Annotated in this window: 97 protein-coding genes and 3 tRNA genes (1 of these 100 only partly in view); 48 read left to right on the top strand and 52 right to left on the bottom strand. The window is 71.3% G+C overall.

Annotated features, from left to right (window positions below; all coding sequences use genetic code 11):
• Nucleotides 1-180: 180 nt before the first annotated feature.
• The 3 genes from GGD89_RS03560 to GGD89_RS03570 form a co-directional block, all read right to left on the bottom strand.
• Complete coding sequence (locus tag GGD89_RS03560) at nt 181-2,256, bottom strand: hypothetical protein (protein ID WP_184042741.1); 2,076 nt, start codon at nt 2,254-2,256, stop codon at nt 181-183.
• On the bottom strand, nt 2,256-5,051 hold the full coding sequence (locus GGD89_RS03565) for a DUF4159 domain-containing protein (protein WP_184042742.1): 2,796 nt from the start codon (nt 5,049-5,051) through the stop codon (nt 2,256-2,258). Before GGD89_RS03565 ends, GGD89_RS03560 begins: the two co-directional genes overlap by 1 nt.
• A 157-nt stretch (nt 5,052-5,208) precedes the next feature.
• On the bottom strand, nt 5,209-6,159 hold the full coding sequence (locus tag GGD89_RS03570) for a DUF58 domain-containing protein (RefSeq protein WP_184042743.1): 951 nt from the start codon (nt 6,157-6,159) through the stop codon (nt 5,209-5,211).
• 293 nt (nt 6,160-6,452) lie between these two features.
• On the opposite strand from GGD89_RS03570, the gene GGD89_RS03575 reads away from it, so the two are divergent.
• The 5 genes from GGD89_RS03575 to GGD89_RS03595 all read left to right on the top strand — a co-directional run bounded on the left by GGD89_RS03575 (nt 6,453) and on the right by GGD89_RS03595 (nt 13,295).
• Nucleotides 6,453-7,421 (top strand): bifunctional riboflavin kinase/FAD synthetase, encoded by a 969-nt coding sequence (locus tag GGD89_RS03575; protein ID WP_184042744.1) that lies wholly within the window; start codon nt 6,453-6,455, stop codon nt 7,419-7,421.
• Between the two features lie 3 nt (nt 7,422-7,424).
• Entirely contained in the window at nt 7,425-10,262 is a 2,838-nt protein-coding gene (gene ileS, locus GGD89_RS03580) for an isoleucine--tRNA ligase (protein WP_184042745.1), read from the top strand.
• Nucleotides 10,263-10,268: 6 nt separating this feature from the next.
• Complete coding sequence (lspA, locus tag GGD89_RS03585) at nt 10,269-10,820, top strand: signal peptidase II (protein ID WP_343058528.1); 552 nt, start codon at nt 10,269-10,271, stop codon at nt 10,818-10,820.
• A 131-nt stretch (nt 10,821-10,951) separates the two neighbouring features.
• The gene (locus tag GGD89_RS03590) at nt 10,952-11,530 is read left to right on the top strand and encodes a DUF3035 domain-containing protein (RefSeq protein WP_184042746.1); all 579 of its coding nucleotides are present in this window, start codon (nt 10,952-10,954) and stop codon (nt 11,528-11,530) included.
• A gap of 139 nt (nt 11,531-11,669) precedes the next feature.
• On the top strand, nt 11,670-13,295 hold the full coding sequence (locus tag GGD89_RS03595) for a class I SAM-dependent methyltransferase (protein WP_184042747.1): 1,626 nt from the start codon (nt 11,670-11,672) through the stop codon (nt 13,293-13,295).
• A gap of 11 nt (nt 13,296-13,306) precedes the next feature.
• Here GGD89_RS03595 and GGD89_RS03600 read toward each other — a convergent pair whose 3' ends face one another.
• A complete protein-coding gene (locus GGD89_RS03600) occupies nt 13,307-14,389 on the bottom strand; it encodes a hypothetical protein (RefSeq protein ID WP_184042748.1) in 1,083 nt (360 codons plus the stop codon).
• A gap of 215 nt (nt 14,390-14,604) precedes the next feature.
• Here GGD89_RS03600 and GGD89_RS03605 point away from each other — a divergent pair, with 215 nt between their 5' ends.
• Nucleotides 14,605-15,360, top strand: coding sequence for an XRE family transcriptional regulator (locus GGD89_RS03605; RefSeq protein WP_184042749.1), 756 nt, complete (start codon nt 14,605-14,607; stop codon nt 15,358-15,360).
• A 228-nt stretch (nt 15,361-15,588) separates the two neighbouring features.
• Here the strand turns inward: GGD89_RS03605 and GGD89_RS03610 are convergent, their stop codons facing one another.
• The 6 genes from GGD89_RS03610 to hpnC form a co-directional block, all read right to left on the bottom strand.
• Nucleotides 15,589-16,305, bottom strand: coding sequence for a phosphorylase family protein (locus tag GGD89_RS03610; protein WP_184042750.1), 717 nt, complete (start codon nt 16,303-16,305; stop codon nt 15,589-15,591).
• Complete coding sequence (gene shc, locus GGD89_RS03615; RefSeq protein WP_184042751.1) at nt 16,293-18,425, bottom strand: squalene--hopene cyclase; 2,133 nt, start codon at nt 18,423-18,425, stop codon at nt 16,293-16,295. Before shc ends, GGD89_RS03610 begins: the two co-directional genes overlap by 13 nt.
• A gap of 254 nt (nt 18,426-18,679) precedes the next feature.
• Entirely contained in the window at nt 18,680-19,972 is a 1,293-nt protein-coding gene (gene hpnE / locus GGD89_RS03620; RefSeq protein ID WP_184042752.1) for a hydroxysqualene dehydroxylase HpnE, read from the bottom strand.
• An 11-nt stretch (nt 19,973-19,983) separates the two neighbouring features.
• On the bottom strand, nt 19,984-20,874 hold the full coding sequence (hpnD, locus tag GGD89_RS03625) for a presqualene diphosphate synthase HpnD (protein WP_184042753.1): 891 nt from the start codon (nt 20,872-20,874) through the stop codon (nt 19,984-19,986).
• The gene (locus tag GGD89_RS03630; RefSeq protein WP_246422463.1) at nt 20,871-22,064 is read right to left on the bottom strand and encodes a glycosyltransferase; all 1,194 of its coding nucleotides are present in this window, start codon (nt 22,062-22,064) and stop codon (nt 20,871-20,873) included. The genes hpnD and GGD89_RS03630 overlap by 4 nt, the downstream gene beginning before the upstream one ends.
• An 83-nt stretch (nt 22,065-22,147) precedes the next feature.
• On the bottom strand, nt 22,148-23,095 hold the full coding sequence (gene hpnC, locus GGD89_RS03635; protein WP_184042754.1) for a squalene synthase HpnC: 948 nt from the start codon (nt 23,093-23,095) through the stop codon (nt 22,148-22,150).
• 390 nt (nt 23,096-23,485) lie between these two features.
• Here hpnC and msrB point away from each other — a divergent pair, with 390 nt between their 5' ends.
• Nucleotides 23,486-23,950 (top strand): peptide-methionine (R)-S-oxide reductase MsrB, encoded by a 465-nt coding sequence (gene msrB, locus GGD89_RS03640; protein WP_184042755.1) that lies wholly within the window; start codon nt 23,486-23,488, stop codon nt 23,948-23,950.
• Nucleotides 23,951-23,983: 33 nt separating this feature from the next.
• On the opposite strand, the gene GGD89_RS03645 is transcribed toward msrB, so the two are convergent.
• A complete protein-coding gene (locus GGD89_RS03645) occupies nt 23,984-25,210 on the bottom strand; it encodes an E22 family MetX-like putative esterase (protein WP_184042756.1) in 1,227 nt (408 codons plus the stop codon).
• A gap of 213 nt (nt 25,211-25,423) precedes the next feature.
• The gene (locus GGD89_RS20480; protein ID WP_184042757.1) at nt 25,424-27,058 is read right to left on the bottom strand and encodes a response regulator; all 1,635 of its coding nucleotides are present in this window, start codon (nt 27,056-27,058) and stop codon (nt 25,424-25,426) included.
• 393 nt (nt 27,059-27,451) lie between these two features.
• On the opposite strand from GGD89_RS20480, the gene dcd reads away from it, so the two are divergent.
• The gene (gene dcd / locus GGD89_RS03655; protein WP_184042758.1) at nt 27,452-28,009 is read left to right on the top strand and encodes a dCTP deaminase; all 558 of its coding nucleotides are present in this window, start codon (nt 27,452-27,454) and stop codon (nt 28,007-28,009) included.
• Nucleotides 28,010-28,127: 118 nt separating this feature from the next.
• Nucleotides 28,128-29,408 carry a UDP-N-acetylglucosamine 1-carboxyvinyltransferase gene (gene murA, locus GGD89_RS03660; RefSeq protein ID WP_184042877.1) on the top strand — a complete coding sequence of 427 codons (1,281 nt, stop codon included), beginning with the start codon at nt 28,128-28,130 and terminating at the stop codon, nt 29,406-29,408.
• Between the two features lie 81 nt (nt 29,409-29,489).
• On the opposite strand, the gene GGD89_RS03665 is transcribed toward murA, so the two are convergent.
• Together GGD89_RS03665 and GGD89_RS03670 are read right to left on the bottom strand one after the other, a co-directional pair.
• Complete coding sequence (locus GGD89_RS03665) at nt 29,490-30,167, bottom strand: FlgO family outer membrane protein (protein ID WP_184042759.1); 678 nt, start codon at nt 30,165-30,167, stop codon at nt 29,490-29,492.
• Nucleotides 30,168-30,170: 3 nt separating this feature from the next.
• On the bottom strand, nt 30,171-30,911 hold the full coding sequence (locus GGD89_RS03670) for a hypothetical protein (RefSeq protein ID WP_184042760.1): 741 nt from the start codon (nt 30,909-30,911) through the stop codon (nt 30,171-30,173).
• Between the two features lie 457 nt (nt 30,912-31,368).
• Here GGD89_RS03670 and GGD89_RS03675 point away from each other — a divergent pair, with 457 nt between their 5' ends.
• Nucleotides 31,369-31,758: a DUF6858 family protein gene (locus tag GGD89_RS03675; protein WP_184042761.1), complete on the top strand. Its 390-nt coding sequence runs from the start codon at nt 31,369-31,371 to the stop codon at nt 31,756-31,758.
• A 336-nt stretch (nt 31,759-32,094) separates the two neighbouring features.
• A complete protein-coding gene (locus tag GGD89_RS03680) occupies nt 32,095-32,430 on the top strand; it encodes a hypothetical protein (RefSeq protein WP_184042762.1) in 336 nt (111 codons plus the stop codon).
• Nucleotides 32,431-32,549: 119 nt separating this feature from the next.
• On the opposite strand, the gene GGD89_RS03685 is transcribed toward GGD89_RS03680, so the two are convergent.
• The 4 genes from GGD89_RS03685 to clpB form a co-directional block, all read right to left on the bottom strand.
• A tRNA-Arg gene (locus GGD89_RS03685) sits at nt 32,550-32,626 on the bottom strand.
• A gap of 165 nt (nt 32,627-32,791) precedes the next feature.
• Complete coding sequence (locus GGD89_RS03690; protein WP_184042763.1) at nt 32,792-33,091, bottom strand: ETC complex I subunit; 300 nt, start codon at nt 33,089-33,091, stop codon at nt 32,792-32,794.
• Between the two features lie 296 nt (nt 33,092-33,387).
• Nucleotides 33,388-33,464: transfer RNA gene (locus tag GGD89_RS03695), tRNA-Pro, on the bottom strand.
• Nucleotides 33,465-33,600: 136 nt separating this feature from the next.
• Complete coding sequence (gene clpB / locus GGD89_RS03700; RefSeq protein WP_184042764.1) at nt 33,601-36,192, bottom strand: ATP-dependent chaperone ClpB; 2,592 nt, start codon at nt 36,190-36,192, stop codon at nt 33,601-33,603.
• Nucleotides 36,193-36,446: 254 nt separating this feature from the next.
• Here clpB and GGD89_RS03705 point away from each other — a divergent pair, with 254 nt between their 5' ends.
• From GGD89_RS03705 to nadC, 3 genes are all read left to right on the top strand, one after another.
• Nucleotides 36,447-37,466 carry an NUDIX hydrolase gene (locus tag GGD89_RS03705; protein ID WP_184042765.1) on the top strand — a complete coding sequence of 340 codons (1,020 nt, stop codon included), beginning with the start codon at nt 36,447-36,449 and terminating at the stop codon, nt 37,464-37,466.
• 125 nt (nt 37,467-37,591) lie between these two features.
• Entirely contained in the window at nt 37,592-38,611 is a 1,020-nt protein-coding gene (gene nadA / locus GGD89_RS03710; protein ID WP_184042766.1) for a quinolinate synthase NadA, read from the top strand.
• 182 nt (nt 38,612-38,793) lie between these two features.
• Entirely contained in the window at nt 38,794-39,660 is an 867-nt protein-coding gene (gene nadC, locus GGD89_RS03715) for a carboxylating nicotinate-nucleotide diphosphorylase (RefSeq protein ID WP_184042767.1), read from the top strand.
• A gap of 16 nt (nt 39,661-39,676) precedes the next feature.
• Here the strand turns inward: nadC and GGD89_RS03720 are convergent, their stop codons facing one another.
• The gene (locus GGD89_RS03720; protein ID WP_184042768.1) at nt 39,677-40,735 is read right to left on the bottom strand and encodes an Ntn hydrolase family protein; all 1,059 of its coding nucleotides are present in this window, start codon (nt 40,733-40,735) and stop codon (nt 39,677-39,679) included.
• A 160-nt stretch (nt 40,736-40,895) separates the two neighbouring features.
• On the opposite strand from GGD89_RS03720, the gene GGD89_RS19930 reads away from it, so the two are divergent.
• The 3 genes from GGD89_RS19930 (at nt 40,896) to GGD89_RS03735 (ending at nt 44,183) form a co-directional block, all read left to right on the top strand.
• Complete coding sequence (locus tag GGD89_RS19930; protein WP_184042769.1) at nt 40,896-41,852, top strand: DUF1186 domain-containing protein; 957 nt, start codon at nt 40,896-40,898, stop codon at nt 41,850-41,852.
• A 108-nt stretch (nt 41,853-41,960) separates the two neighbouring features.
• Complete coding sequence (gene purB, locus GGD89_RS03730) at nt 41,961-43,274, top strand: adenylosuccinate lyase (RefSeq protein WP_184042770.1); 1,314 nt, start codon at nt 41,961-41,963, stop codon at nt 43,272-43,274.
• 66 nt (nt 43,275-43,340) lie between these two features.
• The gene (locus GGD89_RS03735) at nt 43,341-44,183 is read left to right on the top strand and encodes a metallophosphoesterase family protein (protein ID WP_184042771.1); all 843 of its coding nucleotides are present in this window, start codon (nt 43,341-43,343) and stop codon (nt 44,181-44,183) included.
• A 22-nt stretch (nt 44,184-44,205) separates the two neighbouring features.
• On the opposite strand, the gene mutY is transcribed toward GGD89_RS03735, so the two are convergent.
• Nucleotides 44,206-45,360, bottom strand: coding sequence for an A/G-specific adenine glycosylase (gene mutY / locus GGD89_RS03740; RefSeq protein ID WP_184042772.1), 1,155 nt, complete (start codon nt 45,358-45,360; stop codon nt 44,206-44,208).
• Nucleotides 45,361-45,488: 128 nt separating this feature from the next.
• Between mutY and GGD89_RS03745 the strand changes: the two genes are divergently transcribed.
• The 4 genes from GGD89_RS03745 (at nt 45,489) to GGD89_RS03760 (ending at nt 51,289) form a co-directional block, all read left to right on the top strand.
• Nucleotides 45,489-46,127, top strand: coding sequence for a DUF721 domain-containing protein (locus GGD89_RS03745; RefSeq protein WP_184042773.1), 639 nt, complete (start codon nt 45,489-45,491; stop codon nt 46,125-46,127).
• A 199-nt stretch (nt 46,128-46,326) separates the two neighbouring features.
• Nucleotides 46,327-47,004, top strand: a complete 678-nt coding sequence (locus GGD89_RS03750; protein ID WP_184042774.1) for a thioredoxin domain-containing protein — start codon at nt 46,327-46,329, stop codon at nt 47,002-47,004.
• 36 nt (nt 47,005-47,040) lie between these two features.
• The gene (locus tag GGD89_RS03755; protein ID WP_184042775.1) at nt 47,041-50,535 is read left to right on the top strand and encodes an AAA family ATPase; all 3,495 of its coding nucleotides are present in this window, start codon (nt 47,041-47,043) and stop codon (nt 50,533-50,535) included.
• Nucleotides 50,536-50,686: 151 nt separating this feature from the next.
• On the top strand, nt 50,687-51,289 hold the full coding sequence (locus GGD89_RS03760; RefSeq protein ID WP_184042776.1) for a DUF1294 domain-containing protein: 603 nt from the start codon (nt 50,687-50,689) through the stop codon (nt 51,287-51,289).
• 17 nt (nt 51,290-51,306) lie between these two features.
• Here GGD89_RS03760 and GGD89_RS03765 read toward each other — a convergent pair whose 3' ends face one another.
• The 5 genes from GGD89_RS03765 to sdhC form a co-directional block, all read right to left on the bottom strand.
• Nucleotides 51,307-51,990, bottom strand: coding sequence for a DUF3047 domain-containing protein (locus tag GGD89_RS03765; RefSeq protein WP_184042777.1), 684 nt, complete (start codon nt 51,988-51,990; stop codon nt 51,307-51,309).
• Nucleotides 51,991-52,157: 167 nt separating this feature from the next.
• A complete protein-coding gene (locus GGD89_RS03770) occupies nt 52,158-52,940 on the bottom strand; it encodes a succinate dehydrogenase iron-sulfur subunit (RefSeq protein ID WP_184042778.1) in 783 nt (260 codons plus the stop codon).
• A 133-nt stretch (nt 52,941-53,073) separates the two neighbouring features.
• On the bottom strand, nt 53,074-54,858 hold the full coding sequence (gene sdhA / locus GGD89_RS03775) for a succinate dehydrogenase flavoprotein subunit (protein WP_184042779.1): 1,785 nt from the start codon (nt 54,856-54,858) through the stop codon (nt 53,074-53,076).
• A gap of 8 nt (nt 54,859-54,866) precedes the next feature.
• Complete coding sequence (gene sdhD / locus GGD89_RS03780) at nt 54,867-55,262, bottom strand: succinate dehydrogenase, hydrophobic membrane anchor protein (protein WP_246422473.1); 396 nt, start codon at nt 55,260-55,262, stop codon at nt 54,867-54,869.
• A 13-nt stretch (nt 55,263-55,275) separates the two neighbouring features.
• Nucleotides 55,276-55,686: a succinate dehydrogenase, cytochrome b556 subunit gene (gene sdhC / locus GGD89_RS03785; RefSeq protein ID WP_184042780.1), complete on the bottom strand. Its 411-nt coding sequence runs from the start codon at nt 55,684-55,686 to the stop codon at nt 55,276-55,278.
• A 623-nt stretch (nt 55,687-56,309) separates the two neighbouring features.
• Between sdhC and GGD89_RS03790 the strand changes: the two genes are divergently transcribed.
• Complete coding sequence (locus GGD89_RS03790) at nt 56,310-57,911, top strand: ABC transporter substrate-binding protein (protein WP_184042781.1); 1,602 nt, start codon at nt 56,310-56,312, stop codon at nt 57,909-57,911.
• Between the two features lie 66 nt (nt 57,912-57,977).
• On the opposite strand, the gene GGD89_RS20620 is transcribed toward GGD89_RS03790, so the two are convergent.
• The 6 genes from GGD89_RS20620 to GGD89_RS03820 all read right to left on the bottom strand — a co-directional run bounded on the left by GGD89_RS20620 (nt 57,978) and on the right by GGD89_RS03820 (nt 63,376).
• The gene (locus GGD89_RS20620; RefSeq protein ID WP_184042782.1) at nt 57,978-58,223 is read right to left on the bottom strand and encodes a DNA gyrase inhibitor YacG; all 246 of its coding nucleotides are present in this window, start codon (nt 58,221-58,223) and stop codon (nt 57,978-57,980) included.
• A gap of 44 nt (nt 58,224-58,267) precedes the next feature.
• A complete protein-coding gene (locus GGD89_RS20340) occupies nt 58,268-59,683 on the bottom strand; it encodes a ribonuclease E/G (RefSeq protein ID WP_184042783.1) in 1,416 nt (471 codons plus the stop codon).
• Nucleotides 59,680-60,267 (bottom strand): Maf family protein, encoded by a 588-nt coding sequence (locus tag GGD89_RS03805; RefSeq protein WP_184042879.1) that lies wholly within the window; start codon nt 60,265-60,267, stop codon nt 59,680-59,682. The genes GGD89_RS20340 and GGD89_RS03805 overlap by 4 nt, the downstream gene beginning before the upstream one ends.
• A 63-nt stretch (nt 60,268-60,330) precedes the next feature.
• Nucleotides 60,331-60,549, bottom strand: coding sequence for a translation initiation factor IF-1 (gene infA, locus GGD89_RS03810; protein ID WP_092785396.1), 219 nt, complete (start codon nt 60,547-60,549; stop codon nt 60,331-60,333).
• A gap of 133 nt (nt 60,550-60,682) precedes the next feature.
• Nucleotides 60,683-61,393, bottom strand: a complete 711-nt coding sequence (locus GGD89_RS03815; protein WP_184042784.1) for a cyclic nucleotide-binding domain-containing protein — start codon at nt 61,391-61,393, stop codon at nt 60,683-60,685.
• Nucleotides 61,394-61,573: 180 nt separating this feature from the next.
• Nucleotides 61,574-63,376: an O-acetylhomoserine aminocarboxypropyltransferase gene (locus GGD89_RS03820; protein WP_184042785.1), complete on the bottom strand. Its 1,803-nt coding sequence runs from the start codon at nt 63,374-63,376 to the stop codon at nt 61,574-61,576.
• Between the two features lie 267 nt (nt 63,377-63,643).
• Between GGD89_RS03820 and GGD89_RS03825 the strand changes: the two genes are divergently transcribed.
• On the top strand, nt 63,644-64,948 hold the full coding sequence (locus tag GGD89_RS03825; protein ID WP_184042786.1) for a sulfite oxidase: 1,305 nt from the start codon (nt 63,644-63,646) through the stop codon (nt 64,946-64,948).
• 62 nt (nt 64,949-65,010) lie between these two features.
• Entirely contained in the window at nt 65,011-65,343 is a 333-nt protein-coding gene (locus GGD89_RS03830; protein ID WP_184042787.1) for a hypothetical protein, read from the top strand.
• Nucleotides 65,344-65,354: 11 nt separating this feature from the next.
• On the opposite strand, the gene GGD89_RS03835 is transcribed toward GGD89_RS03830, so the two are convergent.
• Nucleotides 65,355-65,543, bottom strand: coding sequence for a hypothetical protein (locus GGD89_RS03835; RefSeq protein ID WP_184042788.1), 189 nt, complete (start codon nt 65,541-65,543; stop codon nt 65,355-65,357).
• A 254-nt stretch (nt 65,544-65,797) separates the two neighbouring features.
• Between GGD89_RS03835 and GGD89_RS03840 the strand changes: the two genes are divergently transcribed.
• Both GGD89_RS03840 and GGD89_RS03845 read left to right on the top strand, forming a co-directional pair.
• A complete protein-coding gene (locus GGD89_RS03840; RefSeq protein ID WP_184042789.1) occupies nt 65,798-67,477 on the top strand; it encodes a thiamine pyrophosphate-binding protein in 1,680 nt (559 codons plus the stop codon).
• A gap of 192 nt (nt 67,478-67,669) precedes the next feature.
• A complete protein-coding gene (locus tag GGD89_RS03845) occupies nt 67,670-69,679 on the top strand; it encodes a cache domain-containing protein (protein WP_184042790.1) in 2,010 nt (669 codons plus the stop codon).
• On the opposite strand, the gene GGD89_RS03850 is transcribed toward GGD89_RS03845, so the two are convergent.
• On the bottom strand, nt 69,670-70,725 hold the full coding sequence (locus tag GGD89_RS03850; RefSeq protein ID WP_184042791.1) for an AI-2E family transporter: 1,056 nt from the start codon (nt 70,723-70,725) through the stop codon (nt 69,670-69,672). The genes GGD89_RS03845 and GGD89_RS03850 overlap by 10 nt on opposite strands.
• Nucleotides 70,726-71,405: 680 nt before the next feature.
• On the opposite strand from GGD89_RS03850, the gene GGD89_RS03855 reads away from it, so the two are divergent.
• From GGD89_RS03855 to rodA, 5 genes are all read left to right on the top strand, one after another.
• The gene (locus GGD89_RS03855; RefSeq protein WP_221238315.1) at nt 71,406-72,446 is read left to right on the top strand and encodes a rod shape-determining protein; all 1,041 of its coding nucleotides are present in this window, start codon (nt 71,406-71,408) and stop codon (nt 72,444-72,446) included.
• Between the two features lie 274 nt (nt 72,447-72,720).
• Nucleotides 72,721-73,761: a rod shape-determining protein MreC gene (gene mreC / locus GGD89_RS03860; RefSeq protein WP_184042793.1), complete on the top strand. Its 1,041-nt coding sequence runs from the start codon at nt 72,721-72,723 to the stop codon at nt 73,759-73,761.
• Nucleotides 73,762-73,796: 35 nt separating this feature from the next.
• A complete protein-coding gene (mreD, locus tag GGD89_RS03865) occupies nt 73,797-74,312 on the top strand; it encodes a rod shape-determining protein MreD (protein WP_184042794.1) in 516 nt (171 codons plus the stop codon).
• A 37-nt stretch (nt 74,313-74,349) separates the two neighbouring features.
• The gene (gene mrdA, locus GGD89_RS03870; protein ID WP_184042795.1) at nt 74,350-76,305 is read left to right on the top strand and encodes a penicillin-binding protein 2; all 1,956 of its coding nucleotides are present in this window, start codon (nt 74,350-74,352) and stop codon (nt 76,303-76,305) included.
• 66 nt (nt 76,306-76,371) lie between these two features.
• Nucleotides 76,372-77,535: a rod shape-determining protein RodA gene (gene rodA, locus GGD89_RS03875; protein ID WP_246422476.1), complete on the top strand. Its 1,164-nt coding sequence runs from the start codon at nt 76,372-76,374 to the stop codon at nt 77,533-77,535.
• A gap of 243 nt (nt 77,536-77,778) precedes the next feature.
• On the opposite strand, the gene GGD89_RS03880 is transcribed toward rodA, so the two are convergent.
• From GGD89_RS03880 to GGD89_RS03890, 3 genes are all read right to left on the bottom strand, one after another.
• Nucleotides 77,779-78,753 (bottom strand): MBL fold metallo-hydrolase, encoded by a 975-nt coding sequence (locus tag GGD89_RS03880; protein WP_184042796.1) that lies wholly within the window; start codon nt 78,751-78,753, stop codon nt 77,779-77,781.
• A gap of 93 nt (nt 78,754-78,846) precedes the next feature.
• Entirely contained in the window at nt 78,847-80,025 is a 1,179-nt protein-coding gene (mltA, locus tag GGD89_RS03885) for a murein transglycosylase A (RefSeq protein WP_246422488.1), read from the bottom strand.
• Nucleotides 80,026-80,137: 112 nt separating this feature from the next.
• Nucleotides 80,138-80,857, bottom strand: coding sequence for a Tim44/TimA family putative adaptor protein (locus GGD89_RS03890; RefSeq protein WP_184042797.1), 720 nt, complete (start codon nt 80,855-80,857; stop codon nt 80,138-80,140).
• Between the two features lie 435 nt (nt 80,858-81,292).
• Between GGD89_RS03890 and GGD89_RS03895 the strand changes: the two genes are divergently transcribed.
• The 4 genes from GGD89_RS03895 (at nt 81,293) to GGD89_RS03910 (ending at nt 84,006) form a co-directional block, all read left to right on the top strand.
• Nucleotides 81,293-81,925 (top strand): FxsA family protein, encoded by a 633-nt coding sequence (locus GGD89_RS03895; RefSeq protein ID WP_184042798.1) that lies wholly within the window; start codon nt 81,293-81,295, stop codon nt 81,923-81,925.
• Between the two features lie 176 nt (nt 81,926-82,101).
• Entirely contained in the window at nt 82,102-82,626 is a 525-nt protein-coding gene (gene secB, locus GGD89_RS03900; RefSeq protein WP_184042799.1) for a protein-export chaperone SecB, read from the top strand.
• A 245-nt stretch (nt 82,627-82,871) separates the two neighbouring features.
• Nucleotides 82,872-82,958, top strand: a tRNA-Leu gene (locus GGD89_RS03905).
• Between the two features lie 646 nt (nt 82,959-83,604).
• Nucleotides 83,605-84,006: a helix-turn-helix domain-containing protein gene (locus tag GGD89_RS03910; protein ID WP_184042800.1), complete on the top strand. Its 402-nt coding sequence runs from the start codon at nt 83,605-83,607 to the stop codon at nt 84,004-84,006.
• 105 nt (nt 84,007-84,111) lie between these two features.
• Here GGD89_RS03910 and GGD89_RS03915 read toward each other — a convergent pair whose 3' ends face one another.
• The 5 genes from GGD89_RS03915 to dapF form a co-directional block, all read right to left on the bottom strand.
• Nucleotides 84,112-84,999: an ion transporter gene (locus tag GGD89_RS03915; RefSeq protein ID WP_184042801.1), complete on the bottom strand. Its 888-nt coding sequence runs from the start codon at nt 84,997-84,999 to the stop codon at nt 84,112-84,114.
• A 32-nt stretch (nt 85,000-85,031) separates the two neighbouring features.
• Nucleotides 85,032-85,301 carry a DUF2312 domain-containing protein gene (locus GGD89_RS03920; protein WP_184042802.1) on the bottom strand — a complete coding sequence of 90 codons (270 nt, stop codon included), beginning with the start codon at nt 85,299-85,301 and terminating at the stop codon, nt 85,032-85,034.
• Between the two features lie 97 nt (nt 85,302-85,398).
• The gene (gene ftsY / locus GGD89_RS03925) at nt 85,399-87,060 is read right to left on the bottom strand and encodes a signal recognition particle-docking protein FtsY (RefSeq protein WP_184042803.1); all 1,662 of its coding nucleotides are present in this window, start codon (nt 87,058-87,060) and stop codon (nt 85,399-85,401) included.
• Nucleotides 87,057-88,358, bottom strand: a complete 1,302-nt coding sequence (mtaB, locus tag GGD89_RS03930) for a tRNA (N(6)-L-threonylcarbamoyladenosine(37)-C(2))-methylthiotransferase MtaB (RefSeq protein WP_184042804.1) — start codon at nt 88,356-88,358, stop codon at nt 87,057-87,059. The genes ftsY and mtaB overlap by 4 nt, the downstream gene beginning before the upstream one ends.
• Complete coding sequence (gene dapF, locus GGD89_RS03935) at nt 88,355-89,197, bottom strand: diaminopimelate epimerase (RefSeq protein WP_246422503.1); 843 nt, start codon at nt 89,195-89,197, stop codon at nt 88,355-88,357. Before dapF ends, mtaB begins: the two co-directional genes overlap by 4 nt.
• Nucleotides 89,198-89,312: 115 nt before the next feature.
• Between dapF and GGD89_RS03940 the strand changes: the two genes are divergently transcribed.
• The 6 genes from GGD89_RS03940 to frdD all read left to right on the top strand — a co-directional run bounded on the left by GGD89_RS03940 (nt 89,313) and on the right by frdD (nt 96,301).
• The gene (locus tag GGD89_RS03940; RefSeq protein ID WP_184042805.1) at nt 89,313-89,894 is read left to right on the top strand and encodes a Panacea domain-containing protein; all 582 of its coding nucleotides are present in this window, start codon (nt 89,313-89,315) and stop codon (nt 89,892-89,894) included.
• 65 nt (nt 89,895-89,959) lie between these two features.
• Nucleotides 89,960-92,716, top strand: a complete 2,757-nt coding sequence (locus GGD89_RS03945; RefSeq protein WP_184042883.1) for an ATP-dependent DNA helicase — start codon at nt 89,960-89,962, stop codon at nt 92,714-92,716.
• A gap of 307 nt (nt 92,717-93,023) precedes the next feature.
• Complete coding sequence (frdA, locus tag GGD89_RS03950; RefSeq protein ID WP_184042806.1) at nt 93,024-94,787, top strand: fumarate reductase (quinol) flavoprotein subunit; 1,764 nt, start codon at nt 93,024-93,026, stop codon at nt 94,785-94,787.
• Nucleotides 94,784-95,563 (top strand): succinate dehydrogenase/fumarate reductase iron-sulfur subunit, encoded by a 780-nt coding sequence (locus tag GGD89_RS03955; RefSeq protein ID WP_184042807.1) that lies wholly within the window; start codon nt 94,784-94,786, stop codon nt 95,561-95,563. The genes frdA and GGD89_RS03955 overlap by 4 nt, the downstream gene beginning before the upstream one ends.
• Nucleotides 95,560-95,952 carry a fumarate reductase subunit C gene (locus GGD89_RS03960; protein ID WP_184042808.1) on the top strand — a complete coding sequence of 131 codons (393 nt, stop codon included), beginning with the start codon at nt 95,560-95,562 and terminating at the stop codon, nt 95,950-95,952. Before GGD89_RS03955 ends, GGD89_RS03960 begins: the two co-directional genes overlap by 4 nt.
• Before the next feature lies 1 nt (nt 95,953).
• Nucleotides 95,954-96,301 (top strand): fumarate reductase subunit FrdD, encoded by a 348-nt coding sequence (gene frdD / locus GGD89_RS03965; RefSeq protein WP_184042809.1) that lies wholly within the window; start codon nt 95,954-95,956, stop codon nt 96,299-96,301.
• Nucleotides 96,302-96,454: 153 nt separating this feature from the next.
• Here frdD and cutA read toward each other — a convergent pair whose 3' ends face one another.
• Nucleotides 96,455-96,817: a divalent-cation tolerance protein CutA gene (cutA, locus tag GGD89_RS03970; RefSeq protein WP_184042810.1), complete on the bottom strand. Its 363-nt coding sequence runs from the start codon at nt 96,815-96,817 to the stop codon at nt 96,455-96,457.
• A 171-nt stretch (nt 96,818-96,988) separates the two neighbouring features.
• Here cutA and GGD89_RS20490 point away from each other — a divergent pair, with 171 nt between their 5' ends.
• The gene (locus GGD89_RS20490; protein ID WP_184042884.1) at nt 96,989-97,264 is read left to right on the top strand and encodes a hypothetical protein; all 276 of its coding nucleotides are present in this window, start codon (nt 96,989-96,991) and stop codon (nt 97,262-97,264) included.
• A gap of 186 nt (nt 97,265-97,450) precedes the next feature.
• Here the strand turns inward: GGD89_RS20490 and GGD89_RS03980 are convergent, their stop codons facing one another.
• Nucleotides 97,451-98,011 (bottom strand): hypothetical protein, encoded by a 561-nt coding sequence (locus tag GGD89_RS03980; RefSeq protein WP_184042811.1) that lies wholly within the window; start codon nt 98,009-98,011, stop codon nt 97,451-97,453.
• Nucleotides 98,012-98,019: 8 nt separating this feature from the next.
• On the bottom strand, nt 98,020-98,409 hold the full coding sequence (locus tag GGD89_RS03985; RefSeq protein WP_184042812.1) for a hypothetical protein: 390 nt from the start codon (nt 98,407-98,409) through the stop codon (nt 98,020-98,022).
• On the opposite strand from GGD89_RS03985, the gene GGD89_RS03990 reads away from it, so the two are divergent.
• Nucleotides 98,408-98,719: a hypothetical protein gene (locus GGD89_RS03990; RefSeq protein ID WP_184042813.1), complete on the top strand. Its 312-nt coding sequence runs from the start codon at nt 98,408-98,410 to the stop codon at nt 98,717-98,719. The genes GGD89_RS03985 and GGD89_RS03990 overlap by 2 nt on opposite strands.
• Nucleotides 98,720-98,829: 110 nt before the next feature.
• Here GGD89_RS03990 and GGD89_RS03995 read toward each other — a convergent pair whose 3' ends face one another.
• The 7 genes from GGD89_RS03995 to GGD89_RS04025 all read right to left on the bottom strand — a co-directional run bounded on the left by GGD89_RS03995 (nt 98,830) and on the right by GGD89_RS04025 (nt 108,446).
• A complete protein-coding gene (locus GGD89_RS03995) occupies nt 98,830-99,798 on the bottom strand; it encodes a hypothetical protein (RefSeq protein ID WP_184042814.1) in 969 nt (322 codons plus the stop codon).
• Between the two features lies 1 nt (nt 99,799).
• On the bottom strand, nt 99,800-100,681 hold the full coding sequence (locus GGD89_RS04000) for a hypothetical protein (protein ID WP_184042815.1): 882 nt from the start codon (nt 100,679-100,681) through the stop codon (nt 99,800-99,802).
• A 6-nt stretch (nt 100,682-100,687) separates the two neighbouring features.
• Nucleotides 100,688-102,229 carry a hypothetical protein gene (locus tag GGD89_RS04005; protein ID WP_184042816.1) on the bottom strand — a complete coding sequence of 514 codons (1,542 nt, stop codon included), beginning with the start codon at nt 102,227-102,229 and terminating at the stop codon, nt 100,688-100,690.
• Nucleotides 102,229-106,998 (bottom strand): hypothetical protein, encoded by a 4,770-nt coding sequence (locus tag GGD89_RS04010; RefSeq protein WP_184042817.1) that lies wholly within the window; start codon nt 106,996-106,998, stop codon nt 102,229-102,231. Before GGD89_RS04010 ends, GGD89_RS04005 begins: the two co-directional genes overlap by 1 nt.
• Nucleotides 106,999-107,095: 97 nt before the next feature.
• A complete protein-coding gene (locus GGD89_RS04015; RefSeq protein ID WP_184042818.1) occupies nt 107,096-107,329 on the bottom strand; it encodes a hypothetical protein in 234 nt (77 codons plus the stop codon).
• A gap of 71 nt (nt 107,330-107,400) precedes the next feature.
• On the bottom strand, nt 107,401-107,799 hold the full coding sequence (locus GGD89_RS04020) for a hypothetical protein (protein WP_184042819.1): 399 nt from the start codon (nt 107,797-107,799) through the stop codon (nt 107,401-107,403).
• 185 nt (nt 107,800-107,984) lie between these two features.
• Complete coding sequence (locus GGD89_RS04025) at nt 107,985-108,446, bottom strand: hypothetical protein (RefSeq protein ID WP_184042820.1); 462 nt, start codon at nt 108,444-108,446, stop codon at nt 107,985-107,987.
• 455 nt (nt 108,447-108,901) lie between these two features.
• Here GGD89_RS04025 and GGD89_RS04030 point away from each other — a divergent pair, with 455 nt between their 5' ends.
• From GGD89_RS04030 to gshB, 5 genes are all read left to right on the top strand, one after another.
• Nucleotides 108,902-109,669, top strand: coding sequence for an XRE family transcriptional regulator (locus tag GGD89_RS04030; RefSeq protein ID WP_184042821.1), 768 nt, complete (start codon nt 108,902-108,904; stop codon nt 109,667-109,669).
• Nucleotides 109,670-109,919: 250 nt separating this feature from the next.
• Nucleotides 109,920-110,723: a histidinol-phosphatase gene (gene hisN / locus GGD89_RS04035; protein WP_184042822.1), complete on the top strand. Its 804-nt coding sequence runs from the start codon at nt 109,920-109,922 to the stop codon at nt 110,721-110,723.
• 87 nt (nt 110,724-110,810) lie between these two features.
• Nucleotides 110,811-112,208, top strand: a complete 1,398-nt coding sequence (gene mgtE / locus GGD89_RS04040; protein WP_184042823.1) for a magnesium transporter — start codon at nt 110,811-110,813, stop codon at nt 112,206-112,208.
• A gap of 57 nt (nt 112,209-112,265) precedes the next feature.
• Nucleotides 112,266-113,627: a TldD/PmbA family protein gene (locus tag GGD89_RS04045; protein ID WP_184042824.1), complete on the top strand. Its 1,362-nt coding sequence runs from the start codon at nt 112,266-112,268 to the stop codon at nt 113,625-113,627.
• A gap of 92 nt (nt 113,628-113,719) precedes the next feature.
• Nucleotides 113,720-114,667 (top strand): glutathione synthase, encoded by a 948-nt coding sequence (gene gshB / locus GGD89_RS04050; RefSeq protein ID WP_184042825.1) that lies wholly within the window; start codon nt 113,720-113,722, stop codon nt 114,665-114,667.
• A gap of 30 nt (nt 114,668-114,697) precedes the next feature.
• On the opposite strand, the gene GGD89_RS04055 is transcribed toward gshB, so the two are convergent.
• Nucleotides 114,698-115,029 carry the 3' portion of an RrF2 family transcriptional regulator gene (locus GGD89_RS04055; RefSeq protein ID WP_184042826.1) on the bottom strand. Its footprint extends 187 nt past the window's final position, so the window shows 332 of its 519 coding nt (coding positions 188-519); its start codon lies beyond the right edge, outside the window; it ends in the stop codon at nt 114,698-114,700.

Here is a 115,029-nt window from a genome sequence, read left to right on the forward strand (position 1 = left end):
TGAAGTGCGCCATGTCATCGTCCGGCACCCACTCCCGAAGGTCCGGCGGCAACAAAAGCGCTTGTGTGCGATCGTCCGAGATGAAGTTCGCCATCGCCCGATCCTGATGACTTGAGCCATAGACCGATTCTACCCGAGCCCGCCCAAATCCGACAGACTGCTAGCGAACGGAAACACCCCTCACCGTCCCTCGCGCCACCACGCCAGACCCAACCCGCCCAGCACCAGCAGCACGGCCAGCCACGCCGGCAACAGCGACCGCTGGTCCACGCCCTGCACCGCATAGGTGCCGTTGGCGCGCAAGCCCATCCAGCCGCCGCCGCTGGCCGCGCTGTCCGCCCCCACCCGCCGCACCGCCGGCAGGCCCTCGGTCGCCAGCCAGGCGACACCGCCGCCGCTGGCCTCGGCCAGTGGTCCCAGAACGGCCTCGGTCGCGGTCACCCGGTCGGTCTCCCGGGGGTTGGGCGTGCCGGCCACCACCACCGTGGTCAGCGTGCCGTCGTCCAGCACATGGACGCCGGGCCGGTCCACCGCCGCGATCGCCGTTGCGCGCCCGTCGGCGGTGGTCTCCAGCGGCACCGCCCGCGCCGCGCCGTCCGGGCCGGTGACCGTGACCGTCTCGGGCAGGGACTCGGGATTCATGCCGCGCCGGGTGATCTCCAGGCGGTCCCCATCGGCGCGGCCGACCAGGGCGTCCTCCTCCAGTTCAGGCTCCTTCATCAGCCAGTGGGCCAGCCGCCGCAGCAGTTCCGCCTGCGGACCGCCGCCCTCGAACCCCTTGCTCCACAGCCAGATGGTATCGCTCAGGAGCAGGCCCACGCGGCCCTCGCCGCGACGCGACAGATGCAGCACCGGCCGCCCCTCGGCGCCCGTCAGCACGGTGCGGCCGTCGGTGGGCGTCACCTCGATCACCCGCGCCCAGCGGCCCCAGCCGGGCGTGCCGTCCGGGCCGTCGTCCAGGCCCGGCAGGGCGGCCGTCACCGGATGGCGGCGGCCATCGTCGGTGGGCAGGGGGCGGAACACCTCGTCCACCACCGCGCGGGCGGGACCGATCGGCAGCACCTCGGACAGGGCGGAGTCGGTCAGGCTGATCGGATCGCTGGCCTCCGGCCCCACCGCCAGCAGCAGCGCCCCGCCCTCCGTCACATAGTCGGCCACGTTGGCCAGATAGGTGCGCGGCACCAGGCCGCGCCGGCTGTAGCGATCGAAGATGATCAGGTCGAAACTTGACAGGCGGTCCTGGAACAACTCGCGGATGGGAAAGGCGATCAGGGCGAGTTCCCGCAGCGGCGTGGCGTCGTCCTTGGTGGGCGGCCGCAGGATGGTGAAGTGCACCAGATCCACCCCGGGATCGGCCTTCAGCAGGTTGCGCCAGACCCGCTCGCCGGCGTGCGGCTCGCCGGAGATCAGCAGCACCCGCAAGCGGTCGCGCACCCCGGACACCGACAGCGCCGCGCGGTTGTTGCGGTCGGTGATCTCGTCGGGCACGGCCGGCGCCACCAGTTCGAAGACGGTGTCGCCCGCATGGGTGAGCGGCAGGGTCAGGGTTTCGGCGCGGTTGGCCGGCAAAGTCACCGTTCCCCGGTCGCGGCCATCCGCGCGCACCGCGACGGGCACGGGCTCCCCCGCCGCGAGCGCCGGATCCTCCAGGCGCAGGGTGACGTCCACGGGCCGCCCGACCAGGCCGTAGCCCGGTGCCGCCTCCACCACCAGCCGGCGGTCGCGCGCATCGGGAACACCGGTCAGCAGCACGTGCAGGGGCGCGCCCAGCCCCTCGGCGGTCAGCGCCCGGGGATCATGGGCGCGCCCGTCGGTCAGCGCGATCACCCCCGCGCGCCGATCCGCCGGCACGTCGGCCAGCGACCGGGCCACGGCCGACAGCAGGCGGGTTCCCTGGTCCCCGGGGCCGTCGGTGACCCGCACCCAGCGCACCTCCAGGTCCGGCTGCCGCTCCAGGGCGGCGCGCAGGTCGGACAGCGCCGCCTCGGTGCGCGCCGGCCGGTCCCCCCACTGATTGGAGGCGCTGTCGTCCACCGCCACCACCGCCACGTCGGACAGCGGCGCCCGTCGCTCGACCAGCCACTGCGGATTGGCCAGCACCAGCAGCAGCGCCACCCCGGGCAGCAGCCGCACGACGATGCCCCGCGCGCGGCGCCACAGCCCCCAGAGCGTCGGCAGCACGAGGGCCCCCGCCAGCGCGATCAGCGCGGCCGGCGGCAGCAGCGGGGCCAGGGTGATATCGGTGAAGGCCGTCATCAGTTCGTCAGCCTTTCCATGATCGCCGGCAAATGGACCTGGTCGCCCTTGTAGTTGCCCGTCAGCGCATAGAGCACCACGTTGACGCCGAAGCGGTAGGCCATTTCCCGCTGGCGGTTGCCGCCGGGCACGGTGGCGAACATCGGCCGGCCCTCGGCGTCCATGGCCCAGGCCCCGGCCCAGTCGTGACGGCCGAGCACCACCGAGGACACCCCGTCATGGGTGACCGGGTCGCGTTCCACCCACACGGTCTCGCCGTCGCGCCGGCCGGGAAACCGGTCCAGCAGGTAGAAGCTGCGGGTCAGCACATGGTCCTCGGGCAGCGGCATCAGCGGCGGCACGTCCACGCCCCGCAGCAGGACGGCGGGGTCGCCACCCTCCTGGACATCGATGAGGATCATGCCGCCGTGCCGCAGGTAGTCGTTGACCGCCGCCCGCGCCGCCGCCGTGAGCGTGCCCTGACCGGGCAGCACCGGCCAGTAGAGCAGCGGAAACGCCACCAGGGGATCGGTGGCCACGTCGACGCCCATGGGCTCGGCCAGTTCGGCGGAGGTGCGCCGCGCGAGCACGGTGGTCAGGGCCCCCAGGCCGGCCTCGGCGACGCGGTCGGCCTCCGGATCGCCGCTCCTGACCCAGGCCAGCCGTGTCTCCAGGGCGGCCGCCAGGGTGAGGGCAAGGCCCGGATCGGTCCGTCCGCTCACCTGCTGGGCCTCGGCCCGGCCCGGCATCAGCGGCAAGAGGGCGCCCGCGGCAACCGCCACCGCCAGCAGCGGGGCGACGCCGCGCGCGCGCCCGGGCGGCCGGCGGGGGACGAGCAGACCCCGCAGGCCCAGGCTCACCAGCAGATCGACCATCGCCAGCACCAGCGCCGCCGTCAGCAGAGGCGGCTTCAGGGGCCGCTCGACCACCGGGCCGGCCAGCGGCCCCCGGGCGACGTCGCCCGGCAGGTCCGCCGCCGTCAGCGCGCGCGGCGGGTCCAGCGCCGCGCCCAGGTTCAAGGCCCGTTCCCGGCCCACCGGGCCGTACAGGCCCGGGGGGTGGGCCGGGTCCACCACCGGATCGTCCAGCACGGCGAGCGGCAGGGACCGCACGCCCGGGTCCGGGTCGCGCAGGCGCCCCAGCCCATCCAGCACCCGGCGCGGCGACAGGTGGCTCTCGGCGGCGGCGCCGGTCTCGCCCTGGCCACCGGCCACCACGCCCCGGCTGCTGTCCACCAGGCGGCGCAGCATGTCCACGAACACCCCCGACATGGCCAGCGACGACCAGCGCGGGTCGGCGGTCACATGCACCAGAACGACCCGCCCCCGGCCCAGCGGCGCGGCGGTCACCAGCGGGGTCCCGTCGCCCAGGCGCGCCCAGGTGCGCGCGGCCAGATCCGGCGACGGCTCGGCCAGCACCTGACGCGTCACCGTCACATCGTCGGGCACCGCCAGCCCGGCGAGGGGCGTGTCCTCGGTGAAGCCGGCCAGCCGGCCCGGCGTGGTCCAGGACAGGGCCCCGCCCATGGCCCGCTCGCCCGCCCGCAACCGCACCGGCAGCAGGTCCGGATGCAGGGCGTCCAGGCGCGGCCCGGCGAAGCGCACCAGCGTCCCGCCGCGCCGGACCCAGGCCCGCAGCGTCTCCACGGCCCCGGGCGCCGGACGGGCGCCGTCGGTCATCAGCAGCAGCGACAGATCGCGCCGGAGCAGGTCCCCGGGCGCACCCTCGCGCACCGCCGCATGGGGCGCCAGCGCCTGGCGCAGGTAGTGGGTCTCGTCGAGCAGGGGTACCGGCGCGGCCCCGGTGGCGGCGTCACCGCTGACCAGACCCACCGGCCGCCGCGCCCAGGTGTCGTCCAGCAACACCACGCCGCCCGCGCCCGGCAGGCCCTCCAGGTCCAGGCGCGCCAGATCGGCGGCCAGTTCGGCCGGCACATCCAAGGTCACGGCCGCCGTGGGCTCGTCGGCGGCGAAGGCGGCCCCGGCGGTCAGCGCCACGCGGCCCTGGTCGTCGCGCGCCCGCAGCCCCACGACGCGCGGCGGCAGCGGTCCCCCCTCGGGCCGGTGCAGCGTCACCCGCACCGTCCCGTCGCTCTCGGACACGGGGGGCCGCAGAATCAGCGGCGCCGAGCCGGGGTCGGCGACGCGCACGGCCACCCGCCCCAGGGTCCGCAGATGCCGGGCCAGGGCACCGGTCCCGGGCGCCGCCAGCCCGTCGTGCACCCACACCACCGCCCCGGGGGGAGCGGAGGCCGCCTCCAGCCGCGCCCGGGCCGCCGCCAGATCCTTCCCCCAGGGCCGAGGCAGCAGCGCCCGCAGCACGGTGGCCGCCGCGTCGGCCCGCATGGGTTCAAGGGGGGATACCGGTGGGGGGGCAACCGCCTCCGTTCCCGGCACCGGCGCAGGCGCCGCCGTCGGCAGCAGCATCACGGGCCGGCCGTCGCGCCCGGCGCGCTCCGTCAGGTCGAGCAGCAGCGCCCGCCGCGCCGCCCAGGTGGGCGCCGCCGCCCAGGTATCGTCCACCACCAGCAGCAGCGGCCCCTGCCCGCGCGCCACGGGATCCGGGTTCAACAGCGGCCCCGCCAGCCCGAGAACGATCAGCGTCGCGATCACCAGCCTCAGCAGGACCAGCCACCACGGCGTGCGCGCCGACGTCGGCTGATCCGCCCGCAACCCCAGCAGCAGACGCACGGCCGGGAAGGCCGTCCGGCGCGGGGCCGGCGGCGTCGCCCGCATCAGCCACCACAGCAGCGGCAGTGTCCCCAACGCCAGCAACACCCAGGGGGCCGTGAGGGCCAGTGGTCCCACCGTCAGCATGCGGCCGCGCTCCGTTCAGGTCCCATCTCCGCTCCGACCATGCGCCTTACCCTGCCCACCCTGTCTTCCCTGCCCACCCTGTCTTCCCGGCCTTTCGACGTCTCGCCGCGTCTTTCAACGCGCCCCCACGACTCTACCCCAAGTCGACCGCGCCACCCTACCACGCCTTCGGGACCCGTCCGCCGGACAGCGCCAGATACAGGGCCATCAGCATCGGCGTCGGCGGCTGGTCGGTGTGGTGCACCAGCAGCCGCCAGTCGGCCGAGCGGGCCAGGGCGGCCAGTCCCGCCCGATGGTCCCGCAGGCGCTCCTGGTAGGCGGTCCGCAGCGCCTCCGCGCGGTCGGCGAGCAAGCCCTCCTCGCCCTCCAGGCCGTCGAAACGCAGGCGGCCGCGGAAGGGAAACGCCTCCTCGGCCGGGTCGAGCACCTGAACCAGAACACCGCGCGCGCCCGCGTCCACCAGCCCGCGCAGCCGCGCCGCCGTCTCCGGCAGCGGGGCGAGGAAGTCGCCGATCAGCACGACCTGGGCGTGTCTCGGCACCGGCGCGGCCGGCGGCCCGGCGGTGGCGGTCGCCGGCGCGCGGACCAGGGCCTCGGCCAGCCGATGCAGGGCGGGACGTCCACCGCCCGCAGGCCGCGCGCGCAGGGGGTCGGCGTCCAGCAACGCGAAGCCCTCGCCCGCCCGCTCCAGCATCACCGCCAGGGCCAGGGCCAGCAGCGCGGCACGCTCGGCCTTGCGCGGCACGCCCCGGGCGCTGGCGTAGTCCATGGAGCCGGAGGCATCGGCCCACAGCCAGACGGTTTGCGCCGCCTCCCACTCCCGCTCGCGGACGAACACCGGGTCGGCCCGCGCCGAGCGGCGCCAGTCGATGGACTGCGGCCGGTCACCGGCTTCGTAGCGGCGGTATTGCCAGAAGGTCTCGCCAATCCCGGCGCGGCGCCGTCCGTGCAGCCCCTGGGCGACGGCAGCGGCCACGCGCTCGGCCTCGACCAGCAGCGGCGGCAGGGCGGCGGCCAGCGGCTCGGCCCGGTCCAGGGCGCCCGAGGCGGACGCGGCGGGGGGCCGATCGCGAGCATGCTCGCCGGGGCGTCGATCAGACGAGGGCATGACAAGCAGATCCTTAACCATGGGTCTTGGTCATGACGACACGCGGTCGGAGACCCGTGTCGTGGTCACCGGACCGGGGCTACCCGATCCGGCCCGGGGGGGGGACCATGCCGGGCAAAGGTGTCCACGATGTGGTCGCATCGCCGGGCGTTGGGAAGCCCCCGCGACCGAACACGGCGGGCGATGCCGGGGCGACGGGCCGCATTGCGCCTTGCGCGGCCGGACGTGATCGCCTACCCATGGGCTCCCTTTCCGTCGCCCCCGTGCCACTCTTTCAGGAGCCCCGCCGCGCCATGCGCATCCTGCGCCATCATGACGAAGTCCCGCCCGACTGTCGCGGCGGAGCCGTGGCGCTGGGCAACTTCGATGGCGTGCACCGCGGGCATCAGGCGGTCATCGGCACCGCCCGCGACATCGCGCGGGGCGGAACCGGCGGCGGCGACGGCCCCCAGGCGATGCCCATGGGGGTGATGACCTTCGATCCCCACCCCCGGCGCCTGTTCCAGCCCGACGCGCCGCCGTTCGCGCTGTCGGCGTTGCGCACCAAGGCCCGCAGAGTCGAGGATCTGGGGGCGCAGTTCCTCTACGTCCAGCACTTCGATCACACCTTCGCCAGCCATCCGGCCGAATGGTTCGTGGAGACGGTGCTGGCCCGGAACCTCGGCGTGCGTCACGTCGTGATCGGCAAGGACTATCGCTTCGGCCGGGGCCGGCGCGGCGACGCCGACCTGATGCGGACCATGGCGGCGGATTTGGGCTTCGGCGTGACCACGGTCCCGGCCGTCACCGACACCGACGGCCGGGTGCTGTCGTCCACCCGCGCGCGCGAGGCCCTGGTGGCCGGCCGGCCGGACGAGGCCGCCGATGTGCTCGGCCAGCCGTGGGAGGTGGAGGCCCGGGTCGAGCATGGCGACGCGCGCGGACGCACCATCGGCTTCCCCACCGCCAACCTGCGGCTGGGCGACTACCTGCGCCCCGCCCTGGGGGTTTACGCGGCGCGCGCCGGCGTGGACGCCGGGTCCGAGACGGTGTGGCACGACGCGGTGGCGAACTACGGTCGCCGCCCCACCTTCGATGCCACGGACCCGCTTCTGGAAGTGCACCTGTTCGGCTTTGACGGCGACCTCTATAACCAGCATCTTCGGGTGCGGCTGGTCGCCTTCCTGCGGCCGGAACGAAAGTTTGACGGCCTTGAGGCTCTCAAGGCCCAGATCGGCGCGGACGCGGACGCCGCGCGCCGCCTGCTCTCAGCGAAGGTCTGAGCGATGAGCGTGGACTACAAGAAAACCGTCTTCCTGCCCAAGACCGCCTTCCCGATGAAGGCCGGACTGGCCCGGAAGGAACCCGAGATTCTGGACCGCTGGCGGCGCATGGACCTGTATCGCCGCCTGCGCGACCAGTCCCGGGGTCGCGAGAAGTTCATCCTGCACGATGGCCCGCCCTACGCCAACGGCCACCTGCACATGGGCCACGCGCTCAACAAGATTCTCAAGGACGTGATCGTCCGCGCCCACCAGATGATGGGCAAGGACGCCAACTACGTGCCCGGCTGGGACTGCCACGGCCTGCCGATCGAGTGGAAGATCGAGGAAGGGTACCGCAAGCGCGGCCAGAACAAGGACGACGTCGACCCGGTGGAGTTCCGCCGGGAATGCCGCGAGTTCGCCGAGAAGTGGATCGCCATCCAGAGCGAGGAGTTCCAGCGCCTTGGCGTCATCGGCGACTGGACGTCCCCCTATACCACCATGGCCTTCGCCGCCGAGGGCCAGATCGCGCGGGAACTCGGCTCGTTCCTGACGAACGGCAGCCTGTACCGGGGTGCCAAGCCGGTGATGTGGTCGGTGGTGGAGAAAACCGCGCTGGCCGATGCCGAGGTGGAGTACCACGACCACACCTCGACCACCATCTGGGTCCGGTTTCCGATCCACAGGGCCCCCATGGCGGCGCTTGAAAGCGCCAGCATCGTCATCTGGACCACCACGCCCTGGACCATGCCCGGCAACCGCGCCGTCGCCTACGGCGAGGCGATCGAATACGTGGTCCTGCGAGTCACCGCCGCCGCCGAGGACAGCTTGGCGCGCCCGGGCGAGCGCCTGGTGGTGGCCGCCGACCTGGCGGAGCGGCTTTGCCAGGACGCCGGCATCACCGACCACGAGATCGCCCACCGCTTCCCCGGCCGCGACCTGACCGGCACCGTCTGCCATCACCCGTGGCACGGCAAGGGCTACGACTTCCCGGTCCCCGCCCTGCCCGGCGACTTCGTGACCACGGACCAGGGCACCGGCTTCGTCCACATCGCCCCCGGCCACGGCGAGGACGACTACTGGCTGGGCGTGGCCCACGGCATCGCCGTTCCCGACACCGTGGGCGGCGACGGCCTGTACCTGGACCATGTGCCGCTGTTCGCCGGTCACCACGTCTTCAAGGTCGCGCCCGCCATCCTCGACGCCATGACCGATGTCGGCGCGCTGCTGGCGCACGGCAGCCTGCGGCACAGCTATCCCCACTCCTGGCGCTCCAAGGCGCCGCTGATCTTCCGCAACACGCCGCAGTGGTTCATCTCCATGGAGAAGACCGGCCTGCGGGAGACGGCACTGGCGGCCATCGACGCCACCCGCTGGGTGCCGGGCACGGGACGCAACCGCATCCGCTCGATGATCGAGACTCGGCCGGACTGGTGTGTCTCGCGGCAACGCGCCTGGGGCGTGCCGCTGCCCATCTTCGTGCACAAGGCCAGCGGCGAGCCGCTGCGGGATCAAACGGTGCTGGACCGCATCGCCGACGCCTTCACCGCCGAGGGCTCGGACTGCTGGTTCCGCGAGGGCGCCAAGACGCGCTTCCTGGGCAACGACTACGCGCCCGACGACTACGACCAGATCACCGACATCGTCGAGGTGTGGTTCGACAGCGGCGCCACGCACACCTACGTGCTGGAAGCGCGCGACGACCTTCAATGGCCCGCCTCGCTGTACCTGGAGGGCTCGGACCAGCACCGCGGCTGGTTCCATTCCTCGCTGCTCGTCGGCTGCGGCACGCGCGGCCGCGCGCCGTACGACGCGGTGCTGACCCACGGCTTCATCCTCGACGAGAAGGGCGAGGAGAAGATGTCCAAGTCCAAGGGCAACGTGATCTCGCCCCGGGACGTGTGGGACGACATGGGCGCCGACATCCTGCGCCTCTGGGTGGTCTCGGCCGACTACTCCAACGATCTGCGCTTCGGCCTGTCGATCCTCAAGCAGGTGGGCGAAAGCTATCGCCGCCTGCGCAACACGCTGCGCTACCTGCTGGGCAACCTGAACGGCTTCACCGAGGCCGAGCGGGTCCCGGTGGCGGAGATGCCGGAGCTGGAACGCTGGGTGCTGCACCGGCTGTGGGACCTGGACCGGCTGGCCCGCCGGTGCATCCACGACTTCGATTTCCACACCCTGTTCCAGGAACTGTTGCAGTTCTGCGGGAACGACCTGTCGGCGTTCTATTTCGACATCCGCAAGGACAGCATCTACTGCGACGCGGCCGACGACCCGCGCCGGCGCGCCGCGCGCACCGTCCTCGACCTGGTCTACGACCACCTGGTGCGCTGGCTGGCGCCGTTCATCTGCTTCACGGCCGACGAGGCATGGCTGGCCCGCCACGGCGACCCTGACGGGGCGGACGACGAGACGGTCCACGACAAGACGTTCCCGATCGTGCCCGACACCTGGCGCGACGACGCGCTGGCGGAGCGATGGACCAAGGTCCGCGCCCTGCGCCGGGCGGTGACGGGCGCGCTGGAGCAGGCCCGCGCCGCCAAGCGACTCGGCGCCAGCCTGCAGGCGCATCCGACGGTGCACGCCCCGGCCGACGTGGTGAGCGCCTGCGCGGGCCTGCCCATGGCCGACCTGTGCATCACCTCGGACATCACCCTGATCGCCGAGGGAACCCCGCCGGCCGACGCCTTCCGCCTGGAGGGCGAACCGGACGTGGCGGTGGTGGTGGCGCTGGCCGAGGGCGAGAAGTGCCAACGCTGCTGGAAGGTGCTTCCCGACGTGGGCACCCATGCCCATGACGGCCTGTGCCGCCGCTGCGACACGGTGGTCGGGCGCATGACGGTGGCAGCGGAGTAGCGCACGGTGAAGGACGGCAACGCACACCCCAGACCGCCCCGGGGACACCCCGGCCCCGCGCCCGGCGGACCGGCCGACGCCCCCCCGATCCGGCCCTTGCGGGTCGGGCTGATCACGGCGGCCATCGTGGCCGTCGCCGATCAGATCACCAAGTACATCGTGTTCGTGGGGATCCAGCCGCCGCCCTATGGCGGCCTGGACGTCACCAGCTTCCTCAGCCTCGTCTCGGTCATGAATCGCGGCGTGAGCTTCGGGCTGTTCTCCTCGGGCTCGCCCTGGGCCCCCTTCATCCTCACCGCCATCGCCGCCACGGTGGTGGCGGCGCTGACCTTCTGGCTCCGCCAGGCGGAAACGCGCATGCTGTCGATCTCGCTGGGGATGCTCATCGGGGGCGCCATCGGCAATGCCATCGACCGCTTGGTGCATGGCGCGGTCATGGACTTCGTCAACCTGCACTGGGAAGGCTATCACTGGCCGGCCTTCAACGTGGCCGACGCGGCGATCACCGTCGGCGCCGTGCTGATGGTCCTCGACGCCTTGTTCGTGCGCAAAAAATAGCCTAAATCTTGCGGCAACGGTCGTGCAACGATCGGATCGGCGCGGACCGGCGGCGGATGGCTGGGGACAACACGGCTGTGGCCGAGCACAGGACGGCAGTGGCCGAAGACAAGAATAGGGGAAGCGTGGACATGCGAGCCTGGATGGCGGCGGCGGTCGCGGTGGGACTGGCCTCGGGCCTGGCGGCCTGCGACAATCCGAAACGCGCCCTGGGACTGGAAAAGGCCGCGCCGGACGAATTCGCCGTGGTCACCCGGGCTCCCTTGAGCCTGCCGCCGGACTTCAGCCTGCGCCCACCGGAACCCGGCGCGCCCCGCCCGCAGGAGGGTACGACGCGCGATCAGGCGCGCCGCGTGATCACCGGCGGCCCGGCCATCCTGGGCGGCGGCCCGATCGTCACCAGCGGCCCCCTGACCGGCGGCCAGTCCCCCGGGGAACAGGCCCTGCTGCAACAGGCCGGCTCCGATCGCGCCATCCCCAACATTCGCCGGATCGTCGACCAGGAAACCAGTTCCCTGGCGTCGGAAGGCCGAAGCTTCACCGAGATCCTCCAGTTCTGGCGCGAGCCGGATACGTACGGGACCGAACTGGACCCGGTGGCGGAGAGCCGGCGCCTGCGCGAGAATCAGGCGCTGGGGCGGCCGCCGACAACCGGCGCCACCCCCACGATCGAGCGCCGCGAACGGGGTATTCTGGAAGGCCTGTTCTGACCACCGATCGCCGGTCGCGTCCCGTCGCCCGGAGGCTCCGGGACCGCGCCGGATCCGGCCGTCCGAGGTCCGGCCTGCCCGACGGCTGCGCGTCCCGGGTCCGACGGTCCCGGGCCTGGCCTTCATGGAGTGGCTGCCCATGCCCGTCTCGCCGGATCCCGACGCCCGCCCCGCCGGAGCCGATGCGGCCGGCGGCGCCTCCGCCCCCGGTGGCGAGGCGGGCGGCTACCTGCGTGACGCCGGTTACCTGTACGAGTTCTTTCCCGATCACGGCCCCGCCTGGCTGAACACGGTGGCGGCGCTGAACGGCTTTGCCCCGCGCCCGCTGGACGACGGCTTCACCTGGTGCGATCTGGGGTGCGGGCACGGGGTCTCGGCGCTGGCCCTGGCCGCGGCGTTTCCGCGCGGCCGTTTCCATGGCGTGGACCTCAACCCCGCCCATGTGGCCTTCGCCGAGGCCCTGGCCCGCGATGCCGGCCTGAAGAATGTGCGCTTTCGGGCCGGCGACGCCGCCGCCCTGTCCGAGCCCCTGCCGCCGCTGGATTTCGCCGTCGTTCACGGCGTGATCTCGTGGATCGACGACACCACCCGCGCGCGTCTGCTGGACGGCGTCATGGCGGCCCTGAAGCCGAACGGGCTGATGATGATCAGCTACGATGCGCTGCCCGGGTGGGCGGCGCATCGCATGATGCGCGACATGATGGTCAACGTGACCCGCGACGTCACCGGCGACAGCCTCGCCCGGGCGGAGGCGGCGGTGGTCTGGCTGCGGCGCCTGCGGGCCGGGGGCGCGACGTTCTTCCGCGATCACCCGGCGCTGGGCCGGGCGGTGGACGAGATGCGCGACGACCGCCTGACCTACGTCGCGCACGAGTACTTCAATGCCGTGCTGCGCCCCTTCGCTTTCAACGAGGTGCGCACGATGCTGGAGGCGCGGGGCGGACAGTTCGTGGGCCGCGCCGAGCTGTTCCTGAACATAATCGACCTGTGCGCGCCGGAGGCCCTGCATACCGAGCTGGCCGAGTCGCGCAGCCGCGCCGAGTTCGAGGCGCGGCGGGACTTCCTGCGCAATGAAACGCTGCGCCGGGACGTCTATGTCAAGGGCGCGCCGCTGACCGACGCGGCCGCCTGGGACGCGGCCCAGGACGGCTTGCGCTTCGGCGCGATCGAACCGGTGTCGGTCCTGGACCGGGACGTGCCCTTCGGCGGCGTGCGCGTCCGCTTCGACGGGCCGCCCTTCGACGACGCCATGGCCCACTGGAACCGCGCCCCGGGCCAGCCGCTGCCCGATGCCGCGCATGGCGGGGATCCGGCCCTGGGGCGCGAGATCACCCGCATGCTGGCCGCCGCCCGCCTGGTGGAGCCGATGGCGCCCCGGCCAGACTGGACGCCATCGCCCCCGCCCGATCCGGCCAGCCTGGCGGATGCGCCGCTCGCGATGCCGCTGGCGTTCAACCGCGTCGCCTGCCGGCGCCTGGGCATGGTGGCGCCCCGGGTGCCCCTGGCCGCCCCCGCCGCCGGCGCCGTGGTGGACCTGTCCGCGGCGCGCGCCTGGGTACTGCTGGGGCTGTGCACCGCCGGTCGCGCCGCCGCGCCATCCTGGACCCTGGAGGCCCTGGACGCCGCCGGTCAGGGTCCCCGGAAGGACGGACGCGCCCTGACGGGCGACGAAGCCCACGCCCTGCTGACCGCCGAACTGGATGCCCTGTTCGCCGACGGCTGGGTCTCGCGGCTGGTCCAGTTGGGCGTGCTGACCCTGGCGTGAGACCCCATCGGTCATGGGCGGGGCCTGGCACCGCCGGCGTCTTCCCGCTCGGTGGGCCGGGTCAGGCCCATGGCCCGTAACGCCGGCTCGCTCTCCGGGGGGCGGCGGTACATCATGCAGCCGTTGCGCCGGCGCCCGGTGATCAGTCCGGCGTCGCTCAGTTCCCGCAGCAGCTCCGGCATCAGCAGGGGATCGAGCCGGCCGCGCGCCGCCAGGTCACCGGTGCCGCGCGCCCGCCCATCCATGGTCACCAGCAGGCGGCGAGCCAGCGGACTCACCGGCGCCACGCCGGCCAGGGAGCGGCCGCCGCGCACCTCACCCGCGTAGGCCGGGGGCAGCTTGCGGACCTTGCCGGCGGCCAGGAAGGCGGCGATCTGGGCCCGCTCCGCCTCCGGGCGGTCGGCGGTGGTGATGATGTGGCGTTGCACGGGAGAGAGCGGCACGGGAGCCGCGCCCGCCTCACCCCGGGTCCCGCACGTCCCTCCCCCGGCTCCGGCGGGGTCGGCGGGGTCGGCGGGGTCGGCGGCGGCGGGGAGCGGCGCGACCGCCGGCTCCGGGCTGGCGCCGGCGCCAGCCGCGCGCAGGCGGCGCAGGCGGTGGCGCACGCTGGACGGGGTCCGGCCGAGCCGCGTGGCCATGGTGGCGAGATCCAGTCCTTCCCGGGCCAGGCGCAGCAGGATGGCGTCCTGTCCGTTCTCCCAGCCGTCCGCATAGGCGGCCCCGGCGCGCGAGTGTCCCCGGCCACGCGACCAGTCGGTGCGCGCGCCGCTGGCGCGGATGGTCACCCGGCGGCGCTGGCCCTCGGTCTCCAGGGTGATCAGGCCGGCGGTCCGCAGCGTCTCCATGGCCTTGCGCACGCCGTCGGGGCTGGCGACGCCGAGGCAGTCCATCAGCGTGAAGTTGCTGGGACACGGCGCGCCGGCCTCCGCCGCCCGCATCAGGTCGGCCAGCAGGACCCGGGCCTGCACCGGCAGGGCCAGGACACCCCCGCGCCCCGACGACGCGGACGGGGACGCCGCGCCGGTCCCGGCGGCTCGCGGTGACGGGGAAGCGGACACATGGACCGGCACGGACGGGAACGCGGACAGCGGCATGGTGATCATCCTGGCTGCGGGTGTGGACGCGGCGGGCGAACCGCCGGACGACGATCGGACACCAGCGGCGGCGCCCCACGCCCTCCGGGCCTGTCGGGTCATGCGGCACGCGGCTCCGCCGATGTTTGTTCATCTTATGTTCTCTCCAAGAAGGTGCAAAACGAACCGCGTCCGTCAAGTGGAAAGACGGAACGTCCCGTGATAGGCTTCGAATCATGCAGACTCCCGCCGACAGGCTCCGTCATGCCCGCGCCACCGCCGGTTTCGCCACCGCGAGCCAGGCCGCGACTCGGTTCGGCTGGAATCTCAACACGTACAAAGCCCATGAGAACGGCAAGAGGGGATTGAAGGCGGATATGATTGCGCGGTACGCTGAGGCTTTCCGGGTCTCGCCCGCGTGGATCCATTATGGGGAGCGCGCCGACGATCCGGGTCTGGTACGAAATGTACCGAACATCGCGTCGGGGTTCTCGGAAGAGGCCATCGGCACCGCGCCGGCGGCGACCGGGCCGCCGGACGGGGACGCGATGACGACCGACGTGGACCTGGACCGGCCGCATCTGGACGGGCTGGTCGGGGGACGCGACCTGCCTGTGTTCGGATCGGCCCTGGGGGGGCCGGACGGGGAGATGATCGTGAGTTTCGAGCCGATCGAATGGGTGCGTCGGCCGGCCCCGCTGGAGGGGGTCAACGGGGGGTTCGGCTTCTACATGATCGGCGAGAGCATGAGCCCGGCCTTCGAGCCGGGCGATATGATCCTCTGCCACCCCACGCGGCCGCCCTACGCCGGCCAGGACGTGCTGGTGATCCGGCGCCTGAACGGCGGCCAGTGTGCCCTGGTCAAGCGTCTGGTGCGCCACGACCCCCAGGGCCTGCGGCTCCGTCAGTTCAATCCGCCGGAAGACTTCGATGTGGCCCGGGACGAGGTGATCAGCTTCCACCTGATCGTCGGCAAGTACAGCCGACGCTAGAGCAAATCCCGAGCGATCCGAACCGGATCGCGACGACGATTTGCTTTAGAAACAAAAACGTAGAGCGTTTTGGGTGAGTCCAAAATCACGCAACACGCTCTAATGCGGCGACGCATTCAAGGGGTTCACCCTGGAATGCAAACGTCTCTGCGCAAAGTATTCTTTCTGGTGAGCTTTTGATTCAGACAAAAAGGAATGCGGACGGCATCTTTTATCCGAATCAGTGCGCTAGCCCTGCGCGCGAGCCGAGGGTGCCGCCACGAGGGCCGGCGCCGCCGCCGTCAGGGCGCGTTCGGCGGCGCGGCTGCGGGCGGCCAGGCGCAGCAGGCCGGCGAGACGCCAGGGGCCGGCCAGCAGGCGCCGCAGGGCGACGCCGGCATTGGGCGTGCCATCCCGGTTGAGCATCCCCGCCAGCCAGGGGGGCAGGGCATCGCCGGCGGTATCGGCCACGGTGCGCAGCACCAGAAAGGGAACGCCGGCGGCCGCCGCCACCCGCGCCACCGCATGGCTTTCCATGTCCACCGCGACGGCCCCGGTGCGGGCCGCCAGGTGTCGCTTGCCCTCGACCGACGCCACCGCCCGATCGGAGCCCAGGAGCACGCCGGTTGACGGCCGGACGTCGGCGGCAAGGCGGGCCATCGCCGCGCCATGCCACGGGGCATCCACGGGCCAGGCGCGCGCCTCTTGATGACGATCCGCCACCCGGACGGGCAGGATCACGTCGCCCGGGCGCAAGGCCGGATCCAGCGCCCCGCAGATACCGGCGCTGACCAGCGCCCCGGCGCCCTCGGCCAGCAGCGCGCGCGCCGCCGCCTCGGCCGTGTCCGGACCGGGTCCCAGGCAGCGCGTCCGCAACCCGGCGACCCCGGCCAGGGCGCGCGCCTCGCTGGTGAGTCCGGTCACCACGCCGACGGGCGCGTCGGGACCGGCGCCTACAGGCCCCACGACACCCGCTGGGAGTTGCCGCGCGTCAGGTTGCGGTACCGGGCCAGCGCCCACAACGGGAAGAACGCCGGATAGCCGTGGTACTTGAGGTAGAACACACGCGGAAAGCCCACGGCGTTGTACAGCTTCTCGTCCCACATGCCGCCGTCGCGCGGCGCCTTCATCAGGTAGGCGATGCCGCGCTTGACCTCGGGGCTGTCCACCTCGCCGGCGGCCATCAGGGCGAGCACGGCCCAGGCCGTCTGGGTGGGCGTGGACGCCTTCACGAAGTCGCGCTTCTCGGTCCAGTAGCTCTCGCAGCCCTCGCCCCAGCCGCCGTCCGCCTGCTGGCGCCGGTGCAGCCAGGCCACGGCCGCGCGGATGTGCGGGGCCTGGAGATCCTCGCCCACCGCGTTGAAGGCGGCCAGCGCCGACCATGTGCCGTAGATGTAGTTGGTGCCCCAGCGGCCGAACCAGGAGCCGTCCGGCTCCTGCTGCTCGCGCAGATAGACGAGGCCCCGGGCCATGGCCGGGTGGTCGCGGTCGTAGCCGAGCTGGGCCAGGAAGCCCAGGCAGCGCGCCGACACGTCCACCGTGGGCGGGTCCAGCAGGGCGCCATGGTCGGCGAAGGGAATGTTGTTGAGCACATAGTACTCGTTATCGGCATCGAAGGCGCCCCAGCCGCCGTTCTCGGACTGAAGGCCCAGGATCCACTCGGCGGCGCGGTCGATCGCCTCCTTGTTTTCCGGCAGACGCGCCCGGTCGAGCAGCATGCCGATCACCGCCGTGTCGTCCACGTCGGGATAGTGGTCGTTGTTGTACTGGAAGGCCCAGCCTCCCGGCCGCACATCCGGCCGCCACGCGGCGTAGTCGCCGACGGTATCCAGCACCTGCCGGTCCCGCAGCCAGCCGCAGGCGTTGGCGACGGCGGACTCGCGCATCGCCGCCCCCCGGGTATCGAGGCCATGGGCCTGGGCGTCGACCTCGGCCATGGCCAGCGAGGCGAGCCCCGTGTCCCACACCGGCGACAGGCAGGGCTGCACGTAGGCGTGGTCGCCCTTCTCGATCACCAGGCCGTCGATGGCCTGACGGGCCACCCGCACCTGGGGATGATCCCGGCCGTAGCCGAGGATGTGGAACACCATCAGGGCGTTGGCCATGGCCGGGAAAATGGCCCCCAGGCCATCCACGCCGTTCAGCCGCGCGCCGATGAAGGCCATGGCCTTCTCGGTGGCCTTGCGTTCCGCCACCGTCGGGAACAGCGGCTCCAGCAGCCGGGCGACGGCGTCCACGCCCAGGAACACCCGGCCCAGCCAGTGCCCGGTCGGGTTGGTGTGGTACCGGCGCTCCTTCTCCGGCGGAGTGATGAACAGTTCGCGGATGTCGACGCCACGCGGGTTCTCGGCGCGCGCGCGACGGGAGTACAGCACGAACAGGGGCACCATGACCGTGCGCGCCCAGTACGACACCTTGTCCAGGTGGAACGGGAACCATCGCGGCAGCAACATCGCCTCGACCCGGGCCACCGGGCAGGCCCGCCACGGCACCTGCCCGAACATGGCCAGGGTGTAGCGGGTGAAGACGTTGCTGGCGGCGGCCCCGCCGTGGGCCAGGATGGCCTCGCGGGCGCGCACCATGTGGGGTTCGTCGGGATGATCGCCGACCAGCTTCAGGGCGTAGTACGCCTTGACCGACGCGCTGATGTTGAAGTCGCCGTCGTGGAACAGCGGCCAGCCGCCATGCGGTCCCTGCCCTCGCCGCAGGTAGACGGCGATGCGCCGCTCCAGCGGATCGTCCACCTGATCGAGGAAATGGTTCAGCAGGATGTACTCGGCCGGGATGGTGGCATCGGCCTCCAGTTCAAAGACCCAATGGCCATCGCCGTCCTGGCGTCCCTGCAACCACGACGCCGCATCGGCGATGGTATCGTCCAGGTCGGCGCCATTCAGATCGGGTGTCGATGGGGGAATCTCGGTCTCATGGCCCTGGGGCGGGGCATCGGCGAACACCGGATCGGGGGCGACGGCGTGAGCCGCGACACTGGAGGCGGGAAACCCCCGGACCGGGCGGCCCGGGGAGGCCAGGGAAGCGCGCGGCTCGAACTCGATGACGTTGTTGGCCTTGGGCAGCGCGTGGGTCATGGATGTAAACAGTCCTTTGGACACAAGTACGTCCCGTGGATCATTGGGCGGCGTTGGACGCCACCGGCGGAGGTTCCGGTGTCTGGAGGTGATCGATCAACCCCGCGGCTCGAAGTCCTGTGCGGCCCCTCAAAAAGCCGGGGCACGAACCCTTGCGACCGCCGCGTGGGGACCTTCTCGGCACACATCATGCCCAGCATTCTTGCTCACATGACTCCCCGTATGGCGTTTTTTGACTGCCGGAAGCGGATCCGTCAAGGTTTGCGTTGCAGCACAACGGCCGTTTCCGCCGCCCTGTGACCGGAGCGCACCGCTCCCTCGATGGTCGCGGGCAGGCCGGTGTCGGTCCAGTCGCCCGCCAGCACCAGGTTGCCCAGGGGACCCCGCGGCCCCGGACGACGCTCCACCTGGTCGGGCGTCTGGGCGAAGGTGGCGCGCTTTTCCTTGATCACCTGGGCCGGGGGCGCCGGCATGTCGGGGGCCAGGCGCAACGCCCGGGCGACCTCGGGCCAGACCTGGTCAACCAGCGCCTCGGGCGGCAGGTCCACCACGTGATCGGCCGCGCTGATGGTCACCGAGGCGATGTCGCCGCGCGTGAACAGCCATTCCGCCGTGCCCCCGAGCAAGCCGAGGGGCGCCGTCAATCCCCCGCCCGGCGGCGGCCCGGGCAGCCGGAAATGCAGGTTGACGATGGGACGGAACTGGTTGGGCGCCCGCAACCCCGGCAGCAGCACGCTGGCCGACCATGGCGGCACGGCCAGCACCACCACCTCGCCCGGCTCCACCGCCTCGGCGCCGTCCTGAAACACCAGCCGCTGGATATGCTCGGCGCGCACCTCCAGGTCCTTCAGCCGGCGGTTGACCTGCATGCGGACCCCATGCCGGTCGAGGGTGGCCAGCGCCGGCCCCACGAAGGTCTCGCTCAGGCCCCGGCGCGCCCACAACGGCCGGCAGGCGCCGCCGCCCCGCCCGAAGGTCTCGCGCAGGACCGGCCACAACAACCGGGCCTGGGCACGCTCGGCCTCGGTGTTGAGGGCGGAGACCGCCAGCGGCTGCCAGAAGCGGTCATACAAGGGGCCGGACGGCCCCAGCACGTCGGCCACCGAGGCTCCGGCGCCGGCCCGCGCCAGCCGCAGGCCCACCAGATAGTCCCGCGCCCGCGTGCCGGGCACCCGGCGCGCCGGGTCCAGCACCCAGCCGGGCCACCGACCGGGTCCGATGCGCACCGTCCAGCGCTCCTCGGTGCGCAGGTCCAGGAAGGGAAAGCGGGCGGTGTCCGGCCCCACCAGGCTGTCGCGGGCGCCGGCCTGACGCAGCATGCGCAGCGACGAGCGGTTGCCCGACAGCAGCAGGTGATTGCCGTTGTCGATGGTCCGGTCCAGACGCGTGTCGTGGTAGGAGCGGGCCCGCCCCCCGGCGCGGCCGCTGGCCTCGTACAGCCGCACCGGCACGCCCCCCAGCGCCAGGTCGAGCGCGCAGGCCAGGCCCGCCAGCCCGGCCCCCACCACATGCACGCGGGGCGCCCGATGATCCGCCGTCAGGTCCATGGCCGCCCCCGTCACAGCAGACCGTGCCGCGCCGCCAGCCATATCTTGACCGGCTTGGGCACGCGCGCGGCGGGTCCCGTCACCTGCGTCCAGCCGCGCGCCCGCAGGCGTCGGAACAGGGCGTGATAGACCTCCTTCATCACCCGCGCCGGCCGCGCCGGCCGCCGGGGCAGCCGGCGGAACAGGGCATCGGCCTCGGCGAAGCGGGCCTCGGCCAGGACGGCCAGTTCCGCGCGCACCCGGGGCACGGCCGGGTGATCCAGGATGGCCGTGGCGTCGTCGGGCATGGGAACCAGGCCATGGGCCGCCAGGCGATCGGCCGGCAGGTAGACGCGGTCGCGCGCCGCGTCCTCGGATACGTCCCGCAGGATGTTGGTCAGTTGCAAGGCATGGCCCACGGCCGCCGCCAGCGGCGCGCTCTGCGCCGGGGGAATGCCGAACACCGGGTTGGACAGGCGGCCGACGGCGCAGGCCACCCGGTCGCAGTACAGCGCCAGCGCCGCCCCGTCGGCCAGGCGCACGCGCGGCGGGGCGTCCATGGCCATGCCGTCCAGCACCGCCAGGAAGTCCTCGCGCCGGCAGCCGAAGCGCGCCACCACCCAGGCCAGGGCGCGATCAAGCGGCTCCCGGGGATCAGGACGGCCGGCGCAGATGGCCTCCACCCGGTCCCGCCAGGCGACCAGGCGGGCCATCTTGTCGGGCTCGGGCGCGGGCTCGTCGGCGATGTCGTCCACCACCCGGCAGAAGGCATAGACGGCGAACATGCCGTCGCGGCGCTCCGGTGGCAGGATGCGCATGGCGCCGCCGAACGACGTGCCCGAGGCGTCGGTGATGGCGGTGACGGCGGCGATCGCCTCGGGATCGGGGAGCCCGGGGTCGTGCGAAGGGACGGTCCCACTCATGAATACACCCGCCCCTTCCAGGGCCGGCCGCGTCCGAACCAGTGGCGGCGCGCGGAATCCAGGGTCATCAGGGCGTACAGCAACGCCGCCACGGGCAGCGACAAGGCCCGCCAGCGCGGCATGTGATAGACCTTCAGGGTCGGCCAGTAGGCGACGGCCATCAGCAGCCAGGCGGCCAGCGCCAGCGCCGCCGCCACCCAGTCGCCCACCGTCAGGCCCCAGGCCACGGCGAACGGCGGCCACAGGTAGGCCAGCGTCATGAAGGCCAGCATCAGCACCAGGGCGAGGACCGAATGCCGCAACTGGGTGAAGGCGGTGCGCACCACCATGCGCCAGACCTCGCCCACCGCCTGGTAGCGCCGCAGGGACCGCGTGCGCGTGGCGATGCCCAGCCAGATCGATCGCCCGGTGCCCTTGATGCGCTGGGCCAGCGTACAGTCGTCGATGAGCGCGCCCTTGATGGCCTCGATCCCGCCCACGGCATCCAGCGCGTCGGTCCGCACCAGCATGCAGCCCCCGGCCGCCCCGGCGGTGCGCTTGCCCGGCTGGTTGACCCAGGGGAAGGGATAGAGCTTCTGGAAGAAGAACACGAAGGCCGGAATCAGCAGCTTCTCCCAGCCGGACACGCAGCGCAGCCGCACCATCAGCGACACCAGCGCCCGGTCGTCGTGCAGGGCCACGGCCATGAGGCGGCTGAGGTTGCCCGGGTTGTGTTCGATGTCGGCGTCGGTCAGCAACAGGAACGCCGCCTTGGGCTCGACCACCGCGCGGGCGTGCGTCACGCCCTGATGCACCGCCCACAGCTTGCCCGACCAGCCCTCGGGCAAGGGCTTCCCCTGAAGCACGTGCAGGCGGTCGGACGCGTTCGCCTTCTCCGCCGCCGCGCGGGCGGCATCGGCGGTGCCGTCGCGGCTGTCGTCGTCCACCACCACCACCGACAGCGGCCCGGGGTAGTCCTGGCGCAGCAGGGAGCGCACGGTGATGCCGATGGTGTGCACCTCGTCGCGGGCCGGCACCACGGCCACCACCGGCCCCGCCTCGACACGCCGCACGGCGGTCATGTCCAACTTCTGGTCCGCGCGCCAGAACCCGCCCCGCCCCGCCAGAAGCCCGATCCACACGATCAGGGCCGCCAGCGAGGCCCACCCGGCCGGCGTGATGGCCCCCACGAAGGACATCGCCTCAAGCATGCCGTCGCCGCCTCCCCGCGGTCATGATGGTTGTCGCCGTGTTCATCGTTGGTCCGATGTCGCGCCGCTCCCTCGCCATCGGCTCACCGGGCCATGCCCCGCGCCACGCCCCGCACCGCGCACAGCGCCGCCTCGACCTTCGACAGGCGCACGCGCCCGGCCACCGGATCGTGCCGGGACAGCTTGCGCACCAGGGTCTCGGCGATCGTCACGATGACCGCGCTTTCCAGGCCCAGGCGCCGGTTGAGCATGCCCGGGGCCAACGCCCGCGCCTCCTCCAACAGGGCGCGGCAGCCGTCCAGGCAGCGGTCCAGCACCCGGCGCAGGCCCGGCGTGCAGGCGGCGCCGTCCAGATCCTCGACCCGCGCGCCCTCGGCCGCCATCCAGTCCTGGGGCAGGTAAACCCGGTCGAGGGTCCGGTAGTCGTCCTGGCAGTCCTGGACGTGGTTGATGACCTGAAGGGCGTTGCACAGGGCGTCCGACGGACCGTAGCCGCCCCGGCAGCCGCCGTGCAGGTCGATCAGGTACCGCCCCACCGGCGAGGCCGACTTGAAACAGTAGCCCATCAGGTCGTCCCAGTCGGCGTAACGGCCCTGGACCGCATCCTGCTTGAAGGCGGCGATCAGGTCCACGCAATGCCGGGGAGTCACCAGGGTGGCCCGCAGGCTCTCGCGCATGCGGTGGCCCTTGACGAACGCGGGATCCCGGGTCTCGCGGCCGGTGACCGCCGCCTCGAAGCCCTCCAGACGGGCGATCTTCTCGGCCGGGGACAGGTCGGGCGCGTCGCCGACGTCGTCGATGGCCCGCGCGAAGGCGTAGAACACGGCCACATGCGGGCGCGCCCAGGGGGGCAGCAGGAAGGATCCGACCGGGAAGTTCTCGGTGGCGGCGCCCTTGCCGGACGGCGCCTCGGCGGCGCCGACCGGACCGCCGGTGGCCGGATCGGCGGGATCGGCCGCCGCCGTTGGACCGGGGGGCGGCGCGGCGGACGCGGGCGGGACGGGAACAGCGGCGGGCGACGGCGACGACATGCGAGGGTGCTTCGGATCGGCTGGCGCGGACGTCGGGCCGGCCAGACCAAGCGGCGACCCCGTCTCAGCGCGAGAACAAAGGGCTAGAGCCCGTCGGACGACCGCGCGGCGGCGGCCAAGGCTCTAGGACGGCTCCGCGGCGACCGGACATGGCGTCGCGGGCCCCGCGCGCCACGACCGTATCGGGGTGATCCCGACTCGCCGTGACCCGAGGTTTAGCAGACCGCGCCCACGAAGGCGAGAGGGGCGATGGCGCCCGCGCCTGCCCCCGCGCCGCGACCCGATGCGGAGTCACCCCCTTGCGCGCCACCTTGATCCCGGCCCGGGGGCCGCCAACATGGGTCGCGGGGGATCCGGTCGGCGGAGCCCGTCATCTCAGCGGAGGCGATCATGGGCGGCATTTTCTCGCGCGTTCTGGGTGCTGGCGGGCGCGACACGGCCGGCGAGCAGACGGCCTTTCCGGTCACCCGGTCCGAGGCGGACTGGAAGGCGACGCTGTCGCCGGAGCAGTTCCGGGTGCTGCGCCGCCACGGCACGGAGCGCCCGTTTTCCCACCCCCTGAACGAGGAGAAGCGCGACGGCACCTTCCGCTGTGCCGGCTGCGGCACCCCGTTGTTCGATGCCCAGACCAAATACGACAGCGGCAGCGGCTGGCCCAGCTTCTTCCGGCCGCTGGACGGCGCCGTCGGCACCGCCACCGATCACGTGCTGGCCATGCCGCGAACCGAGGTGCATTGCGCCCAATGCGGCGGCCACCTGGGCCACGTCTTCGAGGACGGCCCGGCCCCCACCGGGCTGCGCTACTGCATGAACGGCGCGGCGCTGGACTTCGAGCCGGACGCCGGGCGGCGTTGAACCCTGACGCGCGGGGGTCCGGGTCGGCGCCCGCTACCGCGCCAGAAACGCCCGGATCGCGGCGCCCGCCTGGGCGATGGATACGACTCCGTCCAGATGGCCGCGCGTGCCCTGGAGTTCGACGATCTCCACCGGCGTGCCGTCGGACTTGATGATCGCGCCGGTCTCGCGCACGGCATCACCCGGGAAGATCAGGTCCTCGTCGGTGTGGATCAGCAACACCGGCGCCTCGATGGCCAGCAGACCGTCGTACAGGCCGCCGCCGTGGCCGGCATAGAACAGCTGGTTGGCCTTGCACAGGTAGAGGAAATGGTTGGCGTCGGAGGTCGCCGCCCGGGCGGCGCCGGCGCTGTCCAGCGCGGCCTCGATCTGGAACAGGTGGTCGAAGCCATCCGCCGGATCGCGGCCCTCGTCGGCCCAGGCGCGGCCGAACACACCGTTGGACCATTCCGGATGCTGGGCGTGCAGGGTGACGAGCTTCAGCGCCTCGGCCAGGCCCCGCAGCGGCGGCGTCCCCGCGTAGTAGTCGCCGCCGTTCCAGTCGGGATCCAGCCGGATGGGCGCGCCCCAGATGTTCAACCAGGCGATCAGGTCGCCATCCGCCCAGCCCGACCCGATCACCGGAATCACCCGCTCCACCTTGTCCGGATAGGTCGCCGCCCACTCGTAGGCCTGCAGGGAGCCCATGGACGCGCCCATCACGGCATGCAGGCGCGAGATGCCCAACTGGTCCAGCAGCGCCTTCTGGGTCTCCACGAAGTCGCGGATGGTGAGAATTGGGAAGTCCATCCCCCAGGGCGCGCCGGTCTCCGGATGGAGGGTGGCCGGCCCGGTGGTGATGACCGTCGGATTGTGAACCCCCAGGTTCACGGGCGTATCGACGGCAATCACGAAGAAGCGGTCGGTGTCGATGGGCTTTCCGGCGCCGATGATGGAGTCCCAATACCCCGGCGCGGCGTCATCGGCGGCGTAGCGGCCGGCGGCGTGGGAGGTGCCGGAAAAGAAATGGGTGATGAGGATGACGTTGTCGCGGGCCGCGTTGAGGGTGCCGTAGGACTCCCACCCCAGGGTCATCTCGGGGATGGTCTCGCCGCCCTGGGTGGTGAAGACGGGAATGGTGACGCTTTGTTTTTCCACCAGCGGCTCGTAGGCGGCGGCCGGGCCGCTGCTCAGGACCGGGGCCAGCGCCAGACTCAGGGGCACGGACAGCAGGGCGGCCCTGGCCGCGCGCCGGGCACGGCGGGTGTCGCGGGTGTGCATGACGGATCCTCCCACAGGCTTCGGCTCAAGGCTCGGACGGGCGACGGCGCGCGCCCGGATCGGCGCGCCGTCAAGACGTCGCGCGGGGCTCCGGTATCATGGCGGTCATTCGATCGCCGCATCAAGTCCGTGTGAACACGCGATCGCGATCCGGTGACCCCTCGTCACCCAGGGCGGGGATCAGGACCGGACGCCACGCCGGCGCGCCCGGACTCAGCCGGCGAGCACACGCTCCAGGGTCTCGCGCAACTGCCCGAGACCGAAGGGCTTGCGCAGCACCGCGTCGGCCATGTCGGCCAGATCGGCGCGGGTGTCGTCGTGGTCCAGGGCGAGGCCACTGACCAGGATCACGGCCAGATCCGGGTGCCCGGCCTCGACCGCGCGCAACAGCGTGGCGGCGCCGCCTCCCGGCATGGACACGTCGGAGACGATCACGTCGAAAACGCCCTCGTCCAGCGCCCGCAGGCCGGCCTGCGCGTCCTCGACCATGGTCACGGCGTAGTCCAGGTCCCGCAGATACTCGGCGATCTCGGCGGCCGCCTCGATCTCGTCCTCGGCCAGCAGCACGCGGACCCGCCCGTCGCCGACGGCCGCCGGCGCCGCCCCGTCCGCGTCCGCGTCCAAGGTCCCATCCCCCGCCTCGCCGGAGGACACCCGCGCCAGGTCAAGGCGCACCCCCCGCAACGCCCCCTGGTCGTCCACCAGCATCCACAGATGCCCGCCCAGGGGGGCCAGCGCCACGGCGGCCAGCACCACCCGGCGCGACACCGACAGGTCGGGGGCCACGGGGATCAGGGCGGCCCGGCCCTCCAGGGTCAGGTCGCGCGCCAGGTCAATGACCAGCCGCCCGGGCGGCGCCGTCTCCAGGTCCACGCGGACCACCAGGGCCCGCGCCAGATCGGCCCGCGCGGCGACGGCCCCGCGCGGACTCCGGACCGGACGCGCGTGATCGGCGATGGCCGTGCCATCCTCGCCGCGTGCGGTGTCGGCCAGCACCGTCAGCACCGCGTACCCCGCCTGCAACAGCGTGATCGGCTCACCCCAGGCCAGGGGCATCCCCTCGGACATGACCAGTTCGGGCTTCAAGCCGGCCGCCCGCAGTTGCCCGCGCGCCAGATTGGTGGCCCGCGTCATCACCGCCCCCAGGTCCACCGGCACCAGATCGCCGGCACCGCTGACGGCCGGCGCGCCCTGGACAAGGCTCATCATACCGAACAGGTTCTCGGCCTGATCGGCCAGACGGGCGAATCGGTCGGCCACGGGGTCGCGATGGGCGGCGGGGCCGGCGACCTGCTCCGCCTCCAGCACGGCGCGTTCGGCCGTCAGGCGGATGATGTTTAGGGGCTGGCTCATCTGATGGGCCAGGGCGCCCCCCATCTCCCCCAGAAGGGCATGGTGGGCGGTCATGGCCACCAGGTCGTCGAGACCGGGGTGATCGCTGGCGGCCGGCGGCGTCGCGTCCACCCGACAGGGCCAGAGGGCATGCAGCACCGCGCGCTCCGCCCCGGCCTCGCCGTCAGGCCCGGGGGTCGGGCCGGCGCCGGTCGCGGCCAGCGGCAGGGGCCGCGACCACACCCAGCAGGGGATCGCCGTGCCGTCCCCGCGCGGCAGGCTCACCCAGCCACCCCCCTCGCCGCCGCCGGCCGCCGGCAGGCGCCCGCTCCACGTCGCCACGCGGGCCGGGTCCGTCACGCCGAGCACGCCCCGCGCGCGGGCATTCATCAGCCAGGCCCGCCCGTCCGCCCGGGCGACCACCAGGGCCTGCGGGGCGAGGTCCAGCGCCGCCAGGACGACCTCCGGAGGCACCGCCGAACCGGTGTCGAGACGAGACGATGACTGGCGCGGCACGGCGCAACCTCGCGAACGATGCGGGCGGAGGGGGAGACGACATGGGCCCGAACAGTCCGCGACCATGACCCGAATCGCCGCCGGCCGTCCACCCCCGGCGCGTGCCCGGCCCCGAACACACCAAGCCCGGACGGGCCAGCCGGTCGTTGACGACCCGCCCCCACCACGCCAAAGTGCGCCCATGACTCGTGCCACACTGCCGCCGTCCCCACCTCCGTCCTCGCCGACCGCGCCCCAGGGGTCCGGTGACGGCCCCCCGCCGGACACCGACCGCAGGGCGCGCAGCGCCGCGGCCCTGCGCGCCAATCTGGCCCGGCGCAAGGCGCAGACCCGGGCACGCGCGGCCGATGACGATCCAGAACAGCCCCCCTCCAGCGATGGAGTCCCCCGCTCATGGCCGTGATGCCCGATTCCTGGATCCGGGAGCGGGCCACCCGCGACGGCATGATCGACCCCTTCGTGGATGGCCTGGAACGCGGCGGGGTGATTTCCTACGGCCTGTCCTCGTACGGCTACGACGCCCGCGTGTCCGGCGAGTTCAAGGTATTCACCAACGTCGATTCGGCGGTGGTGGACCCCAAGCAGTTCTCCGACAAGAGCTTCGTGAACCGGGCGGTCGAGGATCATGTCATCATCCCGCCCAACAGCTTCGCCCTGGCGCGCACCGTGGAGTACTTCCGCATCCCGCGCGATGTGCTGGTGATCTGTCTGGGGAAGTCGACCTATGCCCGCTGCGGCATCATCGTCAACGTCACCCCCCTGGAACCGGAATGGGAGGGGCATGTGACGCTGGAGTTCTCCAACACCACGCCCCTGCCGGCGCGGGTTTACGCCAACGAGGGGGCCTGCCAGTTCATCTTCCTGCGCGGGGACCCGACCTGCGCGGTGTCCTACCGCGACCGGCGGGGCAAGTATCAAGGACAGAAAGGTGTCACACTCCCCCGTCTCTGACACGGTCGTCTCCGACGCGGTGCTGGCCGATCCGGTCGCCGCCCCGATCGCCCGCGACAGGCGCCATCCCACGGGTGGACACGACCCGTCTCCGGCCGCGAGAGGACACGCCGCCACCATGGACCGGATCCGCATTCGCGGGGGACGGCGCCTGGAGGGCACCATCCCCATCGGCGGCGCCAAGAACGCCGCCCTGACGGTGATGCCGGCGGCGCTGCTGACCGACCAGCCCCTGACCCTGACCAACGTGCCCCGGCTGGCCGACATCGACTCCATGATCGCCCTGCTGGGCCAGCTCGGCACCGGCGTGGACGCCGACTTCGACGGCCGCGCGGCCGACCGCCGGCTGGTGCTGACGGCCCGCGCCATCACCGGCGCCACCGCGCCTTACGACATCGTGCGCAAGATGCGCGCCTCGGTGCTGGTGCTGGGACCGCTGCTGGCGCGCCATGGCCATGCGCGGGTGTCGCTGCCCGGCGGCTGCGCCATCGGCACCCGCCCCGTGGACCTGCACCTGAAGGCCCTGGAGGCCCTGGGGGCGCGGATCACCCTGGAGGGCGGCTACATCGACGCCCGCGCGCCCTCGGGTGGCCTGAAGGGCAACGACATCGTCTTCCCGATCGTCACCGTGGGCGGGACCGAAAACGCGCTGATGGCCGCCGTGCTGGCCGACGGCGAGACGGTGATCGAGAACGCCGCCCGCGAACCCGAGATCACGGACCTGGCCACCTGCCTCAACGCCATGGGCGCCCGCGTCGAGGGCCTGGGCACCAACACCCTGCGGGTGCGCGGCGTGCCCCGGCTGCATGCCGCCACCCACGCCATCGTCGCCGACCGCATCGAAACGGGGACGTACGCCCTGGCGGCGGCCGTCACCCGGGGCCGGCTGCTGCTGGAGGGCACGCAACACGGCCTTCTGGAAGCGGTCATCGACCACCTGGAGGAGGCCGGGGTCTCGGTCACCGCCACCGACGCCGGCCTGGTGGTGGACGCCCGCGACCGCGACCTGCGCGGGGTGGACGTGATGACCAAGCCCTATCCCGGCTTCCCCACGGACATGCAGGCGCAGTGGATGGCGCTCATGACCACGGCGACCGGCGCCGCGATGATCACCGAGAGCATCTTCGAGAACCGCTTCATGCATGTGCCGGAACTGGTGCGCATGGGCGCCGACATCAACATCCACGGCGGCTCGGCGATCGTGCGCGGGCAGACGCATCTGTCCGGCGCCCAGGTGATGGCCACCGACCTGCGCGCCTCGGTGTGTCTGGTGCTGGCGGGTCTGGCGGCCGAGGGCGAGACCATCATCAACCGGGTCTACCACCTGGACCGGGGCTACGAGACCGTCGAGGCGCGCCTGGCCGCCTGCGGCGCCGAGATTGAGCGGCTGCGCGGCTGACACCAACGGTCATTGAGAATGACAGTTGCGGTCCGTGGCCGGCCCGCTCGGCGGATGAGTCACATTCATCCGCCGCTGGGATCAGTGGCCGATCGGCGACGGAATGACGTAGGTCTGCATGTGGTCGCCCAGGCTGTCCAGGCCCGACGGGTCCTGGGTGTCGGACATCAGCAGGACCTTGACATCGCGGGTGCGTGGCAGTTCGAAGTCCACCGCCGACAGCATGCGGCCGTCATGGGCCTGCACCAGTCGGGCGTTCACGAACACCCGCGAATTGGCCTCGGTGTAGGTGCCGGCGATGATCGCCTGGGCGCCGGCCACCCGGCTGAGTTGGCGCACGTCGCGGGTCAGGATCAACTCGCCGGTGCCCTCGCGGATCTTCAGCGCCGCCCCCAGCTTCAGTTCGTGCACGGTGTAGCCGGCGTTGGCCAGGCGCGAGGCCATCTGTTCCGAGATCAGGCGCCCCAGGTCGGCGCTCCGCGTCAGGTCGCCACCGTCCACCATGGTGGTGACCAGGATGGGCTTGTCGGCCGACAGCGGCGCGGCGGCGTTCTCGACCAACTGGTCCACCGCGTTGTAGCTGGCGACGGTGATGTCCGCCTCGACGGTCCGGCTCATGGCCGTGTTGGAGAAGGGGCGCCGATCCTCAGTCTCTGGTCGAGCAACCGTTGGACTGTCGATGCTACACGCAGTTACCAGCAGCATGGCGACGGCGGCGGTGGAGGCCAGCAGAGGGACCCGTGTGGAGCGCATGGTCATCCCTCACTCCTCGACGGCGATGTAGGTGACCGGCGGCTCCGGCAACCGATTGGCGGGCACCGCGTAGAGCGGCGGCAGCGGCAGGTTGGGATAGTGGCGGGCGTTGGCCCGGGTGATGTAGTAGGTCAGCGCCTTGGTGGACACCGCGCCGTCTCGCCCCATCAAGGACAGCGACACCGTGACCTCGGCCAGGTCATCGGGCGTCAGCCCCCCGCGCGCCAGATCGAGGAAGGCGCCGGTGGCCAGGATGGCGCCGGTCTCGCTGACCGTCGCCAGTTCGACGATGCCGCGAATGGCGGCGGTCGCGGCGGTGATCGACCCCAGCGGCAGGTCGGTGTCCAGGGCGTGATCGGTGATGCGGGTCCCGTAGGCCAGGGTGAAGTGGGCATCGGCCTTGCGGTTGACCACCTCAAGACCGCGCCGGCGCAGCTCCTCGGCCAGCGCGCCCCGGAACACCTCCTCGAAATCCAGGTTGTCGGCGTGCCCCTGGACGTAGAGCCGCGCCCCCGGGGGCACACGCTTGAACGTTTCCCGAAGGCGCAGGCCCACGTCGCTGGCCAGCGTGCGCCAGTGGGTCGCGGACTGCAACTCGTTCTGGGCCTGCAGCGGCTGGCCGACGGAGAGCGGCGCCCGGGCGCATCCGCCGAGCCCCAGCGTCAGCCCGAGGGCGATCCCCACGGTGACCCCCAGGGCGACCCCCAGGGCGACCTTGGCGGCCGAGGATGCTGCAGATGTGTGTCGCACGGTCCGGTCCCCTGGCGGTTCGGGTGGTCCGTTCCCGGTGGGGGACGGTCCACGACGGGACGAGGTATCCGGCGATGCTCCAGGCACCGCGTCGGTGTCGATCCCATGGGCGCCCCAGGCGAACTCGTCCCGGAAACCGGCACGGTAGCGCGGGGGTCATTAACAATACACTAACCCCATAACTCAATGAAACCAAGTTTCTGAAAGCAATCCTTCACACAACGCTTTCATCGCCGGTCGCCCAGGAGCGCGACATGCCGGACCGTGGCCACCAGGGTGCGCTCCCCGGGTCCGCGTGCGGGCCGCCGACCGATTATGGGTGTGTCGATTGCGGATTTTCAATGTGCGCGGGGGGCCGGGGCCGCCAGGGTTGGGAGCGCCTGCCCCGGCGCCACCCGACGACGCGGTGCCGCGCCATGCCCCGAGTCGACGTCATCCCCCTGCGCCGGAGAGTCCCATGCGGCAGTACACCCTGCAAGAAAAGTATCCTGTCTATCACATGGAACTGGCCTTCACCGAAACCTCGAAAACATCGGTGGATGAGATCATCGATTACTACAGGAAAGAAATAGAAAAAGACGACAAGGCCACGTTCATCGCCACGTTCGACCATTACGAACACACGAAGAACATTGGTGGCGAGATCGACCCCGCGATCATGGCCGCCAAGAACGTCGTGTTCTGCTTCGGCGTCAAGCTTCCGAACGCCGGCGTGCTCGCCGTCCGCCCCCGATCGATCGGCATCGCCCAGACCAAGGACCGGTTCGAGATCACCTTCCTTGAGGCGCCCATGCCGGTGGCCAACACGGCCATGGAAACCTGGACACGCGCGCTTCGCGATCGCTGAGGCGCCCGGACGGCCCGCCACGGCAAACCGGGCGGCGCGACCGGAGGGTGGCATGCCCCGGCCGGCGACCACGCACCCGCCGTTTTCGCCCGCCGTTTTCAGTTGATTCCCGATCCTGTCCGGCCCACCTCTTCGGTGAACGCGGGCCTTCGCCCCAGGGGCCATCCGGACATGGTGTCGCGGGGTGGGACGCAACACCGGGCGCGGTCGCCCCGGCCATGTCATACCAACGGCCCTTGAGAAGGACCGTTGCAGTCCGTGGCCGCTCGGCGGATGAGTCTCATTTATCCGCCGCGGGTATCACGCGCCTGGTGACGTCACGCGAGGGAGCCGGCCATGGTGCATCATCGACACGAGCCGTCCGACGCCACCATCCGGGCCCTGAATCAGGCCAGCCTGTTGCGCCTGGGACTGTTCCTGTCGATCGCCCTGCTGGTGGGCTCCACCGCGCCGCAGGGCATGCTGCTCGCGGTGGTCAGCCCCATGCTCTGGGTGGGCGCCATCGTCTCCGCCCTAGTGGCCGCCTTCCTGTCGGAAAACGCCATGCAGGCCCCGCACCTGACCCGCTGGGACGAAAGCGCGGTGCTGATGCTGGTCAGCCTGGGCCTGGGGTTCTTCATCGACCATCAGGCGGTGATCGAGCAGGTGGAGACCCTGCGCGGACCATCATGATCCGCGCCGGCCACGGCGCGGACCCGGCCGGTGGGCGATATCAGGAGACGGAACAGGCCCTATCGGACGACGTCCGAACCGCTGAAGGCTCCGGCAAGGTCTTTCGACGTCAGGAGAAATGGCGCGCCCGGCAGGACTTGAACCTGCAACCGTCCGCTTAGAAGGCGGATGCTCTATCCAGTTGAGCTACGGGCACCCGTGGATGCGGACCCACACGGCAAACCATCCCCGGACATGCCCCCGCACAGACCATCCCCACCCGCCAAGGATCGAACGGCGGCCGGCGCGGGCGGGTGTCGACGGGACCGGACGGCACGACCGTCGGCCACCCGGTTGAACCCGTGGGGGCACCATACCGTGATCAGCTCACCTTGGTGTAGGCGAAATTGTCGGCATAGGCCTTGATGCGATGGCGCCGGACCGGCGGGTCCTGAACCTGGACGGCCCAGCCCTGACGCTTGGCATGGGCCAGGGCCTCGGCCTTGGTGGGGAAGCGCAGGCGCACCTGATTGGTGGTCTCTCCCCGGCCCACCCAGCCCATCAGGGCGTCGTTGCGCTGCGCCTGGGCGGGCTCGAACTCCAGCACCCACTGGCGGGTGTTGCCGCGCCCGGACTGCATGGCGGTCTTGGCCGGCTGGTAGATACGCACGGTCCTGGTCATGGTCTGACAAGTCTTCCCTGCTGGTGGTCATACCAGCGGCGGATGAGTGGGACTCATCCGCCGAGCGGCACCGGCCCGCTCCCACACCCGGAGCCGATGCGAACGGTCGGGCGACGGGCTTCGGCGCGACACGGAGCCTGTCTCGCGCCGTGTAGGATCGCGGCCGACAGCCCCCGCGCCGCGACGCACCCGTGGTCCACCGTGAGACTCCCCCAAGAGACTCCGGAACGAGAATCCCCCACGAGAGCCCGCATGCCGGCGGACCAGGACAGACGGCGCGACGACAGCCGTCGTCGTGGTCGGGGCGAGAGGATTCGAACCTCCGGCTTCTAGCTCCCAAAGCTAGCGCTCTACCAGGCTGAGCTACGCCCCGATGGCGACCGGGGGTGCTGTCCGGCCTTCCTGTTTCTTAGTGACCGCCGCGCCCGGACGCAAGCGCGATGGTGGCGCGCGGACGGCGCGGTCGAGGACGCCGCCCCGCGCCGCCCCCGCCCCCCGCGCCTTCCCACCTACGCGGCCTCGGCGCCCACCGCCTGGCCGTTGACGATCAGGCCGCCCTCGCCGGCGGAGACCGCCGCCGTGTCGCCGTCGCCGATGCGGCCTTCCAGCACCATCACGGCCAGGGGGTTTTCCAGGTGGCGCTGGATCACCCGCTTGAGCGGCCGGGCGCCGTAGACCGGATCGTAACCGCGCTCGGCCAGCCACGCCTTGGCGGCCGCGTCCAGGGACAGGGCGATCCCCCGGTTCTCCAGGCGCCTGACCAGGCGGGCGATCTGGATGTCGACGATGCCCGCCATGTGCTCCTTGAACAGCCGGTGGAACAGCAGGATCTCGTCCAGGCGGTTGAGGAACTCGGGCCGGAAGGCGGCGCGCACCTCTTCCATGACCACCCCGCGCACGGCCGCCGAGTCCTCGCCCTCGGCCTGCGCGGCCAGCACATCGGCGCCCAGGTTGGAGGTCATGACGATGAGCGTGTTCTTGAAATCCACCACCCGGCCCTGACCGTCGGTGAGGCGCCCCTCGTCCAGCACCTGGAGCAGCACATTGAACACGTCGGGATGGGCCTTCTCCACCTCATCGAAAAGCACGACCTGATAGGGCCGCCGGCGCACCGCCTCGGTCAGGGCGCCGCCCTCGTCATAGCCCACGTAGCCCGGCGGCGCGCCGATCAGGCGGGCCACGGCGTGCTTTTCCATGTACTCCGACATGTCCACGCGGATCAGCGCCGTCTCGTCGTCGAACAGGAAGGCGGCCAGCGCCTTGGTCAACTCGGTCTTGCCGACGCCGGTGGGACCCAGGAACAGGAACGAGCCGATGGGCCGGTTGGGATCGCCCAGTCCGGCGCGCGCCCGGCGCACGGCGTTGGCAACGGCGGTCACCGCCTCCGCCTGGCCGACCACGCGCGCGCCCAAGGCGTCCTCCATGGCCAACAGCTTGTCGCGCTCGCCGGTGAGCATGCGGTCCACGGGGATGCCGGTCCAGCGGGAGACAATGCCGGCCACGGTTTCGTCGGTGACCACCTCGTTCAGGGTCGCCTGGGCCTGACCGGCCTCGGCCGCCTCCAGGCGGCGTTGCAGGTCGGGGAGAACCCCGTACTCCAGTTCCCCGGCCCGGGCCCAGTTGGCCTGGCGCTTGGCGGCGTCCAGGTCGTTCCGCGCCTGGTCAAGCTGTTCCTTCAGCTTGGTGACGTCGGCCAGGGCGCCCTTCTCGCGACGCCAGGCGGCCTCCATCTCGCCGGCCTTCAACTCCAGGTCCGACAATTCGTCCTCCAGCTTGCCCAGGCGGTCGCGGGAGGCCGGATCGGTCTCCTTCTTCAGGGCCTCGCGCTCGATCTTGAGCTGGATCACCCGCCGGTCCAGTTCGTCCAGGGCCTCGGGCTTGCTGTCCACCTGCATGCGCAGCCGGGCGGCGGCCTCGTCGACCAGGTCGATGGCCTTGTCCGGCAGGAAGCGGTCGGTGATGTAGCGGTTCGACAGCGTCGCCGCCGCCACCAGGGCACCGTCGGCGATGCGCACCCCGTGGTGCAACTCGTACTTCTCCTTGAGGCCGCGCAGGATGGAGACGGTGTCCTCCACCGTGGGCTCGGCCACGAACACCGGCTGGAAGCGCCGGGCGAGCGCCGCGTCCTTCTCCACGTGCTTGCGGTACTCGTCAAGCGTGGTGGCCCCCACGCAGTGCAACTCGCCGCGCGCCAGCGCCGGCTTCAGCAGGTTGGAGGCGTCCATGGAGCCCTCGGCCCGGCCGGCGCCCACCAGGGTGTGCATCTCGTCGATGAACAGCACATACTCGCCGTCGCTGGAGGCGATCTCCGACAGCACCGCCTTCAGGCGCTCCTCGAACTCGCCGCGATACTTGGCGCCGGCCACCAGCGCGCCCAGGTCCAGCACCATCAGCCGCTTGTCGCGCAGGGACTCGGGCACATCGCCGTTGACGATGCGCAGCGCCAGGCCCTCGGCGATGGCCGTCTTGCCGACGCCGGGTTCGCCGATCAGCACCGGGTTGTTCTTGGTGCGCCGGGACAGCACCTGGACGGTGCGGCGGATCTCCTCGTCGCGGCCGATCACCGGGTCCAGCTTGCCGTCGCGGGCGGCCTCGGTCAGGTCGCGGGCGTACTTCTTGAGGGCGTCGTACTGCTGCTCCGCGCCGGCGGAATCGGCCGTGCGGCCCTTGCGCAGAGCCTCGATGGCACCGTTGAGCGCCTGGGCCGTGACGCCGGCGTCGGCCAGCACCTGGGCCGCCGTGGTGCCCTTGGCGAGCGCGATGGCCAGCAGCAGGCGTTCCACGGTCACGAAGCTGTCGCCAGCCTTGGCGGCCATCTGCAGGGCCTGATCAAGCACCCGGCTGGTGGCCTGCGCCCAGTACATGGACGACGCTCCCTCGACCCGGGGCAGCTTGCCCACGGCGAGATCAATGTCGGCCTTGGCCCGGTCGGCATCGCCGCCGGCGGTGGCGATCAGGCGGGCGGCCATGCCCTCGGGATCGTCCAGCAGGGCCTTCAGAAGGTGCTCGGGCGTGACCTGCTGTTGGGTCTCCCGCAGCGCGATGGTCTGCGCCGCTTGCAGGAAGCCCTTGGCGCGGTCGGTGAATTTTTCCAGATCCATGACAGTGGTCCTCTCGTGGCGTGGCGAGGACACCGGCCCCCGGCGGCGGGCAACCGCGCGTCCCCCCGAACGGCGCCCCCGACAGGCGGGCGCCAGATGGTGACGAAGCTTGATCCGATATGGGGAGCCAGCGGGGGCGCCCGCAAGTTGCGACGCGCGCCGCGTCCGACAGGCGCCGACGGAAGCCCTTGACCCGCCGCCCGCCGCCGGGTTCGCTGTGGCATCCGCATTCTCCGCCCCGCAGGCCCCGTCCGATGCCCGTCCCCGACACCCCGACCAGCCCCGTCACGGTGGACCTGACCGCCGTCATCATCGCCGTGACCGAGGACACGCCGGTGGTGCTGGTGCTGTCCGGCGACGACGAGCACCGCCCCACCCTGCCCAGCGGCCCCCTGCAACCCCGCCATGGCACCTTGCAGGCGGGCTTGCGCAACTGGGTGGAGCGGCGCACCGGCCTTTCCCTGGGCTATGTGGAGCAACTGTACACCTTCGGCGACCGCCCCTTGCCACCCGGGCACCCCCGGCGGGAGGACGGCGGGCGCACCCTGTCCATCACCTACGTGGCGCTGGTGCCCGAGGCCGGCCCGGTGCCCGACCCCACCCGCGACCGCACCACCGCTCGGGCCACCGCCCGGGCCGCCGCCTGGGTACCGTGGTATGCCTGCTTTCCCTGGGAGGACGGCCGCGCCGGAGACCCGCCCGCGCGCGCGGCCGCCCGGGCGGCGCTGGAGACCTGGGCGGCGGCCGCGCCCGACGCCGAGACCCGCGCGGCGCGAGCGGAGCGAACAAGCCTGACCTTCGGCGCCGATCCGCTGGCCTGGGACGGGCACCGCGCGCTGGAGCGCTACGAACTGCTCTATGAGGCCGCGTTGATGCCGGAGGCCTGGTGGGACGCCGGCCGGGCGCCCCCCGGACCTCTCGGCGCCTGGAGCGGCCGGCCCCTGGTCCTGGACCACCGCCGCATCCTGGCCACGGCGATCAGCCGCTTGCGGGGCAAGATCACCTATCGTCCGGTGCTGTTCGAACTGCTGCCGGAGACCTTCACGCTGCTGCGCCTGCAACGCACCGCCGAGGCGATCTCCGGCGTGCCGCTTCACAAGCAGAACTTCCGCCGACTGGTCACCCAGCAGAAACTGGTCGAGGAGACCGGCGCCCTGGACCCGGACACCGGCGGCCGGCCGGCGCGGTTGATGCGCTTCCGCCCCGAGGTCGCCCGCGAACGGCCGGCGCCGGGGGTGCGGGTCACGGCGACACGACGCGGGGCCTATCCGTGATCGCGTCGCGGGCTTGAAACATTCTCGGACTCGACTATACTCTGAGTGAGCATAAGGGCCGTGGCGCGTCCCCGGCCCACTCTTTCGATCCTGGAAATGCTCGAAGCGAGCATAAGGAGGCGATCATGCCCCATGCCCCCGGGAGGGACACCGAGATCCTCGCCTACACGCCCCAGGTGGCGGCCCGCACCGCCGCCCTGCGTGATCGCCTGGCCGCCGTGGTGCCGGACGAGGAGTGGCCGGCCCACGCCCCAGAGATCGACGCCATCCTGCGGCTGAAACAGCAGCGCGACGCGGTGGTGCTGGCGCACAACTACATGACGCCGGAGATCTTCCACGGCGTGTCCGACATCCGGGGCGACTCGCTGGCCCTGGCCCGGGAGGCAGCCAAGTCGGAGGCCGCCGTGCTGGTGGTCGCCGGGGTGCACTTCATGGCCGAGACCGCCAAGCTGGTGAACCCGGACAAGACGGTGCTGATCCCCGATCGTCGCGCCGGGTGTTCCCTGGCGGAGTCCATCACCGCCGCCGACGTGCGGGCGCTGCGCGCCGCCCATCCGGGCGTGCCGGTGGTGACCTATGTGAACACCTCGGCGGCCGTGAAGGCCGAGTCGGATATCTGCTGTACCTCGGGCAACTCCGTGCGCATCGTCGAGTCGCTGGGCGTGCCGCGCGTCATCATGCTGCCCGACCGCTTCCTGGCGGACTACGTGGCGCGGCGGACGGCGGTGGAGATCATTCCCTGGCCGGGCCAGTGCGAGGTGCACGAGCGCTTCACGGAAGAAGACATCCACACCATGCGTCGCGCCGTGCCCGGCGTCGCCGTGGTGGCCCATCCGGAATGCCCCCGCGACGTGCTGGAGGCCGCCGACCACGTGGGCTCGACCGCCGGCATGATCGACTGGCTGAAGCGGGAGCGGCCGGCCAGCGTCTTCCTGGTCACCGAATGCTCCATGAGCGACAACGTGGCCGCCGAGATGCCCGAGACCCGCTTCGTGCGGCCCTGTACCCTGTGCCCGCACATGAAGCGGATCACGCTGACCGGCATCCGCCGGGCGCTGGAGACGCTGTCGCCCTCGGTGGATCTGGACGCCGAGACGGCCGCCCGCGCCCGCGTACCCGTGGAGCGCATGCTCGCGGTGCGGTGACCCCCGATACCAACGGTCATTGAGAATGACCGTTGAAGCCCGTAACCGGCCCGCTCCCCCACCCGGCCACCCACAGGATACTGGCGTTGGGTGGCCGGGTGGGGGAGCGGGCCGGCGCAGGTCGGCGGATGAGTCACACTCATCCGCCGTTGGTATGACTCTCATCACATGGACCGGAGGACATGACCCATCGAGGCCCCCTGCCCGACCTGATGGTCGAGCCCATCGTGCGCGCCGCCCTGCTGGAGGACCTGGGGCGCGGCGGCGACCTGACCACCGACCTGCTGATCCCCGAGGACCACGCGGCGCGGGCCGCCCTGGTGGCGCGACAGGCGGGGACGGTGGCCGGGATCGGCGTGGCCGCGCTGGCCTTCCGGCTGCTCGACGCCCGCGTGACCTGCCACCCGGCGGTCGCCGATGGAACAGCGGTGGACGCCGACACCGAGGTCCTGCGCGTGGAGGGGCCGGCCCGGGCCATCCTGTCGGCGGAACGGGTGGCCCTCAACCTCCTCGGCCGGCTGTCGGGCATCGCCACCGCCACCGCCGGGCTGGTGGCGGCGGTGGCCGGCACCCGCGCCCGCGTCGCCTGCACGCGCAAGACCACGCCGGGGCTGCGGGCGCTGGAGAAGTACGCGGTGCGCGCCGGCGGCGGCGCCAATCACCGGCTGGGCCTGGATGACGCGGTGCTGATCAAGGACAACCACGTGGCCCTGGGCGGCGGCGTGACCGCCACCCTGGCCCGGGTGCGCGCCGGCGTCGGCCACATGACCAAGGTGCAGGTGGAGGTGGACACCCTGGCGCAGCTTGACGCGGCGCTCACGGCCGACCCCGACGCCATCCTGTTCGACAACATGCCGCCGGACATGCTGGCCGAGGGCGTGCGCCGGGTGGCCGGCCGGGCGGTCACCGAAGCCTCGGGCGGGATCACGCCCACGACCATCGGCGCGATCGCCGCCACGGGCGTGGACCTGATCTCGGTCGGCTGGCTGACCCACAGCGCCGCCAGCCTGGACGTGGGGCTGGACATCGTCGACGAGGGCGGTCGCTGATCCCCTCGCCTGCGTTTCAGGGTGTGCCGGCCCGCGCGTCCGCCGGCCCCCGCCGCGTCACGGCCTCGCGCAGGCGCAGCGGCCGGGTCACCGGACGCGCCCCCTCCAGCCCCAGCAACACCAGGGTACCCCGGGCCGGGTTCATCTCCATGGCCAGGCGGGTCGCCGACCACAGGATCGGCGGGCGCAGCCAGGCCAGATCCCGCGTTCCGGCCCCGACCGCCGCCGCCATGGCGTCCCAGCGCCCCTGGCTGTCGCGCCCCCGGGCGTGGCAGGGCACGTTTTCGCGCCAGTGGTTGGCGGCCACCGCCGGGTGCTGACGCACGCGGGTACCGCCACGGTCCTTTTCCAGGGTCCACGCCTCGGCACGGTCGATGCCCGCGAGCGTGAGGATCGACGGCACGCAGGCGGGCGCCTCCATGAGCGCGTGCAAGGCGCTGGTGGCGTCGGGACAGGTCTCCAGCACGTGGCGCAGCAGGTGGTCGGGCGGCGGCGCGGGACTGGCCCAGACCGCGCGGCGGTCCCGCAGCCAGCGCAACGGGCGCGGTCCGGGACCGCTGATCGGCGCCTGGTTGAGGGCAACCGCGAACCGCCCCGGCGCCAGCCCGGTGAGCACGCCGACATAGCCCGGCCAGGTCACGGCGAGAAAGGCCCCCGCCGGGCCGCGCATGCGGGCGACCACCATGTCCGCGCCCAGGCGCGGCATGTCCCAGTCCAGCGTGCGCAGCAAGGTGACGCCGGGCGGGCCGTCCTCCCCGGTTCCCGGAGAATCGGGCGCGGCGGCGGCGGTGCAAGCCCATTGGTGCGACAGGTTCAGGGCCAGCGCCCCCGGTCCGTCCAGGCGCGCCGCGACCCGCCGCACTTCGTCGGCATAGGCCGTGCCGTTGCGCGCCAGCCAGCGCGCGCACAGCCCGTCGGCCAGCCGCAGCACCGGCCGCGTGTAGGTCCGCTGGGCCAGGGTCAGCAGGCGCCGGGTCGCCCCCGGCGCGGCTTCGGCCAGCGCCACCGCGCCCCCCTCTCCGACATCCACCACGGGGATCGAGGGAAGGTCCTGGGGCAAGGCGGTCAGGTCCATGGCGGCACCCGGTGTGGTGGTGGGGCCCGCAGGGTCGCCCAGCGCGCGCCCGCGCTCAAGGAAATCCGGCGCCGGGCGGCGACCGCGCGCCGGTGTTGTGACCGGGCATGCCGGCCGCTAGGATTTCGGCGACGCGACGACACATCAGGGGAGGATCATCTTGGACGCGGACCAGATTCTTCACGACCTGGCGACGTTCGGGCCGTTTCCGGAACCCGCCGTGCGCGCCAGTCTGGACACCCCGGCCGCCGTGGTGCCCCGGTTCCTCGATATCCTGGAGCGCGCCGCGACCGGCGCGGACCTGTCCGAGGACGAGCGCGAGGCGATCTTCCTGATGATCCATATCCTCGCCGATCTTCGGGAAACGCGGGCCTTCCGGCCGCTGGTCAGCCTGTTGCGCCGGGACGACGACGTCGTCGAGCCGATACTGGGCGACTGCCTTTTCGAGACCGTGGCCCAGGTTCTGATCAGCCTGTATGACGGTGACATCGCGCCGCTCGAAACGCTGATCGGCGACCCCGACGCCTCGGAATGGGGGCGGCAGGCGGGACTGAACGCCTGGATCTGGCTGGCGGCCACCGGCGCCGTGCCGCGCGACCACGCCCGGGAGCGGCTCCTGTCCTGGTACACCAGGCCGTTCGCCAAGGCCGGACACGCGGTCTGGGTGGGATGGGTCGACGCGGCGGCGCTGTTGACGCTGGACGACCTGAGCCACAAGGCCCGCCGGGTGTTCAGCACCGGACGGGTCCCGCGCGAGATGATGGGCTACAGGCACTACCAGCGCCTGCTGCGCTCCGCCCAGCAGGCCGACGACGTCACGGACGTATTGCGAAAGGAACACCTATACCCGTTCTCGGACGTCATCGGTTCCATGAGCACGTGGCACTGCTTTTCTCCCGCGCGAGTCGAGACGAGTCAGGCACGCGACCACGACGAGGCAATCGCCAAGATCAGGGAAGGGGCCATGCTGCGTCAGTTGGGCGCCGCGCTCGCACCCGATCGGGCCGGATCGTCGCCCCCCCCGGCCGTCAATACCAACCGAGCCATCGGACGCAACGATCCCTGCCCCTGCGGATCGGGCAAGAAGTACAAGAAGTGCTGCCTGGGCAAGGCGTAGTGGTGGGACCCCTGTCGCCCGATCGCTGGCCCCGGCGCCGGGCGTCGCCTATAAATCCCACCCGTCACCGAGACCCGTCATCCCCGCCCGCGCCAAGGAGGCCCGTCCATGATTCCCCGCTACAGCCGCCCGGCCATGGCCGCCCTCTGGGAGCCCGCCAACAAGTTCCGCATCTGGTTCCTGATCGAGGCGCACGCCTGCGATGCCCTGGCCGACCTGGGCGTGATCCCGGCCGAGGCCGCCCGCGCGGTCTGGGAAAAGGGGGACACGCTCTACACGGACGCGCGCATCGCCCGCATCGACGCCATCGAGGCCGAGGTCAAGCACGATGTCATCGCCTTCCTCACCGAACTGGCCGAACAGGTGGGCGAGCCGGCCCGTTTCGTCCACCAGGGCCTGACCTCCTCGGACGTGCTGGATACCTGTCTGGCGGTGCAGATGACCCAGGCCGCCGACCTGTTGCTGGCGGACCTGGACATGGTCCTGGCGGCCCTGAAGCGCCGCGCCATGGAACACAAGATGACCGTGTGCATGGGCCGCAGCCACGGCATCCATGCCGAGCCCGTGACCCTGGGCCTGAAGTTCGCCAGCTTCCACGCCGAGTTCGCCCGCGCCCGCGCCCGCTTGGTCGCCGCCCGCGAGGACATCGCCACCTGCGCCCTGTCCGGGGCCGTCGGCACCTTCGCCAACATCGACCCGGCGGTGGAGGCCCACGTGGCCGCCAAGCTGGGGCTGGCGCCCGAACCGGTCTCCACCCAGGTGATCCCGCGCGACCGTCACGCCCAGTTCTTCGCCGTGCTGGGCGTCATCGCCAGTTCGGTGGAGCGACTGGCCGTGGAGATCCGCCACCTGCAGCGGACCGAGGTGCGTGAGGCCGAGGAGTACTTCTCCCCGGGGCAGAAGGGCAGTTCGGCCATGCCCCACAAGCGCAACCCCATCCTCACCGAGAACCTCACCGGCCTGGCGCGCATCGTGCGCGGCGCCGTGGTGCCGGCCATGGAGAACGTGGCCCTGTGGCACGAGCGCGACATCTCCCATTCCTCGGTGGAGCGCATGATCGGCCCCGATGCCACCATCACCCTCGATTTCGCCCTGGCCCGCCTGGCCGGGGTGGTGGACAAGCTGGTGGTGCACGAGGACGCCATCGAGGCCAACCTGAACCGCATGGGCGGGCTGGTGTTCTCCCAGCGGGTTCTGCTGGCCCTGACGCAGGCGGGCGTCAGCCGCGAGGACGCCTACCGCCTGGTGCAGAGGACCGCCATGAAGGTCTGGGACGGGGACGGCGACCTGCTCACCCTGCTGCGCGCCGACAGCGAGGTGACCGCCGCCCTGGACGACGCCACCCTGGCCGACCTGTTCGACCTGAGCCATCACACCCGGCACGTGGACACCATCTTCCAGCGTGTGTTCGGCGCGGCGTGAGCGCGTGGCGCCGGCCCACCGGCGCCGGTTCCCGCCATCATCGCCGCATGACGCCCGAGGCACCTCATGCCCCGACTCGCCCATATCTCCGACCTGCACTTCGGCCGCATCGACGCGTCGGCGGTGGCGGCGCTGGAAAGGGACCTGCTGGCCCAGGCGCCGGACCTGGTGGTGGTCAGCGGCGACCTGACCCAGCGCGGCCGTCATCGGCAGTTCCGCGAGGCCCGTGCCTTCCTCGACCGCCTGGCGCGTCCGGTGCTGGTGGTGCCCGGCAACCACGACGTCCCGGCGTGGAACCTGGTCAGCCGCTTCCTGCGACCCTATCGCCGCTTCACCCGGCATATCACGCCGGACCTGTCCCCGCTGGTGACCACCGATACGCTGGCGATCCTGGGGTTGAACACCGCGCGGCGGGCGGTGCGCCACTGGAACTGGGCGTTGGGCAGCATCAACGCGCGCCAACTGGCCGAGGCCGCGCGCCTGCTGGGTGAGCACGGCGACGGCGGGCGCCTGCGGGTGGTGGTCACCCATCACCCCGTGGTGCTGCCGCCCTTCCATCGCAGCGGCCCGATGCTGTTCAACGCCGACCGGGCCTTGTCGGCCTTCGCCGCCAACCAGGTCGACCTGATGATCAGCGGCCACCTGCACCGCACCCATGCCGCCGTGATTTCCGTTCCACGGGTGACCGCCGGGGGCGCCGGCCCGTCCTGGGCCATGGTGGTGGTGCAGGCGGGCAGCGCCACGTCCACACGTCTGCGGGACGAGCCCAACGGCTACAACCTTCTGGACATGTCCACCACGCCGCCCCGGATTCGCGTGGAAAGCCGGGCCTGGCGACCGGACGGCGGCTTCGCGACCACCGCGCGGTCGGCCTTCAGCCGCGAGAGCGGCCACTGGGTGCCGGCCTGACGCCGGCCCCATCGCCGGCGGATCATCGGTCCGGCCGGTCCTCGTCGCTCTCCAGGACCCCCTTGGTCAGGGCGTGCCGGACCACCTTGCGGAAGACCGTGGGCAACGCATGCTCGCCCAGGCGCTCCAGCGGCACCCAGATGCCGCGCGCCCGGGGATTGGCGCCGACCCGGGCCATAACCACGATCAGGTCCAGATGAAAGTGGGTGAAGGTGTGGCGCACCCCGCCCGGCACCACCCGCCAGTCGTCCAGCGCCATCGGCGCGGACTCCGAGATGGCGACGGCCGGATCGGGCATCGGCGCCTCCACCCAGTCGGACCCGGGCAGTTCCATCATGCCCCCCAGGAGGCCACGGGCCGGCCGCTGGCGCAGCAGCACCGCGCCATCCCGGCGCTGGATCCAGAAGGCCACGCCGCGCCGGGTGGGGCGCTCCGGCTTGGGCGCCTTGGCGGGAAGCCGCTCGGCCAGGCCGGCCCGCAGGCCCTGGCACGCCTCCCGCCAGGGACACAGGCCGCAGGCCGGGGAGCGCGGCGTGCACAGCGTCGCCCCCAGGTCCATGACCGCCTGGGCATGATCGCCGCAGCGCGCGTCCGGGGTCAGGGCCTCGGCCAGGGCGCGCAGGGTCGGCTTGGCGGCGGGCAGCGGCGTTTCGATGGCGAACAGCCGGGCCATCACCCGTTCCACGTTGCCGTCCACCACCACCGCGCGCCGCCCGAAGGCAATGGCGGCGATCGCCGCCGCCGTGTAGGCGCCCACGCCGGGCAAGGCCCGCAAGGCGTCCTCGGTCTCGGGAAACCGGCCGCCATGCTGATCGGTCACGGCACGCGCGCACGTCAGCAGGTTGCGGGCGCGGGCGTAGTAGCCCAGGCCCGCCCACTCGGTCATCACCGCCGCGTCCTCGGCCCGGGCCAGATCACCCACCGTCGGCCAGCGCGCCAGGAAGCGGGCGTAATAGGGTTTCACCGCCGCCACCGTGGTCTGCTGGAGCATCACCTCGGACAGCCACACCCGGTAGGGATCGGCGGCCTGCCCCGGGTCCATCCGCCAGGGCAGGTCCCGCCGGTCGCGGTCGTACCAGGCCAGCAGCCGCGCCGACAGGGCGGCGGCGGCGGCCGGATCCGGCACGGGGACCTCCGCCGGCGCGGTGGGACGGCGGGACTTGGCGGCGCGCGCCATGGGCGGATCTCCTGGGACCAACGCGGACTTGACGGCAAGGGCTCGAACCGGCTCCATTTGGGGGTCAAGATGCCGCCGAGGCAACGGCCGAGACGTCACCGGAGCCCCTCTCCCCACCGAGACAACGCATGGCACGCCAGCCCCGCAAGCCCGGAACACGGACCTCCGGCGCGCGCTCCAAGCCCGCGGCGGCGGCGGCCGTGCCCGCCGCGTGGCTGCGCCGGCTGGTTACCGAGGAAGGCGAGCGCCTGCCGGTACGCGACCTGGGCGACCGCAGCCGCCGGACCCAGACGGTCGGCCGCATCCTGGAACCCGCCACCCGGCGCCTGCTGGGCCGGCGCGGGCTGGCCCTGGGGACGCTGATGACGCATTGGGAGGCGGTGGTCGGCGCCGGGCTCGCGCGCCACTGCATTCCGGTGAAGCTGGTGATGCCGCGCAAGGGCGCCGCCGCCTCCCTGGGGGGTGTGCTGCATGTGAAGGCCGCCGCCGGCGCCATGGCCACCGAGTTGATGCACCGGGCGCCGCTGGTGTGCGAGCGCATCAACGCCACCCTGGGCTATCGCGCCGTGGAGCGCATGCAGGTGACTCAGGGACCGCTGCCCGGGCGCGCCGGACGCAAGCGCGCCCGTGGCCCGGCCCTGCCGCCCGCCCCGCCGTCGCCAGCGCGCCTGGCGGCCCTCGACACCCGCCTCGCCGGTGTCGAGGACCCGGACCTGCGCGCCGCCCTGGCGCGCCTGGGCAAGGCGGTCCTGACCACGCGCGGCTGAGGTCGCGGGTCACCACATCGCCCCATTCCCGTGGCCGGATAGGCAGGGTGGGCGGTGCGCAGGCGGCGCCGCTTGCTTGTCCGGCCCTGCCTCGCACCCTATACAACAGGGACGGGTCCGGTCGTTTCTCCCCCGTCCGGGTCCACCCCGCGATGGTTCCCCCCCGTGATGGTTCCCCCTTGTCCGCAGGAGTCCGCCCGTGCCACGCCATGCCCTTCCCCGTCGTCGCCTGTTGTCCGGTCTGGCCGGGGTCTCCGCCCTGACCCTGGCGGGCGGCGGCTCCCTGGTTCTGGCCACGGGCCGGTCCCTGGCCCAGGACGCGGCGCCAGACTCCGCCGGGGACGCGGTCACCTATCGGCCCTACACCCTGGGTGACCCGGACGCCCCGGTCAAAATCCTGGAGTTCTCCTCCTTCACCTGCGGCCACTGCGCCTCGTTCCACACCGATACCCTGCCGCTCCTCAAGGAGCAGTACATCGACACCGGCAAGGCCAACCTGACCCTGGTCGACTTCCCCCTGGACGACGTGGCGCTGGCCGTCACCCTGATCACCCGGTGCGCGCCCGAGCCGCTGTACCACAAGCTGGTGGAGATCTATTTCGCCGACCAGGACGCCTGGCTGAAGCGCAATCCGCTGGAGCCGATCCTGGGCATCGCCCGCCTGGGCGGCCTGTCCGAGGCGCAACTGGACGCCTGCCTGACCGACGAAGCCCTGTTCGAGGAGATTCAGCGCCGCCGCGCCGAGGCCGAGGCGCGCTTCAACATCACCGGGACCCCCACCTTCGCCATCAACGGCGTGCGGCACCCGGGGTCCTACAAGGCCGACTCGCTGCTGCCGGCCGTCGCCGAGGCCCTGGCCAAGGCCGAGGGAAACTAGGGTCCGTCCGGCCCACCGCCGCCGCGCGCCGCCGCCATGGTCCAGTTCACGCACCTGCGCCTGACGGGCTTCAAGTCCTTCGTCGACGCCACCGACCTGCCCATCGAAACCGGGCTGACCGGGGTGGTCGGCCCGAACGGCTGCGGCAAGTCCAACCTGGTGGAGGCGTTGCGCTGGGTGATGGGCGAGACCTCCGCCAGGCAGATGCGCGGCGGCGAGATGGACGACGTGATCTTCGGCGGCACCCGTGACCGGCCGGCGCGCAACATCGCCGAGGTGACCATCACCCTGGACAACACCGACGGCTCGGCCGCCGCCTGGCGCCAGTTCCCGGACCTGGAGATCAGCCGCCGCATTGAGCGCGGCAGCGGTTCGCTGTACCGCCTGAACGGCAAGGAGGTCCGGGCGCGCGACGTCCAGCTTCTGTTCGCCGACTCGGCCAGCGGCGCGCGGTCCACGGCCATGGTGTCGCAGGGCCGGGTGGGCGCGCTGATCGCCGCCAAGCCGGCGCAGCGGCGCGCGTTGCTGGAGGAAGCCGCCGGCATCGCCGGGCTGCATGGCCGCCGTCACGAGGCCGAAGGGCGGCTCAAGGGGGCCGAAACCAACCTGGAGCGCCTGGACGATGTCCTTTCGGCCCTGGACGGCCAGGCCCGCAACCTGCGCAAGCAGGCCCGCCAGGCGGCCCACTACCGGACCCTGTCCGAGTCCATCCGCGCCGCCGAGGCGGTGGTGCTGCGGCAACGCTGGCTGGCCGCCATCCGGACGCTGGATCAGGCCCGCGCGGCCCTTCGCGAGAGCGAGCGCGGGGTGGGCGAGCGCACCGCCCAGGCCGCCACCGCCACCCGCGCCCGCGAGACGGCGGCCGAGGCCCTGGAGCCACTGCGCCGGGCGGAGACCGAGGCCGGAGCGAGACGGCACCGCCTGACCGTGGAGCGCGAGCAGCTCCGGGCCGAGGCGGACCGTCTCCAGGCCGCCCGGGCGGACACCGAGACGCGCCTGGCGCAGATCACCCGCGACCATGCCCGCGAGACCGCCCGCGTGAGCGACGCCGAGGCCGCGCTCGCCCGCCTGGAGGCGGAGCGGTCGGCCCTGGCGACGGCCGCCGCCGGCGAGGACGAGGCCCGGGAGCGGGGACGGACCGACCTTCAGCAGGTCGATGCGGCCGTCACCGCCCTGGACGCCGAGGTCACCCGGGCCACCGAGGCCCTGGCCCGGGAGGACGCCCGGCGCGCGGCCCTGGATCGCCAGGTGGCCGAGGTCGCCGCGCGCGCCGATCGGCTCGCCAGGCGCCGCGAGGACCTGGAGCGGTCCCTGGAGGCCGCCCACGCCCGCGCGCTTGACCCGGCCGAGGTGGACGCGGCCGAGGCGGCGATCGGAACGGCCGAAACGGCGCTGGACACAGCCCGCGCGGATCGGCAACGGGCCGAGGACGCCCGCGCCCAGGCCCGCGCGGCGGTGGACGCGGCCCGCGAGGCCCTGCAAGGCGTGGCGGCGGAGCGCGCCAGCCTGCGCGCCGAGGTCAAGGCCCTGGAGGCGCTGCTCACGCGCGCCGCCCCTGGCGCGGGGGCCTGGCCGCCGGTGCTGGACGCGCTGTCGGTGGCACCGGGCTTTGAAACCGCCCTGGGCGCCGCCCTGGGAGACGACCTGCAAGCCGCCCTGGATCCGGCGGCGCCCGCCCACTGGGTCGACCTGCCTCCGCCGGCCGATCCGCCACCGCTGCCCGGCGGCATCGACGCCCTGGCCGACCATGTGCGGGCCCCCGGGGCGCTGACCCGGCGGCTCACCCAGATCGGGGTGGTGAAGGACCGCGCCACCGGCGACGCGCTCCGCCACGACCTCGGTCCCGGCCAGCGGCTTGTGGACGCCGAGGGGACGCTGTGGCGCTGGGACGGACTGACGGTCCGGGCCGGTGGCGGGGCGGAGGCCGGCACCCAGGCCGCCGCCCGCCTGCACACCCGCAACCGCCTCGCCGAGATCACGGCGGCCCTCGCCGATGCCGAGGCGCGGGTCTCGGCGGCCGAGACGACCGTGGACGCGGCCCGAACCGTCCTGGCCGACACCGAACACCGGGAGGCGGCGGCGCGGACGGCGGCGCGCACCGCCGAGGACGGACTCGCCAGCGCACGCAAGGCCCATGACGACCTGCGGCGGCGGCGGGCGGAGATGGACGCGACGCTCGCCTCGCTGCGGGCCACGCTGGCGCAGGTGACCGCCGACGGGACCGAGGCCACCGAAACCGCCGCCTCGGCCCGCACCGACCGCGCGGCCCTGGGGGACGGCACGGCGGCCCGCGCCACCCTGGCGGAGCGCCGCGCCGCCCTGTCCACGGCGCGCGCCACCCTGGTGGAGACGCGTGCCGCCCATGACCGGCTGCTGCGCGAGATCGCCGACCGCCAGCGCCGCCGGCAGGCCATCGATGCGGAGGCGCCCTCCTGGAAGACCCGACTGGACCAGGGGCGCGCCCAGGTGGCCGAACTGGAGGTCCGCCGCGACACCGTCACCGCCGAGGCCGCCCGTCTGGCCGAGGCCCCGGCCTTACTCGACACGCGCCGGGCCGCGCTCTCCGAGGCCCTGGAGACCGCCGAAAGGGGTCTCAAGGCCGCCGCCGACGCCCTGGCCGACGCGGACGGCCAGGCCCGGGCCGCCGACACGGCGGCGCGCGACGCCGACCGATCCCTGGCCGAGGCCCGCGAGGACCGGGTGCGGCGCCAGGCCGAGGTCGAGCAGGGCGAGGCCGCCTGCCGCACCGTGGCCCGCGCCATCGCCGAGCGCCTGGACTGCCCCCCGGACGGACTGGTGGCGGCGGCCGGGCTCGACCCCGACGCCGACCTGCCGCCGCTGGACGACGCCGAGGCGACCCTCGCCCGCCTGACCCGGGAGCGCGACGGCATGGGACCGGTCAACCTGCGCGCCGAGCAGGAACTGGCGGACCTCGACGAAAAAACCGGCGCGCTCACCCACGAGCGCGACGACCTGACCCAGGCCATCGCCCGCCTGCGCCAGGGCATCGCCGAGATCAACCGCGAGGGCCGCCAGCGTCTGGTGGCCTCCTTCGCCACCGTCAACGAGTCCTTCCGCGACCTGTTCGCCCGGCTGTTCGGCGGCGGGCGCGCCCACCTGGAAATGGTGGAGAGCAACGATCCCCTGGAAGCCGGCCTGGAGATCATGGCCAGCCCGCCCGGCAAACGGCTTCAGGTGCTGTCGTTGCTGTCCGGCGGCGAACAGGCGCTGACGGCCCTGGCCCTGCTGTTCGCCGTGTTCCAGACCAACCCGGCGCCCATCTGCGTGCTGGACGAGGTGGATGCGCCGCTGGACGATGCCAACGTGGACCGGCTCTGCCATCTGCTGGAGGATCTGGCGGCGGGGTCGTCCACGCGCTTCCTGGTGGTCACCCACCACCGCATGACCATGGCGCGCATGGACCGCCTGTTCGGCGTCACCATGGTGGAACGGGGAATCTCGCGCCTGCTGTCCGTGGACCTGCGCCGGGCCGTGGACCTGACCGAGAACGAGCCCCGGGGGATGGCCTGACGCCCCCCAGCCCCCCAGCCCCCCAGGACCGGACCATGACCGGATCAGGACCGGACCATGACCGGCCCCCCGACGTTGACTTTCCCCAGGCAGGCGGCAGGATTGGGACCTCGGCCCGGCGCGGGCCGTCTTACCTTGCGGACTTCTCGGCATGCGCACCTTCGGCACCATCACCACCTGGAAGGACCCGCAAGGGTTCGGCTTCATCACCCCGCAAGGCGGCGGTGAGTCGGTGTTCGTGCATGTGAACGCCTTCAACGAGCGCTCGCGCCGCCCGGCCAAGGGCGATGTGATCACCTTCGACCTGACCACCGACGGCCGCGACCGCACGCGCGCCGCCAACGTCGAGTTCTTCAGCGCGCGCCAGACCCCGCGCGTGCCCTCCGGCGTGGTGCGCCTGGCGATGATATTCGTAACCCTGTTCTCGGCCGTGCTGGTGTTCCTGGCCATCACCGGCGCCGTGCCGGTGATGGTCCCGCTGACCTATGCCATCGCCAGCGTGGCCACCTTCGCCGTCTACGCCCGCGACAAGGAGGCCGCGCGAGTCAACGGCTGGCGCATCAAGGAAAGCAAGCTGCACGGGCTGTCCCTGCTGGGCGGCTGGCCGGGGGCGCTGATGGGGCAGACGGCCCTGCGGCACAAGATCCGCAAGCCGGCCTTCGTCGTGGTGTTCTGGCTGACGGTGGTGATGAACTGCCTGGGTCTGGCGGCGGTGGCGTGGCTGAGTGGCATGCTCTGGCCCACGACGGGGTAGCGGGCCGGCTGCGGGCTTCAGCGGTCGCCCTGGAAGCGGACGGTGCCGAACCACGCCCGGGCCGTGTCGCCCCGGTCGTCGCAGTCGGTCATCAAGGCGACCGCGTCGATCGTCTCCAGGTCCAGGTCGTGGAAGCGGCGGAAGTCGGCCCGCACGTCGCGCCGCTGGGTGACCCAGACGCCGGGCGTGGCCGGTGGACCCGAGGCCACCGCGACCATGTGCGCCTGGCCGGCGTAGGCATTCGGCCAGTCGGCGCCGACCGGCTCGCCGGCCGCCCAGACGTAGTTGACCGCCCGCGTGCGCCAGGGCAGCAGGCCGCCATCGTGGATGACATAGAGGCGCGCCACATAGTCGTCACCGGCCTTCGTGCGCTCGCTGGCGGCGGGGTCCGGCACGGCCTCGACCCGCCAGGACCATTCCAGGATCGGGGTCTTGGTCAGGTCGACCGGCTTGCGCCAGTAGAGGCCGGAGGCGCTGGCGTCGCAGTCGGCCCGCACGGCCGGCCGGCCGGCCACGGTATCCAGGCGGTAGGCGGTCTCGTCGACGAAGGCTTCCGTCTCCCACCGCAGAATGTCGGCGGGGGCGAAGACGGGTCCCTCGCCCGGGCCGGATCCCTGATCCTGGGCCGACGCGGAGGTGGCGGCCAAGCCGACGGCGACGAGACCTGCCAAGCTTGAGACGAGACGGCGCGACTGGGGCATGGTGGCACGGACTCCGGCGCGAAACAGGATGGCCGGCATGTGGTATCGCGACGCCGCAGGCGCCAGGGGACCCGGACCGTGCACGGGCCTCGGCGCGGGCCATGTCCGCGCCGCCCCCGTCGGGCAGTCAGACCGTCGGGCAGTCAGACCGTCTGGCTGTCAGACCGTCAGCCCGCGCGCTCGAACAGCGCCAGCTTCAGGTCCGCGATCGCCTGCCCGGGGTTCAGGCCCTTCGGGCAGGTGGCGGTGCAGTTCATGATGGTATGGCAGCGGTACAGCCGGAACGGGTCGTCCAACTGGTCCAGGCGCTCGCCGGTGGCCTCGTCGCGGCTGTCGAACACCCAGCGGGCCGCCTGCAACAGGATCGCCGGCCCCAGATAGCGATCGCCGTTCCACCAGTAGCTGGGGCAGGACGTCGAGCAGCAGAAGCACAGCACGCATTCCCACAGGCCGTCGAGGCGGGCGCGTTCCTCGGGGCTTTGCAGCCGCTCGCCGGAGGTGGGCGCGGGGGTATCCGTCTTCAGCCAGGGTTCGATCAGTTCGTACTGGGCATAGATATGCGTCAGGTCGGGCACCAGATCCTTGACCACCGGCATGTGCGGCAGCGGATAGATGTCGACCGATCCCTTGACCTCGGCGATGGGCTTCAGGCACGCCAGGGTGTTGTCGGAATCGATGTTCATGGCGCAGGAGCCGCAAATGCCCTCGCGGCAGGAGCGGCGGAACGTCAGCGTCGGATCGACCTCGTTCTTGATCTTGATCAACGCGTCCAGGACCATCGGACCGCAGTCGTCCAGGTCGATGGGGAAAGCGTCCAGGGTGGGGTTGCCACCCTTGTCCGGATCCCAACGGTAGATACGGAAGGTCTTGACGTTTTTCGCCCCGGCCGGCGTGGGCCAGGTCTTGCCCGGCTTGATGCGGGAGTTGGGGGGAAGAGCGAACTCCACCATGACGTCGATCCTTGGTTCTGCGTCCGTCAAGGGACGGTCCCGTCGGGTACGCGCGCGGGGGCGCGCGGCGTACCGTCGTCCGGAGAGACGGCGGGCCACCCCCTTGGAGCGAGCCCGCCGTACGACGGCCTTCTCAATACACCCGTTTCTGGGGCGCGATGTACTCCACATCCTTGGTCAGGGTGTAGGTGTGCACCGGTCGATAGCCCAGGGTCACCGCCCCGTCGTCCGCGATCCACGCAAGCGAATGCTTCATCCAGGTCGCGTCGTCGCGCTCCGGATAGTCCTCGCGGGCATGGGCGCCGCGCGATTCCGTGCGCGCCTCGGCGCCGTGGATGGTCGCCTTGGCGCAGGCGATCAGGTTGTCCAGCTCCAGCGCCTCGGCCAGGTCGGTGTTGAACACCAGCGAGCGGTCGGCGATCTTGATGTCGGCGACGGTCCTGGCGATGGCATCCACCTTGGCACAGCCGTCGCTCAGGGACTCGGCCGTGCGGAACACGGCGGCATCGCTTTGCATGGCCTTTTGCAGGTCCAGGCGGATGTCGGCCGTGAGGCGGCTGCCGTCGGCGGTGCGCAACTGCTCCAGGCGGGCCAGCGGCCGGTCGGTGGAGTCCGGCGGCAGCGGCCGGTGCTGGGTGTCCTGCTGGATCAACTGGGCGCACCGCTTGGCGGCGGCGCGGCCGAACACCACCAGATCCAGCAGCGAGTTGGTCCCCAGGCGGTTGGCGCCATGCACGGACACGCTGGCGCATTCGCCCACCGCCATCAGGCCCGGCACCACGCGGTCGGGCTCGGCCTCGGTGGGATCCAGCACCTCGCCCATGTAGTTGGTGGGGATGCCGCCCATGTTGTAGTGCACGGTCGGCAGCACCGGAATGGGATCGCGGGTGGCGTCCACGCCGCTGAAGATGCGCGCGGTCTCGGTGATGCCAGGCAGGCGGGCGTGCAGCACGTCGGCGCCCAGATGCTCCAGGTGCAGGTGGATGTGGTCGTTGCCCTTGCCGACGCCCCGGCCCTCGCGGACCTCGACGGTCATGGCGCGGCTGACCACGTCGCGGCTGGCCAGATCCTTGGCGTTGGGGGCGTAGCGCTCCATGAATCGCTCGCCGGCCGAATTGGTCAGGTAGCCGCCCTCGCCGCGCGCGCCCTCGGTGATCAGGCAGCCGGCGCCGTAGATGCCGGTGGGATGGAACTGCACGAACTCCATGTCCTGGAGCGGCAGGCCGGCGCGGGCCACCATGCCGGTGCCGTCGCCCGTGCAGGTGTGCGCGGACGTGCAGGAGAAATAGGCGCGACCGTAACCGCCCGTCGCCAGGATGGTGGCATGGGCGCGGAAGCGATGGATGGTGCCGTCGTCCAGGTTCCAGGCCACCACGCCGCGACAGGCGCCGTCCTCCATGATCAGGTCGAGGGCGAAGTACTCGATGAAGAACTGGGCCTTGTAGCGGAGCGACTGCTGATAGAGCGTGTGCAGGATGGCATGACCGGTGCGGTCGGCGGCGGCGCAGGCGCGCTGCACCGGGGCCTCGCCGAAGTTGCGCATGTGGCCGCCGAAGGGGCGCTGATAGATCGTGCCCGCCTCGGTGCGCGAGAACGGCACGCCGAAGTGCTCCAGCTCATGCACCGCCGGGATGGCCTCGCGGCACATGTACTCGATGGCGTCTTGGTCACCCAGCCAGTCCGACCCCTTGACGGTGTCGTACATGTGCCATTCCCACTTGTCCTCGGCCATGTTGCCGAGAGCGGCGCCGACGCCGCCCTGGGCGGCGACGGTGTGGGAGCGCGTGGGGAACACCTTGGTGACGCACGCGGTCTTCAAGCCCTCGGCCACGGCGCCGAAGGTGGCGCGCAGGCCGGCGCCGCCGGCGCCGACGACGACGACGTCATAATCGTGGTCGATGATCTGCGGAGAGGACATGGGCCGTCTCAACCTCCAAGGGCCAGGGTGAGCACGCAGACGACGCAGAACAGCGCGCCGGCGGCGGCAAACATCTTGTTGGCCATCACGGCCACGTTCTTGGCGGCGGCGCCGTGCACGTAGTCCTCAAGCACCACTTGCAGGCCCAGGGCGCCATGCTGAAAGGCGCTGACCACGAACAGGATCATCAGCGTGGCGTTCAGCGGGCTGGCCATCCAGGCGCGAATGGCCACGTCATCGGCGCCCAGGTTGCCGATCACCGCGCCGAAGACAAACCACAGGCCCAGGGGCACCAGGGCGACGGCGGTGACGCGCTGGCCGATCCAGTGGTGGGCGGCGCCGCCGGCGGCGCCCAGGCCGCGCGCCCGCCCCAGGGCGGAGCGCATGCCGGTTCCGGTTTTCATGGCTGTCCTCTCCTCACGCAACCAGCATCAGGCCCACCGCCCAGGCGGCGATGGTCAGTCCGCACACCATGACCAGCATGGTGATGCCGGTGCCGCGCACCCCCTCGTTGGTGACGCAGCGGCCCGAATCCCACGTCAGATGCCGCACCCCGTTGGCCAGGTGGTAAAACAGCACCACCGTCCAGCCGAACAGCACCAGGTATCCCAGGGGCGAGGCAAACAGCCCCTGAACGGTGGCGAAGGCCCCGGCGCCATAGGCCGCCGCGCCCAGCCAGGCGATCACGAACAGGCTGCCCACGACGTACAGGGCCACACCCGTGAGGCGATGCAGGATCGACAGCAGCGGCGCGATCTTGCGGTAGAGCTGATAGACCTGGAGATGCGGAGAAAGCGGTCTCTCGCGGGACGACTGGGGGGACGGCATGGCGGAGGCCTCATGGAGTGGGCGCGCGCTGACGGCGCGCGAAATAATCGTCCGGGACCAGCGGCCACGACCGTGAACCGGTGGTCAGTCCTTGACCGGCCAGCGCCCGGTCCGGGGGCACCCCCGCAGGGATCGCGCCGATGGCACGCCGCGACCCGACCACCCCACCAACGGACGTTGGCGGGCGTGATCAGCGCAACGGTCGGACACGACGGTCGGCATGACCCCTCGTCGGACTCAGGACCCGGGCCGGACCCTGGAAAGACCGCGCCATCGCCGGCAGGACCACACCGACGCGACGGGCGGAGACAGGCCGAAAGCCGCAAGGAGACACCTTTTAAGCGGTCGACGTCGCCATCACGCCCGTTGACCGTGCCCCCCTGCCCTCTCGGTCAGGGCCGTCCCCACACGAATTGGCGGGACGGTGGTCGTGTTTAGCGCTACGCGACATACCGAGTCAACGCCGCAGCGAACAGGACCGACCTTCACACGCGCCTCGGACGCCCCGGGGTGGCAATCCGGCGGTGGACGTTGGATACTTGATGGAGTGACCCGAACACACTCCGGCCCGTCACCTCATCCCGACACACCGCCAAGACACACAAAACTCAGGAGGACCCGTCATGCCCGCTTCGCGTTCCGGTTCCACGCTCGCCGCCGCCGGCGTGCTGGCCGCCGCGCTTGGCGCCGCGCTTGGCGCCGCCGCCGCGCCGGCCTCGGCCGAGACCTTCCGCTGGGCCTTCCAGGGCGACTTCCAGGCCCTGGAGCCCTATGTGCTGAACGAGACCCACACCCTGGGCGTGCTGGGCAACATCTTCGAGGGGCTGGTGCGCCGCGACCGCGACCTGGGCATCGAACCGGCCCTGGCGGAGTCCTGGGAGATCCTGGACGACACCACCTGGCGCTTCCACCTGCGCCAGGGCGTGGTGTTCCACAACGGCAATCCGTTCACCGCCGACGACGTGGTGTTCTCGCTGGCCCGCGCCGCCGCCGAGGGCTCGGACATGTCCAGCCGGGTGGCCGCCGTCGCCGAGGTGCGCAAGGTGGACGACTACACCGTGGACATCGTCACCACGTCGCCCTACCCGGTGCTGTCGGCCGACCTGACCGACCTGTTCATCGTCGACCAGGAGTGGTGCGAGGAGCATGACGCCGTGGCCCCCGCCAACGTCAAGGCGGGCGAGGAGAACTACGCCACCCGCCACGCCAACGGCACCGGCCCCTTCATGGTCACCGAACGCCAGCCGGACGTGCGCACGGTTTTCGTCCCCAATCCGGAGTGGTGGGACGAGGCCACCCACACCGTGACCGAGGCCATCTACACCCCCATCACCAGCGACGCCACGCGGGTGGCCGCGCTGCTGTCGGGTGAGATGGATCTGGTCTACCCGGTGCCGCTTCAGGACGCGCCCCGCGTGGAGGCCGCCCCCGGCGTCGAGATGCTGGCCGGCCCGGAGACGCGCACCGTATTCCTGGGCATGGACCAGGATCGCGACGTGATGCTGGAAGGCAGCGTGACCGACGCCAACCCGTTCCAGGACATCCGCGTGCGCGAAGCCTTCTTCCGGGCCATCGACATCGAGGCCATCCGCAAGAAGATCATGCGCGGCAACAGCTATCCCGCCGCGCTGCTGATCGGGCCGCAGATCGCCGGCTTCGATGAAAGCCTGAACGAGCGCCCGGCGTTCGACCTGGAGCGCGCCAAGACCCTGATGGCCGAGGCCGGCTATCCGGACGGCTTCGAGACCGGCATGGACTGCCCCAACAACCGCTATGTGAATGACGAGGCCATCTGCCAGGCCGTGGCCGGCATGCTGGCCAAGATCGGCGTCAAGGTGAACCTGCTGGCCCAGCCCAAGAGCAAGTTCTTCCCCAAGGTGCTGGCCTATGAGACCAGCTTCTACATGCTGGGGTGGACGCCCTCGTCCCTCGACGCGCACAACCCCTTGCGGGACCTCATGGCCTGCCGCACGGACGATCAGGGCAAGTTCAACCTGGGGAACTACTGCAATCCGCGTGTCGACGAGCTGACACAGGCGATCCAGAGCGAGATCGACGCCGACGCCCGTCAGGCGATGATCAGCGAAGCCTATCGGCTGGTGAAGGACGACTGGGGCTACATCCCGCTGCACCAGCAGCCGTTGTCCTGGGGCAAGAAGGAGTCCGTGGACCTGCACCAGCGCGCCGACAACCAGTTCGAACTGCGCTACGTGACAGTGAACTGACGCGCCACGCGGAATGACGACCGCGGGGCGCGCGCCACCGGCGCACCCCGCCGGTTTCCTGCAGCCCTAATCCTGCTCCAGCGCCGGATTGCCGGGCACCACGTAGCGTTCCGTCAGCCAGTGGCCGAGGTCCACATCGGCGCAGCGGCGCGAGCAGAACGGCCGGTAGCGAGCGGTGGTGGGCCGCTCGCACACGGGGCAGCGCGCCCCGCCGAGGCCCTCCGCCGACGGGGCGTCTGCCTGGGGATCGCCGGTCGGGCCGGCCAGGCTGTCGGGGGCGTCGGCCGGCGAGCCATCGGTCGGATCGCTCATGGGGTCCCTCCTGGTCAGGTCTCGACGGCGCATCGTCATCACGGTCACGGTGGCCCGATCACCGGGTCCGCGTCAACGCCGGCCGACAGGGGACGGACCGTCAGCGTCAGACCCAGGCGGGTCCGCGCCTCCGTCACCGTCGGCGCCAGCGGCCCGCGCAGCAGCGCCGCCGCCTGGGGAGAGACCGTCACCGCCAGGGCGGTGGCCGCCGTCGCCCGCGCCTCCCGGACGGCCAGCCGAAGCGCCGCCAGCGCCTGGGCGGCGGGGCCGCGCATCATCTCGGCCAGGGTCGGGCCGCGCCGCTCCCGCGACAGTTCCAGCAGCCCCAGCCGGGACACCCCCGCCAGGCGCGGCATCGCCGGGTCGGCGGCCAGCGCCGTCTCCAGGGTCTGGCGGGCCGTCGGGGCGAGGCGGGGGCCGCGCCCCCCGGGCAGCAGGTCCACCACGATATGCCCGGCCAGCCCGCGCAATCGGATTTCGGCCGGCAGCGCCGCCAGCGCCGCCGCGTTGGCGCGACCCGGCGGACCGGCGCCCGCGTCCACGTCCACCGCCACCAGCGCCGACGTCGGCTCGACCACCAGCCGACCGCCCCCAGGCAGGGGCACCACCGGCGACAAGGCCGCATCGACGGCCTCGGCGACGCCACTGGCCTCCCAGAGATCGTCCGCGCCCGCGTGCACGAGCAGAGCGAGCGGCGGCGGATCGTCGGTGCCCAACGCCTCCGCCAGCCCCTCGGCCACCCCGTCGCGGGCGGCGTTGTCGTCCAGGATCACCACGGACGGCAACGGCCCCCGGGACGAGAGCACGGCATCCCAGTCCAGCGGCGCCGGGATCAGCAGGGCCGGCGGCCGGGCCGTGTCCATGCGGGCGCGCAGGCCCGCCCAGGCGGTCCGCAGCCGGGCCAGGTCCGCCGTGAGGCTCTCCGGCGTCGCGCCGGCCGCCGCCGTGCGCGCCACCAGGGACTCACCGGGCGCCACCAGGTCCTTGACCAGATCCAGCAGTCGGGTTCGCTCGGCCGGGTCGACGAGTCGCCGCGAGACCGCCGCCCCGGGCCGCCGCCCACCCAGCGCCAGACGCGCCGTCGTCAGCGCCGGGGCCAGGGTCAGCCGGGCCGCCTTGTCGCCGGCCGGGGCGTCGACACGGGCCGCCTGGCGCACCTGCACCAGCACCGCCGCGCCCTGGGGGGGCGTGGTGGCGGTCACCTCCCTGGCATCCAGATAACCGTCGCCCCAGGCGCCCAGGTCCACGAAGGCGCCGCCACCGCCCGGCAGGCGCGGTCCCAGCCGGCCCAGCAGCACCGCCCCGGGCGCCGCCGCCCACGGGCGATGGCAGGTCACGGCCACGCAGCGCCCGCGCTCCAGGCGCGCCACCCGTGTTTCCCCGGGCGAGACCGACGCGACCAGGGCCACCGGCGCCGCCCGGGCGGCCGCGACGGCATCGCCGGCGCCGGCGACCGTCACGCCACCCGCAACCCGAGGCCGCGCAGCAACGCCCGGGTCTCGTACAGGGGCAGGCCGACCACGTTGGGATAGGAGCCGGACAGGAACCTCACGAAGCCCGCCGCCTGGCCCTGGATGGCGTAGCCGCCGGCCTTGCCGTCCCACTCGCCGCCGTCCAGGTAGGCGCGGATCTCGGCCTCCTCCAGGTGCTTGAAGACCACCCGGGTGTCCACCAGCCGCTCCGCGCGGCGCCCGTCGGGGGCGATCAGAACGACCCCCCCCAGCACGTGGTGACTGGCCCCGGACAACAGGTCCAGGCAGCGGCGCGCCTCGGCGCGATCGGCCGGCTTGGGCAGGATCCGCCGGCCCCGGGCCACCACGGTGTCGGCCGCCAGCACGAAGGCCCCGGGGTGGCGTGGCGCCACGGCCTCGGCCTTGGCGCGCGCGAGCCGGCGCGCGTGCTCGCGCGGCAGTTCGCGGGGCAGCGGTGTTTCGTCGATGTCTGCGGGGTCGACCCGGTCGGGCATCACGCCGATCTGGCGCAACAGGTCCAGGCGGCGCGGCGACGCGGAGGCCAGGACAAGCGGAGCCCCGGAGGGCGCCATGGGCCGCGACTCGTCGGCCGCCGAGCCCGGCCGGGGGACGGGAGGCCAGGCGGCCATGGCGATCTACTTGTAGCGGAAAGTGATGCGACCCTTGGTCAGGTCGTAAGGTGTCATCTCAACATTCACCCGGTCGCCAGCAAGAACGCGGATGCGATTTTTGCGCATCTTACCGCTGGTGTGGGCGAGAACTTCGTGATCATTGTCCAGCTTCACGCGAAACATCGCATTGGGCAACAGTTCCGTTACGGTGCCGTTGAACTCAATGGCATCTTCCTTGGCCATACTGATTCCCTGACTTGTGGCGAGGTGGCCCGTTACATGACCGCAATTCGCGAAAAAGTCAAGTCTGTTCAACAGGATGCCGGTCCGCGCCGAAAACACCCCCGCGCGCGCCGCCGGCCGCCCCCAGCGGCCCCTACTCCGCGTACACCATGGTCCCGCCCAGGCCCTCCATCAGGGCCTGAAGCCGCGACAGGTCGGGGATGGTGATGGTGCGCCCCTTGCGCACCACCAGGCCGTCCTGGGCCAGGTCCAGCAGCACCCGGGCGACGGTCTCGCGGCTGGCGTTGATGCGGCTGCCGAGATCCGCCTGGGTGGGCACCGGATGCACCAGATGCGCGCCACGAATGGCGGGACTGGGCTTGGACAGCGTGATCAGCTCGCGGCAGACCCGCTGCGTCACCGTCTGCGTGGACAGGCTTTGCAGGCGCTCGTTGGAGGCACGGATCAGGCTCGTCAGGCGCGTCATCACCCGCCAGGCGACCACCGGCTGTTCGGCGAGCAGCGTGCGGAAGCGCTCCGCCGGCATGACCGACAGCAGGCAGTCGGTGCGCGCCGTGACCGTGGCCGACCGGCGCATGCCGTCGATGGCGGCGATCTCGCCGAAGTAGGCGCCCTCGCCCAGTTCGGCGAAGGCGATCTCGCGGCCACTGCGCGAGTAGCTGGAAACGGTGACCACCCCCCGGTGGATGAACATCACGTCACGGTCGGCGCTGGTGACGTCGCAGATCACCTGCCGGGCGGTGTAGGAGCGGCGATGACAGCGCCCGGTCAGGTCGGCCATCAGCGCCGGGGGCACGCCATCGAACAGCGCGAACCCCGCCAAGGACTCAGAGTCTGACGTCACGACCACCCCCATCTTCGACCCCCCCGGGCCCTTGGCTACTGGAGTCGAACTCATTTTTGTCTAGGTCACCGGCCGAATGATGACAAGACCAAAGCGGCGTGACGACGGTCTTGACCAGTCAGCCTTGATCCAGAGTCGATCCGATCAAGGCCGGCCGGAGTCTCGCGACGCCGACCGGAGCTACACGGCCGCCAGTGCCTGATCCAGGTCGGCGATCAGGTCGTCCGCGTCCTCCAGGCCGACGGACAGGCGGACCACGTCGTCGCCGGCGCCGGCGGCGGCGCGCTGCTCGTCGGTGAGCTGCCGGTGCGTTGTCGAGGCTGGATGCAGGATCAGGCTGCGGGTATCGCCGATGTTGGCCAAATGACTGAAGACGTTGACGGTCTCCACGACGCGCACACCGGCCTCGAAGCCGCCCGTCACACCGAAGGTGAACACCGAGCCCGGCCCCTGGGGAAGATACTTGTCGGCCAGGGCCTTGAACGGCGAGGTGTCCAGGCCGGCATAGGACACCCAGGCGACCTTGGGGTGGTCAGCCAGGAAGGCGGCCACCAGCCGCGCGTTGGCCACGTGCTGGCGCATGCGCAAGGGCAGCGTCTCGATCCCCATGAGGGTCAGGAAGGCGTTCTGGGGGCTCAGGGTGGGGCCGAAGTCGCGCAGGGCCACGGCGCGGGCTTTGGTGGTGAAGGCGAAGTCGCCGAAGGTCTCGTAGAAGGCCAGGCCGTGGTAGGCGGGTTCCGGCTTGGCCAGGGACGGGAACTTGCCGCTCCTGGCCCAGTCGAAACGCCCCGATTCGACGATCGCGCCGCCCAGGGCGTTGCCGTGGCCCGACAGGAACTTGGTGGTGGAGTGGACCACGATGTCGGCGCCCCATTCGATGGGACGACAGAGCGCCGGCGTGGCCATGGTGTTGTCGACGATCAACGGAACACCGGCCTCGTGCGCGATCGTGGCGACCTTTTCCACGTCGACGATGATCCCGCCGGGGTTGGCCAGCACCTCCAGGAAGATGGCCTTGCAGCGGTCGGTCATGGCCCGGCGGAAACTCTCCGGGTCGGTGGGATCGACGAAGTGGCAGGTCCAGCCCAGTTTCTTGAACGAAAGCCCGAACTGGGTGATCGTCCCGCCATAGAGGTTACGGGCCGCCAGGAACTCGTCTCCGGGTTCCAGCAGCGTGAAGAAGGTCAGGAACTGGGCGGCATGGCCCGAGGCGGCGCAACAGGCGGCGCGCCCGCCCTCCAGGTTGGCGACGCGCTCCTCCAGCACGCAGACCGTGGGGTTGGACAGCCGCGTGTACACGTGGCCGAAATTGTGCAGGTTGAAGCGGCTGGCGGCCTGGTCCACGTCGTCGAACACGTAGGACGTGGTCTGGAAGATGGGCGTGGCCCGCGCCCCCGTGGTGGGGTCGGGGCTGGCGCCGGCGTGAATGGCCCGGGTGGCGAAGCCGAAGTCGGTCTTGCCGCCGGCGCCCTCGCCCTGGCCGGGCGCCCGCTTGGCGCGGGAACTGATGACCCCCGAATTGACCCCATACCAGCCCAGTTCGCCGCCCAGGCGGCCATACTCGATCTTCGGGCAGCGGTCCATGATCACGGTCAGGCCCGCCGCCTCGGCGCGCGCGGCCGCCGCGTCGTTGCGCACGCCCAGTTGCAGCCAGACCACCCGGACGCCCTTGTCGGCGGCCACGGCGATGGTCTCGTCCACCACGCCCCCGGCGGCCTCGGACCCCCGGAAGACGTCCACCATGTCGAAGGGCTCCGGCACATCGGCCAGGCTGGCGTGGACGGTCTCGCCCAGGATGGTCTTGCCGGCCTGCCCGGGATTGACGGGGATCACCCGATAGCCCTTTTCCTTCAGGTACTTCATCACGAAGTAGCTGGGTCGGTTGGGATTGGCCGACAGGCCCACCATGGCGATGGTGCGCACGTCGGCCAGGATGGCGCGGATCAGGGCGTCGTCGTAGGTCAGGGCGGCCTGCTGGGTCATGGGGGCGGGGTCCTTGCCGGAGCGGACGGGAGGGACCATGCAAGCGCGGGGGACCGCCGGGGTCAATGGGGCTCCCAGGCGGCCCGGGGGCCAGACGCGACCACCGGTGCGATGTGCCGCCGACCTCATTGCGCACACGAACCGATCTGGTTATACATCCAAAGGAGACGGGCATCCTCGCCTGACCGCCTTGCCGGAGCGGCTTGTCCGCCCCCAAGGAGCCGGGCCCATACAAAAAGGCCCGTCCGAACAGGGAGGTCTTTCACCATGCCCAAGGACCGTGGACTGCGGGAGCTGTATGAACAGGACCCCATCGTCGCCGATGAAATCGTGTTCGGCCGCCGGACCGGACCCGACCGGCGCGGCTTCCTGAAAGGCGCCGGGCTGGCCGCGATGGGCACCGTCCTCGGCGCCGGCATTCCGTTCCACCGGAGCATGCCCGCCGGCCTGATCCCGGCCGCGCTCGCCGACTCGACCGATGACGTCGTGATCGAGGGCAAGACCGGCCTGCGGGTGCTGAACGACCGGCCGGTGAACGCCGAAACGCCCGCCCACCTGCTGGACGACGACGTCACGCCCGTCGCGCACTACTACATTCGCAACAACGGCGTTCCACCCGACAACACCCGCGCCGAGGGCTGGCGCCTGACGGTGGACGGAGAGGTTCACCAGGCGCTGAATCTGACCATCGGCGACCTGGCGGACCGGTTCGAGGTGGTGACCCTGCGCCTGCAGCACGAGTGCGGCGGCAACGGCCGCGCCGGCTTCAACCCACCGGCCAGCGGCAACCAGTGGACCACGGGGGCCATCGGCAACGCGGCCTGGACCGGCGTGCGCATGCGCGACGTGCTCGACGCCGCCGGCCTCAAGGATAGCGCGCTGTACACCGCGCACCATGGCGCCGACACCCACTTGTCCGGCGATCCCGCGAAGGTGCCGATCTCGCGCGGCGTGCCGATGTGGAAGGCGATGGACCCACACACGCTGATCGCCTGGCAGATGAACGGCCAGGACATCCATCCCATGAACGGCGCGCCCCTGCGTATCCTCTGCCCGGGCTGGCCCGGCTCGACCTCGCAGAAGTGGCTGACCCGCATCCAGGTGCGCGACGTGGTCCACGACGGCACCAAGATGACGGCCCCCAGCTACAGTGTCCCCTATCATTCGGTGCAGCCCGGGGCCGAGGTGGCCAAGGCGGACTTCAAGATCATCGAGTCCATGCCGGTCAAGTCGCTGATCACCTATCCACGCAGCGGCATGACACTCCCCGAGGGCCACCGCGCGCTGCGCCTGCGCGGGCATGCCTGGTCGGGCGACGACACGGTGACGGCGGTGGACGTCAGCCACGACTTCGGCGCCACCTGGACCCGTGCCACCCTGTCGGCGCCGCCGAACCCCTATTCCTGGCAACGCTGGGAGGCCGAACTCTCGTTCCCGACCCGGGGCTACTACGAGATCTGGGCACGCGCGACCAACGGTCGCGGCCGCCAGCAACCGTTCATTCCGCCCTGGAATCCCAAGGGATACCTGAACAACGCCATGCACCGCATCGCCGTGATGGTGGCCGCATGAGGCCATGTCCGGCCCGCCCCGCCGCCTGTCGCGGCGGACGGCGGTCTGGAGGGGTGGCGGCCGTGGCTTGCGCCGCCATCCTCCTGCTTCCGCGCGTCACGGCCGCCCAGGACCTCCCCGGGGATGGCGAGGCCAAGTGGATCGTGGAAGCATGGTGCGGCGCCTGCCATTCCCTCGCCATGGTCACGCAGCAGGGCATGTCCCGGCGGCGCTGGGACGAGACCCTGGTGTGGATGGTCGAGAAGCAGGGGATGCAAGAGTTGCCGGACGATACCCGCGAGACGGTGCTTGACTACCTCGCCGAGCACTTCGGCGAGGATCACCGGCCCGGAGGCGCCGCCGGGCCGCCACCGTCCATGGGCATCGGCGTGCAACCGCTGTTCCCGCCGCGCTGACGGGACAGCCCCTACCGCACCTTCCAGGCCGTGTAGGCGGTCCCCACCGTCGCCGCGACACCGCCGATCGCCGCCACCACGGCGGCGATCCCGTCGGCGGACGCGATGTCCAGGACTCGGGCGGCCAGCAGCCCCTGGTGCGCCGCCAGCGCCAGGAACAGCAGGGCCATCAGGCCAAAGCCAATGCGAATGGCGACCATCGGTTCCCCATCTCCGCAGCCTGCGCGCCGCCACCACCGCCGGGCGGCCCAAGTCCCTTGATCGTAGCACAAATTCGCCCCCGCCGGCGGCCGTCATCCGCCATCGCCCACCGACAATCAGGGCACACAACGGACTTGCCCCCGGTGTCCATCTCGACGACACTCCCCGCCTTCCGAGGGGATACCACCACCATCGAAATGATCAGGACTCGGGCACCGCCCCGTGTCGGCGCCTCATGGGGAGGAAGATGCGCATGGAGCGAATCACGGCCACCGGCGGTGAATGGGTGGTGGGGTGCCTGGAACGGCTTGGCGTCAAGCACGTATTCGGGGTCCCCGGGGAGAGTTACCTGCCCGTGCTCGACGCCCTGGTGGATTCGTCCATCCGCTTCATCTGCTCCCGTCACGAAAGCGGCGCGGCCCTGGCCGCCGAGGCCCAGGGCAAGCTGACCGGCCGCCCCGGCGTGGCCTTCGTGACCCGAGGCCCCGGCGCCACCAACGCCGCCGCCGGCCTGCACGTGGCCCGGCAGGACTCCACGCCGCTGGTGCTGTTCGTCGGTCAGGTGCAGCGGGACGTCCGGGAACGCGAGGCGTTTCAGGAGATCGACTACCGCCGCATGTTCGGTGAGGTGACCAAGTGGGTCGCCGACATCGACCGCGCCGACCGCGTCCCCGAAATGATCTCGCGCGCCTTCCACGTCGCCACCTCGGGCCGCCCCGGACCGGTGGTGCTGGCCCTGCCCGAAGACATGCTGCGCGAGGACGCCACCGGCCTGCGCCTGCCCCGGGGGTTCACACCGGCGGAAACGCACCCGGGCGAGACCGACATAACGCGTCTGACGGCATTGATCGATGGCGCCGAGCGGCCGCTGGCCATCGTCGGCGGCAGCCGCTGGGACGCCGACGCCGTGGACGCCTTCACCCGCTTCGCCGAGGCGCGCGGCCTGCCCGTGGCCTGCTCGTTCCGGCGCCAGATGCTGTTCGATCACACCCACCCGCTGTACGCCGGCGACGTGGGGCTGGGCATCAACCCGGCCCTGGCGAAGCGCATTCGCGAGAGCGACGTGCTGCTGCTGGCCGGCGGACGGTTCGGCGAGGTGCCCTCCCAGGGCTACACGCTGCTGGACATTCCGCTGCCGCGCCAGACGGTGATTCACGTGCATGCCGACGCCGGGGAACTGGGGCGCGTCTATCGCCCGGCGCTGGGCATCCATGCCACGCCGCGCGCCCTCGCGGCGGCGCTGGCCCGTGTACCGCCGCCACGCCACCGGCGCCGCAAGCCCGATCTGGCCCGCGCCGCCCATGAAGCCTACCGGCTGTGGGCGACGCCCCCCGAGGACGGGCCGGGCACGCTGCACATGGGGCCGGTCATGACCCACGTGCAGGCGATGCTGCCCGAAGACGCCATCATCACCAACGGGGCCGGCAACTACGCCACCTGGATCCACCGGTTTCATCGCTTCCGCCGCTTCGGCACCCAGGCGGCGCCGACCTCCGGGTCCATGGGCTATGCGCTGCCGGCGGCCATCGGCGCCCAGTTGACGTTCCCGGACCGGCTGGTGCTGTGCGTCACCGGCGACGGCGACTTTCAGATGACGGCCCAGGAACTCGGCACCATGATCCAGGAGCGGCTGCCGATCGTCGTCCTGGTGATCAACAACGGCGCCCATGGCACCGTCCGCATGCATCAGGAACGCGCCTATCCCGGGCGGGTGTCGGGAACGCATCTGGAGAACCCGGACTTCGCCGCCCTGGCGCGGGCCTATGGCGCCCATGGCGAGACCGTCGACACCACCGCGCAGGTTCCGGCCGCGCTGGCCCGCGCCCTCGACGCCGCGACCACCCGGCGCCGCCCGTCCCTGCTCGAAATCGTCCTGGACATCGAGGCCATCACGCCCACCCGAACCCTCAGCGACATCCGATCCGGGCGTTAGACCCTCGCTCCGGGCACCATCCGGAAGAGATGACACCCCCTGTCCGCCCGCGACGACCTCGGATACGATACGATCGGAGACAGGGCGCTCGACACGGCGGGAACACCTATGGCCGAAGAGGCATCCCCGGGGCACACGGATACAACGGACGGGGCGGATCGGCCGCCGCCCCCCCCGAGACGACGGCCCGGTATGGTCCACGCGCTGGCCTGGCGCCTGTTCATGGCCTCCACGCTGGCCCTCGCCACGTTGTACGTGTATTGGGGCATAGATCTATACCATAGCATGAATGCGGAAGTCCGCTATCGCGCCGAAACCCTGATGGAGGAACGGCGCTCCTACATTCATGCCCTGGTGCAGACGGCGGTCAACGGCGCCGAGCACCACCGCCACACCGTGGAAGCCCGGATCCGTCAGGTCATCCGCCACCGCGTCGATCAGGCCCTCCAGGTGGCCGACCACCTGTGGCGCGAGGGACCGGGCAACGGCCCCGACGACCGCGCCGCCGTCATTCGCGAGGCCCTGCGCCCCATGCGGTTCGACGATGGGCGCGGCTACTTCTTTGTGTTCGAGCTGGACACCGGGCGGGGCATCCTGCACGCGGCCATGCCGAACCTGGAAGGCACCGACCTGCGTCTGGTGCGCGACGGGCGCGGCAAGACCATCGTCCCGGAGATGATCGCCCTGATCAACGAGGAGGGCGGCGGGTACTACTCCTACCATTGGCGTCATCCCAACCGTCCCGGCACCGACCACGCCAAGGTGACGTATGTGGACGTGTTCGAGCCGCTGGGATGGGGCGTCGCCACCGGCGACTACATCCGGGACATGACCCTCGACATCCAGAAGGAGGTGCTCGACCAGTTGCGCGCCATGACCTTCGGCGGCGACGGCTACATCTTCGCCGGCACCTGGAACGGTTTCAGCCTGTTGGGACCGGCGGCGGGAACCAACGTCTGGGACGCCACCGACCCGACCGGCGTCAAGCTCATCCAGGAGCTGGTGGCGGCGGCCCGAAACGGCGGCGGCTTCGTGTCCTATCGCCTGCCCGACATCGCCGAAAGCGGCACCGAAACCTTCAAGCTCAGTTATGTGATGGGCATCCCGGAGTGGGAGTGGTACGTGGGCGCCGGGGTGTCCGTCGACGACATCAGGAGCGAGATCGCCGACATGCGCGCGGCCATCCGCGTGGAGGCCTTTCAGGCGCTGGGTCTGGGGGCCTGCCTGGTGATCGTTCTGGCGGCGGTCAGCTACTTGATCTCGCTGCACATCGCGGGACAGGTGGGCGCGGAGATGGGACGCCTCGAAGCCTTCCTGGCCGGCGATGGGCGCGCCCGCGACGTGTTGAAGCCGGAAACGATCCGCCACGCCGAAATGGCGCGGCTGGTGGACGCCATCCTCGCCATGGTCGCCCGCCGCGACCAGACCGAGGGCGCGCTGGCCCGGCAGACACGCAGCCTGGAGCAGTCCAACGCCGACCTGGAGCGCTTCGCCTACGTGGCGTCCCACGACCTGCGCGAGCCACTGCGCATGGTGGCCAGCTACGTCGGACTGCTGCGGCGGCGCTACTACGGGCGACTGGACAGCGACGCCGATACCTTCATCGACTACGCCACCGAGGGCGCCCAGCGGATGCACGCCATGATCGGCGACCTGCTGGAGTACGCCCGCGTCAAGCGGACCGAGAATCCCCTGGCGGCGGTGTCGCTGGACAAGGCGCTGGACAAGGCCCTGCATTCCCTGTCGGCGCGCCTGCGCGACGGGGGCGCCGACGTCACGGTCGAAGGCCCGTTGCCCGTGGTGCGGGGGCAGGAGACCCTGCTGGTCAGCCTGATGCAGAATCTGGTCGACAACGCCGTCAAGTATCGCCATCCCGACCGGCGGCCACGGGTGTGGATCGGCGCCCATGTCGACCACGGATGGTGCGAAATCTCGGTGCGCGACAACGGCCTGGGGATCGAGCCCGCCTTCCGCGAACGCGTGTTCCAGATCTTCCAGCGCCTGCACCCCGGTGGCACCTACCCGGGCACCGGCGTCGGCCTGAGCATCTGTCACAGCATCGTGGAAAGCCACGGCGGCCGCATCTGGGTCGAAAGCGGCCCCGACAACGTGGGATCGGTGTTCAAGGTCGCCTTGCCGGTCTGCATGGATCACGGCCCATCCGCGCCGGCCGCCACGCCGGCCACGCCCCGTCAGTCGTGATGGATCCGGCCGTCGCCGGACAGCAGCACGGCCACCCAGCGGGTGCGCGGGAAGTACGACAGCACGATCATGATCATGCCGGTCAGCGGGACGCACAGGAACATCCCGACGACTCCCCAGATCTGACCCCAGACCACCAGCGACAGGATCACCACCAGCGGACTCATGTTCAGGGACTGACCCATCAGGCGTGGCTCGAGGATGTTGCCGATGGCCACCTGCACCGTGCCCAGCACGCCGACGACGATCAGGAACGGCGCCGGGGTCCCGAACTGCACCAGCGCCAGCACCGCCGGGAACGCCACCCCCAGCAACGAGCCGATGGTGGGAATGTAGTTCAGCAGGAAGATGACCACCGCCCAGAACGGCGCGTAGTCCACGCCCACGGCGACCAGGACGGCGTAGCTGATCGTGCCGGTCAGCACGCTCGTCAGGGTCTTGATCCACACGTAGGTCTGAATGTCCGTCTGGATCCGCCCCAGCAGGGCGCGCACCCAGCTCTCCTGCTCCGGATCGGGCAACAGGGCCGACAGCTTGCGGTCGAAGCGCCGTTGCTCGATCAACAGGAACAGCACGTACACCAGGATCAGGCCGGCCTGCCCGACCAGGCTGGAGACCGCGCCGGCGACCTGAGGCACCAGGTCGGGAATGCTGATCTGGTTGAGCAGGTCGTCGAGGTCGATCGCCTGACGCAGCCCCAGCGCGGCCGATCCCTCGGCCAGCAGGCGCCGCAGGTTTTCCTGATACATGGGCGCCGCGTCGGTGACCTCGGCGATGTTCTGGCTGGCCATGCGCCCGAACAGGTACAGCAGCAGGCCGATGATGCCCAACGCCAGGGTCATGCACACCCAGGACGGCAGGCGCGCGCCCACCCGGGGCAGTTGCCCGATGCCGCCGGCCAGGGCGTTGATGAGATGCCAGACGATGACCGCCACGGCCACCGGCACCAGCACGGTCTGGCCCAGCACCAGCAGCGATCCGAACAACACGGCGGCGCCGAACCACAGCAACCCGATCATGGATCGAAAGGCGCTGTCCGTGGTCATCGCAAGCTCTCCCTGTCTCGCTGGAGCGCCACGCGCGCGCCAGGCCGGCGGCGCCATGATTCCCGGAACACGGTCGTCGCGCCACCCCCCGGGTCGTCATGCCCGGAAAAATTCCCTGGCGTCGATCGGGAAGCGATTGACAAACCCCCCGGAAACATCCTTCATTTGGTAGCCTTGAACGATAGTCTTCACTATGTGTGGGACGGGATAGGATCAGGCGCGACGACACACGCCAGCCCGTCACGCCTGATCGAGTCATGGTGCCGCACGGCGGGCGTGACACGCGCGCGGCCATGACGGGCCCCGGACGCCGTGTCCCCGCATGGGTTTCCGTCGTCGGCCGGTCGGCTTGAGGCGCGCACCCTGGTCTGCATGGCGGCGCCGGACGACGCCCGACCCGGGGTCCCGGTCCTGATCGGGGACATGCCGGCCATCGCGGCGCGGACGGCCACGGGGCCGGGAGGGACACGATCGGTATCCAGGGGATCGGGAAAGACGTGGACAGACCGCCCCGGCATCGGGCATATCACCTCGGGTTCCCGCCCTCGTCGGTCGCCGACGACGCGGACTGTTTGCGCGTGGGCGATGGGTGGCCTCGGATTCTTGACCGAGGCCCGTTCAAGAGGACGGGCGTTTCGCGACCGCGTCCGACCCTTCAGATTCGGTTTGAGTGAGGACAGATGTTTTCCAGGATGACGGGATGGCTTTCCGCCGACATGGCCATCGACTTGGGGACCGCCAACACCCTGGTCTATGTGAAAGGGCGGGGCATCGTGCTCAACGAGCCGTCCGTGGTCGCCATCGCCGAGCACAAGGGCAAGAAACAGGTGCTCGCCGTCGGGGACGAGGCCAAGCAGATGCTGGGCCGCACCCCCGGGAACATCCAGGCCATCCGCCCCTTGCGCGACGGCGTCATCGCCGACTTCGAGGTCGCGGAGGAAATGATCAAGCATTTCATCCGCAAGGTGCATAACCGGCGCAGCTTCGCCAGTCCCATGGTCATCATCTGCGTGCCGTCCGGCTCCACCGCCGTCGAGCGCCGCGCCATCCAGGAAAGCGCCGAGGCCGCCGGTGCCCGCCGCGTCTATCTGATCGAGGAGCCCATGGCGGCCGCCATCGGCGCCGGCCTGCCGGTCACCGAGCCCACCGGCTCCATGGTGGTGGACATCGGCGGCGGCACCACGGAGGTCGCCGTGCTGTCCCTGGGCGGCATCGTCTACGCCCGATCGGTGCGGGTGGGCGGCGACAAGATGGACGAGGCCATCATCGCCTACATCCGCCGCAACCATAATCTGCTGGTGGGCGAGGGCTCGGCCGAGCGCATCAAGAAGGACATCGGCAGCGCCTGCGCGCCCGCCGAGGGCCACGGCCGCACCATCGAGATCAAGGGCCGCGACCTGATGAACGGCGTGCCCAAGGAACTGGTGATCAGCGAGGCGCAGATCGCCGACAGCCTGGGCGAGCCCGTCGCCGCCATCGTCGAGGCCGTGAAGGTGGCGCTGGAGCATACCGCCCCGGAACTGGCCGCCGACATCGTCGACAAGGGAATCGTGCTGACCGGCGGCGGCGCCCTGCTGTCCAACCTGGACTTCGTGCTGCGCACCGCCACCGGCCTTCCGGTGTCCATCGCCGATGATCCGCTGTCCTGCGTGGCGCTGGGCACCGGCCGGGCGCTGGAGGAACTCAAGAAGCTGCGCAACGTGCTGACGACCATGTACTGACGCGCCTCCCGACGCCACCGGACCGGCGGGCCGCGTCCCGGACGCGGGGTCAGGCCGACCCGGTGAGTCCGGCGCCGACGCCCACGCCGGAGGCACACCGGCCGACGGCGCGGGCTTGTCGCGGCTCCCGTGTGCGGATCCAGATGCAAGAGACCGTTCGCGTTCTTTTGTCTGGATCGAAGGTGCACTAGATTCAAACTGTTGTGCAGCGACTTGAGCCGTCACGGATGGTATCCTTGACGGCATCGCCGCACCAGGGTGGACGGACCAGCCGATGATGCAATCGAACGGTCAGATGTCCCGCGTGGGCGCCGTCAAGGTCGCCTTGCAGCGCTTTGCGTTCGTCGTCCTGGTGCTGAGCGCGTTCACCCTGATGCTGCTGGGCAAGGCCGACACCCTGGTCGTCGACCGGATGCGCACCGCCGTGACCGACGCCATGGCCCCGGTGCTGGAGGTGCTGTCCAAGCCGGCCGCCAGCGTCGCCTCGGTGATGAACACCGTCCGCGAGTTGGCCCACCTGCGCCAGGAAAACGCGACCCTGCGCGACGAGAACCTGAGCCTGTTGCGCTGGCAGGCACTGGCCCGGCAGCTGCAGGCCGAGAACCAGCGTCTGCGGGAACTGACCGCCATGGTCAAGGATCCCAAGCCGCGCTTCATCACCGCCCGCGTGGTGGCCGACAGCGGCGGCGTGTTCGCCCGCAGCCTGATCGTCACCGCCGGCGCCCAGCATGGCGCCCGCAAGGGGCAGGTGGTGGTCTCGGCCCAGGGCGTGGTCGGCCGCCTGACCGAGGTGGGGCACCGGGCCAGCCGTGTGTTGCTGCTCACCGACCCTAACTCGCGGGTGCCGGTGCTGTTGGAGGAAAGCCGGGCGCGGGCCATCCTGATGGGCACCAACCGGGACCGCCCGCAACTGGCGTTCCTGAAGGCCAAGGCCGGCGTGTCGCCCGGTGATCGCATCGTCACCTCCGGCATCGGCCGCCTGTTCCCGCCGGGCCTGCCGGTGGGCGTGGTCTCATCGGTGGACGATGGCCACATCTGGGTGGAACTGTTCATCGAGGATAGCCGTCTGGAACTGGCGCGCATCCTCGACTACGGGCCGGACGGCATCGTCGGCGACCCGAACGCCGGGCCTGTGGTCGAGACCGCGCCACCGCAGGACGGCGCCGCCGGGGTGGCGCCCGGCGCGGACCCCGACCCGCGACCGGGGCCGACGCCCGAAGCGGGAACCGTCGCCGCGCCGGACACGGGGGCCGAGGCGTCCCCGCCGGTGTCGGTGCCCCGCCCCGCGATACGGCCGGCCCGCGACGGCCGGTAGCGGGTCGACCGACCAGACAGCAGGAGAGCCGTCCCATGCGCCCGTCGTTCTGGCAGCACCTGGATCTGCTGGCGCGCCGGCTGATACCGGTGACACTGTCGCTGCTGTTGCTGCTGCTGGCGGCCGTGCCGCTGACCGCCCCGGGGTTCCTGAGGGCCGACCCGATGATCTCGGTCCTCTGCGTGTACTATTGGGCCGTGCACCGGCCCGACATGATGGGATACGTCGGCGGCTTTACGCTCGGCCTGCTGGAAGACATCCTGATGGGCACGCCCATGGGGGTCAGCCCGCTCGTCTTGCTGGTGGTGCAATGGGTCATCGTCACGCAATATCGGTTTTTCGTCGGCAAGCCGTTCATGGTGACGTGGTGGGTGCTCGGTCTGGTGGCCCTGGTGGCGGTGCTGACCAAGGCCATGGCGGTGGCCCTGTTGACCGGTCACCTGGCGTCGCCGATCGCACTGGCGGCGTCCTACGCGCTCACCGTGCTGTTGTATCCGCCGCTGGGCTGGCTCTTCGGTCGCGCGCAGGTCCTGCTGGACAAGGCGGCGTGAGATCATGAGGGAATCATGAGGGGAGGCAGGACCGACCATGCAGAAGGACGGTGACCGCTCGCGCGTGTTTACGCGCCGCGTGGTGCTGCTGGCCGGCGCCAAGACTCTGCTGGTCTCGGCGCTGGCCGCGCGCATGTACTACCTGCAGGTCATGGAGGCCGACAAGTACAGCACCCTCGCCGAGGAAAACCGCATCAACCTGCGCCTGCTGCCCCCGCCGCGCGGCCCCATCGTCGACCGCTTCGGGGTGCCGCTGGCCGTCAACAGCCAGAACTTCCGCGCCCAGGTGATCGCCGAGCACACCCGGGACCTGGAACGCACCTTGCGCACCTTCAGCCGCCTCGTGCCGCTGTCGGACTATGACCGCCAGCGGGTCATCAAGGAGATCAGCCGCCGGCGCAGCTTCGTGGCGGTGACCGTGCGCGAGAACCTGACCTGGGAGCAGATGGCCCTGGTGCAGGTCAACGCGCCCGACCTGCCGGGCGTGACCATCGACGAGGGCCTGACGCGGCAGTACCCCTATGGCCCCCTGGCCTCGCATCTGCTGGGCTACGTGGCGGCCGTCGCCGAGGAGGACATGACCGGCGACGACCCGTTGCTGGAGTTGCCCGACTTTCGCATCGGCAAGTCCGGCGTGGAAAAGGTCTACGACCTGTCGCTGCGCGGCAAGAGCGGCACCAGCCGCGTCGAGGTGAACGCCGTCGGCCGCATGATCCGCGAGTTGCGGCGCGACGAGGGCGAGCCCGGCCACGAAGTGCGCCTGACGCTGGACATGCGCCTGCAAGCCTACACCGCCCAGCGCCTGGGGGATGAAAGCGCCGCCGCGGTGGTCATGGACGTCCACACCGGGGAGATCGTGGCCATGGCCTCGACCCCCGCCTATGACCCAAACGCCTTCACCCGTGGCCTGACCAGCGGGGAGTGGCGCGCCCTGGCCAGCAACCCGCGCGCGCCGTTGCGCAACAAGGCGCTGGTCGGTCAGTATGCCCCCGGCTCCACGTTCAAGATGGTGGTGGCGCTGGCCGCCCTGGAGAGTGGCGTGGTGCGCCCGGACCAGACCGTCTACTGCCCGGGGCACCTCACCCTGGGCAACCACCGCTTCCACTGCTGGCGACGGGGCGGCCACGGGCACATGAACGTCACCACGGCCATCGAGCAGTCGTGCGACGTGTACTTCTACGAAATCTCGCGACGCGTCGGCATCGACCGCATCGCCGCCATGGCCCGGTCGCTGGGTCTCGGCCATGCGCTGGGACTGGAACTGCCCGGCGAGGCCACCGGCCTGATCCCCACCAAGGCCTGGAAGTCCGCCACCCTCGGTCAGCCCTGGGTGCAGGGCGAGACCCTGGTGGCCAGCATCGGCCAGGGCTACGTGTTGGCCACGCCACTGCAACTGGCGGTGATGACGGCGCGGATCGCCAACGACGGCATCGCCGTGACTCCCACGCTCTGCCGCCAGACCACCGTCGACGGCCGCCTGGTGACCCGGCCGACGCCCCAGTTCGAGCACGTGGGCCTGTCCAGACCCTCCCTGTCCATCGTCAAGGCCGCCATGTGGCGGGTGGTTAACGGGGACCGGGGCACCGCGCGCCGCTCGGCCATCACCGAGGACGGCTGGGCCATGGCGGGCAAGACCGGCACCTCCCAGGTGCGGCGCATCTCGATGCGGGAGCGCGAGACCGGCGTTCGCAAGAACGATGAATTGCCCTGGAAGTTCCGCGACCACGCCCTGTTCGTCTGCTATGCCCCGGCGGACGCGCCACGCTACGCCATTTCGGTGATCATCGAGCATGCCGGCGGCGGATCGCGCCACGCCGCGCCGATCGCCCACGACGTGATGCTGGAGACCCTGCGCCTGGATCCCTCGCGCCAGCGTTCGGACGAGGACATCGCCGCCATCCGCGAACCGCAGGTGGCCGCCCAGGACGCCGCCGATACCCTGGCCGAGTCCGCCGTCGCGGCGATGCCCGCACCCCTCACCCTGAATCCGTGACCCGACCGAGACCCGACCGATGCCCAGCCCCGCCCTGCCCCCGTTTCGTGATGCCGGAGATCCGCGATGATCGGAGACGGCCTGATGCACGCGCGCCTGCGGCGCGGCGAGATGAGCCTGGGCGAGAAGCTGTGGCAGGTCAGTTGGTCGTTCGTGTTGTTGATCGCCGTGCTCGCGGGTATCGGCGTGGCCATGCTGTACTCGGCCGCCAACGGCGACATGGACCCCTGGGCGTCCCGCCACATCACCCGCTTCGGGGTCGGTCTGGCGCTGCTTCTGGCGGTGGCCATGATCGATGTGCGTCAGTGGATGCGCTACGCCTACTGGCTGTACGGCCTGGCCTTCGTGCTGCTTGTGGCGGTGGAGGTGAAGGGCACGGTGGGCATGGGCGCGCAGCGCTGGATCGACCTCGGCTTTTTCCAGATTCAGCCGTCGGAGCTGATGAAGGTGGCCCTGGTGCTGGCATTGGCGCGCGTCTTCCACGGCGCCGATCTGTCCGACGTCGGCCGCCCGCTGTTCCTGCTGGTGCCGACGCTGATGGTGCTGGTGCCCGTGGCCCTGGTGCTGAAACAGCCGGACCTGGGAACGGCGCTGATGATGCTGGCCGGCGGCGGGGTGCTGTTCTTCGTCGCCGGGGTCCGGTTGTGGAAGTTCGCGGTGGTCTTCGTCGCCGGCCTGTCGGCCATCCCCGTCGCCTGGCAGTTCCTGCATGAGTATCAGAAGCGGCGCGTGCTGACCTTCCTGGAGCCCGAGCGCGATCCCCTGGGCGCCGGATACCACATCCTTCAGTCCAAGATCGCCCTGGGCTCGGGCGGCCTGTGGGGCAAGGGCTTCCTGGGGGGCACCCAGAGCCACCTTAACTTCCTGCCCGAAAAGCAGACCGACTTCATTTTCGTCATGCTGGCCGAGGAATTCGGCATGCTGGCCGGCATGGGGCTGCTGCTGCTGTATGTTCTGGTGCTGGTGTACGGCATCGCCATCTCGGTCCGCGCCCGCAACCACTTCGGCCGCCTGGTGGCCATCGGCGTCACCGTCACCTTCTTCCTATACGTGTTCATCAACATCGCCATGGTCATGGGCCTGATCCCGGTGGTCGGCGTGCCCCTGCCCCTGGTCAGCTACGGCGGCACGGCCATGCTGACGCTGATGCTGTCCTTCGGCCTGCTGATGAGCGTCTGGGTGCACCGCGACGTACAGATCGGCCGCCGGGGCGCCTTCGACGAGGGATAGCGCGCGTGAGCCCGCGGGGGCGGACGGTCGTGTGATCGCGGCGGGCCGCCGGCCGGCGTCGTCACGGCCGGCGCCACCGGCTGAACACCCGGTTCCGCCCCGCCTTCTTGGCGTCGTACAGGGCCCCGCTACCCGCACGCGTTCTATGGACTGCCGGAACACGGAACTCGCGATCCTGGATGCCATGGTCCGTGTGTTGGCTACACCGCCGATCCAGTCCGGGTCGCGTGACGGTGCGCCCTGCTACTCCCCCTCCAGGGCCGCCCACATGTCGCGATCACGGTCGGCCGTCCAGGTTCGCGGCCGGCGGATGCCGCGCGCCTCGTCCCAGGCCCGGGTGACGTCAAAGGGCATGCAGTGGTCATAGATGACCCAGTGGCCGTACTTGGCGTCCATGCGATCCCGGCAGCGGCGATAGACCGTCCTCAGGTCCTGGTTCAGGGCCACGCCCTCCCGGGCAGTCTCGAACAGATCGCTCACGAACGCCTCGGTCATGGCGATGGCCGCCTCGCAGTCTCCGGGCGTCATCAGCGCGTCGCCCCGGCCCGGCACCAGGCGGTTCGGCTTCATGTCCCGCAACCGACGGAGCGTCTCCGGCCACTCGGCCAGGTGGGCGTCGCCGGTGTAGGGGGTCGCGTTGTGCTCCACCAGGTCGCCGGCATACAGGATGCGCTCGCCGGGCAGCCAGGCGACCGTGTCACCCTGGGTGTGGCCCTTGCCGGGATGCAGGATTTCGACGCGGCGATTGCCCAGGTCCACGGTCAACCGGTCGTCGAAGACGACAGTCGGCCATGTCAGCCCGGGGATCGAGTCCAGGCCCTGGAACAGGCGCGGGAACCGCCCGGCCTCGCTGTCATAGTCCTCCTGGCCGCGCTCCAGGATCATCTCGTGGGTGCCCCGGCTGGCGATGATGGCCTGGGCCTGGTACGCCGACGCCCCCAGCACCCGCACCGCGTGATAGTGGGTCAGCAGCACATACTTGACGGGCTTGTCGGTGACCGCGCGGATCTTCTCCAGCACCCCCGCCGCCATCACCGGCGTGGCCTGGGTGTCGATGACCATCACCCCGTCGTCGCCGATGATCACACCGGTGTTCGGATCCCCCTCGGCGGTGTAGGCGTAGGCGCCCTCGCCCAGCTTGGCGAAGGTGACCGTCTTGTCGCCCAGGTCACCGGTCGAGGCGAAGGCGACGTTGGGCGGGGCGGGGTGAGCGGACATGGCGGCGTCTCCTGTGCGCGGGGTGATCGCGGCGTGACGGGCACGCGCCGAATTTAGTTTCATCTGAAACTATTTTCAAGCCGCCTCGTCCGGCTACATCAGCCGCAGGCTGTCGGCCGTCACCCGTGGCACCAACAGAACGTATCGCCCCGGACTCTTCATGCGCCCGGCCTGCCGGAAGGCGCCCTCTCCGGCGCCCCAGAAGACGTCCCCGCGCACCACCCCCTTGATGGCCGACCCGGTGTCCTGGGCAACCATCAGCCGGCGCAGGGGCCGCCCGTCGGGGTCGGTGGTCTCCAGCCAGACCGGCGCCCCCAGGGGGATCACGTCCGGATCCACGGCAAGGCTGCGCAACGGCTCCAACGGCAGTCCCATCGCGCCGATGGGGCCGTCCCCGGTGATCTCGCGGAAGAAGATGTAGCGCGGGTTCTCACGCATCAACGCCCGCCCTTGCGCGGGGTTGGCCCGCAGCCAGGCGCGGATGGCGGGCATGGAGCCGCCGTCCGCCAGCCCGCGCTCGCGCACCAGCCGGCCGATGCCCACGAAGGGCCGACCGTTGTTGGCGGCGTAGCCGATGCGCGTGCGGCCACCGTCGGCCAGGCTGACCTGCCCGGAGCCCTGTATGTGCAGAATGTGCAGGTCCACCGCGTCGTCGGCCCACAGCAGCACCGGCGCCTTGCCCTCCAGCGCCCCGTCCTCGATGGCCGCCCGGTCGTGGTAGGGCGTGGTCTCATCCGGTCCCGCCCGCCGGCCCTGGCCGTCCACCATCGCCAGATCGGCGGGAACGCCGTGCACGGGCACCTGATACGGCCCGCCGCGCGTGCGCGCGGCGCGGATATGAGCCTCGTAGTAGCCGGTGAACAGACCTCGGCCCCGGCCCCGGTCGGGGGTCACGGACAGGCCCGTCAGGTTCCCCTCGACGAAGGCGCGAAAGCCCTGCGCATCATCCGCCGGCACCGTCGCCAGCCGGCGACACAGAACCTGCCAGGAGGCCACCGATCCCCCCACCTCCATCGCATGGCTGCCGTCGCGCGCCAGGGACGCGGCCGGGTCGCGCTTCAGCAGCACGGCACAGGCGCGGTCCAGGGCGGGGCGTGCCTCGATCAGGCGATCGTCCGACCAGCCCGGCAGGCTGGTCAGGGCAACCGGCGTGTAGACCGGTTCCGGAGGCGGATCAGGCCGGCGCGGCGCGCAGGAGACCGCCAGCACTCCGGCCATCGCGGCCAGCGCGCACAGCCCGGCGGTCACCATCAGCCGCCGCCGTCGCGTCATGGACACGAGACCCGCCCGCACCCGGTTTGGGAGCGACGGCCGCACGGTCCGGCGGATCCATGGACCACGGGGCGATGACGGCGGATCCGGGGACGCTGGCACGGCGCCCGCCTCAGTCGTCCTCGGGCGTCCGAGTCGCCACCAGCAGCCAGTTGGGATCGGCCGACGTGGTGTCGCGGGCGAAGGTCCACAGGTCGGTGACCTTGGCGATATGGTCGGGATCGCCGTCCACCACCGCGCCGTCGCGGTCGCGCACCACGTTGATTTGCTCGGTGACGAAGGCCACGGTCACATGGGCGACGTGATCCTCGACCCGGCCGTCCTCCAGGGCGATCGACTTGATGCCCAGCAGTTCCGTTTCCATGGTCTCGCCGGCGGCCTCGCGCTCGTCGATCGCGGCCGCGAAGTTGCGAAACACGGAGTCCGCCAGCAGCGGCTGCAAGGTCTCCTTGTCGCCGTTGGCGAAGGCGGCCACGATCATCTCGAAGGCGCCCCGCGCCCCGGCCAGGAAGGATTCGGTTTCGAAGTCCGGATCCACGCGCATCACGGCATCCATGCCGGACACCGCCGAGGCCCGGCCCCTAACGCGGGCCGGGGCGTCCACCCGACGATCGTCCTCGTCCGCCACGCCCTCCGGCCGGCGCCGCCCCGGCAGGTCGATGACTTTGTCCTCCTCCGGCCGCCCCATCCGGCCGAGGCGCCCTCCCACGCCGGGCTCGCGCGGCTTCTCATTGCCCGTGCGCCGACCGAGAACGCTTCGCAGGCGCAGCACCAGGAAGGCCGCGATCATGGCGAAGAAGATGATGTCGATGAACTGGAAACTGTCATCCATGATGGGTCGAAACTCGCCGCCGGGTCCCGGAGTCGCGACCGGGACGTGAAAGGATGGCCGGAACGCGGGCATGACCGGGTCTTGCCACGCCGCCCCCCGGCCAGACAACAACGCACCGCCAAGCGACCCGGTTCCCGGTCTTCTGCCTGCGGGCGTCCAAGGCGCCGGCCGGGCGAACCGCCGCCCGCTCCGCGCTGGACCCGCACCCGCCGGCTGGGATACACAGGTCGTCCGCGTCCGGCAACGATCGTCTCTCCCCCATCAGTTTGCGGGAGCGACGGCCGAGGATCAAGCCGCCAGATGATCGCGGGGCCATCAACGGCCCCGGGGTCGCGGCGGTCCCTCGCGATGACCGCCAGTGCCCGTGTAGATAGGCGGCGCTCGCCCCCAGGGCAAGGCGAATTCCCCACCCTCCAGCCCGGAAACCGTCCCCTCATGGCCTTTTTCCTTCTGCTCGCCTTCATCGCCACCCCCATCCTGGAAATCGCCGTCCTGTTGAAGGTCGGCGGCCTCATCGGCCTCATGCCGACCCTGGTCCTGGTGGTGCTGACCGCCGTGATCGGAACGGCGCTCCTGCGCGCCCAAGGGCTGTCCACGCTCAACCGCGCGCGCGAGAGCCTGAACCGTGGCGAGGCCCCCGTCCGCGCGGTGTTCGACGGCGCCTGCCTGCTGGTGGGCGGCGCGCTGCTGCTGACGCCGGGGTTCGTGACCGACACCCTGGGATTCCTGCTGCTCGTGCCGCCGGTGCGCGCGGCCCTGCTGCGGAGCCTGACTCGGAGCCGGTCCTTCCAGGTGCGCGCCGCCGGGTTCGGCGCGCCGCCTCAGGGCGAGACCTGGCCCGGTCCCGGCGCTCCGCCCCGTGGCCCGTCCGGCGCCGGCGCCCGGGGACCGGGCGTGGTCATCGACGGGGATTTCGAGGAGGTCTCTCCGGAGACCGTCGGCCCGGCGCGCCCGACCCGTTGGGGCGGCGCCGAGCGCGCGCCGGAGGACACAACCGAGGACACGGCCGACGACGCGCCCAAGGGTGGGCCGGGTCCCGGTGGGCCCACCCCGCCGCGCGCCGGATAGGCCCGACAGCACCCCCTCCGATCGCCCGCTGGCGCCGGTCTGGTGCCCCGATGACCGCGCGGACGGCGGCGCCGGCCGCTCGGTTGTCAGGGTTCCGGGAACATGGTAGGCCACCGCTCCACGGCCGGGGCGACCAGGCGATCGCCCGGCCATGACGTCCACTTCGGGAGATCAGCATGAGCGACGACACGACCGCGGGCGGCAACGGCGCCCAGCCCCCCAACCGGCCGCCCATGGTCATCAGCGCCCAGTACGTGCGTGACCTGTCCTTCGAATCTCCGCACGCCCCCTCGATCTTCACCGAGATGCGCCAGCCCCCGGAAATCTCGGTGAACGTGGACGTGCAGGCCGCCGCCCTCAACGAGGAGCAAGGGGCCTACGAGGTCCGGCTGAAGGTCAACGCCGAGGGCAAGGTGGGCGACAAGACCGCCTTCATCACCGAACTGGACTACGGCGCCGTGGTGATGATCAACGCCCCGGCCGAGCAGGTCTCGCCGCTGTTGCTGATCGAGGCCCCGCGCCACCTGTTCCCCTTCGCCCGCAACGTGCTGGCCGATGTCACGCGCGACGGCGGCTTCCCGCCCGTGGTGTTGCAGCCGCTCGATTTCGTGGACTTGTTCCGCCGCCGCGTGCAGGCCATGCAGCAGGCTCGCCAGGACCAGCAGCAGAGCGCGGGTGACCCGCCCCAGGGCACGGCGTAACGGCAGCGGCGGCCGCTCCCGGGCGCCAGCACGGCGCCCGGGCTCATCCCCAGGCACCACGACAGGACGCCGGGGCGGCCCCTCCGGTCGCGCCGGTGGTCTGGTCGGTTCGCCCCGATGGGGCGGGACGGCACACCCCAAAATGGATGGAAGAAAGACATCCGCAAAAGGCCGTTGACAGGCCCCGGAGGGATGGTTAAAAAGCCGGCCTCCGCAACGGAGCTGGTCCCGATGTCCACCCCATTGCCCAGGTGGCGGAATTGGTAGACGCGCAGGTTTCAGGTACCTGTGGCCGAAAGGCCGTGGAAGTTCGAGTCTTCTCCTGGGCACCATTTCTTTCCGGCATCGGATAGTCCAGTCAAGGACTGTGGCCGGTCCGCCGGGCAGGGTCCGATGACCCCGCCGGCGGCGCGACGCTCGCCTCGTCGGCCGCGCGTCCCCGCCCGTCACGCGGACGCCTGATCGGGATCTGGACGCCCGGTCAAAGCACCATGCCCACCGGACGACGATGGTCCGCCAGGGCGCGCCCCTCGGCGCGCGAGGCGTGGCACGCCCCTCTCCCGCCATGGCATCGACACGCGCATCCGTCCGCGACTCGGGCGGACCATGGTGTGTCGAATCGTCAGGAACACCCTCCAGACCAACCATCGCCCCGGTCACCGGAGGTAAACGGGTCGCCTTCGTACTCGTCATGAGATCGTGACGCATCATACCGGAATCGCAAGAAAACTGTCGGGTTTCGCGCCGTCGGACGCGTGCCGAAGGCGTCAAAGCCGCAGGCTTTTCTTTTTAAATGTTATGAACAGGTCGGTTTCCCAACTAGAAATCCTTGCCGCGAAACATCCTGAGCGTTACGCAAGAAGGGCGTCAGTTCGCGGAACACGTTCGCGTTCGCGAACCGGCACCCGGGTCTGTCAGCGGCAATGGGGGTGCGCGCCGGACCCGTCAGGACACGTTAGGGAACGGGGACCCAATCTCATGAATCACATCATTGCCAGCGGCACGGTTCGTGGCAGCAAGCCAACCAACCGCGCCGGCGAAGCGGACCGGTATGTCGGGCAACGCATCCGGGAACGTCGGGTGATGCTTGGCCTGAGCCAGCAACAGATGGCCGACATGATCGGCGTCACCTACCAGCAGGCTCACAAGTACGAACGCGGCATCAATCGTATCTCCGCCGGCCGCCTGTTCGAGATCGCCCAGGTCCTGGGTGTACCGGTCAGTTTCTTCTTCGAGGGCCTGGACCAGCATGATCCGCCCGAAGGCAACGGGCGGCAGCGCATGTGCCTGGAACTGGCCCGGAACTTCTCGATGATCCGCAACGAGCGTCATCAGGAGGCCCTCAGCCAATTGGCGCGCGCCCTCGCCGCGGAAGTCTGATCCCCCCCTCCGTGAACAGCCGGCCGGTCCCGCAGAACGCGAGGCCGGCCGGTTCTGTGACGCGCCCTGTCACGGTGTTGCCATCAGGACCGCGACGGCCGCCCCTCAGGCGGCCGCGTCGTCGTTGCCCCCCCGCGCGGCACCGGGCTCCAGCAGACGCCGCAGCGCCGCCACCTCGTCGCGCAGGGCCCGGACTTCCGCGAGCACGGGATCGGCGGGGGGGCCACCCTCGGCGGCGGTCAGGGCCGCCTGTGCGCGGTCGTCCTCCTCCTTCTCGCGCTGGTGCACCATCTGCATGGAGTCGACGATGATGCCGATGAACAGGTTGAGGATCGCGAAGCTGGTGGCGACGATGAACGGCACGAAGAACAGCCACGACAGGGGGTAGGCCTCCATCACCGGCCGCACGATGCCCATCGACCAGCTTTCCAGCGTCATGATCTGGAACAGGGTGTACATGGACGCGCCGATGGTGCCGAACCAGTCGGGGAAGCTGGCGCCGAACAGCTTGGTGGACAGCACGGCGCCCACGTAGAACACCAGGGCAATGATCGCGCCCACCGACAGCAGCCCGGGAATGGCGGTCAGCAGCGCCCCCACCACTCGGCGCATCTGCGGCACCACCGAGATCAGGCGCAGCACGCGCAGGATCCGCAAGGCCCGCAGCACCGCCAGCGGCCCCGTCGCCGGAACCAGGGCGATGCCCACGATGGTGAAGTCGAACACGTTCCAGCCGTTGCGGAAGAACGACAGCCGCCGGTACCACAGCTTGCCGGCGATCTCCACGACGAAGACGCCCAGGACGACCTTGTCGATGGCCGTCAGGACCGGCCCGGCCGCCGCCATGGCGCGCGCGCTGGTCTCCAGGCCCAGGGTCACGGCGTTCAGGACGATCAACGCCATGATCAGGCGCTGAAACGGCCCGCCTTCCACAAGGCGACCCACCCGCCCGCGCCAGCCCTCGGCGAGGACGACCCCGGTCTCGGTGCTCATGCGTGCCCTCCCGGCCGCCGTATCGGTTACTGTCAGATGTTGATCGCCCGGCGGTACAGCTCCAAAAGTTCGTCCTGTTCGGCCAGATCGTCGCGGTCCATCTTCCGCATGCGCACGATCTGGCGCATGATCTTGGTGTCGAAGCCGGACGACTTCGCCTCCGCGTAAACGTCCTTGATGTCGTTGGCGATGTTCGCCTTCTCTTCCTCCAGGCGCTCGATGCGCTCGATGAACGAGCGCAGGTGTTCGGCGGCGATGCCGCCCACCTCGCTGGTGGGCTCCAGGGTCGCGTCGTCGCTCATGGCTGCTCTCCTCTGGGACTGCGCGCGGACACCGACGTGGGCGCGGCGCCTTCTATAAGGCATTCCGGCCGGGCTGGGAATCCCGACGCGGGGGCGCTCAAAGCCCCATCAGGCTGCTGGCGAACTCGTCGGCGCGGAAGGGGCGCAGGTCCTCGGGGGCCTCGCCGACGCCGACGAAATGGATGGGCAACCCGAAGGCCTCGGCCAGCGAGATAACGACGCCGCCCTTGGCGGTGCCATCCAGCTTGGTGACCACCAGACCGGTGACGCCGACCATCTCGCGAAACACCTTGACCTGCTGCACGGCATTCTGGCCCACCGTGGCGTCGATCACCAGCAGCACGGAATGGGGCGCGGTCTCGTCCAGCTTCTTGATGACGCGGACGATCTTCTTCAATTCGTCCATCAGTTCGGTGCGGTTCTGCAAGCGGCCGGCCGTGTCGATCATCAGCAGGTCGTCGCCGCGCTGGCGCGACTCCTGGATGGCGTCATAGGCGAGCCCGGCGGCATCGGCCCCGGTATCCCGGGCGGTCACCGGGCAGCGGGTACGCTCGCCCCAGATCCGCAACTGCTCCACGGCGGCGGCGCGGAAGGTATCGCCGGCGGCCAGCCCCACGCGCATCTTGCGATCGGTCAACTGCTTGGCGATCTTGCCGATGGTAGTGGTCTTGCCGGACCCGTTCACCCCCACCACCAGGGCCACATGCGGGCGCGCCTTCTGGATCATCAGGGGGTGGGCCACCGGCTCCAGCATCTTGGCGACTTCGCCGGCGAAGTGCTCGCGCACCTCCTGCTCGGTGACGGACGTGCCGAACCGGGCGCTGGACAGGGACTGGATCAACGTCGAGGCCGTGGTCACTCCCAGGTCGGACTGGATGAGGACGTCCTCCAGGTACTCCAGCGAGTCGTCGTCCAGTTCCGCCATGACCATCATGTCGCTGATGCCACGGGAGAGTTTGGACGACGAGCGCGACAGCCCCTCGCGCAGCCGCGTCAGGAAGCCCCGCTTCTTCTGCGGCTCGTCCCAGTCGATATCGAAGGTCTCGGGGCCGGCGGCGGGGCTCGGCACCGGCGCGGCGGCCACTGTGTCGCGCGCCTGACCTCTGGCCTGCTTGCGACCCCGGGCCTCGGCCTCCTCACGGGCGCGAGCCTCGGCCTCCTCACGGGCGCGAGCCTCGGCCTCCTCACGGGCGCGAGCCTCCGCCTCCTCACGGGCGCGAGCCTCCGCCTCCTCACGGGCGCGAGCCTCCGCCTCCTCGCGGGCGCGGGCCTCGGCCTCCTCACGGGCGCGGGCCTCGGCCTCCTCACGAGCGCGAGCCTCGGCCTCCTCGCGGGCACGGGCCTCCGTCTCCTCACGGGCGCGAACCTCGGCCTCCTCGCGGGCACGGGCCTCCGCTTCCTCGCGGGCACGAGCCTCGGCCTCCTCACGGGCGCGAACCTCGGCCTCCTCGCGGGCACGGGCCTCCGCCTCCTCACGGGCACGGGCCTCGGCCTCCTCACGGGCGCGGGCCTCCGCCTCCTCGCGGGCGCGGGCCTCCGTCTCCTCACGGGCACGAGCCTCGGCCTCCTCACGGGCGCGAGCCTCGGCCTCCTGACGGGCGCGAGCCGCCGCCTCCTCACGGGCGCGGGCCTCGGCCTCCTCACGGGCGCGGGCCTCCGCCTCCTCGCGGGCACGGGCCTCGGCCTCCTCGCGGGCGCGAGCCTCGGCCTCCAGGCGTGCCTTTTCTTCCTTCTTCTTCTTGCCGAAGCCCCAAATCACGGATGCCCCCTTTCTTCAGCAATCCCGGTCAGACGCGCGCGCGCCGTCACCCCGGTCAGGCGCACCCGCGCCACGGTTCCGGCCGGCGCGTCGTCCACCCCGGCCGTCACATCGACCGGCAGGTAATCCCCGGTATGACCAAAACCCGGCGTTTCCAGCAGCACATCCGCCACCCGCCCCACCCGCGCCGCCAGTCTCGCCGACAGACGCCGGGCGCCGGCCGCGCGCAGGGCCGCCGCCCGGGCCCTGGCCACGTCGCCCGGCACCGCCGGCATGCGCGCCGCCGGCGTCCCCGGGCGCGCGGAATACGGAAACACGTGCAGATGCGTCAGGTCGGCCTCGTCCACCAAGGCCAGGGTGTTCGCGGCCTGATCGTCGGTCTCGGTGGGGAAGCCGGCGATCAGGTCGGCGCCCAGGGCCAGGTCCGGACGCAGGTCACGCAGCCGCGCCGCCAGGGCCACCACGTCGCCGCGCAGATGGCACCGCTTCATGCGCTTCAGGATCAGGTCGTCCCCGGCCTGGATGGACAGGTGCAGATGCGGCAGCAGGCGGGGCTCCTCGGCCACCAGGCGCAGCAGGTCGTCGTCCACGCCCACCGGGTCCAGGGACGACAGCCGCAGGCGCGGCAACGCCGGCACCAGCGCCAGCAGGCGGCGCACCATCTGGCCCAGGGGCGGTTGGCCGGGCAGGTCGGCGCCATAGGAGGTGATGTCCACCCCGGTCAGCACCACCTCGGCGAAGCCGGCCTCGACCAGGGCGCGCACCTGCGCCACCACCTGGCCCATCGGCACCGATCGGTTGGGCCCGCGCGCGAAGGGAATGATGCAGAAGGTGCAGCGATGGTCGCAGCCCTGCTGCACCTGGGCGAAGGCCCGTGCGCGGCCCTCAAAGCCGCTCAGCAGGTGGCCGGCGGTCTCGCGCACCGTCATGATGTCGGTGACCTGGAGGGATGCGCCATCGGCGCCATAGCTCTCGGCGCGCAGCTTCTCGGCATTGCCCAACACCCGATCGACCTCGGGCATGGCGGCGAAGCGGCCGGGGTCCAGTTGCGCGGCACAGCCGGTGACGATCAACCGCGCCCCCGGGTTCTCGCGGCGCAGCTTGCGGATGGCCTGGCGCGCCTGACGCTCGGCCTCCTTGGTGACCGCGCAGGTGTTGACCAGGATCACATCGCCCAGGCCGGCGGCCCGGGCGTGATCGCGCATCACCGCGCTTTCGTGGCTGTTGAGCCGGCAGCCGAACGTGACCACCCGGGGAAGAGTGGCCGGTGTCTCGGTCTGGGGATCGGGGGCGGTCATGACAGCAAACTCGGGTCCAGCAGGCCGGTGAACACGGACGCCACCGGGCCGGTCATCCACACCGGGGCGTCGCCCCCCGGCCAGTCGATGTCCAGCGGGCCACCGTCCAGGATCACGCGCGTCGGCCGGCCGGGGATCAGACTCTTGCGGACGGCGGCCACCATCGCGGCGCAGGCCCCGGTGCCACAGGCGCGGGTGATGCCGGCGCCGCGCTCCCACACCCGCATGCGCAAGGCCCCATCGGCCGTCCGGGAGACCACCTCGGCGTTGACCCGGTTGGGGAACAGCGGGTGATGCTCGATGATCGGGCCGATCCTGCCCAGATCCACGGCCTCGGCGTCGTCCACGAAGGCCACCACATGGGGATTGCCCAGGGTCACCGCAACCGCGTCCGCGAACGGCGCCTGGCCCAGATCCAGGGACAGCGTATCGCGCGGCTCGGCCAATGGGATCGCCTGCCAGGCGTCGCCCGCCGGCCCCATGTTGACACGCACCAGACCGCCGGCCGCGCGCTCCGCCACCACAGGTCCGGCCAGCGTGTCCAGGTCCACCCGATCGGCGCGGGCCTCGGTCATCAGCAGGTGGGCCACGCAGCGGGTGGCGTTGCCGCAAGCCTCCACCACGCCGCCATCGGCGTTGCGGATGCCCAGGAAGGCGACACCGCCGGCGCGCGGTGGCTCGATGGTGATGATCTGATCGCAGCCCACCCCCGCGCGCCGGTCGGCGATCCGCCGCGCCCCCGCGTCCGTCAGCTCGAGCGGCCGGGTCCGGGCGTCGACGATCACGAAATCGTTGCCCAGGCCATGCATCTTACGAAAGGGAATGGGGTCTCTGTGCATGGTCGCGGTTATAGGCTTGGCCCGGAGGCGAGTCCAGGGCGGGCGGGACCCCTTGCCGACCCCCGGAGCGCGCGCCCATAGTGGTGCAGGTCCTCTCCGGTTCGGACGTCGCCCCATGACCCGCGCGCCCCTCACCGACTCCGCCTTCGATGCCGCGTTCTGGTTGCTCGACCGAGCGCTGGAGGACAACGAGTACCTGAATCCGCGCAAGCTGCACCGGCTGCTGTACCTGGCGCAGGCCTACTTCGCCGTGTCCCAGAGTGGCCGGGCGCTGATGCCGGCCACCTTCGTCGCCGACCCGGACGGCCCGCTGGAACCCACCCTGTTCCGCGCCTTCGCCTACAGCCGTCCGCGGGTGGACGTACAGCCCATCGACGAGGCCGGCACCCAGCTTCTGGACTCCATCTGGCGGCGCTTCGGGGCGCATTCCACGGACCACCTGACCAAGACGGTCAAGCGCCACCCGCCGTATGCCGACGCCTTCCGCGCCGGACCGCGCGCGGTCATCACCGTGGAGGCCATGGTGGCCTTCTATGGCCGCCCGCGCCGCCGCCCGGAAGAGGGCATCGGCATCCTGACCGACAGCGGCGCCCCGGCCATCGACCAGGTGCTACGACCGCGCGTCATGCGCTCCCAGTCGGGCAAGCCGGTCAACGTGCATCAGTGGCGCCCCCGGTCGCTGAAGGACAAGGGATAGACCATCCGTCGGCAACCGTGTCCCACCATGGCGACATCGACCCGTCCTCCCTATACTCCCTGCCGATGACCGACGGCCAGCCGCCCTCCCCGCCCTCGACGGACACCGCCATTCGCGTGCCCGATGTGCCCGCGCTCGCCGTCAGCCCGCGCGCCGCCGTGCTGGTGCATCCCGACGGCACCCTGGACGAGGGCCCACCCGCGTCCCTGGCACGGCGGGCGGCGGAGACGCGCCCCCTGGTCTGTCATGGACCGGCGGTGGCGGCGCGCCTGGGGCGTGACTCCGTCCCCGCCCATGACCTTCTGGAGCTGTTCGCCTTCGTGCATCCGGCGCGGTTCGTGCTGCCCACGCCGGGCGGGCTGGCCGAGGCCCTGGGACTGCCGGCCCCCGCCACCCTGACAGAGCAGGCGCTCGTCCTGCCCCGCGCCGCCCACCGGCTGCTCGACCGGCTGACCCGCCTGGACGCACGCGAGCAACGCGACGCCCGCATCCTGGCCTGGGCCATGGCGCGCGGCGGCTGGCCCTGGGCGGCGCCGGCGCTGGCGGCGCTGGACGCGCGCGGCGACGGCCCGCACGGCGCCAATGCACTGTCCGCCTTTCGGGTGTGGGAGCGGTTGGGCGAGATCAGCGAGCACGCGCCCGAGCCGGTGCCGGGCTCCCTGCCGGTGACCGAGGCCGAGGCCCGCGCCCGCCTCGCCGACCTGCTGGGCCGCGCCGCCGAGGACCGGCCGCAGCAGGCCGACTATGCCGGCGCCGTCGCCGCCGCCTTCGCCCCCCGGGACCGCGAGGACATCGGCCCGTTCGTGCTGGCCGAGGCGGGCACCGGCGTGGGCAAGACGCTCGGCTACATCGCGCCGGCCAGCGTCTGGGCCGAGAAGAACGACGGCCCGGTGTGGATTTCCACCTATACCCGCAACCTGCAACGCCAGCTCGACGCCGAACTGGACCGCCTTCACCCCGATCCGGTGGAAAAGGCGCGCCGCGTGGTCATTCGCAAGGGCCGCGAGAACTACCTTTGCCTTCTGAACATGGAAGAGGCGGTGGGCCGCCTGTCCGGCCAGCCGGCCGCCGCCATCCCCCTCGGCCTGATGGCCCGCTGGGCGCTGGCCAGCCGCCATGGCGACCTGGTGGGCGGCGACTTCCCCGGCTGGCTGGTGGACATCCTGGGACGCGGCTGGTCCCTGGCGCTGGCCGACCGGCGCGGCGAGTGCTTGTTCGCCGCCTGCCCGCACTACAACCGCTGCTTCATCGAGAAGACGGTGCGCCGGGCGCGCCGGGCGCGGCTGGTGGTCGCCAACCACGCCCTGGTGCTGGTACAGGCGGCGCTTGGCGGGCTGGAGGACGGCACCCTGCCCCTCCGCTACGTGTTCGACGAGGGCCATCATCTGTTCGAGGCCGCCGACGGCGCCTTCTCCGCCCACCTGTCCGCCGTGGAGACGGCCGACCTGCGACGCTGGCTGCTGGGGGCGGAGGACGGGTCGCGCACCCGCGCCCGGGGCCTGAAGGCGCGCGCCGAGGAACTGGTGGGCGCCAGCACGCCGGCCACCGACGCACTGATCGCGGTTCTGCATGGCGCCCGCGCCCTGCCCGGCCCCGGCTGGCACGCTCGCCTGAATGATGGCGCGGCGCGGGGTCCGACAGAGGCGTTCCTGGCCCTGGTGCGGACCCAGGTGCTGGCCCGCGCCCGGGGCCAGGACGGCCCCTATTCCCTGGAGACCGAGGCCGCGCCGCCCATCCCCGGCCTGGTGGAGGCCGGGCAGGCGCTGGACGGCGCGCTGGCGGGGCTCGACACGCCGGTGGCGGCGCTGATGAAGGCCCTGGCCCGGCGCCTGGACGACGAGGCCAGCACCCTCGATCCCACCACCCGCCAGCGCATCGACGGCCTGATCCGCAGCCTGGAGCGGCGCGCCCTGCTGCCGGTGCGCGCCTGGCGGGCCATGTGCCGCGATCTCTCACAGGAAACACCCCCCGACCATGTGGACTGGCTGGGCATCGAGCGCGCCTATGGCCGCGACCTGGACGTGGGCCTGCATCGCCACTGGATCGACCCCACCCAGCCGTTCGCCGCCCTGGTCGCCCGGCGCGCCCACGGCATCGTGGTGACCTCGGCCACCCTGCGCGACGGCAGCGGCGACCCCGAGGCCGACTGGCGCGCGGCCGAGCGCCGCACCGGGGCCGCCCACCTGCCCGCCTCGGTGCGCGCCGCCGTGCCCTCGCCCTTCGACTACCCGGCGCGGACCCAGGTGCTGGTGGTCACCGACGTCCGCAAGGACCGGCTGGATCTGGTGGCGGCGGCCTACCGCGACCTGTTCCGGGCCGCCGGCGGCGGAGCGCTGGGGCTGTTCACCGCCATCGGCCGGCTGCGCGCCGTTCACCAGCACATCGCCGCCGACATGGACGCCGCCGACCTACCCCTGTATGCCCAGCACGTGGACGGCATCGACACCGCCACCCTGGTGGACATGTTCCGGGCCGAGGAAAACGCCTGCCTGCTGGGCACCGACGCGGTGCGCGACGGCGTCGACGTTCCCGGCCGTTCGCTGCGGCTGATCGTTTTCGACCGCGTGCCCTGGCCACGCCCGAGCATCCTGCACAAGGCGCGGCGCGCGCATTTCGGCGGACGCGCTTACGACGACATGCTGACTCGGCTGCGCCTCAAGCAAGCGTTCGGTCGCCTGGTGCGACGCGGGGACGACCACGGCGCCTTCGTGCTGCTGGATCCCATGATGCCCTCACGCCTTTCCGGCGCCTTCCCCGAGGGCGTGCCCGTGAAACGCGTCGGCCTGGCCGAGGCCGTGGGCGTGGTGCGCGAATGCGTCTGACCGCGCACGCCCGGGGTGAGGAAAAATGAGGCAAAAAGATGACACGGCGCGGTGAGAGGCATCGCGCCTCTTCCCCTGCCCATGCCGGTCGCGTAGGGTAGTCACGCTGAGTCCTCGGGAGCGCCAAGCCCGATCCTTTGGTCGATCCGCTCTGGCACCGTGGAGCGCGTTCGCGCGCCCCAGCACCCGACAGATCATCAAGCCCTCTCCGCTCGACCGGGTGAGACGAATTCAGTCTCGTCCCGCCCCCTCGGGCATACGACCGCACACGGCCCCTCCAAGGGCGTCACATCGCGGAGCCAGCATCATGGAAACCATCCAGACCGATGTCGCCATCGTCGGGGCCGGAGGCGCGGGACTGCGCGCCGCCATCGCCCTCGCCGAGGCGGATCCAGGCCTGTCTATTACCTTGTTGTCGAAGGTCTATCCGATGCGCAGCCACACCTGCGCCGCCGAGGGCGGCGCGGCCGGCGTCATCAAGCCCGACGACAGCCTGGACCAGCACTTCTCCGACACCGTGGGTGGCGGCGACTGGCTGTGCGACCAGGACGCGGTGGAGCTGTTCATCAACGAAGCCCCGCGCGAGTTGACCCGCCTGGAGCACTGGGGGTGTCCCTGGAGCCGCGAGACCGACGGCTCGGTCGCCGTGCGCCCGTTCGGCGGCATGAAGATCAAGCGCACCTGGTTCGCCGCCGACAAAAGCGGCTTCCACATCCTGCACACGCTGTTCCAGACCTCGCTGAAGTATCCCGCCATCAAGCGGCTGGACGAGGTGTTCACCACCGATCTGATCGTGGTGGACGGCAAGGTTCAGGGCTGCTGCGCCATCGAGATGCGCACCGGCCAGATGATCCAGGTCCAGGCCAAGGCCGTCATCCTGTGCAGCGGCGGTGGCGGGCGCATGTTCCCGTTCACCACCAACGGCGCCATCAAGACCGGCGACGGCATGGCCATGGCCTATCGGGCCGGCGTGCCGCTGAAGGACATGGAGTTCGTCCAGTACCATCCGACCGGCCTGCCCTCAACCGGCATCCTGCTCACCGAGGGCTGTCGCGGCGAGGGCGGCGTGCTGCGCAACAAGGACGGCTACCGCTACCTTCAGGACTACGGCATGGGGCCGGAATCGCCCCTCGGCGAGCCGGTGCTCAAGACCATGGAACTGGGGCCGCGTGACCGCCTCAGCCAGGCGTTCTGGCACGAGCAGCAGAAGGGCAACACCATCCAGACCCAGTGGGGCGACTGCGTGTACCTGGACCTGCGCCACCTGGGCGAGGCCAAGATCAACGAGCGCCTGCCCTTCGTGCGCGACCTGGCCAAGAGCTACTCCGGCGTCGACATGGTCACCGACATGGTGCCCATCCGCCCGGTGGTCCATTACATGATGGGCGGCATCCACACCGACATCACCGCCGCCACCCCCCTGCCCGGCCTGTTCGCCGCCGGCGAATGCGCCTGCGTCAGCATCAACGGCGCCAACCGCCTGGGCTCCAACTCGCTGACCGAGTTGCTGGTGTTCGGCCGCCGCGCCGCCGAAAGCGCCGTCGCCTACATCAAGGACAGCGGCGTCTCGGTGGACGGCGCCGCCGCCAACCGCGAGGCCACGGCCGTCGAGGCCCGTATCCGCGCCCTGTTCGACCGCCCCGAGGGCGACGAGACCACCGCCGGCCTGCGCCAGGAGATGTTCGACACCATGGAAGGTGGCGCCGGCATCTACCGCGACGAGGCGTCGCTCACGGCCACGACCGCCAAGCTGGCCGAGTTGCGCCAGCGCTGGCAGACCCTTTCGGTGCGCGACAAGAGCGCGGTGTTCAACACCGACGTCATGCAGGTGCTGGAGTTGGGCGCCATGCTGGATCTGGCCGAGACGGTCGCCTCCAGCGCCCTGGAACGCAAGGAGTCGCGCGGCTCCCACCAGCGCCTGGACCACACCGAGCGGGACGACACGCGCTACCTGAAGCACTCCATGGCCTCGTATCGGGGCGAGACGGCGCCGCCGGCCATCGACTACCTGGATGTGACCATCACCAAGTCCCAGCCCGGGGTGCGTGACTACTCGGGAGCCAAGTCATGAGCGAGCGAACGATCGAGCTGGAGATCCTGCGCTACAATCCCGCGACGGACGAGGCGCCCTGGTACCAGACCTACACCGTGCCCTGTCAGGAGGAATGGGTCGTCCTGGACGCCATCAACTACGTCAAGGATCACCTGGACTCCTCCCTCAGCTATCGCTGGTCCTGTCACATGGCGGTCTGCGGCAGTTGCGGCATGATGATCAACGGCGAGCCCATGCTGTCGTGCAAGGCGTTCCTGCGCGATTTCGGCCGCAAGATCCGGGTGGAGCCGCTCAGCCACTTCCCCATCGAGCGCGACCTGGTGGTGGTCCTGGACGACTTCATGGAGAAGCTGCCCCGGGTCAAGCCCTACATCGTGCGCGACCAGGAAAAGCCCATCGAGGAAGGCGAGTACAAACAGAAGCCGTTCGAGCTGTACGAGTTCAAGCAGTACAGCATGTGCATCAACTGCATGCTGTGCTACGCGGCCTGCCCGCAGTACGGACTGAACTCCGAGTTCATCGGCCCGGCCGCCCTGGCGCTCGCCCACCGCTACAACAAGGACTCCCGCGACGAGGGCCGCGACCAGCGCGAGGAGATCACCGCCGCCCATGACGGCATTTGGGAATGCTCCTTCGTCGGCGCCTGTTCCGAGGTCTGCCCCAAGGCCGTGGACCCGGCCGGCGCCATCCAGCAGATGAAGCTCGCCAGCACCATGGACTGGTACCTGGAGCGCCTGGGCGGCGTCGGTGCCCGCGTCAAGCGAAGCCTGTCTTCACGGAGGACGTCGAAATGAGCCGCAAGCCCTTCGTCCGCCCGGTTCCGGCGACGACCTGGTACATGCGCAACGGCCGCTACCTGCGCTACATGGCCCGCGAGGTTTCCAGCCTGTTCATCGGCCTGTACATGGCCGGACTGGCCATGGGGCTGATGCGGCTGGCCCAGGGACCGGATGCGTGGAACGCCTATCTGACCGCCCTGTCGTCGCCGCTGGCGCTGGTGTTCCACGTCCTGGCCTTCGCCTTCGCCACCTATCATGCGACCACCTGGTTCAACGCGACCCCCAAGGCCATGCGCATCCGCTGGGGGGATGGCTATGTGCCCGGCCCGACGGTCGTCCGCGCCCACTACGCCCTGTGGGGGCTGGTGTCGCTGGTGATCCTCGTCCTCGTGGGAGTGATTTGACATGGCCAAGTCCAACAAGCCCATCGTCTGGGGCCTGTTCGCCGTCGGCGGCACCGTCGCGGCCTTCTGCGTGCCGGCCCTGATCCTGGCCCACGGCCTGCTGGTGCCGCTGGGCGTGTTCGGCGAGAACGCCCTGTCCTACGAGCGCGTCAGCGCCGTGATCGGTTTCCTGCCGGTCAAGATCGTCGTTCTGGGCGTGGTCATCCTCACCCTGTGGCACGCCGCCCACCGCATCCGCGTGACCATGCACGACTTCGGCATCCGCAAGGACGACATGGTGGCGATGCTGTGCTACGGCGCCGCCGGCCTGCTGACAGCCACGGCGCTGCTGGGCGTGATGGCGGTCTGAAACCGGACGGCGGGCGAGCGTGACTCATCCGCCCCCGGGCGCCTTGCAGGCGCCCGGATGTTCCAGATCTTGGCACCGCAAAGCGGTGCCAGGGCGGCACCGGCCACGGACTGCAACGGTCATTCTCAATGACCGTTGGTATGACACGTGCCGTCAGGCGGGCGCGGGGGGCACGGGCGTGTCCCCCGCCGCCGTCTGGGCACCGACCCAGTCCAGGAAGGGCGCGTGGCCGCCGGCGATCGGCAGCGCCACCACGCAGGCGCAGTCATAGGAATGCAGCGCCTGGACCCGCGCGCTCAGGCGCGGCACCAGGTCGCGGCGGGTCTTGGCCAGGACCGCGACCTCCGCGTCCTCGTGGATCTCGCCCCGCCACGCGTAGACCGAGGTCATCGGCCCCAGCACGTTGACGCAGGCGGCCAGCTTCTCGGCCACCAGGGCGCGGCCGATGGCCAGGGCCTCGTCGCGCGAGCCCGCCGTCATGTAGACGAGGCAGAGGTCCGGGGAACGGTCGTCCATGGGGCTCCTTTCCGTTGGACTCCGAGAGGGGGCCTGCCTACCATGCCGTCCATGATCGGCCGCCCACCCCCAGAGTCGTCGACGACTGACCCGGCCCCCACGCTGTTCGGCCCGGAGGCCCTGTCGGGATCCCCAGCGCCTTCCGAGACGCCCGCCGAGACGCAAGACAGCGTGGCCGAGCCCGAGTCCGGCGTCAAGGCACCGGCGCCGGCCCGCCCCACCAAGGCCCAGCGGGCCTGGCTGCGGCGGGGCCTGGGACAGCCGGGCGGCAAGCTGCCCCTGTTCGACCACAACGGCCGCCGCGTCAGCGCCCGCACCGTGCGCGCCTGTCTGGACGCCGGCTGGGCCGAACCCTGGTTCTCCAACCCGCTGAAACCGGACTGGCAGGTCTGCAAGCTGACCGAGGCGGGACGCGTGCTCCTGGACTCTTATACCAGCGGCGGATGAGTGTGACTCAGGCGCCCGAATGGTCCAGATCTTGGCACCGCAAAGCGGTGCCAGGGCGGCACCGGCCCACTCCCCCACCCGGCCACCCCAAGTATACTGCCGTGGGTGGCCGGGTGGGGGAGTGGGCCGGCCACGGACTGCACGGTCATTCTCAATGACCGTTGGTATTAGAGACACCGGCGGAGCCTACGCGCCGGGCGGGTCGGGCCAGGCGATGCCGGCGGCGAGGGCCTCGACCTCGGCCACCGTGGCGGCGGCCATCACCGCCAGCTTGGCGGCGCGCCGCGCGCGCTTGATCGCCGCGCCGTAGGTGGTCCAGGCGTCCCGCTGGACGAGCACCCGGCCCGCCACGTCGGCCAGGGTCGCGGCCTGCCCGGCGTCGTCCAGGGCCAGCCGCTCGGCCTCCAGCATGGGATAGTCCCCGGCCGCGCCGGCGCCACCGGCGGCGGCCAGCCGTTCGGCCTCCGCCCGGGTCTGCTGGTACTCCAGGCTCTGCCCGGCGCCCGGGGTCAGCACCCGGGCGCGGTGGTGCTCGGCCTCCGCGTCGATGCGGGCGACGGCGGCGGCGCGGGCGGCGGGAAGGCTGGCCCGCTCGGGCAGGACCAGCGCTCCCTCCCGCCAGCGGTAGGCGCCGGCGCGCGCCGGGTCGAAGTCCCCGGGCGCGTCGATGACGGCCTGCCCGGACGCCGCCACGTGGCTGTCCAGGGCGGTGGCGGCGATGCGGTCACCGGAAAGAATCAGTTTCATGGCGGGCCTCACACGCGGATGTAGCGGACATAGAGGGTGCGGTTGTTGTTCGAACCCGTGCGCTGCAAACCGTCACAGGCATAAACGAAGTCGGCCTGGCTATCGTCCGAGGTCGGATTATTGGCGCCGTCGCGTCGTTTTGCCCAAGTCCCGTATCCCGGCAGGTCCCCGCCCGTGCGGGTCCACCTGAAGCGGTCGTATTCATTACCGCTATACCACCTTCTCAGCAGGATGACCTTGGTCCCCCGTGGCTCGAAGGTGTGGGACCCCGATCCTGCGCCGCCCCGCGTAGTTTGGCTGTGCGTGCACAGGGCGGCCACAGTGTCGGGGTAGTCATAAAGCGCGGTCAGCGCCGTGTCGCTTTCCCACATCGCCAGCCGCCCGGCGGGGGCGTCCATGGCCGCCGCCATCGCCGTGCTCGACGCGATCACCGCCGCCATCGCCGTGCTCGACGCGATCACCGCCGCCATCGCCGTGCTCGACGCGATGACCGCCGTCATCGCCGTGCTGGACGCGGCCACCGCCGTCATCGCCGTGCTGGACGCAAGCATGGCCGTCATCGCCACGCTCGACGCGAGGACCGCCCTCATCGCCGTGCTGGACGCGGCCACCGCCGCCATCGCCGTGGGGGACGCGGCCACCGCCGTCATGGCGGCATCGACCCCGGCGAGGCGCCGGCACTGGCCGCGCTGCGTCAGGACGGACTGAAAGTCGCCCAACCGGCCGCCCGTGGTCAGGGCGGCCTCCAGGCCGGCACCGTCGAGGGTGCCATCGCAAATCGCGTTGATGAGGGCGTGCGCGGATACCAGACCCATGACTCAGGCTCCCTTGAAGACGGTCAAGTTCCACGTCCCGGCCGTCAGGCTGGCATGGGACGCGGCGGCGTTGGTGAGGCGGAGGGTGATGGTGTCGGACGCCGACACCCAGGCGTGCCAGGACAGGCGGGCATTCAGGCCGGCCGGTGGACTGGCCGTGACGGTGTCCCCAGGCGACGCGCCCGGAACAGAACCGGTGACGTCCGCGTGAGAGAGAGACGAGACGCTGGTGACGGAGACCTCTGCCGTACCGGTGAGGACGCGGCCGGACAGGGCCGCCACGGCACCCGCCGTGTCCTCGCCCCCGCTGGCCAGGGCGTCGATCTCGGCGCCGACGTAGGCCGCGACCATGTCCCAGGCCGTGGTGGCCAGCAGCCAGTGCCCGGTGGTGGTGGCGAAGCAGATCTCGCCGTCGTCGGGCGGTCCGCTTCCCGGCGCCCACTGGAACATCCCCAGCCGCGACACCAGGGCCAGCGCCCCCTCCGGCCCCTCCAGCGCGCGCAGGCCGGCGCGGTCCCCGTAGGCCACGGTGATGGTCTGCGGCGCCATCTCGTAATAGGTGCCGGCCGCGTTGACCTTGGGCACCATGCCGGCGGTGGCGGGGCTGGGATCGGGCACCGTGGCCCCGTCCACCGTCAGGGCGGCGGCCTCGGCCCGCACCGCCTGCCCGGTGGCCCGGTCGGCCTGGGTTTCGGCCTGGGTCGCGGACTGGATGGCCGCCGTGGCGCTGGCCGCCGCCTGGTCCACCGCGCCGGCCGAGGACGCGGCGTCCGCCGCCACCGCCTCGGTCAGGCGGGCCACGGCGCCGGTCATGGCGGCGGTGTCGTTCCAGGCGGCCGGACCGTTGGTCTGGTAGCCCAGGCCGTCGAGGCCATAGGGATTGGCCGCCGGGTCATACCGCAGGCCGTTGTACTGGCCGCCGCGCGTGACGGCGGCCTCCTCTTCGGAACTCAGGGGCGACGTCTGGGGCATGTCAGATCACCTCGGTCAGCGACAGGGGCACGCCGTCGTAGCCGAGCGGCGTGGCGTAGGACTGAAGGGACAGGTCCGCGAAGCGGGCCAGGTAGGCGTCGCGCAGCCGGTGCAGGGCGTCGGCGGGGTTGGGCCACCAGAAGAACGGCGTGTCGCGGTCCAGTTGCCGGCGCATCTCCAGCCAGGTCCCCTTGGCCGCGTCGCGCGGCATGTAGGGGATGGCGCCCTCGAAGCGGCGGCCCTTGGGCCGGCGCCGGAAGGCGATGGCGCCGCCGTCGGATTCCTGGGCCAGCACCCGGCTCGCGTAGCCGTACTGGGCGCCCGCCTCCACGTTGACCGGCACCTGATGCTCGGAGGCCAGTTCCAGCAGCCCCACCTGCACGTGGCCGGCGGCGTTGGCGGTGTCGTCGATCGCCACCCGCACCGCGCCGGCGTAGTGGCGGCCGGGGATGCGCACCGGCAGGTGCCAGGGGTAGCCGGCGATCTCCTCGCCGGTGTAGGTGCGCCCCCACCAGCGGCCGCCGCCCCAGTCCACCTCGGCGGTGGTGAAGACCGCCGGCCAGGCGCGCTCGGTGGCCGTCGCCAGCACCGAGGTCATGGCCGCGTCCGCGTACAGCGTGACGGTCACCACCCCGCCCAGGTCGATGGTATGGCGGCACAGCACCACCAGCTCGACCCGGCGCGGGCGGTCGAACACGGCGGTCAGCACCGTGTCGGCCCGGGCCGCGCCGGCGCTGCGCCAGGGGCGCGACAGCGGCAGCACGCCGAGGTTGGACGCCGGATAGCCGGCGGCGGCGGAGGACGCCCCGAAGGTCGCCCGCCCGGTCCAGCGCGGAAAGCCGACCACCGCGTTCCAGGCATTGGTCTCGAAGGGCACGGTCATCTGCTGTCATCCCCATACGGTCAGGTCGGCGGTCAGCGCCAGGACGTCCACGCGCAGGCGCGTGATGCGCATCACGCGGCCGGCCGCCAGGCCCAGGCCCGGCCAGGCGACGGTCACGCACACCCCCAGGTCGAGCACGTCGACCAGCTCGGGCGTCAGGGCCACGGCCAGGGCGTAGCGGCGCCGCTCGGCGAACAGCGCCTGGCGGCGCGCCGCCTCCGCCTCGGCGTCGGCGCGTTCCTGGAAGGCGGTGTCGGCCTCCCGGGGCACGCTCATCGGATGGGCGTCGCGCACCGCCTCGTCCGTCGCCGTGGCCGTCAGCCAGGGGCGGGTCAGGCGCTCCTGGTCGTCCAGGGCCGCCCCGGCGATGGCGTTCTTGTCCAGCGGCGCGTGGTTGCGCGCGAAGCGCAGCGTCACCGTCCAGGGCTGGATGCCGCCGTCCTCGCGGCTGGTCCACAGCGGCTCGCAGGCCAGGATGTCGGCCTCGTCCACCGCCAGCGGGCGGTCCAGGTCGCCCCGGGCCAGGGTCAGGGCCGAATCGGCCGGGGCCTCCACCCGCCGCGCGCGCCAGACGCCGGCGGCGTCCTGCCAGACCCCGCAGCCCGCCCCCCCGGCGATGGCGCCGATGGCCTGGCCGAGGGGGGTGTCGCCGCGCCAGGCGCCGCCCACCGGGGCCGGCTGGGCCGCGTCCAGGTCCGCCAGATCGTCCGCCGCGAGCGTGATCCCGGCGCGCGCCGCCAGCGCCGCCAGCACCCCGGCCGTGGTGCGCTCGGCGGCCGTCGCGCCGCCCTCCACCGCCACCGTGACCGCGCCGTCGGTGGCCGAGCCGAAGCGCAGGTACGCGGGCTCCGTCTCCGAACCGCCGAACCAGTCCCAGGTGCCCGCCGCCGGCGTCCCGGCTTGAAGCGCCGCCAGCGTGTCCCGGCGCGTGCCCGGCGTGATGACCTGGCCGCGCACGCGGGCCTCGGTCAGGGTCACCGGCCCCCGGTCGCAGACGCACCAGATCTCGTCGGCCGCCACCACCTGGTCGGCCGGCACGAACGGCACCCGGCCGGCCACCACCCACAGCGGCTGGTCGGTCAGCGCCTCCGGCCCCTCCAGGTCCCCGGTGCCGGCGTAGACCGCCGCCGACAGCGGCTGGTCGAGGGTGCTGGTGAAGGCATCGTGGATGCGCACCACCACCTCCGCGCCCGGGTCGATGCGCGCCGCGACGCCGGTGAACGCGACCCGGAAGGTGTCGTAGGCGGCGCCGTCGTCGCCGATCAGCACGCGCACCGGGCGGCCGTCGCGATGGTGGTCCCACAGCCAGTCCAGCCGGCCGTCGATGTTGGCGAGCCGGATCTCCCCGTGGTCGTGACCGCCGACGCCGAAGGCGGCGCCGTCGGCGAAGATCTCGCGGGTGACCACGGCCACCCCGCCCTCCAGCACCACGTCGTGGCAGGGTCCCGGGGCGGAGGGGTGCAGGTAGGGCGCGGTGGTCGCGCGCAGCACCACGTCCGCCGCCGCCACCGGGTCGCGGACGGTGATTTCGATCAGCGCGATGAGCATCAGGCGACCCTCGCGCCCTGTTCGCGGAGCGCCGTGGCCGTGGCCTCCGCCGCCCGCGCGACGCGGGCCGTGGTGGCCGCCTGCGTCTCGCCGCTCGCCGCCAGCAGGCGCAGCACCTGCCGCTGAAGCACCGCGTTCTCCTGGCGCAGCGCGCGCAACTCGGCCGTCAGCCCGGACAGGTCGACGACACCACCCAGCGCCGCCCGCGTCTGCTCGGCCGTGTAGACGCGCGCCGGGGCGTGGAAGTCCACCAGTTCCGGCCCCTCCTCGCCCACCAGCGCCCAGCCCGGAGGCGCCAGGCCGCCGGCCGCGAACGCGCGGCCCTCGTGCTGACCGAAGTCGCGCCAGTGCAGAAGCGCGGCCTCCTCCCGGGACGACGTGAGGTGGTCATACATGCCGTTCGCGATCGCGGCGTTGACGTCCGCGTTGTTGGCCAGGTAGGCCTCGGCGCGAGACAGGAAGTTGCCCTGTGAGAAGTCCAGACCGCCACCCCCAGACGCCCCCCCGCCTTGAGAACCCCCTCCGGTTCCGCCTCCCGCACCACCAGCCGCTGCAGCGGCCGAAACAGCCGCCTCCAGGGCCGCCAGCGCCTCGGTCAGGGTCTGCGTGCCGGACACCACGTTGTCGTTGATCAGGCCCAGGGCCACCAATTGGTCCTCGGCCGTCGCCAACTGCTCCGCTGCGATCCGCGCGTGACGCTCGGCGACGCTCTCCACGGCCTGGGTGGAGGAGATGACCTCATCGAACACGCTCACGTATTGCGCCGAGGCCGTGCTGTAGACCTCGTTCGCGGCCTCCAGATAGGTCCGGGACAGAGACTCCAGCGCCGCCATGGCATCGGTGTCGCCCAGCTTCGCCCGGGCCAGGACGTCCTGGTACTGCACCTGCGCCTCGGTCAGGCGCTGGGTCGCGGTCAGCGGCGACAGGCCCGGATCGGTCATCAGCGACAGCCGGAAGGACCGCAGGGAGTCGACATAGCCCCGCATCGTCTCTTCCAGGTCCTCCAGCGCGGACCGCTCCGCCTCGTAGGCCGCCAGCACGTCGGCGCGCGCGACCGCCACCAGGGCCTGATGCAGGCCGTCCACCACGACGTCGACGCCCTGGTACTGGTCGATCAGGGCGGTGATATCGGCGGCGGACATCTCGTCCACCAGGGCGGCGATCTCCGCCGTGTAGGTGCGCGTCACCACGGCGGCGTCCAGGCCGACGCCGGCCGCCTCCTCCAGCGCCGCCGCGTACTGATCGGCCACCCCGGACAGGTTCAGGTAGGGCGTGCCGGTGGCCCGGGCGTAGCGCTGCTCGTAGGTCCGCTCCAGGTCGGCGCGGCTCTGCTCCACCTCGTCGGCCAGCATCTTGAGGATGTTCGGGATGTCGCCGAAGGCCTCGGCCAGCGCGTCGGCGCCGTCGTGGGTCAGGGCGACGGTCTCCAGCCAGCCCTCCAGGGACCGCCGCACGGCCTCGGTCTCCGCCTCCGCCAGGCTGGCGAAGCCGGCCGCGCCGATGCTCTCGTCGGTCCAGCCGGCGGCCCCCATGACGGCGGAGAACTGGTCCCGCAGCCCCTCGGTCTGGCCGATGAACGCCTGGATTTCCGGCGCGACGGTGGTGGCCGCGTCCGCCAGGCCGACCAGCATCAGCGCCGACTGCTTCACCGCCGCGTCGGCCTCGGCCATGCGCTCGGGCATCAGCCGCGTGGTGGAGTCCAGGAACTCTTCGATGGACTCTTGCGACTGCTTCAGGCCGGCCACCATCTGGCCGCGCGCGGTCTCGCTGAAGGACACCACGCCGGCGGTCATGGCCTCGATGGCCTGGTCGAACTCCATCACGAAGGACAGGTCCGGCAGCACCGTTTCGATGTTTTCGGGCGTCACGTCCTGCAGGACCCGCGAGGCGTCGGGCATGTCCTCGAGGGCGCCGCCCAGGTGACGCAGGTAGAGGGATTGCGCCGCCTCCATGGTCGTGAAGTCGATGAACTGACCGTCCTTGACGCTCGACACGTAGGGCTGGAGGTCCTGCGGTACCCGCGTGTGCGATGTGGTCAGGCGGAACTCGCCGTCGTCGGCGCTGATCGCCATGTCCAGCGCGCCCGACAGCCGGGCGTCGGTCAGGTCCATGATCTGCTGGACGAAGGCCCCGAACGGATCCACCGCCGCCTGCTGCGCCGCCAGGTCGGTGTGCTTGCCGAAGTAGTTGCCGGTGCTGACCGTGCCGTCGGGATTGACGGTGATGTGCCCGCCGCCAGACGGATGCGGACGGGTGGGGGCGAAGATGCTCCCGAAGACACCCTCCAGGATGCTTCCGCCCAGCGCCACGAACGGCGCGAAAGGCTGGGCCCCGGGAATCAGCATCATGGCCCCGGCCGCCAGGTTTGCGGCACCGCTGAAGTACTGGCCGTTGGCGATGCCCAGGCCGCCGGAGATACCGTACATGCCGGCGCCGAAAAGTTGACCGCCGGAGATCGGTACACCCCCGCCGGACGTGCTGACGCCGCCGAGGCTGGCCGGGCCGGGCGACGGCGCGCCGGTCACCCCCGGCGTGTACATTGAGGACGACGAACCCCACACGAACCCGCCATCGCCCCCGATGGTGAACAGCGGTTTGTTCACCCACGAGGGCAACATCCCGAAGGTATCGCCCGTCATCGGCAGCGAGATCGACGACAGGTCGAAGCCGGACGGTGCCTGCTGGCCCGAGGGCACCAGCACGGTTTTTCCATCCGGTCCCACGGCGGGCTGATAGCCGGCAGGGACGTTCCCGGCTGTCGCCTGGGGCACACCGAACAGCGACGGCATCGAGCCCACCACGTAGTCCATGAGGACCGTCAACGGCTCGGCCAGCAGGCGCTGTTGCGTGTCGCGCAGGAAGCCCGCGATGATGGCCTCCAGGCTGTCGACGCCCACGTCCCAGCCCTCGGTCATGCCGGTCATCAGGACCCCGGCGAGGGTATCGGCCGACTCGCCGGCGACCCGCTCAACCTCGTCGAGGTAAGTTCGCAATCCCTGGGCGGCATCCTGGGTCCGCAGGGCCTCGGCATAGGTGTTGGCGCTGCTCCGCGCCGACTCCATCGCCTCGGCCTCACTCAGCCGGGCCTCGATCGCCGCCGTGTAGACCGCCGTTTCGTGCTCCTGTACGGCCCGGGCGATCTCGCGCTCGCGGGTCAGGCGCGCCAGGGCGTCGCCGCCGGCCAGGATCGCCGCCGTCTCCTCCTCGATCCGCCCCGGCGCGTCGGTCAGGCGGTCCAGTTCGGCCTGGGCCTCGGCCCGGATCGAGGCCACATGCTCGTCCCGCGCCGTAACCAGGTTTTCGATAACCGCGATCTGGTCGCGGCCTGCGACGGTGACGGCGTCGATGGTCTCGACTTCGGCCCGGCTCGCGGCGGCGGCTGCGTTGGTGGTCTCGACCAGCGCCTTGCCTGACGTGACGGCACCGGTCGCCGCCTCGGTCTGGGCCGTGGTGGAGTCGGCAAGGACCATCACCGCCTTGGCCTGCGCGCTGGTGGCGTCGGCGGCCGCGCCCAGGGTCTCGATCTGTGCCGTGCCCGAGACGGCGGCCGCGTCGAGCTGGTCCGCCAGGTTCTTCTGGGCATCGGCGGCGCCGGCCACCGCCTTGGTCTGGGCCGTGGCGGTTTCGGTGACGGCGGCGAGGGTGTCGCTGTCCACGGCGGCGGCGATGCCCAGTGCCTTGAAGTCGTCCTCGGTGCCCGCGCCCCGAAGCACGTTTTGACCTGAGGTGAGAAGATCGACGAGGTGCTGGTGGCCGACCACCTCACGCGCGGTATCAGACTGCGAGTCGAACCACTGACCGAACACATCAGGATTCGCCTCAACAAGATTTTTGATGTCTTCTATGACCTCTACAGATGAATGATTCATATCTTCCATTTTTTCTGAAAGATTTTTTATTTGTTCATGTAAATCGAAGTAATATTCTGAATTGAAGTTGTCTTTGTATTTTTCATCTATGTGAAAGTATTGCATCAAATCATTTGCTTCGCCTTTCTGTTTAATGTGATTAGCTTGAAAATAAATTTCTTCCGCGAGAGAAATCCGTTTCTTTTCCAGTGTTTCAGTCTGATACTCCAACTCGTCCTGAATCACGTTCTGTGCATTGATGACCCAGGGCTGGTCAGAGGATCCGGTGCCGTCGGCAACCGCAAGCATGGCCGAACGAGCGACGGTGAGAGTCTCCACCACGTCACGTTCGGCCTGCTCCAGTTCTTGTTTGCGTCGGGCATCAAGCCAGTCACCCAACACCTCCGAGATGACCGCGCCCACGACGACCTCTATCAAAAGCTTAGCGCCCTTTGACAAAAGCGGCACGATCGGAGCGCTCACGCTAAGCATGTGCACATCTGCCTCTTCCGGCCGGACGACGGCGTCCGACGGCGGCATGACCAGGGCGTGCGCCGTCGCGCGGCCCCGCAACACGGTCTGGGAGGTCATGACCCCGCTTTCGGTCCTGGCCACCTCGCGCGCGAAGGCCGTTTGCGCCTGCGTGGCGGCGACGATCGACTCCTGGGCCCGGGTGGCGGTCGTCTGGTATCGCGTCAGCGCCGCGTCGGCGCGGATCACCTGCGCCTCGGCCTGTGTCGTCGCCCGTGACAGGGGGGTCGCGGCGGCCTCCAGGCGCCGAAACGACGCCGAGGCGCGGGTGATGGCCCGCTCGATCCTGTCGGTGACACGCTCCGTCAGGCGCGCGGCGTCCTCGATGGCCCGGGTGTAGCGCGCCAGATCCGCCGTCAGCGTCACCTGAAGGCTGATATCCTCGACCATCGCCGACCTCCCACAAAGAAAAAGCCCCGCGCGGTGGCGGGGCATCAGGACAAGGGACGCGCCCGACAGGACACATCACGTCTTCTGTCGGACACTCTCAGGACTCGGCGGCGCCCGGACCGCCGTGGGGCGTGCCTTGTGGCACGGCCACCGTCCTGGTGCCCCCGAACGCCCGGCGGAGGCGCGTGCCGATGTCCGGCGCCGGTCCCGTCGACGCAGGCGACGTCCGGTCCGGGGAGTCCCCCTCGGACGATCCCCAGGGGTTGGTTTTTTTGAGAAAATCGACCCTGCCATCCAGCGCCAGCAGGATGTAGGGCACGGGCACCGTCATGGCCTCGGCGTGGGACCAGCTCAGCCAGCCGGTGGCGAACTGGTAGAGGTGATCCCAGTACCGGGACAGGGTCAGACGTTTCCCGGGGCGGTCTCCCGCTCGTCGTCGCCGTCATCCGTGCCACCGGCGGTCGCGTCGTCGGGCGGCCGGAAGCCGTCGGCCATGCTGCCCAGATAGACGATCAGGGCGGTCAGCACGTCGCCCTTCTCGTCCATGCTGAGCCCGAACAGGATGTCCGCCAGGGCCTTAACATCGCGGTTCAGCACCTTGCCGCCACCACACACCAGGATGGCCTGGGCAACGGTCTTGCGGTTGAACTGCTGGACTTGGCGCATCGCCTCCAGGGGCGAGCCGAACGTGTTCTCGATGGCGTCGGCGGCGGCGAGGGTCTTGTGCAGCTCATAGACCTCGCCCTGGATGGTCAGGGTGTCGGGCCGCGCGAGCGCGCGGGTGTTGGACGGCTGGACCATGGAACTCCCTCATGGTGGGGTGGATGGAGGGACGGAGGCGGAGGAGCCGGGGCGCGACACGCCACCGGCCCCCGCCTGGAGACGTCCGGAAGGCGGGACGCCCCAACCGTCAGCAGGCCCCAAAAACAATGTCTTGTGCAGCGACGCTTGTACTCAAGGGTAAACCCCTCGAGTACATCGCCACACTAGGCCGCCGGCACCTCCAGCACGTCGCTCTGCACCTGGATGGGCACCGCGCGGGTGATCACCTGGCTGCCGTCGCCCAGGCGGCGGCGGTTGGCCGTGCACATGCCGACGAAGTAGAAGGTGGTCGGCGAGGTGGCGCCCGCGTCGTCCAGTTCGATCTTGTAGGCATGGTCGGCGCCCAGGGCATCGATCAGGGCGACCTGGCCGGCGTCACCGGGCTCGAAGGTCACGGTGATCGCGACCTCGCCGCCGTCCTTGAAGGTGGCGATGCGCTTGACGCGGGCCTTGTCCAGTTCGGTGTAGGTGGAGACCTGATGGGAATCGCCCAGTTCGCCGGCGTCCTGGATGGCCCCGATGGCCGTCCAGGTGGCCCCGGTGTAGTCGGTCAGGCCCTGGGCGTCAGGGTCGGCGACCGCCGGACCGATGAACAACTTGGCGCCCGCGGCTGTCTTTCCGGCCATGGCTTTCTCTCCTTGGATGTCGTCAAAAAAAGCCGCCGGCGGCGGCCCGTGATCCCCGGGTCTGGCGCGCCCGCGCCCGTCACCGCCTCCGCACCGGACACGCGCGCACGGCGGCGGCGGAGGACGCCGGCCAGAGGCCGGGGCCCGCGTGCCGCCTCCGCCCCGGAGGCCGCACACGAAAAACCCCGCGCGGCGCGACACCGGCGGGGCATGGCGAGGTCCGTCCCACACGGGACGGAACGTCACTGTCAGGACGATCTGCGGTCTCGAGACAATGCGGGCGACCCGGCGCCGCATGGCGTGATCCGGCGTTGTCTCCGCTTGCCCCGGACCGGCGCGGAAGACGGACTCGTCGCCCGTCATGAGGAGACTGTGCCAATACGGTACACCCGCGTCAAGGACCATGTGCCATATCGGCTCGTGACCTCCATGTACCGATCCGGCACACTGCGTCCATGGACTTGGCAACACGCATCCGCCTCGCGCGCCAGACCGCGGGCATGACCCAGGCCCAGCTCGGCGCGGCGCTGGGCCTGGAAGGCCATGCCGCCGTGTCGCGGTATGAAACCGGCCGGCGCGCCCCGGACGTCGACCAACTGGTCCGCATGGCCGGGCTCTGCGACGTGGACCCCGGCTGGCTGATCCTGGGCCAGGGCGTGGATACCGAGGACACGGCGCCACGGCCGCGCCGCCCCTCGGGCGCGCCAGCACCCACGGCCCCGGGACCGCGCGCCCGGAAACCGGTCGGTCCGCCCGCCGCCCCCCCGCCTCCGCTAGCACCGGGATACGTCACCCTGGCCGACCGCGAGGTCGCGGCCATTCCCCGCTACGACGCCGCCGTTTCGGCCGGTGACGGGTCGATCATCGGCCCCAACGCGGCACCGCTGGGGTTCCAGTTCGTCGAGGCCCAATGGCTGCGCGCCATCACCCGGGCCTCCCCCGACGCGCTGGCCGTGATCCGGGTGACCGGCGATTCCATGGAACACACGCTCGTCGACGGCGACTGGATCCTGGTGGACCGCACCCAGCGCCGCCCGAACCGCGAGGGCATCTACGCCCTTCAGGTCGGCGACGTCGCCTGGGTGAAGCGCCTGACCCTCGACCTGCGCGACCGCCGGTTCCAGATCATCAGCGACAATCCCGCCTACCCGGTGCAAGCCTTGGCCGAAGACGACCTGGCGATCATCGGCCGGGTGGTCTGGATCGTGGGACGCCGGGTGTAGGGCGGGTCCTCAAGGACGCGCCGCATGCCGGTGCGTCCCCCACGCGGGTCCCATGCGGGCGATCGCCCGCGCGTCCCGCCGGCCTCGGAAGGCATGCTTGATCCCGGCGCCATTTGCCCGCAAGGTGCCTCCCGCCCGGCGTGACGGTCCTTTGGGTCCCGCGAGTCCTTGGTCCCGACGGCGGGTCACCCCATGTTTCCGACGTCCGGGCCGGCGCGCCACGGACCGCCGCCGCGAGGATCATCGTCCCATGCCCGAGATGACCGATCGCCTGGTACAGCAGGTCCAGGGTCTGGTGCCCTTCGTCAACACGCTGGCCGACCGGGCGCGGCCGGCGTCGCTCGCGCATTTCCGGTCGCCGGCGCTGACCGTCGAGACCAAGGACGACCTGTCGCCAGTGACCCGCGCCGACCGCGAGACCGAGGCAGCGTTGCGCGATCTCATCACCACGCGGTTCCCGGACCACGGCATTTTCGGCGAGGAGGCCGGCCAGACCGGCATGGATCGGGAGTTCGTGTGGGTGCTGGACCCCATCGACGGCACCCGGGCGTTCGTCTGCGGCCTGCCCCTCTGGGGCACGCTGATCGCGCTGGCCTGGCGGGGTCAGCCGGTTCTGGGGGTGCTTGACGCGCCGGCCCTGGGGGAACGCTGGGTCGGCTGCCTGGGCCTGCCCACCACCCACGACGGCCGGCCCTGCCGCGCACGGGCGCTCGCGTCCCTAGACCAGGCGCGACTGTTCTCGACCTCGCCCGACCTGTTCGCGGGCGAGGAGCAGCGCCGCTTCGAGGCCCTGAGCGCCCGGGTGGCGGAGCGCCGCTTCGGTGGTGACTGCTACAATTATGGCCTGCTGGCCAGCGGCTGGATCGATGTTGTGGCGGAAACGGACATGAAGCCTTACGACTACATGGCCCTGGTGCCTGTGGTCGAGGGGGCCGGCGGGCGCATGAGCGACTGGCAGGGCCGGCCGCTGCGCCTGGACACGCCGGGAACGATCCTGGCCTCCGGCGACGGGGCCGGCCACGCCGCCGCGCTGGACGCCCTCGGCGGCGCCTGACCCACCCCCGACCCGCCCGTTCCTTGAGCCCTTGGTTCTCAGCTTCACCGGCGATGGCGCGCCATCGCCCCGATCCGGGAGTCGCCCATGCCGCAAGCGCCGCTCCGCGATCAGCTCCACCGCGAGGTGCTGCACGGCGACGACTCCTATGGGCTTCTGCCGGAGTTCGTCGGCCAGGTGCACGACGCCCTGGAGGCCGGCGACGAGACCTTGATCCGGGATCTGGTCGAACCGCTGCACCACGCCGACATGGCCGACCTGATCGAGACCCTGGGCGGCGAGGACCGGGCACTGCTGGTGCGCGCCACCAAGGGCATCTTCAACGCCGACATCCTGCCGGAGCTGGACGACGCCGTCCGCGCCGAGGTGATCGCGGAACTGGGCTTCGAGGACTTCGCCGCCTGCCTGCGCGAGGTGGAGTCGGACGACGCGGTGTACCTGGCCGCGCAGTTGGAGGACGACGAGCGGGCGGCGGTGCTGGCCAAGCTGCCGACCGAGTTGCGGGCGCTGATCGAAACGGCGCTGGCCCTGCCCGAGTACTGCGCCGGGCGCCTGATGCAGCGGGAACTGGTGGCCGTGCCCAGCTACTGGACCGTGGGCGAGACCATCGACTACCTGCGCTCCGGCGCCCGCCTGCCCGAGAACTTCTACAAGATCTTCATCGTCGATCCACGCCACCGCCCCCTGGGCAGCGTGCGTCTGTCGATGCTGCTGCGGGCGCGCCGGCCGGTGCGCCTGAGCGAGATCATGGACCCCAAGGGCACCGAGCTTCCCATCACCATGGACCAGGAAGAAGTGGCCTTCCTGTTCCGCCAGAAGGATCTGTTGTCGGCGCCGGTGGTGGATGCCTCGGGCCGGCTGGTCGGCCGGATCACGGTCGACGACGTGGTGGACGTGATCGACGAGGAGGCCGAGGACGACCTGTTCCGCCTCGCCGGCCTGTCGGACGGCGACCTGTTCTCGGCGATCAAGGACACCGTCAAGGCCCGCATCGGCTGGCTGCTCATCAACCTGGGCACGGCGGTGCTGGCCTCGCTGGTCATCGGCGCGTTCGAACACACCCTGCAAGCCGTCGTGGCGCTGGCCGTGCTGATGCCCATCGTCGCCTCCATGGGCGGCAACGCCGGCACCCAGACCCTGACCATCGCCGTACGCGCCCTGGCCACCAAGGAACTGACGTCATCCAACGCCATGCGCATCGTCGGCAAGGAACTGGTGATCGGCGTCCTCAACGGGATCATGTTCGCCCTGGTCACCGGCGCGGTGGCCTGGGTGTGGTTCAAGGACACGATGATCGGCGTGGTGATCGGCATCGCCATGGTCATCAACATGGTGGCCGCCGCGCTGGCGGGGATCATCATCCCGCTGGTGCTGGACCGTCTGAAGGTGGACCCGGCGGTCTCCTCGGGCGTGTTCCTGACCACGGTCACCGATGTGGTCGGCTTTTTCGCCTTTCTGGGACTGGCCGCCGTGTTCATCCTGTAGGGCCCCGCCGGTGCCTCGCCAAGCCCTGCCCCTCGCTCAATCCTGGAGTTCCGCCGCATGACCGCCGCCCCCGCCCCGTGCTCCCTCGGCCTGCTGGAAGACCTGATCACCCGCGCGCGCCGGGCCGGAGCCGATGCCGCCGACGCCGTTCTGGTGGACGGCGTCTCGCTGTCGGTGGCCTGGCGCATGGGCGCGCTGGAACGGCTGGAACGGGCGGAGGGCGGCGACATCGGCCTCAGGGTATTGCTGGGGACCCGCCAGGCCATGGTGTCCAGCGCGGACCGCTCGTCGGCGGCCCTGGACGACCTGGTGGCGCGGGCCGTCGCCATGGCCCGCACGGTTCCGGACGATCCCTACTGCGGCCTCGCCGATCCCTCTCAGATCGTCGTCGACCCGCCGGAGATCGCGTGCCGTGATCCGCACGAACCCTCGGCCGAGACCCTGACCGAGATGGTCCGCGCCGCCGAGGACGCCGCGCGCGCGGTGCCCGGCGTGACCAATTCCGAGGGCGCGGAGGCCGGCTGGAGCCTGACCACGGTGCTGCAGGCCGCCTCCAACGGCTTCGCCCACGCCTACGACCGCACCGGCGCCTCGCTGGCCGTCAGCGTCATCGCGGGCGGCGGCGGATCCGGGGGCGACGGCATGGAACGCGACTACGACTACACCGCCGCCGTGTTTCGCGAGGACCTGCGCGATCCGGCCGAGGTGGGCCGGGTCGCCGGCGAGCGCGCCGCGCGCCGGCTGGGGTCGCGCCGCCCCCGTACCCTCAAGGCACCCGTGGTGTTCGACCCGCGCGTCGCCCGAACCCTGGTGGGACACCTGCTGGGGGCCATCAACGGGGCTTCCATCGCCCGGGGCACCAGCTTCCTCAAGGACGCCATGGACAGCCCCGTGTTTCCGTCCGGAATCACCATCACCGACGACCCACACCGGCCACGCGGCCTGCGCTCGCGCCCCTGCGATGGCGAGGGCCTGGCCACCCGCCCCCTGGACCTGATCGACGCCGGCCGCCTGACCACCTGGCTGCTCGACCTGCGCTCGGCCCGGCAACTGGGCCTGGCCAGCACCGGACACGCCACGCGCGGCACCGCCTCGCCACCCTCGCCCGGCGCCTCCAACGTCTATCTGAAGCCGGGCACCGTAACGCCGGCCGCCCTGATGGCCGACATCGCCGAGGGCCTGTACGTCACCGAACTGGCCGGCCAGGGCGTGAACATGATCACCGGCGACTACTCGCGCGGCGCCGCCGGGTTCTGGATCGAGAACGGCGCCATCACCCACCCGGTCAGCGAATGCACCATCGCCGGCACGCTGCGGGACATGTTCCGCAACACCACGGCCGCCGATGATCTGGTTCTGCGCTACGGCACCGACAGCCCGACGCTGCGGGTGGACGGCATGACCATCGCCGGTGAATAGCTTTTTCTGCATGAAATGATCGTCAAACGGTTGCCGACGCGCCTCCCCCACCGGGAGCCGGCTTGACGACGCCGTCACGGGAGCACCCGTTCATGACCCTGTCCGTCGCCATCCAGATGGACCCCATCGAGACCATCGACATCGCCGGCGACAGCACCTTCGTGCTGGCCCTGGAGGCCCAGGCGCGCGGCCATCGGCTGTGGCACTACCTGCCCTCGGACCTGAGCTTCCAGGATGGCCGAGTCATGTCCCGCGCGCGCGCGCTGACCGTGCGCCGCCAGGCCGGCGACCACTTCACCCTGGGCGCGCCCGAGGCCCTGGACCTGGGAACCGTGGACGTGGTGCTGATGCGCCAGGATCCGCCCTTCGACATGGCCTACATCACCGCCACCCACCTGCTGGAGCACATCCACCCCCACACCCTGGTGGTCAACGACCCGGCCGAGGTGCGCAACGCGCCGGAGAAGCTGTTCGTCTGCCGCTGGCCTGACCTGATGCCGCCCACCCTGATCAGCCGCGACCCCGAGGCCATCCGCGCCTTTCGCGCGGAGCACCGGGACATCATCGTCAAGCCGCTGTTCGGCAACGGCGGCGCCGGGGTGTTCCACCTGAAGCCGGACGACGAGAACCTGGGCGCGGTGCTGGAGATGTTCGGCGCCGCGTCGCGCGAGCCGGTGATGGTGCAACGCTACCTGCCGGACATCCGCCAGGGCGACAAGCGCATCATCCTGGTGGACGGCGAGCCCCTGGGCGCCATCAACCGGGTTCCGCCGGACGGCGAGGCGCGCTCCAACATGCACGTGGGCGGCCAGCCCCTGGCCACCACCCTGACCGACCGCGACCGGGAGATTTGCGCCGCCATCGGCCCGGAGCTGCGGGAGCGGGGCCTGGTCTTCGTGGGCATCGACGTGATCGGCGCCTGCCTCACCGAGATCAACGTCACCTCCCCCACGGGCCTTCAGGAAATCGCCAACTTCGGCGGACCGCGCCTGGAAATCGCCATCTGGGAGGCCATTGACCGGCGTCTCGCCGCCCGCTGAACCCCGCCCACCCCATCGTGACCGGGGGCGTCAGATGGAGAAATCCAGTGCGTCGTCGCGGGCACCGGGCACGCCGCTCGCCCGGCCCTGGCGGCACAGATCATCGACCGTCACCTGGTCGAGGTGCGCTTGGAGCACCTGTTCCGCCACCTCGGCCATGGGAATCACCACCGCCCGCCCGAGCACCGACGTCACCTCCCCGCCGGTACCGGCGGCGGCGCTGGCGGCCGCGCCCGAGGGCCCGTCCCGCCGCGCGGTGCCGGAGGCCACCGCATCCTCGCCGTCGCCGTTGCCGCCCACGGCGCGGACGATGTCACCCACACTGATGCGCCGGCGCTCCCGCGCCAGCCGGTACCCGCCGC

Origin of the sequence: Roseospira visakhapatnamensis (assembly GCF_014197915.1) — a bacterium.
Lineage (GTDB): Bacteria > Pseudomonadota > Alphaproteobacteria > Rhodospirillales > Rhodospirillaceae > Rhodospira > Rhodospira visakhapatnamensis.

Coding starts and splice junctions, on each gene's coding strand:
- GGD89_RS03560 (WP_184042741.1), bottom strand. CDS start 2,256: ATGACGGCCTTCACCGATATCACCCTGGCCCCGCTGCTGCCGCCGGCC.
- GGD89_RS03565 (WP_184042742.1), bottom strand. CDS start 5,051: ATGCTGACGGTGGGACCACTGGCCCTCACGGCCCCCTGGGTGTTGCTG.
- GGD89_RS03570 (WP_184042743.1), bottom strand. CDS start 6,159: ATGCCCTCGTCTGATCGACGCCCCGGCGAGCATGCTCGCGATCGGCCC.
- GGD89_RS03575 (WP_184042744.1), top strand. CDS start 6,453: ATGCGCATCCTGCGCCATCATGACGAAGTCCCGCCCGACTGTCGCGGC.
- ileS (WP_184042745.1), top strand. CDS start 7,425: ATGAGCGTGGACTACAAGAAAACCGTCTTCCTGCCCAAGACCGCCTTC.
- GGD89_RS03590 (WP_184042746.1), top strand. CDS start 10,952: ATGCGAGCCTGGATGGCGGCGGCGGTCGCGGTGGGACTGGCCTCGGGC.
- GGD89_RS03595 (WP_184042747.1), top strand. CDS start 11,670: ATGCCCGTCTCGCCGGATCCCGACGCCCGCCCCGCCGGAGCCGATGCG.
- GGD89_RS03600 (WP_184042748.1), bottom strand. CDS start 14,389: ATGCCGCTGTCCGCGTTCCCGTCCGTGCCGGTCCATGTGTCCGCTTCC.
- GGD89_RS03605 (WP_184042749.1), top strand. CDS start 14,605: ATGCAGACTCCCGCCGACAGGCTCCGTCATGCCCGCGCCACCGCCGGT.
- shc (WP_184042751.1), bottom strand. CDS start 18,425: ATGACCCACGCGCTGCCCAAGGCCAACAACGTCATCGAGTTCGAGCCG.
- hpnE (WP_184042752.1), bottom strand. CDS start 19,972: ATGGACCTGACGGCGGATCATCGGGCGCCCCGCGTGCATGTGGTGGGG.
- hpnD (WP_184042753.1), bottom strand. CDS start 20,874: ATGAGTGGGACCGTCCCTTCGCACGACCCCGGGCTCCCCGATCCCGAG.
- GGD89_RS03630 (WP_246422463.1), bottom strand. CDS start 22,064: ATGCTTGAGGCGATGTCCTTCGTGGGGGCCATCACGCCGGCCGGGTGG.
- hpnC (WP_184042754.1), bottom strand. CDS start 23,095: ATGTCGTCGCCGTCGCCCGCCGCTGTTCCCGTCCCGCCCGCGTCCGCC.
- msrB (WP_184042755.1), top strand. CDS start 23,486: ATGGGCGGCATTTTCTCGCGCGTTCTGGGTGCTGGCGGGCGCGACACG.
- GGD89_RS03645 (WP_184042756.1), bottom strand. CDS start 25,210: ATGCACACCCGCGACACCCGCCGTGCCCGGCGCGCGGCCAGGGCCGCC.
- dcd (WP_184042758.1), top strand. CDS start 27,452: ATGGCCGTGATGCCCGATTCCTGGATCCGGGAGCGGGCCACCCGCGAC.
- murA (WP_184042877.1), top strand. CDS start 28,128: ATGGACCGGATCCGCATTCGCGGGGGACGGCGCCTGGAGGGCACCATC.
- GGD89_RS03665 (WP_184042759.1), bottom strand. CDS start 30,167: ATGACCATGCGCTCCACACGGGTCCCTCTGCTGGCCTCCACCGCCGCC.
- GGD89_RS03675 (WP_184042761.1), top strand. CDS start 31,369: ATGCGGCAGTACACCCTGCAAGAAAAGTATCCTGTCTATCACATGGAA.
- GGD89_RS03680 (WP_184042762.1), top strand. CDS start 32,095: ATGGTGCATCATCGACACGAGCCGTCCGACGCCACCATCCGGGCCCTG.
- GGD89_RS03690 (WP_184042763.1), bottom strand. CDS start 33,091: ATGACCAGGACCGTGCGTATCTACCAGCCGGCCAAGACCGCCATGCAG.
- clpB (WP_184042764.1), bottom strand. CDS start 36,192: ATGGATCTGGAAAAATTCACCGACCGCGCCAAGGGCTTCCTGCAAGCG.
- GGD89_RS03705 (WP_184042765.1), top strand. CDS start 36,447: ATGCCCGTCCCCGACACCCCGACCAGCCCCGTCACGGTGGACCTGACC.
- nadA (WP_184042766.1), top strand. CDS start 37,592: ATGCCCCATGCCCCCGGGAGGGACACCGAGATCCTCGCCTACACGCCC.
- nadC (WP_184042767.1), top strand. CDS start 38,794: ATGACCCATCGAGGCCCCCTGCCCGACCTGATGGTCGAGCCCATCGTG.
- GGD89_RS03720 (WP_184042768.1), bottom strand. CDS start 40,735: ATGGACCTGACCGCCTTGCCCCAGGACCTTCCCTCGATCCCCGTGGTG.
- purB (WP_184042770.1), top strand. CDS start 41,961: ATGATTCCCCGCTACAGCCGCCCGGCCATGGCCGCCCTCTGGGAGCCC.
- GGD89_RS03735 (WP_184042771.1), top strand. CDS start 43,341: ATGCCCCGACTCGCCCATATCTCCGACCTGCACTTCGGCCGCATCGAC.
- mutY (WP_184042772.1), bottom strand. CDS start 45,360: ATGGCGCGCGCCGCCAAGTCCCGCCGTCCCACCGCGCCGGCGGAGGTC.
- GGD89_RS03745 (WP_184042773.1), top strand. CDS start 45,489: ATGGCACGCCAGCCCCGCAAGCCCGGAACACGGACCTCCGGCGCGCGC.
- GGD89_RS03755 (WP_184042775.1), top strand. CDS start 47,041: ATGGTCCAGTTCACGCACCTGCGCCTGACGGGCTTCAAGTCCTTCGTC.
- GGD89_RS03760 (WP_184042776.1), top strand. CDS start 50,687: ATGCGCACCTTCGGCACCATCACCACCTGGAAGGACCCGCAAGGGTTC.
- GGD89_RS03765 (WP_184042777.1), bottom strand. CDS start 51,990: ATGCCCCAGTCGCGCCGTCTCGTCTCAAGCTTGGCAGGTCTCGTCGCC.
- GGD89_RS03770 (WP_184042778.1), bottom strand. CDS start 52,940: ATGGTGGAGTTCGCTCTTCCCCCCAACTCCCGCATCAAGCCGGGCAAG.
- sdhA (WP_184042779.1), bottom strand. CDS start 54,858: ATGTCCTCTCCGCAGATCATCGACCACGATTATGACGTCGTCGTCGTC.
- sdhD (WP_246422473.1), bottom strand. CDS start 55,262: ATGAAAACCGGAACCGGCATGCGCTCCGCCCTGGGGCGGGCGCGCGGC.
- sdhC (WP_184042780.1), bottom strand. CDS start 55,686: ATGCCGTCCCCCCAGTCGTCCCGCGAGAGACCGCTTTCTCCGCATCTC.
- GGD89_RS03790 (WP_184042781.1), top strand. CDS start 56,310: ATGCCCGCTTCGCGTTCCGGTTCCACGCTCGCCGCCGCCGGCGTGCTG.
- GGD89_RS20620 (WP_184042782.1), bottom strand. CDS start 58,223: ATGAGCGATCCGACCGATGGCTCGCCGGCCGACGCCCCCGACAGCCTG.
- GGD89_RS03805 (WP_184042879.1), bottom strand. CDS start 60,267: ATGGCGCCCTCCGGGGCTCCGCTTGTCCTGGCCTCCGCGTCGCCGCGC.
- infA (WP_092785396.1), bottom strand. CDS start 60,549: ATGGCCAAGGAAGATGCCATTGAGTTCAACGGCACCGTAACGGAACTG.
- GGD89_RS03820 (WP_184042785.1), bottom strand. CDS start 63,376: ATGACCCAGCAGGCCGCCCTGACCTACGACGACGCCCTGATCCGCGCC.
- GGD89_RS03825 (WP_184042786.1), top strand. CDS start 63,644: ATGCCCAAGGACCGTGGACTGCGGGAGCTGTATGAACAGGACCCCATC.
- GGD89_RS03835 (WP_184042788.1), bottom strand. CDS start 65,543: ATGGTCGCCATTCGCATTGGCTTTGGCCTGATGGCCCTGCTGTTCCTG.
- GGD89_RS03840 (WP_184042789.1), top strand. CDS start 65,798: ATGGAGCGAATCACGGCCACCGGCGGTGAATGGGTGGTGGGGTGCCTG.
- GGD89_RS03845 (WP_184042790.1), top strand. CDS start 67,670: ATGGTCCACGCGCTGGCCTGGCGCCTGTTCATGGCCTCCACGCTGGCC.
- GGD89_RS03850 (WP_184042791.1), bottom strand. CDS start 70,725: ATGACCACGGACAGCGCCTTTCGATCCATGATCGGGTTGCTGTGGTTC.
- GGD89_RS03855 (WP_221238315.1), top strand. CDS start 71,406: ATGTTTTCCAGGATGACGGGATGGCTTTCCGCCGACATGGCCATCGAC.
- mreC (WP_184042793.1), top strand. CDS start 72,721: ATGATGCAATCGAACGGTCAGATGTCCCGCGTGGGCGCCGTCAAGGTC.
- mreD (WP_184042794.1), top strand. CDS start 73,797: ATGCGCCCGTCGTTCTGGCAGCACCTGGATCTGCTGGCGCGCCGGCTG.
- mrdA (WP_184042795.1), top strand. CDS start 74,350: ATGCAGAAGGACGGTGACCGCTCGCGCGTGTTTACGCGCCGCGTGGTG.
- rodA (WP_246422476.1), top strand. CDS start 76,372: ATGATCGGAGACGGCCTGATGCACGCGCGCCTGCGGCGCGGCGAGATG.
- GGD89_RS03880 (WP_184042796.1), bottom strand. CDS start 78,753: ATGTCCGCTCACCCCGCCCCGCCCAACGTCGCCTTCGCCTCGACCGGT.
- mltA (WP_246422488.1), bottom strand. CDS start 80,025: ATGACGCGACGGCGGCGGCTGATGGTGACCGCCGGGCTGTGCGCGCTG.
- GGD89_RS03890 (WP_184042797.1), bottom strand. CDS start 80,857: ATGGATGACAGTTTCCAGTTCATCGACATCATCTTCTTCGCCATGATC.
- GGD89_RS03895 (WP_184042798.1), top strand. CDS start 81,293: ATGGCCTTTTTCCTTCTGCTCGCCTTCATCGCCACCCCCATCCTGGAA.
- secB (WP_184042799.1), top strand. CDS start 82,102: ATGAGCGACGACACGACCGCGGGCGGCAACGGCGCCCAGCCCCCCAAC.
- GGD89_RS03910 (WP_184042800.1), top strand. CDS start 83,605: ATGAATCACATCATTGCCAGCGGCACGGTTCGTGGCAGCAAGCCAACC.
- GGD89_RS03915 (WP_184042801.1), bottom strand. CDS start 84,999: ATGAGCACCGAGACCGGGGTCGTCCTCGCCGAGGGCTGGCGCGGGCGG.
- GGD89_RS03920 (WP_184042802.1), bottom strand. CDS start 85,301: ATGAGCGACGACGCGACCCTGGAGCCCACCAGCGAGGTGGGCGGCATC.
- mtaB (WP_184042804.1), bottom strand. CDS start 88,358: ATGACCGCCCCCGATCCCCAGACCGAGACACCGGCCACTCTTCCCCGG.
- dapF (WP_246422503.1), bottom strand. CDS start 89,197: ATGCACAGAGACCCCATTCCCTTTCGTAAGATGCATGGCCTGGGCAAC.
- GGD89_RS03940 (WP_184042805.1), top strand. CDS start 89,313: ATGACCCGCGCGCCCCTCACCGACTCCGCCTTCGATGCCGCGTTCTGG.
- GGD89_RS03945 (WP_184042883.1), top strand. CDS start 89,960: ATGACCGACGGCCAGCCGCCCTCCCCGCCCTCGACGGACACCGCCATT.
- frdA (WP_184042806.1), top strand. CDS start 93,024: ATGGAAACCATCCAGACCGATGTCGCCATCGTCGGGGCCGGAGGCGCG.
- GGD89_RS03955 (WP_184042807.1), top strand. CDS start 94,784: ATGAGCGAGCGAACGATCGAGCTGGAGATCCTGCGCTACAATCCCGCG.
- GGD89_RS03960 (WP_184042808.1), top strand. CDS start 95,560: ATGAGCCGCAAGCCCTTCGTCCGCCCGGTTCCGGCGACGACCTGGTAC.
- frdD (WP_184042809.1), top strand. CDS start 95,954: ATGGCCAAGTCCAACAAGCCCATCGTCTGGGGCCTGTTCGCCGTCGGC.
- cutA (WP_184042810.1), bottom strand. CDS start 96,817: ATGGACGACCGTTCCCCGGACCTCTGCCTCGTCTACATGACGGCGGGC.
- GGD89_RS03980 (WP_184042811.1), bottom strand. CDS start 98,011: ATGAAACTGATTCTTTCCGGTGACCGCATCGCCGCCACCGCCCTGGAC.
- GGD89_RS03990 (WP_184042813.1), top strand. CDS start 98,408: ATGGCCGCCGCCATCGCCGTGCTCGACGCGATCACCGCCGCCATCGCC.
- GGD89_RS03985 (WP_184042812.1), bottom strand. CDS start 98,409: ATGGACGCCCCCGCCGGGCGGCTGGCGATGTGGGAAAGCGACACGGCG.
- GGD89_RS03995 (WP_184042814.1), bottom strand. CDS start 99,798: ATGCCCCAGACGTCGCCCCTGAGTTCCGAAGAGGAGGCCGCCGTCACG.
- GGD89_RS04000 (WP_184042815.1), bottom strand. CDS start 100,681: ATGACCGTGCCCTTCGAGACCAATGCCTGGAACGCGGTGGTCGGCTTT.
- GGD89_RS04005 (WP_184042816.1), bottom strand. CDS start 102,229: ATGCTCATCGCGCTGATCGAAATCACCGTCCGCGACCCGGTGGCGGCG.
- GGD89_RS04010 (WP_184042817.1), bottom strand. CDS start 106,998: ATGGTCGAGGATATCAGCCTTCAGGTGACGCTGACGGCGGATCTGGCG.
- GGD89_RS04015 (WP_184042818.1), bottom strand. CDS start 107,329: ATGACGGTGCCCGTGCCCTACATCCTGCTGGCGCTGGATGGCAGGGTC.
- GGD89_RS04020 (WP_184042819.1), bottom strand. CDS start 107,799: ATGGTCCAGCCGTCCAACACCCGCGCGCTCGCGCGGCCCGACACCCTG.
- GGD89_RS04025 (WP_184042820.1), bottom strand. CDS start 108,446: ATGGCCGGAAAGACAGCCGCGGGCGCCAAGTTGTTCATCGGTCCGGCG.
- GGD89_RS04030 (WP_184042821.1), top strand. CDS start 108,902: ATGGACTTGGCAACACGCATCCGCCTCGCGCGCCAGACCGCGGGCATG.
- hisN (WP_184042822.1), top strand. CDS start 109,920: ATGCCCGAGATGACCGATCGCCTGGTACAGCAGGTCCAGGGTCTGGTG.
- mgtE (WP_184042823.1), top strand. CDS start 110,811: ATGCCGCAAGCGCCGCTCCGCGATCAGCTCCACCGCGAGGTGCTGCAC.
- GGD89_RS04045 (WP_184042824.1), top strand. CDS start 112,266: ATGACCGCCGCCCCCGCCCCGTGCTCCCTCGGCCTGCTGGAAGACCTG.
- gshB (WP_184042825.1), top strand. CDS start 113,720: ATGACCCTGTCCGTCGCCATCCAGATGGACCCCATCGAGACCATCGAC.